Raw genomic sequence first — 114,664 nt, 5'->3', positions numbered from 1 at the left:
GATCCATAAGATCCTCAAGTATGACGGAAATCCATTCTTGCCGCAGGAAGTCCACACAAAATGCAAGGAGTTGTTCTAGGATGGCGACTTTTAAAGAATTTCGCAATAATGTAAAACCAAACTGGTGCCCAGGCTGCGGCGACTTCTCTGTACAGGCGGCCATGCAGCGTGCTGCTGCCAATGTGGGTTTAGAGCCTGAAGACCTGGCAGTAATCTCTGGTATCGGCTGTTCAGGCCGTATCTCTGGATATATCAACTCATACGGTTTCCACGGAATCCATGGCCGTGCACTGCCAATCGCTCAGGGCGTGAAGATGGCCAACCGTGATTTAACAGTCATCGCTTCTGGTGGTGACGGAGACGGCTTCGCGATCGGTATGGGACATACAGTCCATGCGATCCGCCGTAACATAAATATCACTTACATTGTCATGGACAACCAGATTTACGGTCTGACAAAGGGACAAACTTCTCCGCGTTCGGCTGCTGGATTCAAGACAAAATCAACTCCTGCAGGTTCTATCGAGCAGGCTATTTCGCCAATGGAACTGGCTTTGACAGCTGGCGCTACTTTCGTGGCACAAAGCTTCTCGACTGACCTGAAGGACTTGACTGCACTGATCGAGGCTGGAATCAAGCATGAAGGTTTTTCATTAATCAACGTATTCAGCCCTTGTGTAACATACAACAAGGTAAATACCTACGATTGGTTCAAGGAAAACCTGACAAAGCTTGGCGATATCGAAGGATACGATCCATCAAATCGTGAAGCAGCCATGCAGACATTGATGCAGCATAACGGTCTTGTTACTGGATTAATCTATCAAAATACAGAGCGTAAGTCTTATCAGGATCTAGTAAGCGGATATTCCGAAACTCCTTTGTCAAAAGCAGACCTTAAGCTTGATCAAGCCCATTTTGACAAGCTGGTTGCTGAATTCATGTAATAAAAGCGGAGCAATTTTCAATAAAACCCCAATCATCGAGGATTGGGGTTTTATTATTCTTGTAAAATCAAGCTTATTGGGATCTTTTGTGATTAGCATCACTCCAATAAGATAATCTATAGGGTAATATAAATGACCAGGGCGGCTTTTTTATAAGAAAGCTGTATTTCCAATGCCTGCTATTGTTTTCATTGATTGAAGAGTTTATACTATTATAATGTGTATATTTAATATTTTCAGGGTGATGTAGCCCTTTTTATCGTAGAAAGCAGAACTGTTAGTGTAAAGCACCGGCTAGGATGAATCAATCTGCCTGCTTGCTTTCTAATGAAAGGAGATCTGAAATGAACGAGAATCAACGCTTGGAAAGCCAGAAAGTACAAACTGATAATCCTTCGGACAAAAAATCCAGCAAAGATTATAGCAAGTACTTTGAAACAGTATATACAGCTCCATCATTGAAGGATGCAAAGAAGCGCGGCAAAGAAGAAGTTAAGTATCATAAAGACTTTGATATCCCTGCAGAATTCATTGGTATGGGACAAGGGCGCAAATTCTACATCCGTACATATGGATGCCAGATGAATGAGCATGACACAGAAGTCATGGCTGGTATATTCCTTGGTCTCGGCTATGAACCTACTGACAGTGTCGAGGATGCGAATGTCATTCTACTGAATACATGTGCAATCAGGGAAAATGCTGAGAATAAGGTGTTTGGTGAACTTGGACATTTAAAGCACCTGAAAAGAGAAAAGCCAGATCTTCTATTGGGAGTATGCGGATGCATGTCTCAGGAAGAATCGGTGGTTAATAAAATTCTCAAAACCTATAACCAGGTCGATATGATTTTTGGTACACATAATATCCATCGCCTGCCACATATTCTGCAGGAAGCATATATGTCCAAAGAAATGGTCGTTGAAGTCTGGTCCAAGGAAGGAGACGTAATCGAAAACCTTCCGAAGGTTCGCAGAGGGAACATCAAAGCATGGGTAAATATCATGTATGGCTGCGATAAATTCTGCACATACTGCATCGTTCCTTATACACGAGGCAAAGAACGGAGCCGCCGCCCAGAAGACATCATTCAGGAGGTCCGTCAACTTGCGGCCCAGGACTATCAGGAAATTACCCTGCTTGGCCAGAATGTAAACGCGTATGGAAAAGATTTTGAAGACATCAAGTATGGTCTTGGGGACTTGATGGATGAAATCCGCAAAATTGATATTCCGCGAATCCGTTTTACAACAAGCCACCCGCGTGACTTTGATGATCACTTGATTGAAGTACTGGCAAAAGGCGGAAACCTGATGGACCACATCCATCTTCCAGTACAGTCAGGTTCTACTGATGTGTTGAAAATTATGGCCCGGAAGTATACTCGGGAACAATATTTCGAACTCGTACGCAAAATCAAAGCGGCCATCCCTAATGTTACATTGACAACGGATATTATCGTAGGATATCCAAATGAAACGGATGAGCAGTTTGAGGATACCTTGTCACTTGTCCGTGAGGTTGGCTATGAATCAGCCTATACATTCATTTACTCTCCAAGGGAAGGAACGCCTGCCGCTAAAATGCAGGATAATGTCCCAATGGAAGTGAAAAAAGAGCGCCTGCAGCGCCTGAATGCACTTGTGAATGAGCAATCAGCACAGTCTATGAAGAAATATCAGAATCAGATTGTTGAGGTCCTGGTCGAAGGCGAAAGCAAAAACAATCCTGATGTTCTTGCGGGTTACACGAGCAAGATGAAGCTTGTCAATTTTGCTGGACCGAAGACGGCAATCGGCAAAATCGTCAAGGTAAGGATCACAAAGGCAAAAACATGGTCATTAAACGGGGAAATGGTAGAAGAAATCGAACCAGTTGAGGTGAACTAAGTTGGCAAAGTACAATAAAGATGACATTATCCAGCGTTCAAGAGAAATCGCAAGAATGATTGCAGAAACAGAAGAAGTTGACTTTTTCAAGCGTGCAGAAGCACAAATCCATGAGAATGAAAAAGTGAAAACACTTATTTCTTCTATTAAAGGCCTTCAAAAACAGGCTGTTAACTTTCAGCATTACGGAAAAACAGAAGCGTTAAAGAAGACGGAAGCAAAAATTGCTTCTTTAGAACAACAACTTGATGAAATTCCAGTAGTCCAGGAGTTCAAGCAATCGCAAATTGATGTTAATGAATTGCTTCAGCTAGTGGCTACAACGATTTCCAATACAGTTACAGATGAAGTAGTCGAATCAACTGGCGGAGATGTACTTCGCGGCGAAACAGGAGCAGCTTTGAAAAACGAAGCAAGCTGCCATACGCACAACCATTAATCATTGAAGAGTAAATGGCACCCTATTATAGGGTGCCATTTTTTTTCATTTGGATCAGATAATGGACCCTGTTGGGAAGGCGAGAGGACTGTTTATTCAGTCTGGAGTATCTCTTTTCAAGGACTGCGGTATGAAACCAAACCAATCTTAATTACCCAGCAACTTTCTTCAATTGGGAACATTCAGCATGTATGGGCATACAATGAACTATGCCTAAGTTTTTACCAGTGGTTCTAAAATTAATCGCACACTAGTCTAATATCACGCATAAGATGAATTGAAAAAGATTGAGGAGGTTTCGCTCGCAATGGGAGATTACAGAGAGATTATTACGAAAGCCGTCGTAGCGAAGGGACGCAAATTCACGCAGTCCAATCATACGATCAACCCAGCGCATAATCCGAGCAGCATTCTGGGCGCTTGGGTCATAAACCATAAGTATAAGGCAAAAAAGGTAGGGAAAGTGGTTGAAGTAAACGGGTCTTACGAAGCCAACATCTGGTACTCCTTTGATGATAATACAAAAACTGAAGTAGTGACGGAGAAAGTAACTTACTGTGATGTCATCAAGCTGAAGTACCGTGACCCTGATTGCATGGATGACCATGATGTCCTTGTAGAGGTTCTGCAGCAGCCTAACTGTATTGAAGCGGTCATTTCGCCTAATGGCAACAAAATCATCGTTCACGTCGAGAGGGAATTCCTTGTGGAAGTCATTGGTGAAACGAAGGTATGCGTTGTCACTCATCCAGGCGGATGCGATTGCGATGATGATGAGTGGGGCCATGGCATCGATGATGACGAATTCGAAGACTTAAACCCAGACTTCCTCCTGGGAGAGGAAGAATAACATCGAACTAGGAAGCTTTCACTTCCTAGTTTTTTTTTACGCTCTTTCGTAAACTTTGTTGCTTTTACACCCAAAGTAAAAACCGGCTTCTGAGTTTTTACGATTAATTACGTTCCGATCCGGAAGCATTTTTCGAAAAGAGCCCGCAACCTTTAATAATGCGGATGACTGTGTGTGTCCATAAAGCAACAGTCAATGCGGAAACAGCCTTTTTTTATTGGGATACTGAAACGTAAGAGGCGGAAACACATAGCCATTTAAAAAGGTACTGGGTATGGAAGAAGTTTAAAAAATGAGCTTCTAATGACCAGTGCCTTTATTATAGCCCATTCACTCAAAGGAAAAAGTTAGGCTTTTGAATTGTGCTGCATATATGGCATGAATCAGATTCCTCCCAGGCATGAAAGCCGGTGTTGCATTGTTTGCAAATGTTCTTACTCAGATTATAAGAGACTGACGGAGCCTGGTGTACCTTTTGCTCAACTTTTATTGCGCTCGTTCTACAAATGTCCAAGCATAAATTGCAGCCGGTGCATTGGTTTTCATTCATTATCAGCTCGTTTTCCCCGAGGCTGAATACGCCTGAGGGACAAATATTAAAACAGGCTTCACATAGTGTGCACTCATCCTTGTTGATTTCCACTTTATAAAAGGACCAATCCTTGAACAGAACGGAAGGTTTAAAATTGCTTTCATTGAAGCGCCATTTTACAGGTGTCACGGAAGAGAGGACAGTTTTCCTGCTGTCGGAAGAGAGCTTTGCAAAAAAGTCCCGTCTTGATAATCTGAGCTGCTCTTCTGGTTCCAAGACAAACTGGTTTGTAACCTGCAGGAGTTCAAGTGACATAGCGCTAAGAACTTCATTGGCCTGGCTGATCCGATTTACTAAAATCGCATTTATAGAAGGCTGATGAATAAAGCGGATTCCTTTTTTATGGTAGTAAAGCATTTCCGTTAAGCTTGGCAGCGGCGATTCGTGCTCGAGGAGAAGATGATCCTGGCTGACCTTTCTTGAAGGAGATTGTCCTTTGACCGCCTGTACAGGACAGACTGTGATACAGACACCGCAGGAAGTGCATCTTTTGCCATCAATCATAATTTTTTCATTCTCAAATAGGATGGCTTCATCTGGGCATTCGTCAATACATGCTGAACAGGAACTTAGCGGGCTGATCTTCCTGGTGCAGGATTCTGAGATCTCCAGCTCGTAGCTCAGACTTTCAAGCCAATTGGTTAACAGAGACATAATCGTCACCTCAGGGGGCATTATTTCTATACTTTCATTTTACGATTAAACCCTTTAAAAAGAGGCAAGTTTGCCAGATATTCATACATATGTAAAAGAAAATTCACAAATGAAGATCCACTGAAGCCATTATATCCTCGTAAAACCAGGAGAAATCAGTTATGTAGACGGACCTATGAAAAATTCATTGCTGATAATTAGGTGAAATCCTTCACATACTCTCCCGGGTTTCGCCACATAATGTATATTGTTTCACAAACTTTTATGCCATATAGTGAAGGTGTATTCGAAAGGTGGTGAATCCCGGTGATTGGATTAGAGAACAGAACGGATTGTGCGAATGTTTTTTTAGTCCTAGCAGATTTATATAAACATCCAACTATAGATATCTGGGATGAGATTAAGGAACAAGAACTTCTGAAGAAGCTGGAAGATTCGATCCAGAATCATTACAATCTTACTTTTTCCTTAGAGGAAGTCTTGCCTGAAAGCTATGAAAAATTTCGAGAATTATTCATGATCTCTATTGGAAGCATGCAAAAGCAGGCTGCCATTCCGGTTGAATCGTTGTATAAACCGTGGACACAGGATGAAACTTGTACACTTCCCTTTGCTCGGGACAAAGGGTACATGCTGGGGGATTCGGCGTTACATATCAATTTTCTGTTAGAAAAGCTAAAGATCGATATTCCTGTTGAATTACAGGGCATGCCGGACCACTTGGCTATCCTGCTGGAATTGCTGGCATATTTCATAGAGCATGCTCCTGAACAATTTACAGCTGAATTTATGGATGATCATTTTGATTGGCTTGAAGACTTTGAATCGAAGCTTTCGCAAGTAACAGAGCACACATTTTATCAGAGCTTGACGAGAGTATTGATTGAGACCGTGCAGGCGCATCGAAATAATTACCAGTAGCTCTTAAATCTTGGCTGATTTCGCATTGATTGCTGCTATTCGCAGATGAACCTGGGCTCTTTTCGAGGAGACTTCCTTGCTTCAAATGCGTAAAAGGTTGTAAAAACAACAAAGTTTAAAAAAAGGTCATAAATCTTAAAGGTGGTGATGCTTTTAGTGAAGGACAATCTTTTGAAAAAAGCTGTATTAATAGATTCAATTCCATCAGTCAGATACTTTGCTAAAGAGACAAAAAGTTTAAACTTTAGCAATGTTGGAAGAAGCATCAAGTTACCGACTGTGCCTGTGATAATGAATTATAGGCATTAAATCCAAAATGTTTTACGGGTTGGGAGTAAAAGGAGGGCTAGTTAAAATGGTGGAAACAAAACTATCACGTCGTGGATTTATCAAAGCCTCTGCTGCTACTGCTGCTTTGGCATCTGCGGGAACAGTAGGCTTTAATGAATGGTCCAAAAATTATGTGAAAGCAGGAGCGAGCGCTGTAGTTAAGGAGATTCCTAGTACATGCAATGCATGTTCAAGTAAATGCGGAATGATCGGCCATGTCAAAAATGGCCGCTTATGGAAGCTGACTGGACACCCTGACCATCCTTATTCGAAAGGAAAGCTGTGTGCGAGAGGGCATGGTTATGCTACTGTTGTTTATTCTAAAGACAGGCTGACACAGCCTTTAAAAAGGGTTGGCGAAAAGAAATTTGAGCCGATCACATGGGAACAAGCGTATAAAGAAATCGCTCAAAAATTAAACAAAATCATTAAAGAACATGGTCCCCAGTCAGTCGCATTAACGGAGGACCCGCGTGCTTCAGGGAAATTTTATTCCCCTCGATTCATCAATGCTCTGGGTTCTGCCAACTATTATACGCACCATGTAGTTTGCTCGAACTCCAGGGATGCTGGTTTCCTTCATACAGTAGGTGTAACGGCTACTAGCGCAGATATCAGCAATGCAAAATATATTATGTTCATTGGCAGGAGCTATGGTGATGGCATCCGTCCTAGTTCCGTACAATCTCTGGCAGCTGCGAAGGATAACGGAGCCAAGATTGTCATTGTCGATCCGCGGTTGAACAATACCGGCAACCTGGCAACTGAATGGCTTGCGATCCGTCCAGGAACAGACCTTGCATTAGTGCTGGCGATGTCATATGTGTTGATAAAGGAAAACCTCCATGACATGGAATTCATTAAAAACCACACTATTGGTATTGAGAAATACGCTAAGGAACTGAAAAAATATACACCACAATGGGCAGAAAAAATCACCGGCATACCTGCAGATGCAATCACACAGATTGCCATTGATATGGGCAAAGCCAAACCGAAAGCGTTGATTGAGCAATCATGGAGAGGAGCATTCGGCTGCAACTATGAAAATAGTACAGAAACCGGCCGTGCCGTTGCAATGTTCAATGCTCTGCTTGGAAACTACCAGCAAAAAGGCGGAAGTATCTTTGGCGGAAAACCTTCGCTGGGTAAGCTTGACAAAGCTAAACACCCGAGTCCGAAAGAACCTGAAGTTCCAAAGGCAGGATCTAAGGAATTCCCGATTGCCTACCCAAATAATGGTGTAGCAACAATCGTTGCAAAAGAAGCACTGGAAGGCAAAATGAAGGCGGCAATTTATTATCATTCCAATGCGGCACTCGGATACGGAAACCCTAAAGTCATGACGGAAGCATTATCTAAAATGGATCTTGTGGTGGCAATAGATGTTCAAATGTCTGAAACCGCACAATTGGCTCACTACGTTCTTCCAGAAGTGACATATATTGAACGCGATGAAGTAATAGAAGGTCTATCAGGTAAGATCCCTGGAATCGCCCTTCGCCAGCAAATGGTGGAGAAAGTCCATCCAGAAACAAAGCCGATCAATGAAATTTATACAGAGCTCGCAAAAGCTTGCGGAGTTGGCCAGTACTTCAATTTCACCCTGGATGAATTGAATGAAGCGATGCTCGCACCGACCGGTATTACGTATAAACAGCTTAGGGAAAAAGGAACCATCATGTTCCCGAACGAGGAAATTACAATCGGTGTAATGCCGAAATTAAAGACTCCTTCCGGTAAAGTTGAATTTTACAGTGAAACATATAAAGCAGCAGGTTTCAAGCCGATCGTCGAATGGATTGAGCCAAAGGTAAGTCCAGCAGACGATTCCTTCCGTCTGATTACGGGCAAGCAGGCGATTCACAGCCATACTCAGACTGCGAATATACCAATCTTGATGCAGATTACAAAAGATTATGATTTAGAGAGAATCTGGATCAACCCTGTCCGTGCCAAAGCACTGGGAATCAAGGATGGCGATATGGTGGAATTGAAATCCAGTGAAGCGACCAGCAAAATCCGGGTCAAAGTTACGGAAAGAATCCATCCAGAGGCAATATTTGTCCCAAGTCATTACGGCATTACGTCTAAAGATTTGAAGACAGGACACGGTGTTGGCTTTGGGTATATGGAGCATGTTCCATTTGATTTTGAAAAATGGAGTGGAGCAGGAAATATCCACGAAGTAATCGTGAAGGTTAGGAAGGTGAATGGCTGATGGCACGGTATGGAATGGTAATAGACACAAGGAAATGCGTCGGCTGTTATGCTTGCCGGGTAAGCTGCCAGATGCAGAATGAGCTTCCGGTAGAAGAATCATATATAAAATTTTATGAAAAGGAAACAGGAGTTTTCCCAAACGTAAAGAATGAAATCATCCCTGTACAATGCCAGCACTGTGAGGATGCCCCATGTGTAAGTGTTTGCCCGACAAAGGCAACCTACACGACGGATGAAGGCGTCGTGCTAGTAGACGCGGAAAAGTGTATTGGCTGCAAATATTGTATGGTTGCCTGCCATTATGGAGCAAGAACGCAGGATCATAATACTGGAGTAGTGGAGAAATGCCGCTTCTGTGCCGAGCTGGTAGCAGAAGGCAAGCAGCCAGCCTGTGTCAGTACGTGCATTAGCAGCGCAAGGATATTTGGTGATCTTGATGATCCAAACAGTGAAGTTTCGAAAGCGATCGTTAAAATGAATGCCCAGCCTTTAAGGCAGGACTTAGGCAAGACAAAAATCTACTACGTGAGGTGATTATAATGGTTTGGGGAACAATTATCGCTGCCTATTTATTCCTTGCTGGACTTAGTGCCGGGGCATTTTTAACCTCTTCCTATGCAGCAAGGAAATATCCTGATGCCAAGACAGTCAGGTTTGTCGGAAGGTTAATCAGCCCAATTCTGATGGGAATAGGACTGTTGCTTCTAATTGTTGATGCTGAAGCTGGTCTAAAGGATCCTTTGCGCTTCATCTATTTGTTTACGAATTTCAGTTCAGTCATGACAATCGGTACTTATTTCATCAGCTTTTTCATGATGGCGGCAGCTTACATCGCCTTGATGGAGCTGTTGAAAAAAGATACGAACAAAATTGTGGAGTATATCGGCATCGTATTCGCTGTTGCCACAGCCATTTACACCGGCTTTCTGATTGGGGTCATCGGTGCTGTACCACTATGGAATACAGCCATTCTGCCGATCCTGTTCTTGGTGTCGGCATTCTCAACAGGAATTGCCGGTACTATGCTCGTGTCAGCAATCTTGGATAAAAAAGTCGTTCACCATGTCATGTCGATAAAAAAGATTCACTTAACATTGCTGATGGCTGAAGTATTCCTGATCTTCACAATGTTCCTAATTACTTCATCGACAAATGAATCAGCATCACAATCTGTTTCAATGCTTCTTACAGGTGAGTACAGTGCTTTATTCTGGTTCGGACTGATTATAGCAGGATTAATCGTTCCCATTACAATTGAAGCCCTTGAATTATGGAATTCAAAAAAACTTCATCAAACTCCGGCGGGACTGGAAGCAGCTGCTTCAGGCTCACACGGAATTGCAGCTACTTTGATCACAGAAAGTGCCGTACTGGCAGGAGGTTTCATTCTCCGCTACCTGTTGCTGGCAGCAGCTGTTCCAGTAATATTTTTATAATAAACGTGCAAACCAGGTATTTTAGGTATCGAGATAACTCTCCCGCTTTTTCTTTTTTCGTAGGCCGAGAACAGATAGCAAGCTTCCGAATATAATGCCTATGATGAACGAGGAGGGATTATTAAGATGAATTTGCCTGCTGCGGATTTAGGAATCATGGCTGAACACCTGCCGACCCATGAAGGAGTTATCAGTAAGTTAAAGATTTTCTATGAAATTGTGGACAATCAAGAATTAAAAAAACTGCTTCAGTTGAATACCCAAATGCTCATGGAGCATGTGAGTGTAATGCTTAAACTAATAGATCCGGATAACAAAGAAGAAGTAAAGCTTGCTGAAATGCCTGATTTACAGATTAATATGAAATCAATAAAGCTCTCTGAACAAGAAAAAGACATTGTTCTGGAAACAAGGGCGGTTTCTAAGCTAATGGGAAGTGATAATTTCAATTCCGCTCTAATGATGAAAGATATGAATGTGAAAAACATCCATATCCAGATGGCCTACCAGGATGTAAGGATGCAAATGCTTTACAATATGATTGTCGAACATGTAGATGCTGATTTTACGCCGCGTGTTACTGAAGCAATGCAATCTAAGACTTATGATAAATATAAACATATTTTAAAAGAGCAGGGATTTAAACGGAAGAATCCAGCAGAAGCGGCCGCGCCGGATAACTCGATTTTTTGATCATAAAAGAACAAAAAAGCTGAACCTGAGGTTCAGCTTTTGATTTGTTAAAATGGGTATTTGCGTGGATTAGTCTGGGCTGATATCCATTGTACAGTTGTAAATTCTTCAAGGGACCATTCGCCGCCGAATCTTCCAAGACCTGAATCCTTTTCACCGCCAAAAGCAACCAGTGGTTCATCGTTGACGCTTTGGTCATTAACATGGACCATGCCCGATTCAATTTGTTTGGCCACTTCGACACCTTTTTCAACAGACCCTGCGTGGACAGCGCCGCTTAATCCAAATGGTGTGCCGTTAGCAATTCGAATTGCTTCTTCTTCACTTTCAACAGGAATGATTGTTACGACTGGGCCGAACATCTCGTTCTTAGCCGTTGCGACCTCGTTGCTGCCGGTAAGCACGTATGGAGTCATCAGCGTGCCATTTGCGGAGCCTTCCAGCACCACTTCAGCTCCTTCGGATTTCGCCTTCTCTATATCTTTAAGGATCCGGTCGACAGCTCCGCGGTTGATCAGCGGTCCGATCAGAGTATCAGGCTCACGCGGATCACCAGCTTTAAGGCTTTGAGTTTTTTCCACAAACCTATCAACGAATTCATCATAGCGGTCCTTGTGGACGATCACCCGGTTAACAGCCATGCAGATTTGTCCATTGTGCATGAATTTACCGAAGATGGCAGAGTTTATGGCATGCTCTATATTTGCATCCTCAAGGACAACAAGTGCATTATTGCCGCCGAGCTCAAGGGCCACTTTTTTAATGTTTTTTCCGCAAAGCGCACCGATATGGCGGCCGACACCAGTTGAACCAGTAAACGAAATCATTCTTGGAACAGGATTCTCCACGAATGAATCGCCAATTTCGCCAATATCAGATACAGTCACATTAAGCAATCCTTTTGGCAGACCTGCTTCTTCAAATATTTTCGCAATCACAGTACCGCCACTCATTGCAGTCTGCTCATCAGGCTTCAACACGACTCCATTACCAACTGCTAGTGCAGGTGCAACGGAACGCATTGTTAAGTACATTGGAAAGTTAAATGGACTGATGACACCTACCACACCTAGTGGTTTGCGGTATACACGGTTTTCCTTTCCGGGAACAAGTGAAGGCACCATTTTGCCGTCCATTCTTAATGGGAATGACGCTGACTCTCTAGTGATGGCGATACAGAAATCAACCTCGACATTTGCCTTGATATGGGTAGAGCCAGACTCTGTTATAAGTAACTCTACCAATTCCTTTCTTCTTTCCGACATGATGCGGACTGCATTTTCCATGATAGTAGAACGTTCGAATGGATTGATATTCTCCCATTCTTTTTGTGCTATCCTGGCAGACTCATACGCTTCTTTAACATCTTCCATGCCAGCCATCTTGAATTCAGCCAAGACTTCTTCGTTATACGGGTTTTTATCCTGATAGCGGCTCTGGCCCGTACCATCTCGCCATTCTCCGCTGATATATTGTTTATTCAAATTCTTATACTGTTCCATCATCTCACTCCTAGTAACATAGTCTCTATTTTTTTTACCCGCGGAAAGATAGTTAAAAAGTAATTTAATGAAAAGGAAGGAGATTCTTATGAAAACACGAAAAGTAAAATGAAGAAAATTGTTCCAATTAATAAATTTTGAAGATTTAGTATAGTAGTTGTTTATCATGATAATAAAAACTTTTTTGGATTGTAGGGATGCAAGAATGATAACTTTTGGGAAAATGAAACCGGGAATAAACTATACATGGCGGCCTGGGGTGTATGGAATCATATTGAATGAAAATGAAAATCTGGTTGCATTAATCGAGACGGATGATCGGAGATATTTCCTTCCTGGCGGTGGCATGGAAGAAAGTGAAAGTCATGATGAGTGTCTTGTAAGAGAAGGCATTGAAGAAATGGGAAAGCTTCTTGAAATCGGCGAATGGATCGGAAAAGCACAGCGATATTTTTACTCAGAGAAGGATCGTACATATTATCTCGTTGAAGGTCACTTCTATTTTGCCAAAATAGCCGGAAGCACGGGAGAACCTTTAGAGGCGGACCATCATCTTAAGTGGATCGAAGTGGGGGAAGCTGTAAAGAGGTTGTTTCATGACCATCAAAGCTGGGCTGTTCAAAAGGCCTTGATGATGATGGGAAATAGCAGTTAAGATGTTCCTTCTAATACAGGCATTATGAATTGAAAAATGGGATTGATAAAATGACTAGATAGACTGGAATAGGGTAGCCTTGTTGGGAAATTCAAATGAACCAAAATCCCCCTTTCCTTTCTGACCTGCTTAATGGTAATGTTAGCATAATCACATTCCTCATGATAAATTTGTTTGACCATAGGTTTAAATGGGAAAATATTTCTTAGAACAGTAAAATAATGAGGGAGATTATGATTAACAACTTTGAATACCGAATCTTTAACGAAGAACTAAGAAGACTTCATAAAGAGTACCAGCGATGTGATGATGCCACTATAAAAAAATCTATATTTATGGATATCAAACTTATAGAGAATGCGCTGGAAGCGAACTGAAAAAGTAAATTAAGCAGGAGATTTTTATATGAACAAACAATTAACTGATCCAGAATTCCTTACTTTTTGTGAAACCGCTATGCCAATTGAAGTGGTAGAAAAATTTACTGATAATAATATCCGCGGACTTGAGAATATTGCACTAAGGTCGATTTCAACCCGCAATAAACTGCCGGCAAATGTTACCAATCTTCTGGTTGCCTATTTCTACAGCCACTACGGTAATCAGGTATATAATCGTAATGACCTGGCACGTTTATATGATTACTGGGCATCAAAGGATATCAGGACAATGGCTCAGGCAGCCGAAATGACCAATGAAGATATTGAGGCAGTTCTCAATACGTTGAAATGATGTCGTAACTTTAAAACAGGCTGAGCTCAGCCTGTTTTTTTTTGCTCTTTTTGCGTTTATTCTTACTTTGGAACATAATTTTGGAAAACAGGTTCTTTTCAAGAATGGTGGCAAAGCAACAAAATAGCAAAAAGGAATATCTCTTGAAATATCGAATAATTTACTAAAATAATAGAAGGTGGGTGTCATTTTTGCTGGAAAATAGTCTGGTCAGACTTGCTGTAAAAGAAGATGGAGAAAAGATTATCGATATGCTGAAAAATAATGCAAAGTGGATGCAAGATCATGGCATCAATCAATGGCAATACCTATTAAAAGGAGGGGATGATGAGGAAATCCTGGAAGCCATAAAGCAAAAAGAAACATATATCGTCCTGAATGATGAAGAATTAATCGGTACTTTCACCCTCTCGACAACCCAAAGTGAATGGGACAACCATATATTTGGTGCGGACCCTGAAGGAGATTCAATGTATCTGCACAGGCTGGCTGTATTGCCCGCATATATCGGCAAAGGTATTGGAAAAGAGATATTAAAATGGATTGAGGATAATATTTCAACTGACAAAACCTATTTAAAATTAGACTGTGTTGCCGACAACAGCAAACTAAATCAATTCTATTGTGCAAATGGATTTCACTACCTCGGTGAAACAGATCAACACAGTAAATATCAAAAAAAATTTGACCCTTGTTGGGTCTTTTTTTGTATATAAAAACACTTGAGATTTCACTTAATGTTAATAAACGGGGCGGAGTACCAGCTAGAATAGGGGTTAAAATGGAGTTGCAAAGAAGAGATGTTTAGCGAGGGATTAGTTTATGGTTATCCAGACAGAATTTTTGGAGGAAATTATTGACCATCTGCCTGAGGGCATGATTGTAATGGATAAGGATCGGAGTATCCATTATCTAAATGAAAAGGCAGTTCACATGACTGGCTGGAAGCTTGGCGAGAAAGTACCCTACTGCACTTATTGCCAGGAAAGAGAGCTGGACGAGAATGAAAATCGCTGTATTCTAACTTCTGATGAACCGATTCCATTTTTCAACTCCCATCTGGCGGTGTATGAAGGACTTGAAGAATTTGAAATGTCTTTGAAGAAAATGATTATGTCGGAAGAAGTATACTATGTACTCAGAATACGGCCGCCTGTACGTAATGAGAATAGCGAGCGGGCACGATTCCATGAGCTGCTTGTACAAGAAACGCTGCTCGCCCAGGAGGCAGAGCGCAAAAGGATTGCCATGGAACTGCATGATCATATTGGACAAAGTGTCTATAGCATTTTCCTTGGCCTCGAGGTCATTAAACAGAACATTAGCGAAGAAAAGTATCAAAATCATGTCACCAACATGGTCCATGTCATGGAAAAAACCCTTGAAGATATTAAGCGTCTGACAAAAAGCCTCAGACCGGAAATCGTTTATGACATTGGTTTGGAGAAATCGCTTCGTCAAGCAGTAAAGGACTGGAGAAAGCTATACCAGATAGAAATCTTTTTGGAGATGGAGCTTGATAAGGAACAAAAACTGGATCCAGAAAAAGAACTCCATCTATTCAGGATCATCCAGGAAAGTATCACAAATTCGGTTCGCCATGGAAAAGCAACCTATTTCTCCATCCATTTAAAAACATTCTATCAATATATATTTTTTCAGTTATACGATAATGGCAATGGCTTCATTTCCACTGGATGCAAAACGAAAGGGCTCGGCCTGAAGCATATGTACGAACGATGTAAAATGCTTGATGGCGACATTAAGTGGCTCAGTAAGGAAGGCGGTCCTACGAGGGTAGAAGGCTTTGTATCTTTAAAAAAAGAGGAGGGGGAGAGGGAAGATGAACCTAATGATCATTGATGATCATGAAATTGTCCGGGACGGATTAAGCATGCTCTTGCAGCAATCTTTTTGCATTGACGGAAGGATTTGTGCCTGCGATGGCTATGAAGCTGTTAAAGCTGCAGCGGACTTCCCCGCCGACCTGGTACTGCTGGACCTTTCGATGCCGGGCGGCCTGGATGGAATGACCACATTGGAAAGGCTGCGGAAACTTCTTCCGGATGCCAAAATAGTCATTTTCTCGATGCACGATGATATCGGGTATCAGAAGAAAGCTTACGAGGCCGGAGCTGACGGCTATTTAATCAAGCAGCTGAAGCGGGACGATCTCATCCAGTCCCTGGACAAAATTTTGGCAAACCAAAAGGTGTTCGACACCCATGTGTGGGAAGATGATTCGGAAGGTGACCAAATCAATCTCGTTGATCTTCCGATAACAAAGCGAGAAAAAGAGGTTTTCATTCTTACTGTAAAAGGATACTCTCAAAAGGATATCGCGGAAAGACTTGATATATCAGTAAAAACAGTTGAAAACCACCGCCAGAAAATCGGTGAGAAGCTAGGAACGCACAAGCGATATGAATGGGTCGAGACAGCACTGAAATATAATGTATTGCAACCTTAGAAGCAGGACATATATGTCTTGCTTTTTTATTTCTCTTAATGTGATTAAATATGTCCTGGCTTAGGGGGATATTGCAAGATGACAGGCCAATAATCCATGAGGGAATCTTTTAAAACAATTTAAATATATTAATTGGAATTTATTTCATGAAGGCAATTTTTCTGAGATAATGAAATCGATATAGGTCGAAAGTAGGTGTCTAAATGGAAGTCTTGGAAGTGAGTCAATTGACTAAGAGGTTCAGAGATTTCGAGGCAGTCAAGAATGTTTCTTTTTCCGTGCAAAAGGGTGAGTCATTTGGTCTTTTGGGGCCAAATGGCGCAGGAAAGACCACCACCATCCAGAAGATATCAGGGTTATTTCCGCCAAGTTCAGGAACCATTGATATTGCAGGCATTGATATGGTCAGACAGCCAAAGCAGGGGCAAGCGTTTTTAGGCATTGTTCCTCAGGAAATTGCGCTATACCAAACGATGAGTGCGAGGGAAAACCTTTCATTCTGGGGAAGAATGTACGGTTTAAGAGGAAACCACTTGCAAAAAAGGATAAATGAAGTACTTGAAATCATCGGATTGACCGATCGGGCCAGGGAAAAAGTAGAGACTTTTTCTGGCGGTATGAAGAGGAGAGTCAATATCGGTGCTGCGATTTTACATAATCCGGAGTTATTGATCATGGATGAACCGACTGTAGGTATCGATCCGCAATCCCGCAGCCATATCCTTGAAACAGTGAAAAAACTGAATGCAGAAGGCATGACTGTTATCTATACAAGTCACTATATGGAGGAAGTTGAGTATCTTTGTGAAAAGATCGGCATTATGGATAAGGGAGAATTCATTACATCGGGAACCATTTCGGAGTTAAGGGAGACAATCGGTGATCGTTCACGTATTGTCATGAACTTTTCCAGGGCACTAAACCTTGAAAACATAAAGACGATATTGTCTCCATCGATACCTGAAAAAGACCTGTCATTGAATCACGATGAGCTGGCAATTTTTCATAAAGAGCCACAAAACGTGCTAAGTGAATTAATTCAGTCAGTTACCGGAGCGGGTTTTGACATCACTTCCGTTGAAGTCGTGGAACCGAACCTAGAGAGTGTGTTCCTCCACCTTACTGGCCGAAGTTTAAGGGATTAAGGAGGTAGTTGATATGGGTTTTTGGTGGCTGGCACTAAAAGATGCGCTTCTCATTGGAAGAGACCGTAAGGCACTGTTGACGCTTGTTTTTATGCCGATCTTATTGATCGGAATCCTTGGTGCAGCATTCGGCAATATGATGGATGAAGAAGAAGCAACTTCGATTAAAAAATTCGAGGTCGGTATTGTGAATCATGATGAAGGTCAGCTTGGCAGTGTCTTGTCTCAAGAGGTATTCAAAAAAGGCCTTCCAGAGTTCATTTCTGCAGAGGCAATGACCGAGGAGAAACTGGAAGACAGTTTAAAGCAGCAGGAGATTTCCGTTGGAATCATTATTCCGCATGATTTTTCCGCCCATGTCATTTCGGGTGGAAATTCTGAGGTGCAGGTCATCTCCATTCCGTCAGCTTCTATTCAATCATCGATCGTCGAGAATGTCATGCTGCAGTTCACTCAGAGTGCCGCTGTAAATGTAATAGCAATGGAGGTCGCTGATCCATCCGGTTTTGGCAAAGCCCTTCCTGCTATGTCTCAATTGGCGGAAGCTGATTATGACTTTGTTGAAGAAGTAGCGATCGAACAGGATCAAAAACCAGTGGGCTCATTCCAGTATTATGCAGCCGGTATGGGTGTCATGTTCTTGCTGATGACGGTTATTACCGGAGTAAGCGCAATGATTGATGAAAAGGAACAAGATGTATACAATCGTCTGCTTGTTACAAAACTGTCTAATCAACATTACTTAATTGGCAAGTTTATTGGCTTGCTGTTTATGTCTTCAGTTCAATTTTTCATTATTATTCTTGGGACACATTATCTTTATGATGTTCGGTGGGGAGAGTCAATGATTGGGGTCATTATTGTAGGCTTTGCTTTTGTTTTTAGTGTCAGCGGGCTGGGGGTACTCCTTGGAGCTCTTGTCAAAAAAGAGAAAACATTCAATGCAGCAGGAATGCTGGCTACTCAAATAATGGCGGCAGTTGGGGGCAGCATGGTCCCATTGTATATTTTTCCTGACTGGGTCAATACGGTCGTCAAAGTCCTTCCAAATGCTCTTGCCCTCCAAACATTCCTGGAGTTAATGTCAGGTGCAGGAGTATGGCAAATACTGATAGAAGCAGGCATTTTAATTGTGATTGGTCTAGTATCACTTCTATTTGCGTTTGTATCCCTTTCTGCAGGGAGGAGGGCTTTGCATGCGTAATATTTTGTCCATCGCGTTTTTACACCTGAAATCATTGTTCAAATCACCTTCAGCGATTGTGATGATGTTCATTATGCCAATTATGTTCAGTCTTATTTTTGGAGGAATTGGCTCAGAAGGATCTTCGCGGAATAAACCAGTTGTGCTGATGGTAGCACAAAGTGATGAATCAAACAGCAGGATTATCGAGTTACTGTCATCAAATGGCCAGTATACCTGGCGAAATGCGGATGAAAAGCAAGCCAGAGAATCGGTCGAAAGCCAAGAGGCAATTGCAGCGGTGATAATCGCTGAATCGGCAGTAGAGAGCTATGATTCCGGTAAGCCTCTTTTTCAACTAGTTGCCCAAAGGAAAACTCAGGAGTATCTTGCGTTAAAAAGTTATGTAGAAGGTGTTGGGAGGACTGTTATTCAAACCCTTGAAATGTCCCCTGAACAAGATGCATTGGCCTTCAAGGCTATACTAGAAAAAGCGGCAGCGCGAGAACCACTGGAGATCAGCAGTAGAGTCATTCAAAAGGAAGAATCAAAAACTGGTTCCGTCGGCATGCTGGCAATTGGCTTTACGATTATGTTCATGATGTTTGGAATTTCAGGAGCAGCTTCCACCATTCTTGATGAAAAAATCGGTGGCACATGGCAGCGTCTGCTCACGTCACCAACCACGAAAGTCCAGGTGATGACAGGATACCTATTCTCCTATTTCTTGATGGGAGCCATCCAATTAATCGTCCTCATGATTGTCATGTACTTAATTTATGGTTCAAAGTGGGGCAATTTGTTTTACTTCGTTCCATTTGCTGCACTCGTCATCATAACGATTGTCGGCTTTGGCCTGATGATGGCCAGCATCGTAAAGACGAGACAGCAGGCTAGTGCGCTGAGTGCTGTGTTGATTGTCAGTACATGTATGCTCGGAGGTGTTTACTGGCCAATAGAGATTGTGCCGGAATTCATGCAGCAAATAGCTAAGGCAGTGCCCCAGAGCTGGATGATCACAGGATTTCGTGAAATAGTCAGCGGAAGCCTTTATCTCCCTGCACTCCGAAATTCAACACTAGTATTGCTAGTATTCAGCTTACTATTTTTTACCATCGGGTTGAAAAAAATGAAATATGATTGAAAAATGCCAGTCCTTATTGGGACTGGTAATTCTTTTTAAGTGGATTCTATCGAAAATTATATTTTGTCGAGTTATAATAGATATTTAGAATAATAGTCGAAAAGAGAGCTTTTTCCAGTGTGCATTCCCCAAAAAAGAGTGTGTGCGCGGAAGACGGTAAAAGCAGAAGAAGTGCATTGCCCGAAAAAGAATAAGAGAATGGAAAACGGTCAAAGCGGATTCCCTGCATTGACCTTACAATAAGGCTCTGTTATAGACAGATGTTATTTTAAAGCCCTGTTGATTGTAGTGGAAGGCGCGCAGACTCCTCCGAAAATGCTAACGCATTTCCATCGTGCGTGGGCAGGTTCGAGGACCTGCGGGATGAGCAAGTCATGGGGAGACCCCGCAGGCGCATAAAGCGCCGAGGAGGCTCCCCGACTGCAAGGAAGAATTTGATCTTTGAAAAAGCAGCAGTAGGGCTTTTTCTTAATTCTTCCCCGCGGAAAGCGAAGCGCCTGGAACGAAAATCAACAGCGGAGTTTAACAGAGCCTTCAATAAAAGCAAAGTGAATTTTGGAGGAGAATATGGCTGCATATACCCCTATGATCAAGCAATACCTGCAAGTGAAGGCGGATTACCAGGATGCCTTTTTATTTTTCCGTTTGGGAGATTTTTATGAAATGTTCTTCGAGGATGCGTTAAAGGCATCCCAGGAACTTGAAATAACACTGACGAGCAGAGAAGGCGGCGGCGAGGAACGGATTCCGATGTGCGGTGTTCCTTACCATTCAGCTCCTAACTATATTGAACAGTTGATTAATAAAGGCTATAAAGTTGCGATATGTGAACAAACAGAAGATCCCAAGACTGCCAAAGGTGTCGTTAAGCGGGAGGTTGTCCAGCTAATCACTCCGGGAACCGTCATGGAAGGCCGAGGGCTACTTGAAAAAGAAAATAACTTTATCGCTACTGTTTCGGCTTTTCCGGGAAACATATATGGTTTTGCCTGCAGCGACCTGTCGACAGGGGAAAGCAGGGCTACTTTAATTAACGGCAGTATCGAAGACCTTATTAACGAATTATCGATTTCTGGAGCAAAGGAAGTTGTCATCCAAAGCACGCTTTCACCGGAAATCCAGAAGAAACTGAAGGAGCGTTCCATTCTGGCGCTGTCAATAGAGGATAACACTGAAATGAATGAAACTTTTTCAGTTCTATTTTCGAACCTTGAGAATGAACAGTTAAAGAGCACGGCTTCAAGATTATTCAATTATTTATACCGGACGCAGAAGCGAAGCCTTGATCATTTGCAAAAGGTATCTGTCTATCAGGTACAGCAATATATGAAAATTGATTACTTTTCCAAGCGTAACCTTGAACTGACAGAGACCATACGCTCTACAGTAAAAAAGGGAACACTTTTATGGCTGCTTGATGAAACGATGACCGCAATGGGCGGCAGGATGCTGAAGCAATGGATCAACAGGCCGCTGATTGACAAAGCTGAGATCGGCCGTCGTCAGGAACTGGTCCAGCTTTTTGTCGAACAGTTTTTTGAACGCCAGGAATTGCGGGAAAAGTTGAAAGAGGTATACGACCTTGAACGTTTGGCTGGAAGGGTTGCTTTTGGCAATCTTAATCCAAGAGATTTGATGCAGCTAAAAAGATCTTTATTACAGGTGCCATCGCTAAAACATATTTTGGAGAGTCTTCCGCACGAGGAAGCTTCCCATATGGCAGATAGACTTGATCCTTGCGAGGAGGCAGCGGTTCTGCTTGAACAGGCAATCGTCGATAATCCTCCGATTTCTGTCAAGGAAGGGAATATCATTCGCGATGGTTACGATCAACAGCTTGACCAATACCGAGATGCAAGCCGAAATGGAAAAACGTGGATTGCTATGCTGGAGCGGGATGAGCGCAAGAAAACAGGGATAAAATCCTTAAAGGTTGGCTATAACCGAGTGTTTGGCTACTATATTGAAGTAACGAAGGCGAACCTGCATCTTCTTCAGGAAGGCCAGTATGAGCGGAAGCAGACGCTGTCTAATGCGGAGCGCTTTATCACGCCTGAGCTGAAGGAAAAGGAAGACTTGATCCTCGCGGCCGAGGAAAAAAGTGTCGAGCTTGAATATCAGTTATTCACCGGAATCCGCGAGACGATAAAAGAATATATTCCTAGATTGCAGGGGCTTGCAAGGGCTCTTAGTGAGCTTGATGTCATTCTGGGGTTTGCAGAGCTGAGTGAACAGCGCCATTATGTAAGACCTGTTTTCTCAGCTGATCGAAAAATTGTCCTGAAGGATGGACGCCATCCAGTTGTCGAAAAGGTGATGGATGCCCAGGAATACGTGCCAAACGATTGCTATATGGACAACGACCGCGAAGTCCTTCTGATTACCGGACCGAATATGTCTGGTAAAAGCACATATATGCGCCAGGTTGCCCTGACAGCAATCATGGCTCAAATCGGCTGTTTTGTTCCGGCGACTGAGGCGGTCATGCCGATATTCGATCAGGTTTTCACCAGGATTGGTGCGGCAGATGATCTTGTTTCCGGACAAAGTACTTTCATGGTCGAGATGCTGGAGGCAAAGAACGCCATTACCAATGCGACGAAGGATAGCTTGATCCTATTTGATGAAATCGGCCGTGGAACCTCAACTTATGACGGCATGGCACTGGCCCAGGCTATGATTGAATATATCCATGATAAAATCAGCGCAAAGACGCTTTTTTCGACACACTATCATGAAATGACTTCACTGGAAAATGAATTAAATAAATTGAAGAATGTACATGTGAGTGCAGTTGAACAAAATGGAAAAGTAGTCTTTCTTCATAAAATCAGGGAGGGTGCAGCGGATAAGAGTTACGGAATTCACGTTGCCCAGCTTGCTGAACTGCCGGCAGATCTGATTGAACGTGCTGCTGAAATCCTGCAAATACTCGAGCATTCGGATACTCAGGTGTCTTCAGGACTTAAAAAGAGCGCCGACTCTGTGCGCGAACCAATGCAAAATGTGCAAGACAAACAAAGCGTCCTTCAGGCTGCGGAAACGGCAGCCGCAGCTCAATTATCATTTTTTGATGAAGAGCCAGAACAGAAGAAAGCTGGCGGTTCGAGCAAAAAGGAGAAGCAGGTTATTGAACAATTGAACGGTTTGGAAATCCTTGATATGACTCCTTTACAGGCCATGAACATGCTTTACGAGCTGCAAAAAAAGCTGCGTAAGTAAATATGTTCCTCATAAAACGCTTAAGAAAATACTAATAGCTGGAGGTGGGACGGAATGGCGAAAATTATTCAACTTGACGATGCATTATCAAACAAGATTGCTGCCGGTGAGGTAGTAGAGCGGCCGGCATCGGTTGTGAAGGAACTGGTGGAGAACGCGATTGATGCCAACAGTACCGTGATTGAGATTGACCTCGAGGAAGCAGGACTGGCCAGGATCAGGATCACAGATAATGGAGACGGCATAGAGGAGGATGATGTTCTTGTCGCCTTCCAGCGGCATGCCACGAGCAAGATCAAGAATGAAAACGACTTGTTCCGGATCAGGACTCTCGGGTTCAGGGGAGAAGCGCTGCCGAGTATTGCCTCTGTCTCAAGGCTTGAAATGAAAACATCTACCGGTATTGAAGGCAATAAAGTGGTCATCGAAGGCGGCAAGGTCGAATCAGTGGTGAAGGCCGACAGCCGCAAAGGTACAGATATCAGTATTTCAGACCTGTTTTTTAATACTCCGGCACGCCTTAAATACATGAAGACGATCCATACCGAACTTGGCAATATTACCGATGTCGTCAACCGCCTGGCGCTGGCAAATCCAGATATCTCCTTTAGGCTTGTCCATAATGGACGCCAGCTTCTGAAAACGACAGGAAATGGGGATGTTCGCCAGGTGCTGGCTGCCATTTACGGTATTAATATGGTCAAAGCTATGATTCCAATCACAGGAGAGTCTCTGGATTATAAAATTAGCGGCTATATTTCAATGCCGGAAATCACCAGGGCATCACGAAACTATATTTCGACTATGATTAATGGCCGTTTTATCAAAAATTATGCCCTGGTTAAAGCAATCCAGGAAGGCTACCATACGTTGCTCCCGATTGGCAGGTATCCAGTTGTCCTGTTGAATATTGAAATGGATCCGCTCTTGATTGATGTGAACGTCCATCCATCCAAGATGGAAGTGCGATTGAGTAAGGAGCAGGAGTTGAATGAGCTTGTCTCGAGCGTAATAAAGAACGCTTTTAAGACGAAGGAATTAATCCCGGCTGGGATGGTTACCCAGAAGCAGGAGAAACCCAAGTCAGAACAAACATTCATGGACCTGGACCATTTGCCTAAAGCTGAAGAGATGGCTTCATTGATTCAGTCAACCATTGAGCGCAGGCCATTGGTAGAGGGTAAAGCTGATGAACTGACCAAAAGCTATAAAGCTGCTGAACGACAAAGTGCTTCACAGCAGGAAGCTCCTGACTGGAGAAACGCCTTGGTAGCTCAAGAGAATCCGGCACTTTCCTTTGCTGCACCTGATGAAAACGAATTTGTTCAAGAAGATGGAATGACAGATCCGGCTGCTTCAACAGCAGCTTCCGAACAGCCTGCTGAAGTACAGGCTTCCCGTGTCCCTCCTCTTTATCCAATCGGGCAAATGCACGGTACTTATATTCTCGCCCAGAACGACCGCGGATTATATATAATTGACCAGCATGCTGCCCAGGAGAGAATCAAGTATGAGTATTTCAGGGACAAGGTAGGCGAGGTAGCGACTGAGCTTCAGGAAATGCTCATGCCAATAACACTTGAATACTCAGCCGATGAGTGCATAAAAATCAATGAGCACCAACATGAGCTGGAAAAAGTGGGGGTCTTCCTTGAGCCATTCGGCTATAACAGCTTCATCGTCCGCTCACACCCGCAGTGGTTCCCTGGCGGAGAGGAAAAAGAGCTGATTGAAGACATGATTGAACAACTCCTGATGATGAAAAAAGTGGATATTAAAAAGCTTAGAGAAGAAGCAGCCATCATGATGAGCTGCAAGGCATCCATCAAAGCAAATCATCACCTGCGCACCGATGAGATCCAAGCATTGCTGGATGAATTGCGGCGTTCGTCCGACCCGTTCACATGTCCGCATGGCCGGCCGATCATTGTCCACTATTCCACATATGAAATGGAGAAAATGTTTAAGCGGGTCATGTAAGTCAGAAGAAACAGTGTTCCAATTAGGAGCACTGTTTTTTTTGTTGTTTAGAAAATTTTACTCCTGTTGGATAAAAATTCTTTGATTTTATTTTAAAATAGTGTAAAATTACACTAATAGGAAAAATATAAATAATTCTGATGAACTCATGAAATGGTTTATAGGCTCTTATAATATACAAAGGGGGCGATATATTGTTCGTATTCTCATTGGTATTTTCCATAGTACCTGTAGTTGTACTGATATTTATTGTAGCTTTTGCAATGAAAAATAAAGAGCAAGGGGGAGAGAAAGTGGTGAGACATTTATATACGTATCTAGTATTGTTTGCTACATTGATGATGGTCATCGGCGGAGGGGTTTCGATCTTCATGGCGACGGCGGATCTTGTCAGCCCAACTGGCTATTATCAAAGTTTTACAGAATATAAGCAAAATATGACCTTAGGGAAGATTGAAAATCCCAAAACAGAAATGACGGAGGAAGAACTTCGCACCAATTATGACCTGTATGTCACAGAAGAAAAGGCACGGCAAAAAGACAGGGCAGTCAATCAAATTATCAAAAGCCTGGGCTTTATCGTCATTCCTTTGCCGGTTTTCCTGTATTTTAATAGACTGAGGAAACAATATAAAGAGTGAATAAGCAGGCACTGTTCATCTGAGCAGTGCCTGTTAAATTATATTAGAGGAAAAATCCCATAATACACGAATAACTATATGAATGAGGAAAGGAAGTGGATTTAGAATGTTTAAACGACCAAATTCAGAAGAATTTCCAGCCTATACAAGGAATTATATTAAACTGATTCCAGAAGGGGACATTGTAGAGATTCTTACTGAGCAACTGGATACTACATATAATCTATTATCCCAAGTAACCGAAGATCAGGCCGGCTACCGGTATGAGGAAGGGAAATGGACTTTGTCCGAGGTGCTTGGACACCTAACAGATACTGAAAGAATAATGGCCTACAGAATCCTTCGCATTGGGAGAGGGGACCAGAACCCTCTCATGGGATTCGATGAGAATGAATTTGTAAGGAAAGCTTCCTTTTACGTTCGCCCAATGGCTGAACTGCTTGAAGATTACCAGAATGTTAGACGAGCAACGATTAGTTTGTTAAAAGGCCTGCCGCAGAACTCGTTAAAGTACCGGAGCAATGCGAATGGATTCGTAGTTTCGGTGGAAACAGTCGCATATATGATCGCTGGGCATGAACGTCATCATCTGAAAATGATTAAAGAGAAGTATCTGTAGAAAAGCAGGATTCATTTGCCAGAAGGAGTTGGGAACTTATGAGCCCAAAAGCTGGTGATTAAAAGAATGCTTGAAAAATTAAACGAAAAGATCGCGAAATCAATTCGCGATCTTTTCGTCACTTGTATTTATTTCACAGCAGGCTGTAGTTTATGGATGTACTGCAACGCTTTACCTGTACCGATTGCAACGGATTCCAACGGGTTTGGAGCGATGTGTACGGGAACGACCATCTCGCTTCCAAGCCAATCCTGCATTCCGTTCAACAAAGCGCCGCCACCAGAAAGAATCACACCGCGGTCTACAATATCACCGCTAAGTTCTGCAGGGCAGTCTTCAAGTGTAGCCCGAATCGCTTCCATGATATGAAGCAGGGATTCTTTTAGTGTGTCCCTGATTTCATAAGAGTTCAGGGTAACGGTCTTTGGCAGTCCAGTTACTAAGTCACGTCCGCGTATTTCCATTTCCATCATTTCATGGTCAACAAGCGCATAACCAATTTCCATTTTGATTTTTTCAGCTGTTCTTTCACCAATGAGGACATTGTATTCTTTTCGTACGTATTGAACGATGTCTTCGTCCAATCTGTCGCCAGCGATGCGAATGGAGTGGCAGGCAACAACCCCGCCGTATGAAATGATTGCGACTTCAGTTGTGCCGCCGCCGATGTCAACGACTACGTTCGCTACCGGTTCATCAACAGGCAATCCCGCGCCAATAGCAGCAGCAACTGGTTCTTCGATGAGATGAACCTTCTTAGCGCCAGCATTTCTGACTGCATCCTGGATCGCACGTCGTTCAACACTTGTTGAACCAGAAGGTGTGCAGACGACAACATCCGGTTTACGGAAAGCAAATCCTCCCGTTTTTGAAGCTTTCTTCATGATTTGTTTCAGCATTTCAGTTGTCACGTCAAAATCAGCAATGACACCATCTTTTAACGGGCGGATTGCTACGATCTTTCCAGGAGTCTTTCCGATCATTTCCTTTGCTTCCTTGCCGACAGCAAGGACATTCTTTGTCTCAGTATCAATCGCCACTACTGAAGGTTCATTCAAAGCGATTCCTTTATTTTTACTATATACAAGTGTGTTGGCTGTACCTAAATCAATTCCTATTTCTGTCGTTGATAACATAGTGTGTTCACCCAGTTCTCTATAAATTATTAACCATCATAGACTTCTATTAAACTATCATGAATGTGGGGGTTAAAGGTGGTTTGTTACTGAATCGTTATCTAACTGTAAAAGTTGAGGAAAATTTTTTCAAAAGATGATATAAGAGAATAACATTTGTAAAATACGGGTATAATGCATAGATGTTCAACTGCTTTCTATTTAATGGTAAGATAAATTTATGATGTCAGATATGAAATGACTGACACCCTATATGAAAAGGCAGTGTGAAACTTTTTGGAACAAAAACAGAAATTGATTGTGTTAATTGGGCCGACTGCAGTTGGCAAAACGAAGCTGAGCATTGAGCTTGCGAAAAGGTTCAACGGTGAAATCATCAGCGGTGACTCCATGCAAATTTACAAAGGGATGGATATTGGAACCGCGAAAATCACCATGGAAGAGATGGAGGGAATTCCCCACCATTTAATTGATATCAAGGAACCTGATGAAAGCTTCTCAACCGCTGAATTTCAGGAGCAGGTCCGCAAGAAAATTGATGAAATCAGCTCTCGCGGGAAGATGCCGATGATTGTTGGCGGTACAGGATTATACATCCAGTCAGTGATCTTTGATTATCATTTTACGGATGCACCTTCTGACCCTAATTTCAGGCGAAGTCTGGAGCAAGCTGCGGAGGAAAAGGGTCAGGAATTTTTACATGGTAAATTGAAGGATGCGGACCCCGAAAGCGCCTCACGTATACATCCTAATAATGTCCGGCGTGTCATCAGGGCGCTGGAGATCATCCACTGCACGGGCAAAACTGCTGGGGAACTGCAGGAGAACCAATCACCGGAACTTTTGTATAGTACAGCACTAATAGGCCTGACAATGGATAGGGAGATGCTATACAATAGAATCAATTACCGTGTCGACCTAATGATGAAGCAGGGGCTCCTTGATGAGGTCCAATACTTTTATGAAAAGGGCTTAAGGGAATGCCAGTCCATCCAGGCGATTGGATACAAAGAGCTTTACGACTACTTTGATGGCAAGGTTTCCCTGGAGCTCGCAATCGAGAATTTAAAACAAAATTCCCGCCGGTATGCAAAAAGGCAGCTAACATGGTTTCGAAACAAGATGAATGTGGAATGGTTTGATATGTCAGAGTCTAAAGACGCTGAAAAAAAATTCGCTGAAATTTCCAAGTTCATTGAAGGAAAGCTCGAGATAAAAGCGAATACATAATAATAGAGATAAAAGAGGAGGATCCGCCCATGAAACAAGTGAACATTCAGGACCAGTATTTAAACCAGCTCCGCAAGGACAATATCAATGTGACCGTCTTCTTATTGAACGGATTTCAATTGAGAGGCCAGATTAAAGGTTTTGATAACTTTACCGTGCTTTTCGAATCAGAAGGAAAACAGCAGCTTGTCTATAAGCACGCCATCTCAACATTCGCGCCGCAAAAGAATGTCCAGATTGATTTCGATGCTCAGGCTTAATTAAATAACGAGTAAGAAAACCCGCCTAGTGCGGGTTTTTTCTTTTTTCCGGGTTTTTATGAGCCAGCTGCTTGAGTCAAATGGTACCCTTATGCAGATAAATACATCCGCATAAGGGCATCTATCAAGAGGAACGGTGCCCTTATGCAGGCGAATCCATCGTATAAGGGCATCGATCAAGTCAAAAGGTATCCTTATCTGAGGGATTGCAGCCTCTTAAGGGCACAGATCAAGGCGAAATAAACTTTTATTAAACCACCTCCATCCTCCTAGAGGGGCTCATGTCACACTTCTGCTCCTTTAAACGATAATTGTTTATTTGAAAATGAATTTCCACCTTCCTGAATACATATAAATATAGAAGTTTATTTCTTGGGAAACCGCACATTGTGACAAAAGCAAAAAATACTGCTAGAACTTGTCGAATAAATCGAGGCCATCCTAAAACGGGAATTTCCTATAGTGATATACATGTTTTCGTATTCTATTTAGGCGGATATCACAAATACAGCTATGATGCGTATACTGTTTCCAGAATGAGAGGTGAAATCTTTGGACCAACCGCTTCGTAAGAAAAACAACGGTCAAATCAGTATTGTATTGAACGCGCAGCAAAGGAAGACGTTGACAAAGGAATTGCCTGAGTCGCAGCTGGTTCCAAAGTCAATCCCGCAGGAGCATGCAGCTTTAAAGGAAATTGAGGAAGAGCTCGGGGCACTTGTTGGCATGGAAGAAATGAAAAGGATGATCAAAGAGATTTATGCCTGGATCTATGTGAACAAGAAACGGGAAGAGATGGGCCTGAAAGCTGGAAAACAGGCTCTCCACATGATGTTCAAGGGCAATCCGGGAACGGGAAAGACAACGGTTGCCAGAATTATCGGAAAGCTGTTCCTTAAGATGAATGTTCTTTCGAAAGGGCATTTGATCGAAGCAGAGAGAGCTGACCTTGTTGGTGAGTATATTGGGCATACCGCGCAAAAAACACGCGATTTGATAAAAAAAGCTATGGGAGGCATCCTGTTCATTGATGAAGCCTACTCCCTCGGCAGAGGTGGAGAAAAGGACTTCGGCAAGGAAGCGATTGATACCCTTGTTAAACATATGGAGGATAAACAGCATGAATTCATCTTAATCCTTGCCGGATATTCGAGAGAAATGGAATTTTTCCTTACTCTTAACCCTGGACTTCATTCAAGGTTCCCGCTCGTTATTGATTTTCCTGACTATTCAATAGATCAGTTGATGGAAATCGGCCAGCGTATGCTGAAGGAAAGGGAATATAGTCTGAGCCACGAGGCAGAACGGAAATTGCGGGAGCATCTCGTAAATGTAAAATCAACACTTGGGGCGGCGGCATTTTCGAATGGGCGCTATGTCCGCAACGTGATTGAAAAGTCCATTCGGGCACAGGCAATGCGTTTATTAATGCAGAATCAGTATGATCGGCACGAACTAATGACACTTCGGAGCAATGACCTCGTCTTTACAGATGATACCAGGGGGAAATAATGTCAGCAGCTTTGTTGACATTATTTTTTTAGTTTGGTAATATACCCCTATAGGTATATAAATATATGTATTGGGGGATATTAAAATGAACGAAATTACAGTCTACACAACAAATACTTGTCCTTACTGCACGATGCTGAAAAATTTCCTTGATGATAAAGGTTTAGCTTACCAAGAAGTGAACGTACAGAAAGACCCGATTGCGGCACAAAGATTGGTCAACGCAACAGGCCAAATGGGTGTACCACAGTCTTATGTAAACGGGAATTGGGTATTAGGCTTCGATCCTAATTCAATCATGTCATTCATAAAATAGTAACAGAGGATTCCAGTTTTACTGGGATCCTTATTTTTTTTAAGGTTTCTACGATTGCCATTTCTATTTGAGTTTAAAGGAAGTAACTATAGGGTAAAGATAGGGGTTTCCCTGAATTTTTTTGGGAAAACTAAACATTATCGAAAATGAGTGCTTAACTATTATATAGAGAAAAAAGGAGCTATCAATTATGGGGTATGAGTATAACTATGATATTGCAGGATATGATTTTGGCTGGGATGTAAAATCGGGGAAGTTTACGTTCGAGGGACAGGACGCAGTGCTTTTCTGGATTTCTTCAGCAATGAAAACCTTTTTTGATACGATTGAAGAGATTTCTGGAGAAGAGGCATCCAACCTGGTTTTTGAAACAACTGGGTTTCGCCAGGGACTTGTGGTTGGCCAATATTTTGAAAAAATGAAAGAAGTCAGCGTATCTGAAGCTGCTGACATGATCACAAATACATATGCAACCGCCGGATGGGGGTTGACGATTATAAAGGATTTGGACTTTGAAACGAAAACATTCACAGCTTTCATGAAGGACAGCTGGGAGCATAAAGTGAATGTTGCCCAGGGAAAAAAAGTGGGAGGGAGGTTCCTGCCAGCGCATTATGCTGGAGTTTTTTCCGGACTGTTCGATACAAATATCTGGTATAAAATCAAACAGCATCAGTTAGAAGGGAATGATTACAGTGTGATCGAATACTTCCCTTCAAATGTCACAATCGCTGATAATATCCACCAGCTGGCACGAAAGAAAGAATCAGAACATATCAGGAAACTCGAAGGCCTTGTTGAAGAAAAAACAGCTGAACTAAAGGAGCTGGTCAATAAGCTTTCCTCTCCGATCATTCCGGTACTAGAGGGTATCGTCGTCGTTCCCCTGATCGGAAAATATGAAGAAGACAGGGCAGATCAGCTGATAGTAAACACCCTGAATCGACTCCCATCCTATAAAGCAAGCTATCTCGTCCTGGATTTGACGGGTATGGACCAGGAAATCGGACCGCACGCAGTCAGTCTGATTGAAAAAATTGGTTCAGCAGCCAGGCTTATTGGTACGAAAACAATTCTTGTCGGGATTTCATCAACCCTTGGGATTGAAATCACCCAGTCCAACATCAATCTATCGAAATTTGATTGCTTCCAGACACTGCAGCATGGCATCCATTACGCTATCGGGCAGATGGGAAGAAAGATTATATAAACAGAAAAGGCTCTTTTCTCAACTTTGTTGCTATTGACCGCAAATTAGGAGTGAATGAACTATGTTTCTTTGCAAAGTTGACTCTAAAAATGAGAAAAGAGCATGCAAACTTATACCGACCTACTAAAAAGCTTTATATTACGTACAAAAATCTTTACGAAAACAGCCTAAAAAAAGCAGAGCTGATTCAACATGAATCAGCTCTGCTTTCTAGTGTACTCCCAGTTTACGGACTGGCAAATGCCATTTGTAGGTGTATGACAGTACGCGGAGTGCTGTGATGACTGCAAAAAGTCCATAGAGTTCGACAGCTTTATCAGCCATTCCGAGGCCGATGACAAGTCCGGCAAGAACAGCCCAGACTGCATATATTTCCGCCTTCAATACTAATGGTTTTCTGCCGGCGAGCAGATCACGGATGATGCCGCCGCCGCTTCCTGTCAACACAGCAGCTACAATGATGGCGCTTAAAGGATGGCCCATATTTGATGCGTAAATCGCGCCCTGGATGGCAAAGGCTGCAAGCCCGATGGCATCGAAAAAGTTGCCCCATCGCTGCCAGTGTTTTAAAAGATTACCAGGAAATAAAAAAACGATGGTGATCGACATCAGGGCCAAATTGAAAAATAGCCCCTGTTCCCATATTGCTGATACTGGTACTCCGATTAACAGGTTACGGATTGCACCGCCGCCAAATGCTGTAACGATTCCTAATATATAAACTCCGAAGATATCATATTCTTCTTCCATTGCAATGATTGCACCGCTGACCGCGAATGCTACTGTTCCAATCATGCTGAGTACTTCCCATGTCATCATGTTTTTCTCCTCTTGTTAAAATACTGCCCGAATACTAAAATAGTAAAATGAAAACATATTGATTTTATCATGTTTATTCCAATTTACAACTACTTTTACCCCTGCTTTCTAAATTTTTGTTTGCGGCTTTAATTTGGTATGATGTCATTAGCTATATTTATGGAAAGAAGGGTGTTATTTGGAACAGGAAAACGTATTTGAAAAAGTGATTCTTGTTGGCTGTCAGACGACTGAAGAAGAAGATCTTCGTTTTCAATATTCAATGGAGGAACTTGAATCACTTACAGAAACGGCAAAGGGAAATGTCCTGATGCAGGTTGTCCAAAAGCGGCCAAAGGTCCATCCTGCTACATACATTGGCAAAGGGAAAGTGGAAGAGCTTCAGGCACTTGAGGAGGAGCTCGAGCCGGATTTAATTATTTTTAATGATGAACTGTCGCCAAGCCAAAACCGCAATCTTTCAGCCGGCTTAAAAGCGAGAGTCATCGACCGTACTCAGCTGATCCTTGATATTTTCGCTCAAAGGGCCCGTTCGAAAGAAGGGAAACTCCAAGTAGAACTTGCTCAGCTTCAATACCTGCTTCCCCGTCTTGGCGGAAAAGGAATCGAAATGTCTCGTCTTGGTGCCGGAATCGGGACAAGAGGGCCTGGTGAAACAAAGCTGGAGTCAGACCGCCGGCACATCCGCAAACGTATCGACGATATTAAAACGCAATTGTCAGTCATTGTTCAGCACCGTGACCGCTACCGGGAGCGCCGAAAGAAGAACAAAACGTTCCAGATTGCTTTAGTCGGATACACGAACGCAGGAAAATCGACGCTTTTTAACCGGTTGACAGAAGCAGAGTCTTTTGAGGAAAATCAATTATTCGCTACCCTGGATCCAATGACAAGGAAAGCGATTTTACCAAGCGGCTTTACGGCTCTCCTGACAGATACAGTTGGTTTCATCCAGGACTTGCCGACCACCTTGATCGCAGCTTTCCGTTCCACACTGGAGGAAGTTCGGGAGGCGGATTTACTTCTGCATGTAGTGGACATGTCCAATGAAGATTATTTTTCACATGAACAAACTGTCAATAAATTGCTGGAGGATCTTGAAGTCCACCAAATCCCTCAGATTACCGTCTATAACAAGCGGGACATCGCCCACCAGGATTTCGTGCCAAATGCCCAAAATGAAACGGCGTTCATCAGCGCGTTCAGCGAGGAAGACCGCAGGAATTTGCTTCTGAAAATTGAACAGTCCATCATTGGAATGATGGAGCCTTTTCATGTCCTCGTGCCGTCCGATGAGGGGAAACTGCTGGCGCAGCTGAAAAATGAGACCATTCTTCGTGAGCTTGCTTTTGATGAAGATAAGCTGGGCTATGTCTGCAAGGGCTACTCTTTGGCAGACCACCAAATTACCGGCCAGCTGAAACGCTTCTCGGTATAAATTGATTTTTTATAAAGCTCTTTTCTCAAACTTTGTTGCTACTGAATACAAAACAGGATTGAATGACCATGTTTCTTTCAAAGTTGACTCTAATAATGAGAAAAGAGCTTGCACACTTAATACCGAACTACAAAATGGCTTTTTATCACGTTAAAATCGGCTTTAGGATTTTAACAATAATCTTTACGAGAACAGCCTTTTATAAAGCTCTTTTCTCAAACTTTGTTGCTACTGAATACAAAACAGGTTTGAATGACCATGTTTCTTTCAAAGTTGACTCTAATAATGAGAAAAGAGCTTGCACACTTAATACCGAACTACAAAATGGCTTTTTATCACGTTAAAACAGGCTTTAGGATTTTAACAATAAGAACAGGCATTTATAAAGATAGGAGAGCAACATGTTTAAACAACTTAAAAACGGGCAGATGCTGCAGCCGCTTGTCAGCGAAATTGAGCAGCAAATTGCACATGTGCACAAGAAAATCGATGAGCGGATTGACTCAAACCAATTCAGGGTATTGCAGAGTTTCCAGAAACATCGGGTGAGTGATTCCCATTTCATCCCGACTACAGGTTACGGCTATGATGATGCCGGCAGGGAAACCCTCGAAAAGATTTACGCAGAGGTGTTTGGTGCTGAAGCCGGGCTGGTCCGCCCGCAAATCATCTCCGGAACTCATGCGATTTCGATTTCGCTATTTGGGATTCTCCGGCCTGGCGATGAGTTGTTATACATCACTGGAAAACCTTATGACACTCTTGAAGAGATTGTCGGGATACGCGGTACCGGAAACGGATCATTGAAGGAATTTGGAATTTCCTATAATACTGTGGATCTTACAAATAAAGGAGAGATTGATTGGGCTGCCGTCGAAAAAGCGATCAAGCCTGAAACAAAAATGATCGGTATCCAGCGTTCAAAAGGCTATGCGACGAGGCCGTCTTTTACCGTTGAGCAAATCAGTGAAATGGTGAGGTTTGTAAAAGAAATCAAATCCGATGTCGTTGTATTTGTTGATAACTGTTACGGGGAATTTGTTGAAGAGCTTGAACCATGCCATGCTGGTGCAGATCTGATGGCTGGCTCCTTGATTAAAAATCCCGGCGGCGGGATTGCCAAGACAGGCGGTTACATCGTAGGCAAGGAGGAGCTTGTCGAGGCATGTTCCTACCGGATGACATCTCCAGGTATCGGTGCAGAGGCTGGCGCTTCATTATATTCATTGCAGGAAATGTACCAGGGATTCTTCATGGCACCGCATATTGTCGCACAGGCCTTGAAGGGTGCTGTTTTCACAGCCGCAATGCTGGAACGTTTAGGGATGAATTCATCGCCTAAATGGAATGCCGATCGGACTGATTTAATTCAGGCGGTCCAATTTGACGACCGGGATAAGATGGTTGCTTTTTGCCAGGCTATTCAGTATGCTTCGCCAATCAATTCTCATGTAACTGCACATCCTGCTTATATGCCGGGATATGAGGATGATGTGATTATGGCTGCTGGTACATTCATCCAGGGAGCGAGCATAGAGTTAACCGCTGATGGACCGATCAGACCGCCGTATGTCGCGTACGTACAGGGGGGCTTAACCTATTCCCATGTGAAAATGGCCGTATGTATTGCAATCGATTCTTTAATCGAAAAAGGTTTAATTCATATAAAATAGGTAAATATACAACAGGACGCTTTCTAAATAAGTCCTGTTCTTTTTTTTATGATTTTTCATGTTAGATTATCTAACATATATTTGACATCATACCTTACATTGAATATAATGAGAGTATCTTAAAAGGAAGGAGGAGAAATCATCATGGGCGGAAGTGAAATTCGCCGGAATATGCCGCTCTTTAGCATTGGGATTGTCATGCAGCTGACAGATTTGACCGCTAGGCAAATCCGATACTATGAAGAGCATGAATTGATTTCTCCGGCAAGAACAGAGGGCAATAAACGACTCTTTTCCTTAAACGATATTGACAAGCTCCTCGAGATCAAAGATTTGATCGACCAGGGAGTCAACATGGCAGGCATCAAGCAAATTTTTAATGTTAAACAACAGACGGCCATTAGTGCTGCTGAGAAAAAACAAGCTGAAAAAACGAGACGGGAGCTATCTGATGCAGATCTGCGGAAATTGCTTCGCAAAGAACTTCAGCAGGCAGGACGCTTTAACCGATCTGGCAATCACGGAGACATGTCGAGATTTTTTCATTAGTAATCCAAAAATTATCTATCATTTAAATTCTAGGAGGAACTTTAACAATGGCTAAGACGTTTACAAGAGAAGACATTATTCGCTTATCAAAAGAAGAAAATGTAAAATTCATTCGTTTGCAGTTCACTGATATTTTAGGAACAATCAAGAACGTTGAAATTCCAATCAGCCAGCTTGAAAAAGCGCTAGATAACAAAATGATGTTCGACGGATCTTCCATTGAAGGCTTCGTTCGTATTGAAGAATCTGACATGTACCTGATTCCTGATTTAGATACATGGGTAATCTTCCCTTGGACAGCTGAAAAAGGCAAGGTTGCACGTTTGATCTGTGATATCAAAAATGCTGATGGCACACCATTTGCAGGCGACCCGCGCGGTAACCTTAAGCGTATTCTAAAGGAAATGGAAGAGCTTGGCTTTACAAACTTCAATCTTGGACCAGAACCGGAATTCTTCCTGTTTAAGCTCGATGTCAACGGCGAGCCTACACTTGAATTGAATGACAATGGCGGTTACTTCGACCTTGCACCAACCGATCTTGGCGAAAACTGCCGCCGCGATATCGTTCTTGAGCTTGAAGAAATGGGCTTCGAGATTGAAGCATCTCACCATGAGGTTGCTCCTGGGCAGCACGAAATCGACTTCAAATATGCAGATGCTTTGACAGCTTGTGACCAGATTCAGACTTTCAAGCTTGTTGTTAAAACAATTGCACGTAAACACGGTCTGCACGCAACCTTCATGCCAAAGCCATTGTTCGGCGTAAACGGATCCGGAATGCACTGCAATATGTCCCTGTTCCGCAACGGCGAGAACTCATTCTATGATCCATCCGATAAAAAGCTTGAGCTAAGCGAAACTGCGTACCAGTTCATCGCTGGAACATTGAAGCATGCTTCTGGATTCACAGCTGTAACAAACCCGACTGTGAATTCTTATAAGCGTCTTGTGCCTGGTTATGAAGCTCCTTGCTACGTTGCATGGTCTGCTAAAAACCGTTCACCATTGATCCGTATTCCTGCATCACGCGGCTTGAGTACACGCGTTGAAGTCCGCAGCGTCGATCCTGCAGCTAACCCGTACCTTGCAATGGCAGTATTGCTTGCAGCAGGCCTTGACGGAATTAAGAACAAAATGGCTCCTCCTGCATCAGTAGACCGCAACATCTACGTGATGAACAAAGAAGAGCGTGTAGAAGAAGGAATCGATGATCTGCCGCCAACATTGGCAGCTGCTCTCGACCAGCTGAAGAAGAACGAAGTAATCAGTTCAGCACTTGGCGACCATATCCTCGAACACTTCATCGAAGCAAAAGAGATTGAGTGGGATATGTTCCGTACTCAGGTTCACCCATGGGAGCGCGAACAGTACATGAGCATGTATTAATCATAATAACCCTTGATACCACTGGTATTGAGGGTTTTTCTTTTTGGGGCGATTTCCTATCGGTGTACAAACTGCCCAGAATTGCCCCAGAATTTAAAAAAGGTTTTTCGTTTGCTCTTCGAACTTTTCGATTGCTACCTGCTCCATCTTCTTCGAAACGTGAGCATACACATCGGAGGTTATCCTTTCACTTCCGTGACCTAGTCGTTCCTGCAACTCCTTCATGCTCATGCCGGCCTCGAGGCAAAGAACTGCATGTGTGTGTTTTGTAGAATGGATTGGCAAAGAAGGAATGCCAGCACGCTTCAATATTTAAAAAGAGAGCTAAAGCACTACTTGGAAGGAAAAGATGACGAGGAATACCTATTCAAGAGCAGGGAAGGCAGGGATAAGCCCATTGGACGTAGTATGGCATATAAAATATTGAGGCAGGTAGCTGAGCAGTATGGTCTTGAGGAAATTGGTACTCATACACTTAGGAAAACCTTTGGTTATCATTTCTATAACCAGACAAAGGATGTAGCAATGCTGCAGGGAATTTTTAATCATAGTTCCCCACACATCACTTTACGCTATATTGGTGTCAACCAAGACAGTATGGATAAGGCGATGAGTAAGTTCAAGATTTAATACCTTAAAATAATTCGAATTCTATAGAACTGAATATTGATCAATACTCAATAAAATTGTTCGGTATAATGAGATTATTTCGGGATTTACTCTTTCAATGGATGAATAATCCTTGTTTGGTATTTTATAAGTCCTTCTTATTTCTGCAGAAAGTGCCTTTAATTTAATGGTTTTTACTCGACTCGGCAAATTTGAATTAATTATTTTTTCATAAACAGCAGCAATTTGTTTAATTGATCTCATTAGCTGGTTCACCTCAAATTTTATTCAACCCTTATATTTGTTTTACTACCCTTACATAGAAATTTAATTCAACAATAGGTCTTTTTATCTAAAAAAGCGCGAGATTAAATAGGATGTTATGACTAAAAAATTCTAACAAAATCTTCTAAAAACTGACATATTGTGATAACATTCGAGAAGGGCAAATTTTACGAAAGTAAAAGACGCAAAGCTTCGGACCTAAAACAGTCTATTTTTTCTGTCATGGTGGCCGGGTTGCCAGAAACATGAATATCAATCTTTCCTTTCCAATTTGCCTGAATTAATGTGAAAGGTGTTTTTAACATGTATTCTGTATTATTAGCCGATGACTCTACATTTTTAAGAGCTTGGCTAAGACGATTAATCAACAATGAAATCTTTCAAGTCACTGGTGAAGCAAAGAATGGTAAAGAGGCGTTTATGAGTTATAAGGAAAACAAACCAGATATTGTTTTTATGGATATTACAATGCCAATTATGGATGGCATAGAAGCACTAAAGAAGATAAAGGAATACGATCTAGATGCTCGTATTGTAATGGTTTCATCTCTCGGACAACAAAGTATAATATTAGATTGTTTGAGATTAGGTGCAATGGATTTCGTTGTTAAGCCACATTTTCAACATATCCAGTCGATATTGAATAATGTTGCTATAGTCCCTTCATCTAATGACAAGAAAGAAGTAGCAAGATAATGAAAAATATATACCATGATCATTCGTTATCTCCCCGTTGGTTACAGTCTTTAGTGAAATATAGAATTGTTATCTATTTACTTATTTTAATTGCTTTATATTTAACTTCCATATGTTTCAATAATTACCTAGGTTTGTTAACTGTCATTATGATTTTTTTAGGGGTTGTCTTTAGAAGTATAATAGTGCTGATTATCCAAAGTGGGTTACTCGCTATATACAGATTCCATTTTATTCTTTCAAGTTGGCCAGAAGTTGAGGGTTCTCTATTTCAATGGTTTACATACTTCACTGTTGGTTTAGCCGTTTCAACACTGGTAAAAGGAAATTTAAAACAAAAAACTAATCTCCTTGAGGTAACAACAGCTTTAGTAAAATCAATTGACTCTCGGGACCCCTATACAGCAACTCATTCGGAAAGTGTAGCCTTTTATGCGAAAATTATTGCCAAGAGATTAGGTTTACGCGAGAAGATTTGCGATGATATTTATCTTGGAGGTCTTATTCACGACTTAGGAAAAATAGGTATTGATGAGAAAATTTTAAACAAGCCATCAAAATTAACACTTGAGGAATATGACGTTATAAAACAACATCCATTTATCGGATATAAATCTATAAAGCATGTTACATCCTTTCAGAAAAACGGGATTTTAGATATGGTTTTATACCATCATGAAAGGTATGACGGAAAGGGATATCCCGAGGGATTAAAGGGTGCCGAAATTCCCTTCGTAGCTAGAATAATGGCTCTTGCTGATGCTTTCGATGCCATGACATCAAGGCGAATTTATAAAAATAAAAAGGATTTCGATTGTGTAATCAAAGAAATCGAGGAGAATAAAGGCAAGCAATTTGATCCATACATTGCTGATACATTCCTAACAATTTTAAAAACCGAGGGAGAAGCAATATTAACTAAAAAATATACGCTTAATAGTAAATATCAAAACTTCACTCCTAAAAACTGAAAATTTTTATTTACACTGATTTAACAGGAAGGACTTTTGTAAAGTCCTTTCTTTTTTTATAAACAACATAAAGGAATTTTTGTGAATTCATCATTTTAAATAGTAGTGTAATTCATTTCCAATCAGTTGTAAAATAATAGATATGGTAAGGCTTCAAGCCTTTAGGTGAATTCAACAAAATATAAGATATGGTTAATTTAAAGGGGAGAGTAAAAGTGAGTAAATGTTTTTTTTGCGAACAAAATGCTTCAGTACAAGCTTATAATGTTTGGGACTATTCGGTAAATTGTCCTGAGTGCGGAGGTTACTTAATCACAAGTAGTGCCAAAGACAGGTTAGACGAAGAATGTATAAAAATAAGATTAGCTATATTAATGAAAGAGAGAGTTATAAAAAAACAAATTCCTATATATATAGCAATAAACCCGGACAAGGTTAACGATCAAACAACAGGATACCCTGTATTAACAATTGAACAGCTTCTTAAGGATTTTCCTCATAAAGTATCAGACAGGCTAGACAGAACAATTAGTAACCTTGCTAATGTCTCTCAACATCCTGGAGCATTAATTAGAATACATGAGGGAAATAAATCGATGTTTTTTACACAGACAAATGATACAGGGGAAGTCTTTTTTTTATTAAATCAATTAAAAGAAGATGGTTTTGTATCGGGGAATACAAGTTTTCCTAGTGATATTGTATTAACGGTAAAAGGCTGGAACAGAGTTGCAGAACTTGAACAAAATATGGACAATAACCAAAATGCTTTTGTAGCAATGTGGTTTGATCCTTCTATGGAAACAGCGTTTGAAACTGCTATGAAAAAAGCTATTGAGGATGCGGGGTATAACACTATACGCATTGACAAAAAGGAACACAACAATAAAATTGACGATGAAATCATTGCTGAAATTAGAAAAAGTAAGTTTGTAGTTGCAGATTTCACCGGACAAAGAGGTGGAGTTTACTTCGAAGCGGGGTATGCAATGGGGCTAGGGAAACCAGTTATTTGGACATGTAAAGCAGAAGATTTAAAAAATGTACATTTTGATACTAGGCAATATGCACATATCGTCTGGGAAAATGAAGAAGATTTATATAAAAAGTTATTTAACAGAATAAGAGCTACTATATAATATTGGCAGAAAAACGGCAGAAAAAAGAACGAAGATTTTAATACACATCTGCTATTATAAAATTGTGGTAAGAATTTAAAGCTTCCTTAATCAAAGACAGTGTTGCAAAAATCGATGCTCATCACTGACACATTTAAAAAATTTCTCCAGGAAAACCATGATTCCAGCTGCTAAAGAAACGGCCCACTGTGAGTAGAATAAAGTAGCAGTATTGATGTCAGTTTTTGACGAACGATTGAGGTTGTCCGAGTAAATCCTTTCGATGATAATTAGGTCGAAAGGTGGTGTGGATATGGATCAAGAATTACTTGAAAGACTTGATTTTATTGAGTTTAGACAGCAGTTGTTGTTCGATAATGATGATTTTAGTCGTCTATTGTTTGAGCATGAGGTGACTAGACAACAGTATGGTAGAATCTTAGACTTTTTTGATAATTTACGTGAACAGCTTGATAACGGTGAAGAGATAAGTAGTGTTAATTATGAATCTACTATATACAGGATCGTTATTCATAGGGAACATAATTATCATTTTGCTGAAGATATAGCGCAAACCCTTCATGAGGCAGGAAGGTACGAAGAAGTATTCGAAGCATTATATGGTCATGCACCTAAATTTCAAACTTATTTACAAAAAAGAAGAGGCGTATAATAAGTGCTAAAGCATCCTTTCAAGGGTGCTTTTTTTGTAACCTAAATGAAGGGAAAAATCTCCTTTTGTTGAATTTAATAACGGGAGGTAATGAAATGAAATTAAAAGAGATAATAACAAAAGTGAAGGAAAACTCAGATTCAATTGTTGGAGAAGGAATAAATATAGGCTCTGAACTTTTACTTGAAGGTGTCGCAGGCCAAATAGCACCTGGCTTAGTTTCAGCGAGAGCAAGTTACAAACAAAGGAAATCTGAGGAAAGAATCCAATTAGCTCTTCAAATAATGGGTGGTAGGCTGGATGAGATTAATGCCATAGTAAGTCGATTAACACCCACTGAAAATAAATTTGTGGATGATGTAGTTTTTCCTTTTGTCCTAGAGAACGTTAGCGATGAACCGGAGGCGTCGAAAATCCAATACTTAGTTAATCTATTTGAATCTATAATAGAACACCGTATTACTGACCAAGAATTAATAATTAGTTATTATGATGTTTTAAAAAGCTTACGCTTTATGGATATTAGAAGATTAATTGAACAAACGCCAGAATATAGAGAACGCATTGTCAGTAACGAAGTCCAATTAAATGTTGACTTAAGTGCGGAAGGAGAGAAAAAAAGAGCATTTTTAAAGTTTATAGATAACAAATTAGAACAATTAGGTTTGATCCAAACAATAACTTTTGAGGATGTACCACCAGATGGGCCAATAACAAAATTCGGAGAAGATTTTATAAAATTTATTAAAGCTCAAGTTTAAAACAGTAAATAATATCGGAAATGAGGATATCCATATGAACGAGATAAGAAGTTTTCTTTTGCCTTTAAAAATAATGCAGCAACGACCAGTAATGCAGAAAGAGGTTCTTTGGGAAGTCAGGCTGTCATTTGTAAATGATAGCTACTATGGGTATGCATATAATGAAAAATATGATATTAAACTTTCCTGGAGTAACTTAGAAACTAGAATTGAAAGTGAAGCAATTGAAAAAATGAAAAACCAGTGTGTAAATAACTCGGTTTAAGCACTCGAACAGGGTGCTTTTTTTATGTTTAAATGATTCTCCTGACTTTTATATTATTTTCTTTTCTTATGTGTACTGGTTAATATGCAATTTGAACATTAATCCGATTCATGCAAACAAAAAAATTGTTACTGCTTGCTTAGACCTATTAGAAGAAAAGGGTGGTAAAAATGAAGGATATGTACTGTCTATCTAAAGAGCAAAAGCAATTGCTAGACAGACTGCGCTCGAAGAAAAAGGAGCCTCCTAAATATAAGCAGGAGTGGAACCGGGATGCCCAATAAACCCTATAAACCCTATAAACCTTGCGGTAAACCGTGATGTCCGAAATTAACAAGGGCACAATAATGTCCGGATCATAAACAATTATTAAATCATGCTGTCTCAAATCGTCTTTCATATCAAGTTTTCCTGGATGAACAGATACATTCCCAATAAACCTAACAATGTCTAGTGTCTGTTGAAGAATTACCGGAAGTCCATTTTTAACAAGATTTCCAATGTCATTGTTAATATCTTTACCAAGTTGTCCTAAATCAACCATTAGTTTTTGTAACGCCAACTTAAGCAAGGCAGTGACCTAAAAGAAATTAAAGAGGATACCAAATGGCTGAAGAGGACCATAACGACAGCTTTAATTTCAGCTACAGTAATAGGCATTGTTGGTGGAGTCATTGCTATTGTATTTGAAGTATTCAAAGGAGGAACAGTTTAATGAAAAAAGATATCGCAACACTTTTGGGGGGCTTCCTAACAGCTCTCCTTTTATTTTTTTTCGACAATAGGCATTTCTTTTGAATGGGTCACCCAGGAAAGTATTAATGGATTTGTGGTGTTAGTTGGAGCTTTAACAGCACTGGTAATCAACGTATATGCTGTGTGGAAGAACACATACACATCGAGAAAAGCTCAACTGCAAAAGAAGACATTACAGGCACAGGGCTTGATGAAAAAATAGGAGTGATCATATGCTTCTTAAGTTTGTTAGAAGTTAGGGATTATCGGAATAAGCTGACCAAGCACGAGACTAAAAGATACCTTAGTCGGTCATTGCTCGATATCAAAAAGATTGCAGTACATCACGGGGCTACTCGGGAAGGCTCACCAGAAGCCTAGGCCAATTACCATGTTGGCACATTGGATTGGTCCGAAGTTGCCTACCCTTTAATCATTGGTAAAAACGGAGTTATTTACTGGACAATGGACCTGAACAAAGTATCTTATCACGTTGGCCTCCACAATCGTTATACATTTGGTATCTGCATGATTGGAGACTTTTAGATATGATCAACCGACTGCAGCTCAGTCTCAAATCGCTCTATCGTTTGCTGGAAGCTTTGAAAATTGATTTCTCCCTTAAGGATCAAGATATTCTTGGGCATCAGGAATTTGCAGGGTATGAATGGAAGCAATGTCCGGCACTCGAAGGAGGATGATGGAGGAATGGCGAACACACTATTTCAACCGTCAAATGCAGCTTTAAAAAATCAGCTGAAAACATCTTAGCAAGGTTATCAAGTTCAACAGCACTGGAGATAAAGCAATCGGCCGGAACTGGGTTGATCAGCTTAACCAGGATAAACTTTCGGAAATAAAATAGAGGCAAAGAATAGCGAGTTAAAATACAGACACGGGTATGATGTAGCCACTTCCTCGGGTCTAATTTGTATGGAATTACAAGGTGCAATGGCCATATTCACGGTCAATTTAAAGAGAATTCTAAAGCTGATAGGGCAAAAATAGAGGCAAAAGAGGACCAAAAAAAGCCAGTTCAATTCCAACAATATGGAATCGAACTGGTTTTTTTGGTCTGGATTCTCAAGGAAATCTAAAAAATCGGCAGATTTTCAGTGGCCTCCTCATTGAGTGGGGCTTTTTGGAATTCTAATACCTTATCTGTTATATCTTCTTTTCCATCAACAATCACCGAGATTAATTCCTGGTAGGTCACTTTCCTTTTAATCTCTTGTAACCAATCAGATGCCAACTCCTCAGGTTTTCTTCGCTTTAATGAGAAGTTTCCCCTTTGTTGAGTTTTCCCTCCTTCAGTCAGGTAAGTTATCTGTATTCTTGCGTTCATAAAGATCCTCCACTTTACAATTCAATAATTCACTCAGTATGTATGCCTTATCCATAGGTATATAACTCAATGCGTGCTAAGTAATGGAAAACAGATTGCTAAGATGATGAAAGACATAAAGAAGGATTTAAACGCACGAAGCGATCTGACAGAAATTTTTGAAGTATCTCATGTTGATGACCTGCCTGCTGAACATAAGCGACCATATATTATTGTTTGTATAGATGAATTTGTCATGTTGCGTCAAGATGAAACAATTATGGATATACTCACTAAAATAGTAGCCATCGGCAGAACGCTTGGAGTATTCGCCATCCTGTCGATGCAGAGACCGAGTGCTCATGTGTTAGACACAACTATAAGAGCAAATTTAACCGTATCAATGGGGTTTAAATTAAGGGATATGATTGAAGCCAGGATAGTCAACACACCGGATTCTGAAAAAATCGAAAAAAGTGGTCACTTCATAATGAACGCTGATAAGTCTATAACCTACAAGCACCTAATCTGGAATTGGAAGATGCTAAGAAGCTGCTAAATGATTTCTGTATATCAAAACCTGTAAAAGAAATTAACCCACAGATTCCAAAGAAAGAACCTAAACACTTAACTGAAGAGGTTGTGTTCTTATGCTAACCGACAGAGATAAAGCGATAATTAAAGACTTGAATCGATTCAGGGTAATGGATCGGGACAGTATAGCCGAATTGCACTTTGCAGGGCTGAAGAATCCCAAGTATGCTGCCAACAATATCCTATTACGATTATTGCGTGACGGACAGATTCAGCGTTCTACCTCATTTACTCCATTTGTATACTTTGGACCCGAGGTATCCATGAAGCAGAACAGCGCGAAAATAGGGCATTTTCTAGCGATTTTGAAAGTGTACAAGGAAATGAGGAAGTTAGGTAAATTAGAAAGCTTCTGGGTGGAGCCTAAATACGGAAAGAAGGATATAGGGGCTGAACCTGATATCTATTGCATGTATAGAGGCACAGGCTTCTTCATAGAGGTACAGAGGACAATATATTCAGATAAATTGATGGGAAAAAAAATAGAGCGTTATTTAGATTTATACCATGGCAGCATAGTTGCTAAACCATTCCCTCATATTCTGATTCTTTCTGAACAGCGATATGCTATTGATGATGAATATCCGTTTAAGATATTCCAGGCACAAAACTTTACCGACTTTGTAAACACAGTGAAAGGAGTAGAGGAAAAGAGGAAACAGGATAGAGAAGTAAAGATTAAAATTGGATAAAAATCGGGCCAAGTTGATTTACTAACTTGACCCTAATATTTTTGTACTGCCCCAAAACTGCCCCAGGATTCGAAAAAACATATGCTTGTAAGTGAAACAATTCATTTATATTTTCCTATTATATAAACTTTTGAGATACCCTAAGAATAATAAACACAGGATAGAGCATAATCCGTACACAAGTTCACCCATGGGAACGCGAACAGTATATGAGCATGTATTAATAGAACAAATTGGCCTCCTGACTCTGTCAGGAGGTCGTTTTTATACCTGAAAAGGGACATAAGCTGGAGAGAAAGCGTCTTTTATGGTCACACGCTTAAAATAGTACTCACTACGATCTTAACCTCCTTAGTAAAGGTAGTTTTCTAAAAGATTGTTGTTAAAATCCTAAAGCTGATTTTAACGTGATAAAAGCCATTTTGTAGTTCGGTATTAAGTGTGCAAGCTCTTTTCTCAGTAATAAGATTTAATTTTGTGAAGAAACATAGGTCATTCAATTTCTGCATTGTAGTCAATAACAACAAAGTTTGAGAAAAGAGCCTTAGTAAAATCACCAGGAATTCTCTCACACCCGCTAAAGATTTTCCCAATAATCATATAAAAATCACCACAATCACTTCTTTTACCTTCTGCAACTAGATTTTCTTCAGTAAAAATTAAAATTTTCAGAAAAATAATTGACTTTTTCCTATATACACGTTATCTTTGTTTTAAAATATATAACACATTTATAGTGTTACGGTTATATAACGTTATATAAATAAAATTTTATGTATTGCAGGGGGCGTAATCTTGATTCTACATGAAATTGAAACGAGCAGTCGTGAGTCCATAGAAGAACTCCAACTTCAAAGACTCAAGGCAGTAGTGGAGAAAGTTGCTCAAAGGGTGCCATTTTACAAAAAGAAATTTGAGGATGCGAATTTTTCGCCTGATAGCCTAAATAGTCTGGAAGATTTGGAAGCGCTTCCTTTCACAGAGAAGCAAGATCTGCGCAATCACTATCCATTCGGGCTTTTCGCTGTTCCACAAAGTGAATTGGTCAGGGTACACGCTTCATCGGGAACAAGCGGCAAGCCGACTGTGGTTGGCTATACACAGAATGATATAGAAATGTGGGGAGAGATTGTCGCCAGGGCGATTGCTCTTGGCGGCGGTGAAGCGGGCAATTTTCTGCATAATGCTTATGGTTATGGCCTTTTCACCGGCGGGTTGGGCCTGCATTACGGAAGTGAACAGTTGGGGATGGTTACTGTACCAGTTTCCGGCGGCAACACCCAGAGACAAATCATGTTGATTGAAGATTTTAAACCGCAGGTCATTTGCGGGACACCTTCTTACATTCTGAATATCGCTGAAACGATGGAGGAAATGGGCATGGACCCACGCGAAACTTCATTGAAATACGGTATTTTCGGGGCTGAGCCTTGGTCAGAAGAAATGAGGAAGACGCTCGAAGAAAAACTGGGAATCAGGGCATGTGACATCTACGGGCTCAGCGAAGTGATCGGGCCTGGTGTCGCAAGTGAATGCCATGAAGCCCAGGAGGGACTCCATGTTGCCGAAGATCATTTTTTAGTTGAGGTAATTGACCCTGAAACGTTAAAACCTGTTCCTGAGGGGGAAGAAGGGGAGCTGGTATTCACAAGCCTGACGAAGGAAGCCTTTCCGGTCATCCGCTATCGTACGGGGGATATTGCTTCCCTGACGAAGGAAAAATGCAGCTGCGGACGGACGACAGTGAGAATGTCCCGAGTCAAAGGAAGAATCGATGACATGCTGATCATCAATGGCGTTAATGTGTTCCCATCACAGATTGAACATTGCCTGCTGACAGTACCTGAACTTGCCCCTCATTACCAGATTCAGATTTTACAGAAGCGTACGTTAAAAGTTCTTGAGCTGCATGTTGAGATGAATGAGGAATATTTCACAGTGATCGGGGCGGATCCGATTTCGGATTCGGTTTACCAACTTGAGCAAAGGATTCAATCATTGCTCAGGAGCCAGTGTCTGATATCGATGGAGGTACGGGTGCATCGTCCAAAAACAATACCGCGCTCTGAAGGGAAGGCAGTGCGGATTGTTGATAAAACAAAGGAAGCGATTGGAACTTAAATCTAAGGAGGTAAGGCAGCATGGAAAACACAATTTCCTTCGAGCTACTGAGCGAAGAGGCTAAATATGAGCACTTTATGAGCCGGATTGAAGCTGGCGATAAAATTGAGGCTGAAGATTGGATGCCGGATGACTATCGAATGACACTGATCAAGCTTATTTCAATGCACGGCATCAGTGAAATAATGGGTGCGCTCCCCGAAAAGGAATGGGTGCCAAAAGCTCCTTCTTTGAAAAGAAAACTGGGGATCATGGCGAAGGTGCAGGATGAAATGGGACACGGACAACTGCTGTTAAGAGTGGCGGAAGATTTGATGAAGCCGCTTGGAAAATCACGCGAGAACATCATTCAGGATTTGCTATCAGGCGACTTGAAATTCCACAATGTCTTCCATATGGAAGCAAAAACCTGGGGAGATGCCGGATTGATTGGCTGGCTTGTCGATGGTGCAGCCATTATATCGCAGACGAATATGCTTGATGCATCATATGGGCCATACGCTAGAGCGTTGAAGCGAATCTGCGCCGAGGAGGTTTTCCACGCCCAGCACGGTGAGGCGATCATCATGGCGCTTGCAGAAGGAACAGACGAGCAGAAAGCGATGATCCAGGATTCGTTGGACCGATGGTGGGAAGCGCTTCTTATGTTCTTCGGTCCTGCAGATGCGTCTACTACTGGAACTTCCAAACAGGACACAACCATCAAATACAGGATCAGAACGAAAACAAACGAGGAGCTCCGCCAGGACTTTTTCATAAAATATATTCCAAGGGTCCTGTCGCTTGGTTTGAAGCTGCCAGATGAAACGATGCATTTTGACCAGGAGTCAGGCATTTGGCAATACAAGCAGCCCGATTGGAGCAAGTTCAAGCAAATCATTAAGAATAATGGACCAAAATCGAAGGATCGTTTAAGGCTTAGGGAAATTTCCTATACCAACAACAAGTGGGTCATCGACGCATTGAGCGCTAAAGCATAATCCTCCAGCAAATGAAGAATTAGCCCCGGGAATACCACAGGAAAGGAGAGAGATCATGTCTGGAAATGGATTTTATCAGGAGTTTGAAGTCTTCAGCAAAAGGACGGCCACTTCGCCTATGCAGTACCAGTTCTCATTGCTGGCCCCGAACCACGAGCTGGCCCTTGTGATGGCTCAGGAGAATTTCATGAGGCGGGAGCCGGTTGCCGATATTTGGGTCGTCAAGCGGGATGATATCAGAAAGATGTCACTTGAAGAGCGACAAACATTGCAAAGGCTTGATAACAAGGATTACAGGAATACGAAAGGCTACGGTTATTTAAAAAAGAAATGGCGCCACTACGAGCAGGAAATGCTTGATGAAAAGGAGATCTTGTCATGGGGAGGGAAGCAGGAGAAATGAAATATGAACTTGAAGATGCGTTAAAAAATGAAGAACTTCGCGACGCTGCAGTTGAACTCCTGTTCCAGCTTGCTGATGATGATTTCATTATTGCCTACCGGGGTTCCGAGTGGCTGGGACTTGCTCCCCATATTGAAGAGGACGTCGCTTTCTCTTCAATCAGCCAGGATACAATGGGCCATGCTGCAATGTTTTATCAGCTTCTTAGCGACCTTGGTGCGGGTGAACCTGACCAGCTTGCCCACTCAAGGCCGGCAGCAGAACGAAAGAATGCGATTTTACTAGAAAAAGTGAACGGACCAGGTACTTATTTGACAGAGCCGCATTATGACTGGGCACTTGCGGTTGTGAGGAACTATTTTTACGCCCAGGCTAAGAAAGTAAAAATTGAATCGCTGAAGAATTCATCCTACCAGCCATTAGCGGAAGCAGCAGTAAAGATCAATATGGAACTTTACTACCATTTACTGCATTGGAAAACGTGGTTCTCTCAGCTTGTGAGTGCTGGAGGAGAAGCGAGGAAAAGGATGGAAGCCGCGATGGAGAAGGTTTTTGCTGAACTCGAAGGATTGTTCTCCATGGGAAGCCAGGCCGAAGAATTCTCAAAGCACAAATTGTTAGATTCAGAGGAAGCTTTGAAAACGAAATGGATGCAAATGATGTCACCGGTTTTCGAATCCCTTAACCTGGAGATGCCAGATCAATTCGGGATGAAGAGCGGAAATGGGCGAAATGGCGAGCATACCGCTGACTTGCAGACTGCTCTTGATACATTGGGTGAGGTCTATAAATCCGATCCGGCAGCAAGCTGGTGATGATGAATGATAAGAGATAAAATTATCGAAGCTTTGCAAACTGTGAAGGATCCCGAAATCGACAGTGTATCGATAATCGAACTTGGTATGCTCGAGGAAGTCGAAATCACTTCAAATGAAGTTTTGATAAAGCTATTGCCTACCTTCATGGGCTGTCCGGCACTAGATATCATCAAAAACAATGTGATTAAAGCAGTATCAGTTCTTGATGAAGTTGAAAAGGTAGAGGTTAAATTCATTTTCAGCCCGCCATGGACATCCGAACGGGTCACAGAGCTGGGCAGGGAAAAGCTGAAGGAATTCGGCATCGCTCCTCCGCCAAGGCACATTGCAGAAACGGGTGAGTGGCAGGCCGATTGCCCTTACTGCGGATCCACCTATACGACAATGGAGAACCTCTTTGGTCCAACAGCATGCCGCAGCATTTTATACTGCAAATCATGCAAAAACCCATTCGAGGCAATGAAACCAGTATCAACTATGATGTGACGCCAAAGTCGAAAAAAGATTCTTAGGTGTCATATCAATTGATTAATAGCTTCAAGAAGCAATGCATATATTCTATTTGGTCTATAAAAATTTTAAAAAGAAAAGGGAGAGATTTTTAATGGTTAAACTAATTGCGATTTACAAGCATCCACAGGACAAAGATGCATTTGACAAGCACTATTTCGAAACGCATGCCCCGCTTACTTCGAAAATCCCAGGTCTCCGTAAAATGGAAGTGACACGCATCGTCGGAAGCCCAATGGGCGGGGAAGGCAAATATTATCTAATGTGTGAAATGTATTATGACGATCATGAAGCATTGAAAGCCGGTATGAAATCTGCTGAAGGCAAAGCTTCCGGAAAGGATGTTATGAGCTTTGCGGGTGATCTGGTCACGATGATGATCGGTGAAGAAGTGAATGAATAAAAGCTATGAAATGATTGAAATATCTGTAAAGGGACAAATTGGATTAATCGAGCTTAACCGCCCGAAGGTCCTGAATGCCTTGAACAGGCAAATGGTTTCTGAGGTGCTTTCGGCAATGGAAGCATATGACGAGGATGCTGACATTAAGGTGATTGTCCTCGCAGGGAAGGGCAGGGCATTTGCTGCAGGTGCCGATATCGATGAAATGATGGACGCGGACGCGATCTCGATGGAAACGTTGAACCAGTTCAATGACTGGGACCGGCTCGCCTGGATCAAGAAGCCGGTCATCGGGGCTGTACATGGATTTGCCCTGGGCGGTGCATTTGAACTGGCGCTATGCTGCGACATGCTGTTCGCCGCCGAGAATGCGGAATTCGGATTCCCTGAAGTTAATCTTGGCGTCATGCCTGGAGCAGGCGGAACGCAGAGGCTCACAAAGCTTGTCGGCAAAACGAAGGCAATGGAATGGATCCTCAGCGGCAGGCGTATCTCTGCCAAAGAAGCCTTATACCATGGAATCATTAATTCTGCTTTTGCCGAAGAAGTACTGATGGAGGAAACTCTGAAATTTGCGGATACAATCGCGGATCAGGCTCCGATTGCCGTTAGACTTATTAAAGAATCGGTATTGAAAGCAGTCGATTATCCTCTATATGAAGGAATGCAATATGAACGTAAAAACTTCTATATGCTTTTTGCGACAGAAGACCAGAAGGAAGGCATGAGGGCTTTTAAAGAAAAACGAAAGCCGGATTTTAAAGGGAAATAAGGGGGTACATAGCTGTGTTTGAAACCGTTTTGTATGAAGTGCGGAATCAGGTGGCCTACATCACCCTGAACCGTCCTGATAAATTGAATGCATTCACCGAGCAATTGAACAAGGAAATCCAGACCGCAATCAAGTCTGCTTCGCGCGATAAAGAGGTAAGGACGCTGGTTATAACGGGTGCAGGCCGGGCATTTTGTTCAGGTGAGGATTTGGCAGGAGTTTCAGATGAAATGGACCATGGCGAAGTACTTCGTAAACGCTATAATCCGATGCTTATGGAACTTGACCGTTGTGAAAAACCTGTGATTGCAGCTGTCAATGGTGTTGCGGCAGGAGCCGGTATGAGTCTTGCTCTTGCCTGCGATTTCCGGATCGCTTCTGAAAAAGCAAGCTTTGTAGAAGCGTTTATCCATGTAGGCCTTGTTCCGGATGCCGGCAATCTATATTATCTTCCACGGCTTATCGGCCATGCGAAAGCAATGGAGCTAGCTGTATTTGGGGAAAAAATTTCGGCAGACAAGGCAAAGGATTTGGGGCTGGTTACGGAAATCTACTCATTGGACAACTGGAACGACAATGTCTCTGCGTTTGCAGAAAGACTTGCCAATATGCCTACTAAGGCAATCGGCCTGATCAAAAGGAACTTGAAGGCAAGCTGGCATTCAAGCTTTGAGGAGTATCTTGAAAGAGATGCCCAGAGCCAGCGGATTGCCGGGAAGACCGCCGACCATAAAGAAGGCGTCCAGGCGTTCATGGAAAAAAGAAAACCCGTTTTCAAGGGTGAATAAATTTATCAATCAATTTACTAAAAGGAGATGTTACGCGTGACAACAGTAAAAGAGCAAAAATTCGAAGCAATGGCAGTAAAACGCGAGACATATCAGCTGATCATCAATGGAGTACGCCAGGACAGCGTCAATGGCGAAACCTACAAAGTCTACAATCCGGCGACAGGCGAGGAAGTTGCAACCGTGGCTAAGGCTTCAAAAGAAGACGCAGAGCTTGCGGTACAGGCGGCCAGAAATGCGTTCGATTTTGGGAAGTGGCGCCATTTTCCTGTCAACAAGCGCTCCCGAACACTGAATAAGATCGCTTCAATCATGCGCTCCCGTTTCAATGAACTGGTAGAATTGGAGATTCTCGATACAGGTAAATCTCTGGCTGCAGCACAGGGACAGGTGATGCAGGCAATCGAGGATTTCGAATTTTACGCAGGTGCGATTGTCAGCCACCGCGGTGCAGTGAACAGCATGCCTGGTGCATTCCAGAATATTACCGAAAAAGAGCCTGTCGGCGTTTGTGCCCAGATCATTCCTTGGAACTATCCGATGATGATGGCGGCGTGGAAAATCGCTCCGGCAATCGCCGTCGGCTGCTCGGTTGTCGTGAAGCCAGCCTCACTGACACCATTATCGGCAGTCGTCCTTGGTGAAATCTGTATCGAAGCGGGTGTACCTGAAGGCGTTGTGAACGTCATTCCTGGATCTGGTTCAGTAGTGGGGAACTATCTGGTCGAGCACGATAAAGTTGACAAAGTAGCCTTTACAGGTTCAACGCCAATCGGCAAGGATATCATGGCAAGAGCTTCCCAAACGCTAAAGCGCGTGACTCTTGAACTTGGCGGAAAGTCACCGAGCATCGTTTTTGAAGATGCGGATATTGATGCTGCAGTAGTGGGCTCTCTATTCGGGATTTTCTACAATACTGGCCAATCATGTGAAGCACGTTCTCGTTTGTATGTCCATGAGGATGTATATGAAGAGTTCATGGGAAAATTCGTGGCAAAAACAAAGCAGCTTAAGCTTGGGAATCCATTTGAAAAGGAAACTCATGTCGGCGCGGTTATCAGCCAGGACCAAATGGATGTCATTGATGGATATGTAAAATCTGCAGTTGCTGACGGAGCTGAAGTTTTAACAGGTGGAAAAGCTGCGAATCTAGAAGGCTATGAAAATGGCTACTGGTATGAGCCTACCATCATTGCTGAAACGAATCACGGCATGAAAGCTGTAAAAGAAGAAATTTTCGGGCCAGTTGTTGTCGTCATGAAGTTCAAGGATGAAAAAGAAGCTGTCAAACTGGCGAATGACAGTGAATATGGACTTGGTTCTGCCATCTGGACGAAGGATTACGGCCGTGCAACAAGGGTATCAAAACAGATCCAGGCGGGGATCGTCATGATTAACTGCCCGTTCTCTGCATTCCCGGGCACACCATTCGGCGGCTATAAGCAATCCGGATTCGGCCGTGAACTCAGCATCGAAACACTTGATTTATATACAGAAACAAAGAGTATCGTCTCTTATTACGGCAGCCGCCCGCTTAATCCGTTTAACGTATAATCATGAGGCGAGCACTCTACGATCCGGGTGCTCGCCTTTCAGTTTCTGTGAACAGGAGGAATATATAATGAAGAAACTCGTCGTAATCGGTTCGGGTGTCATGGGGAGAGGAATTGCCTATGTCAGCAGCCTGGGCGGTTTTGATACTGTCCTTATTGATGTGGATGAAAAACAGCTTCTTAACGCCGAACAGGAAATCAACAGCATTTTTGATAAGGGGATTGCCAGAGGGAAAATCGCGCTAGAAGACGCAGAGTCGGCGAAAGCAAGACTTAAATATTCGAATTTCCTCGCTGATAATGTGAGGGACGCTGACCTGGTCATCGAAGCCGTGCCTGAAAAAATAGATATCAAGAAAACGATTTTCGAAGTGATTGACCAGCATGCACCTGAACATTGCCTGTTTGCGTCCAATACATCGACAATGAGCCCTACGGAAATTGCCTCTTTTACCAAGCGTCCTGAGAAGGTCATCGCGATGCATTTCTTCAACCCGGTCCACAAAATGCCGCTTGTAGAAATTATCCGGGGTCTGGAAACGAGCAATGAAACAGCTGAAGCAATCCAGAAGGCGGCAATCCAGATGGGCAAAGAAACTGTCATCGTCAACGAATTCCCTGGTTTCGTGACCAGCCGGATCAGCGCACTAGTTGGCAATGAAGCTTTTTACATGCTGCAGGAAGGATTGGGCAGCCCGGAGGATATCGATAAGGCGATTAAGCTGGGGCTGAATTATCCGATGGGACCATTCGAGTTGGGTGATCTTGTTGGGCTGGATACACGCCTGAACAATTTGAAATACCTTCATGAGAAGCTCGGTGAAAAATACCGCCCGGCTCCATTGCTTGAGCAATACGTAAAAGCCGGCCGTCTTGGCAGGAAAACGGGACGCGGTGTGTATGACTATCAAGAATCTTTGACGACGAAGTAAGGAGGATGGCGATGAGAGAAGTTGTGATAGTTGATGCAGTAAGGACGCCGATCGGAAGATACAACGGAAGTCTCCGGCATATCCGTCCGGATGATTTAGGGGCAATGGTCATTAAGGCGTTGATCGATCGTAATCCAGACGTACCTGCAGTTGAAATTGAAGAAGTAGTTTTGGGGAATGCGAACCAGGCAGGCGAAGATAATCGAAACGTTGCAAGGATGTCAGGGTTGTTGGCTGGACTGCCTGTCGAGGTTGCCGGGACAACCATTAACCGATTATGCGGTTCAGGCCTGGATGCGGTCAACTATGCGGCCAGAGCGATTTTGGCCGGTGAAGGAGACATTTTCATCGCTGGCGGAACGGAAAGCATGACAAGGGCGCCATTCGTGATGGCAAAGCCGGAAAAAGAATTCCCGCGCGGCAATATGGAGATGTTCGATACGACAATCGGATGGCGTTTCGTGAACAACAAGCTGAAGGAAATGTACGGAACGGACAGCATGCCGGAGACAGCAGAAAACGTGGCGAAAAAATATGGCATTTCAAGGGAGGCACAGGACGAATTCGCTGCAGAAAGCCAGCTTCGCGCACAAAAAGCGGTGGAGGCAGGGCGTTTTGAAAATGAAATTATTCCTGTTGTTTACGAAGATAAAAAGGGGAACAAAACTGTCATTGACCGTGACGAACATCCACGGCCTGGAACGACGGTTGAAAAACTGGCAAAGCTGAGGCCTTTATTCAAGGACGGGACTGTGACAGCAGGAAATGCGTCTGGAGTGAATGACGGTGCATCGGCATTGCTGCTGATGAGCCGAGAAAAAGCAGAGGAACTTGGTTTGAAGCCGCTGGCAAAATATATTGTGTCAGCAACAGCGGGATTGGAGCCTTCCATCATGGGCATGGGTCCTGTTTATGCAGTTCAAAAGGCTCTTAAGCGTGCAAATCTGTCCGTTGGAGATATGGACTTGATTGAGTTAAACGAGGCGTTCGCGGCCCAGTCAATCGGATGCATCCAGGAGCTGGGACTTGATCAGTCTAAGGTGAATGTAAATGGCGGGGCAATTGCGTTCGGCCATCCGCTTGGTGCAAGCGGCGCACGTATTTTGACAACCCTTTTATATGAAATGAAAAAGCGGGATTCCAGGTATGGACTTGCGACCATGTGTGTAGGTGTCGGCCAGGGAATCGCCATGATTATCGAGAATATAGGAGAGAGATAAATGAACAACATCAAATACCAGAAAGAGCAGCATATTGCATATGTGACGATAGACCGGCCAGATTCGTTGAACTGCTTTAATTATGAAACATTGACCGAACTCGGGGACCTGACAGATAAACTTCATACGGATACGGATGTACGGGTTGTGATCTTCACCGGTGCTGGAGAAAAAGCATTCAGTGCAGGTGCAGATTTGAAGGAAAGGAAGCACCTTACAGAGGCAGAAGTTCGCCGGAATGTGAAAAAGATTCGTGATGTCTTCAGCGCGATCGCAGAGCTTCCGCAGCCAACGATTGCAGCTGTGAACGGCTTTGCTTTTGGCGGAGGTTTCGAACTGATGCTTGCCTGTGACTTTAAAATTGCCTCGGAAAATGCGTTAATGGGGATGACCGAGGTTAGCTGGGGCATTATTCCGGGTGCAGGCGGCACACAGCGTCTTTCAAGGCTGATCGGAGAGATGAAGGCGAAGGAATTGATTTTAACAGCGAGAAAAATATCAGCGGAGACGGCTTATGAACTAGGCATTCTGACAGCCGTAGAATCGAAGGAAAATGTCATGGCTGCCTCGAAAGACTTGGCCGAGGAAATCCTGCAAAATGCTCCAATTGCAGTGAGACAGGCGAAATATGCCATCCAGCATGGAAGCAGCACCGACCTGCAGACAGGACTGGCAATCGAATCCAAAGCTTATGAAGTAACCATTCCAACAAAGGATCGTGTGGAAGCATTGAATGCCTTCAGTGAAAAACGCAAGCCTGTTTTTACAGCACAATAAATCCATAGGGAGAAATCCCTATGGTTTTTTCGCAATATAAAGGGAAAATTCCCGGTTTGGTGGTGAACCGTAGAAACGGGGCACATAAAGAGAGGGTATGTTCCCGGTTTGGGGATGGACTAAAGAAACGGGGCACATAAAGAGAGTAAAAGTTCTCGGTTTGGTGGTGAACCGTAAAAAAACGGGGCATTCCATTCAAGTCAAAGAGCGACTTCACAGGTCTGCACTCCGCCGCCTGTTTTTTTGGGGGGCAAGGCGCTTACCAATTATCTATGAGAAAAAAGTTTTTGCAAAATAATGATAATACTGTAAAATATTCTATAACGGTTTTATTACGTATATCAAAAACGGATGAGGATGACATAAGCTTGAATACAAGATCAATGATTTTTACCTTATACGGTGACTATATCTCCCATTATGGGAGCAAGATTTGGATTGGCAGCCTGATTCGGCTGCTGAATGAATTTGGCCATAATGACCAGTCGGTGAGAGCGGCTATTTCACGCATGAACAAGCAGGGCTGGGTTCAGGCGGAGAAAATTGGCAATAAGAGCTATTACTCCCTGACACCGCGAGGCCAAAAGAGAATAGATGAGGCAGGTAAGCGTATCTTTAAATTAAAGCCTGAGGAATGGGACGGAAAATGGAGAATCCTCATGTACACGATTCCTGAGGAAATCCGCAATGTTCGCGACGAATTGCGCAAGGAACTGATATGGAGCGGCTTTGGATCAATGTCGAACAGCTTCTGGATTTCCGCCAATAATCTCGAGAGACAAGTCAGGGACCTGATCGAGAAATACGAAATCGAACAATATGTCGATTTCTTTGTGGCTGAGTATAAAGGTCCGCATGAAAATCAACGCCTCGTTCAAAAGAGCTGGGACCTGCAGGAAATCAACGCCAAATACCAGGATTTCATAAGTGAGTATAGCCAGAAATACATCATCGATAAAAATAAGATTCAAAAAGGCAGCATGTCTGATGCTGAATGCTTTGTGGAGCGCACAAAGCTGGTACATGAATACAGGAAGTTCCTCTTCTTTGATCCGGGTCTTCCTGAGGAGCTTTTGCCGGAAAAATGGCTGGGAAGCCACGCCGCCGCATTGTTCAGTGAATACTACAAAGAACTTGCAGAACCCGCATCCCGCTTCTTTGAGTCTGTCTTCAAAGAAGGAAACGAGATCAAGCATAAAGATGTAGACTATAATGTTATGGACCACCCGTATATTCTTGAATGATAATGTCTATGAATATGTAAAAGCTGGCCAGGGGCAGAACCTGTGCCAGCTATTTTTTAATTGGATTTGTCTTCTCTAAGCCCTTTAATAACTGAGATGCACATGAGTACAATTAGAAGGGCGAAAGGGAGGGCAGTAGTAATGGAAGCTGCCTGCAGGGATTTTAATCCTCCGCTGATTAATAGCACGGATGCTGTGCCGGAAATGATAAAACCCCAAATTAATTTGACATATTTCTTGGGGTTAAGAGTTCCTCGTGATGACAATATACTTAGCACATAGGTGGCAGAGTCTGCAGATGTAATAAAAAAGATAGTGATGAGCAACAGCCCGGTAATGCTTAGAACCTTCCCGAACGGTAGATTTTCAAGCATGATAAAAAGGGCCGTTTCTACGTTTTCTTTTGCCGGCTTGACAAGTTCCAGTCCCTCGTATATTTGCATGTGAAGAGCTGTACCCCCAAACACAATAAACCACAGGCCGCCCATCAATGCAGGAACAAACAAGACTCCGAGCACGAATTCACGGATTGTTCGCCCTCTGGACACTCTGGCAATGAACGTGCCTACAAATGGTGCCCAAGAAATTCCCCAAGCCCAATAAAAAATGGTCCAATCCCCTCTCCAGGATGAGTCTTTAAAAGGACTGAGTCCGAGGCTGAGCTGAAAATAGTTCCCTATATAGCTGCCAAATGAGGTAATGGCACTCTCAAGCAAAAAGATAGTAGGTCCAGCGAACAACACAAACAGGAATAATAGGCTGGCGATTCCGAGGTTGATATTGCTTAATATTCGAATCCCTTTATTAACTCCGGAAAGGGCCGAAATCATGAAGAGAACGGTAACGACTGCGATGACAATCAATTGGGTCATGGAACTGTTCGGAAATCCAAAAACCTTGCCCAATCCCCCGGATACCTGCATGGCACTGAGACCAAAAGTAGTCGCTACTCCAATGGCAGTAGCGATGATGGATACGATATTAATGGATTTTCCTAAAAAGCCATTTACTTTTTCGCCCAACAACGGGTAAAACGCATGACTGATCAGGCTTGCTTTATTTCTGCGGAATTTGAAATAAGCAATTGTCAATCCAACGAGCCCATAACCAGCCCAGGGCTGGAGTCCCCAGTGGAATACACTGTATTTCAGTGCTGATTCAGCTGCTTCGGTGGTCTCTGCTTCAACCCCAGGTGCCGGGTCGGCGTAATGCTGAAGGGGCTCTGCCACACCCCAAAATACTAGTCCTACTCCCATTCCCCCGGCAAATAATAGGCCGAGCCATGTAAAGTAAGAATACTTAGGCTCATCCTCATCTTTGCCCAGTTTAATATTCCGATAAGGACTGAACGCAAGATACAGCATGAAAAAGACAAAAAAAGTAGTTGCAGCCATGTAAAACCAGCTGAAATAGCTGATTGTCCAATTCAGCGCTTTATTGGCACTGGCGTTAAGATTTTCTGGAGCTATTACTCCCCATAAAACAAAGCCCAGTACAAAAGCTGCAGATATATATAATGTGATCCCTGGTTGTTTTTTTTGTGAAATAATATCCCTCCTTATCCTAATTTCAAGAAAAAGCCCTATAAAATATCTACCCTATCAAACGACGGGAAATCATAGTCTGTTTTATTTACTGAATTAGGAAAATTACCTTTTAAGGAATTAGCGAAGAAAAGAAGTTGCTATGAGAATTTGGTATAATCGTGGGGAATACCGTAGTAAGCAGGAGGTAACTATGAAAGTACGCGAAAGAGGGATTATAGTTGGCAGGATGTTCCCCGGGACCAATAACTGTATAACTGATGTACCTGGTGTAATGGTCGGCCATGTAACGTTGGATTATCCACTGGATGACAAAGGTAAGGAGTATGCCTGTACAGGTGTCACGGCAATCCTGCCGCATGACGGTAATTTGTTCAAAGAGAAAGTTACTGCGGCAAGCTATGTCCTTAACGGTTTTGGCAAGACGACAGGTCTCGTCCAGGTGAATGAACTTGGAACGATCGAGTCTCCAATCATGCTGACAAATACATTTGCAGTACCTGCAGTCACCCAGGGTACCCTGGAGTACATGCTTGGTGAAAATGAAGAGATTGGCGAGACGACGGGTACCATTAATATTGTCGTCGGAGAATGCAATGACAGCTATTTAAACTCAATTCGCCTTTTTCCGGTAAAACCTGAACATGCCATACAAGCGATTAAGAATGGTTCCGGACGTCCAGCTGAAGAAGGTGCCATCGGGGCAGGAAAAGGAATGGTTTGCTTTGGCCATAAAGGCGGCATAGGGACAGCATCCAGAATTGTCGAAGCAGATGGTCCTCTTACCATTGGCTGTCTGGTGCTCAGCAATTTCGGCAAAAAAGAAGAGTTCTTGGCAGGAATATATGGGATTGAGTCAATTAAATCAGGGATATCCGAGAAGGCTGACGGTTCTATCATCATCGTCCTTGCCACAAATGCGCCGTTAAGTGACCGTCAGTTATTGCGCCTGGCCAAGAGATGCGGAATCGGCCTGGGCCGGACCGGCAGTCATTACAGTCATGGAAGCGGAGATATTGTGATTGCTTTTTCATCTGCCAATAAAACGATGCACAATTCAGATGAAGTCATTCAATCAAGCAGCCAGGTCAGGGATGACCATCCATTGATGAACGAGCTATTCACGGCTGCAGCAGAAGCAACAGAAGAAGCAATCCTGAATTCCTTATCACTGGCTGACACAACTAAAGGGAGAAGAGGCCGAGTTGTTCAAGCTTACCCTTTTTTGTAGGCATTAACTGAAGAAATGTGATAAGTTAAAAAAAACATAACCTGGAAGGAGAGATACATATGCGAGACAAAGAAACTTTAAAGCAGGAGATTCTTGACGCTTTCCAATTTAGGCATGCCACAAAGGAATTTGATCCAAGCAAAAAAATTCCAGAGGAAGACTTCCGTTTTATCTTGGAGACAGGCCAGTTATCTCCAAGTTCATTTGGTTTTGAACCATGGCGCTTTCTTGTCGTCCAGAGTGAGGAACTTCGTCAGAAAGTTAAGAATACCGCCTGGGGAGCGTTTGGCAAGCTTCCGGAAGCAAGCCATTTTGTGATTATCCTTGCGAGGACAAAAGTTGATACAAAATATGACTCTGACTATCTGCAGGATCATTTTAGAAATAAGAAGAAAATGCCAGAGGAATTTATGGCAAATTACCTCAAGCGAATTGAGGAATTCCAAAAAACTGATTTTAAATTGCTTGACGGAGACCGCCCGCTGTTTGATTGGGCGTGCAGGCAAACATATATCGTTCTGGCCAATATGATGACAGCGGCTGCGCAAATTGGTATTGATTCCTGTCCGATTGAAGGATTCAATTTTGAAAATATGAACAAACTTCTTGCAGATGAGGGATTGCTTGATGATGGCCACTTTGGAATATCCGTCATGTGTGCGTTTGGTTATCGTGTAAAAGAACCGAATCCAAAGACCAGAAGACCATTGGATGATATCGTTAAATGGGTGTAAGAAACAAAATGTTTTGTCCCTGATAAAACAAAGAGCCAGGCATCTGCCTGGCTCTTGTCTTTAGGTAATATTTTTTAAACTTTCTTGATATTCCTTTCCCTTTTGCACATATGTATCAATTGATAGTTGAATCAGCTCCAAATCCTTATCTCCGATTTCCCTCACCACTTTTCCCGGTGCGCCTACAACGAGAGACCGCGGCGGTATTTTTTTACCCGCAGGTATCAAAGTATTGGCTCCGATGATGCATTCTTCTCCAATTTCTGCTCCATCAAGGATGGTTGAGCCCATTCCGATAATGCATCGTTTCTTGATGGTGCACCCGTGCAGGATGGCATTGTGGCCGACCGTGACCTCATCTTCAATAACGAGAGGAGAGCCCTCATAAAGATGACACGTGACGTTATCCTGGATGCTGCAGCTGTCGCCTATAGTGATTGTGTCTTCATCCCCGCGTAAAACTGCATTGAACCACACGCTGGAATTCTTGCCGATTTTCACATCACCGATGATAAAACTGCCGGGCGCCTGGAATACTGTTTCATCTACAACCGGTTTTTTATCGGAATAACTAAGAATCAATGAAAATCCCCCTTTTTCAATTGTCATAATTTTAGAACTAGTATAACATTAATTTAACGAAGGGGGAATTTTTGTGAATGGAATTACTTCTGTTCTTGGCATAAAATATCCAATCATCCAGGGTGGAATGGGGAACATCAGCAATGCTGTTTTAACGTCAGCTGTTTCTGAAGCCGGCGGCCTGGGGACAATAGGTGCCGGGACGATGCCAGCTGAAGAAGTGGAGCAAATTATTCTTGAAACAAAATCGCGGACATCGAAGCCTTTTTCGGTGAATGTTGCCTTGAGTGTTTCACCGAATGTGTTGGAAATCCTTCGCCTCGCTGTCAAACATAATGTGCAGGCAGTAACATTATCAGCAGGGAATCCCGCGCCATTCATTCCAAAGCTGAAGCAGGCTAGGATCAAAATTATTACCGTTGTTGCATCAGTAAAGCAAGCAAAGAAGGCGGAAGCTGCTGGTGCTGATATTTTAGTAGCCGAGGGGTATGAAGCTGCAGGAATTAATTCGAACCTTGAAACCACGACTTTGGCATTGATTCCTCAGATTGTTGCCCAGGTGAACATACCAGTTGTTGCGGCCGGTGGAATTGGCGACGGAAAGGGTCTTGCTGCCATGCTTGCACTTGGAGCGAGCGGCGTACAGATGGGAACAAGGTTCATCGCCACAAAGGAAGCTCCCTTCCATCAAAACTACAAGCAGAAGCTTTTGCAGGCTAGTGACCATGAAACAGTCATAGTCGGAAGGTCTGTGGGAAGAATTCGCAGGCTGCTGAATACTTCTTATGCAGGAAAACTGCTGGAAGCAGAAAAACAGGGTCTTACTCAAGAAGAATTCGCTGAACTGACAACTGAGGAAATACATAAAAAAGGTGCACTTGAAGGAAGCGAAGAAAACGGGTTCATGAATGGAGGCCAGGTGTCTGGACTGGTTTCTGATATCCCGACAGTACATGAATTATTGGATCGAATGGTTAAGGAAGCAAAAGATCGATTAAAGGCTGCGGAACGTTTACTATAATTTTAAAAAGTGTGCTCAAACAAAGAGCACGCTTTTTTTATGGTTTTTGGAAATATTGTTTTTTAATTTGAAGTCCTAACTAGGTACTTTTAAAAAAATAAAACACCAAAAGCCTGTAAAACGTGCGTTTCTTAATCGCTTTCGTGCATAAAAGCGAAAAAGTTAAATTATTTTTAAAAAACATCTTGATAGTTTGCTAAAGTGATGGTTTAATAATTAGAAATCATAACATACTAAATTTTCGGAATTTTATTGACTTTAAATTAAAGCTGGTGTTAATATAACGATATATTTACGGTGCTCATAGTGAATATCATACTTTTTGGAATCGCTTTCAAAAATTAACATCCAGAGAAACTTTACCTATTGTTTTAAATTTTGGTGTGTTCCGGCTGCTTGCATGTTTCAGACTACATAGTTTACTGCCGGTTTATAAATAATCAAGGGGGATTTTTATGAAAAAATCAGTAAAAGCTATTTCTCTTGTTCTTGCCAGTGCCCTGTTCATGGCTGGCTGCGGAGGAAATGAAGCATCAAATGGATCTTCAGACAAAGATCAGTACAAGATTGGCCTGACCCAATTCGCAGAGCATCCATCGCTTGATGCCGCAACCGAGGGCTTTAAAAAGGCTCTTGAGGACAAAGGGTTCAAAGAGGGAGACAATGTAACATATGACTTCCAGAACGCACAGGCAGACATGAATAACACGGCAAGTATCGCGAACAATTTTGTCGGTGATAAAGTCGACCTCATCTTCGCTAATGCTACACCAAGCGCAGTTGCAGCCCTTAATGCGACGAAGGACATTCCAATTATCTTCACCTCGGTTACAGATCCGGTAGGCGCAGGACTTGTCGAAGCATTCGATAAGCCTGGCGACAATATCACTGGTACTACCGATAACCATCCTGATGCTACAAAAAAGACGATTGATTTTATGACGAATGAAGTTGGTGCCAAGAAGATTGGCGTCATCTACAACGCTGGTGAACAGAACTCGGAAGTACAGCTGAAGGAAGTCAAAAAGCTTGCCGAAGCGAATGGAGCGAAGGTTGTGGAAGCCTCAATCTCAACATCAGCTGAAGTTAAACAGGCTGCAGAATCCCTTGTCGGACGCGTGGATGCTATCTATGTCCCTACGGATAATACGGTCGTATCTGCACTTGAATCTGTTATTTCTGTTGCTAATGGCAAAAAGATCCCGTTATTCGTTGGTGAGCTTGATTCCATGAAGCGCGGCGCAGTTGCAGCCAGCGGTTTTAATTACTATGACATTGGTTACCAGTCAGGCTTGATGGCTGCTGAAATTTTATCTGGCAATAAGAAAGCTTCTGAGATTCCTGTTGAACTTCCAAAATCATTAACACTGACAATCAACAAAAAGGCTGCTGAAGAGCAGGGTGTTGAAGTTAAGGAAGAATGGGGAGACGACGCAGAGTTTTACGAAGAATAAGAGAAAGGATGATTCAACTTGTTTACTTCAATATTTGGAGCTTTTGAGTCCGGCATTATCTATGCCATCATGGCTCTGGGTGTATACTTATCCTTTCGGGTACTTGATTTTCCGGATTTGACGGTTGACGGCAGCTTCGTAACTGGAGCTGCGGTCGCCGCCATCATGATTGTGAATGGTGCCAACCCATTTGCTGCTACGATGGTAGCCCTGGTTGCCGGATTCATCGCTGGTTGCTTGACAGGCATCATCCATACTGTCGGTAAGGTCAATGCGCTTCTGTCGGGTATCCTGATGATGATTGCTTTGTATTCTATCAATCTAAGAATCATGGGCAAATCGAATGTCCCGTTGCTGAATACAGATACTGCCATGACAGCGGTGAGGGACTTTTTCGATAAAACGGGAATTGACGGAATCTTCAATGGCATCCTGACGGCAATCGGCCTTGGGGACAGTCTTCCAAGGACATGGGGAATCCTCCTGTTCATGATTGTCGTTACGCTGGCTATTAAATTCCTCACGGATGCTTTCCTTAAAACAGAACTTGGACTTGCAATCCGGGCAACCGGTGATAACAAGAGAATGATCCGCAGTTTCTCATCAAATACAAACCTGATGATTATCCTTGGCCTTGGCCTTTCTAATGCGATGGTGGCTTTTTCCGGCGCTTTGATTGCACAGCAGGGTGGTTTTGCAGATGTCGGCATGGGTATCGGCATGATCATTATCGGTCTTGCTTCTGTCATCATTGGTGAAGCCCTGTTTGGTACAAAGTCGATTGCAAGAACAACGCTTGCGGTCATTGGCGGGGCGATCATCTACCGAATTGTTGTCACACTGGCATTAAGGGTAGAGTTCCTCGAGCCAGGCGACATGAAGCTGATCACAGCGATTATCGTAATATTGGCATTGACTGCTCCGAAAATGATAGAAAGCTACAAAGAGAAAAAACGGAAGGTGAAAAGACAGCTTGAGCACATGCAGATGGCAGCTGTTCCTTCTGATAGAAAGGGTGAGGCTGGTGCTGCACTTAAATCAGATTCATAGAGTCTTCAATGAGGGGACTCCAGATGAGAAGATAGCTCTGGACAATATTAACCTCACCCTGGATAAGGGAGACTTTGTCACAGTCATCGGGAGCAACGGGGCCGGAAAGTCAACGTTAATGAACGTCATTTCCGGTGTCATGCTGCCAGACCATGGTCAGGTGGAATTGGACGGCAAGGACGTAACCTACATGACCGAGTACAATCGCTCAAAATTGATTGGCCGTGTATTCCAGGATCCGATGGCAGGCACTGCGCCAAGCATGACGATTGAAGAAAACCTTGCTATTGCCTATTCAAGGAACAAGCGGCGCTCCCTGCGCCGAGGGGTGACGAAAAAACGTCGTGAGCTTTTCCAGGAGGTGCTTGAATCACTGCACCTGGGCCTGGAAAACCGCCTTAATGCGAAGGTTGGCCTATTATCAGGAGGAGAACGCCAGGCCTTATCCCTGCTGATGGCAACATTCACGGAGCCGTCCATCCTTTTACTGGATGAGCATACCGCTGCACTCGATCCTTCTCGTGCCGAGTTAATTACCAACCTAACAAAAGAAATCGTCGATAAATACCATCTCACTACACTGATGGTCACGCACAACATGCAGCAGGCACTCGATCTCGGCAACAGGCTGATCATGATGGACAAAGGCCAGATCATCCTGGAGGTAAATGAAGAACAAAAAGCAAAGCTGACAATCGAAGACTTGCTTAATGAGTTCCAGCGGATCCGCGGAACAAAAATGGCAAGTGACCGGGCATTATTAGGCTAGACAAACATGCGGTATTATAAAAATTGCGGTTTATAAAAAAAGCCGGAATTATTCCATTTTTTGGAATTATTCCGGCTTTTTTTTCGATTATTTATTTAATAGGTTTAATAGCACTAGGTTGAGTGGAGCGGAAGGTGCGTAGACTCCTCGAAAATGCTGCCGCATTTTCTTCGTGCGTGGGCAGGTTCACGGATGCCCAATCAATGTCCTGCGGGATCAGCGGGACAGGTGAGACTCCGCAGGCGCTTTAGCGCTGAGGAGGCTCACCGCACGCCCCAAGGAAGAATTTGATTTTTGAAAAAGCCGGCAGGTGGGCTTTTTCATAATTCTTCCCAGCGGAAAGCGAAGCAACCTGGAGTGGAAATCAACCGGACAATTTAACAAAGCTATCTTTTAACGACTTTTTCAGTGGCCTCGCTCAAATTAGCTGGTTGTTTTTTGTCTAGCTAAATATTATATCAAAATCATTTTTAAGAAAATACCAAAATTTCTTACAATTTATTGACCATTTATTTAACGAAATGTTATGATAACGTTAAATAAACGTTATACATATTTCCAACTTGGAAAGGTGGGATATGATGCGAGATGGCTTAATCGCTGGGCATACGGCCTCCATCAATGTCATTGTTACACCAGATATGTTTGCCCGCTTCGAGGGTGAAGTTGTCCATCCAGTATACTCCACGGTTTCAATGGTGTACCACATGGAATGGGTTTCACGGCAAATTATCATTCCCTTTTTAGAGGATCATGAAGAAGGAATGGGAGGTGCGGTCACTGTTAAACACATCGCCCCTTGTACCGAAGGAGCTGAGGTAATTATTACTGCAGCCGTCACTGGTATCCAAGACAATAACATACTTACTAATGTAAAGGCAGAAAGCAAGGGTCGCCTTATAGGAGTAGGGGAAGTAAAGCAAGTGGTCCTTCCTAAAAAGAAGATAAATGAATTGCTTACTGGAAGCTAAAATTTTTGTGCAAAAATGTAAGCGCTAACATGGTTTAACGGAATAAAGGGGGAAAGAAAAATGGATATGTTTGAACAAATTCGTGAGCACGAGCAAGTTGTTTTTTGTAATGATGAAGCAACTGGATTAAAGGCGATTATCGCGATTCATAGTACGCGGTTGGGACCAGCATTGGGCGGCTGCCGCATGTACCCTTATAAATCAGTTGATGATGCACTTGAAGATGTACTGCGGCTTTCAAAGGGCATGACGTATAAATGTGCTGCGGCAGACGTCGACTTCGGCGGAGGAAAGGCTGTCATCATTGGCGACCCTACAAAGGATAAGAGTCCAGAATTATTCAGGGCATTTGGCCAGTTTGTAGAATCGATCCAGGGCCGTTTTTACACAGGAACAGACATGGGGACGGATCCGGAAGACTTTGTCCATGCACTAAAAGAAACGAATTGCATCGTTGGCGTTGATGAAGTATATGGCGGAAGCGGAGACTCTTCAGTCCCAACGGCACAGGGCGTTATCTTTGGCTTGCAGGCAACAAGCAAGGCTCTCTGGGATACCGATGATTTGTCCGGTAAATCCTATGCGATCCAGGGATTGGGCAAGGTTGGTTACAAGGTAGCAGAATACCTCCTGGAAAACGGCGCAGACCTGTATGTAACAGACATTAATCAAAAAGCAATCGACCAGATCGTTAAGAAAGCGGAAGAAATGGGAGCAGGAATCAAAGTCGTTAACAGTAACGAAATCTATTCCCAGCCTGCGGACATTTTCATTCCGTGCGCAATGGGAGGAATCATTAACGATGATACAATTCCACAACTCCAGGTAAAAGCAGTCGTTGGTTCGGCGAACAATCAGCTCAAGGAAGAACGGCACGGCCACATCCTTCAGGAGAAAGGCATTCTTTATGCGCCTGACTACATCGTCAATGCTGGCGGCTTGATCCAGGTGGCAGATGAGCTATATTCACCAAACAAGGAACGCGTCTTAAAGAAAACGAAGGCAATCTATAATTCTCTTTTAAATATCTACAGGCAGGCAGAGAGTGAAGGAATCACGACTGTTGAAGCAGCGAATAAATTCTGCGAAAACCGGATCGAAGCCAGAACAAGACGCAACAGCTTCTTCTCCCATATGAAGCGTCCAAAATGGGCAGTGAGGATGTAATAGAATCATAGACTTTTAAAAAAGGGTGAGCCGATGGAAAAGGATTTTTCGATTTTTCAAGTGATGGACCAGAACGGAAACATTGTGTCAGAGGAACATAAAAATTTGGTGACTGAAGAGCGAGTGAAGAAATTTTATTCAGAAATGGTAAGGATCCGGACGCTGGACAGGAAATCCATCAGTCTCCAGCGGCAGGGACGAATCGGAACATACGCGCCTTTTGAAGGGCAGGAAGCTTCCCAGGTAGGAACGGCTCTGGCGCTTGACAGTGAAGACTGGATGTTCCCAACCTACCGTGATCATGGAGCGGCAACGGTGTTCGGCCACTCCCTGAGGAATATTTTGCTGTTCTGGAACGGACGGAATGAAGGCTGTGTGCCGCCGGATGGTAAAAAGATCTTTCCGCCGGCCATCCCGATTGCAACCCAAATTCCACACGCTGCAGGGGCAGCATTTGCCGAAAAGCAAAAAGGTACAAAGAATGCGGCCATTTGTTATTTCGGTGATGGTGCAACCTCGGAAGGAGATTTTCATGAAGGCTTGAACTTTGCCAGCGTCTTCAAATCTCCAGTGGTGTATTTTTGCCAGAATAATCAATACGCAATATCTGTCCCTATCAGCAAACAGATGAACTCCGCAACTATTGCACAAAAAGCTCTTGCCTATGATATTCCAGGTGTAAGGATTGATGGCAACGATGTTTTTGCCGTGTTTGCTGAAACGGAAAAGGCACTTAAACGAGCCCGAAATGGCGAGGGACCGACACTGATTGAAGCGATGACCTGGCGGTATGGGTCCCATACCACTGCTGACGATGCATCCAAATATCGTGATCAAGGTGAAAGTGCGCTTAAGCGAATGGAGACAGATCCTTTGCTAAGGCTGGAACGCTGGCTGAAAAATGAAGGGCTTTACGATGAAACATGGGTGAAGGAAGTTGAAGAGCAAGCAGCGGCAGAAATTGATGGTGCTGTACAAGAAATGGAGAAATTCCCTAAAGCTGACCCGGCTGTGATCTTTGACTATGTCTTTGAGAAACCTACATGGACAATCGAGAAGCAGAAGCGGGAGTACCTTGAACTGATCGGAGGTGAGTCATGATGGAAACAGCACTGCAGACAAAAACTTTGACGCTTGTCCAGGCGATAACCGATGGACTTGATACGATGCTTGGTGAAAGCAAGGAAGTCATCCTTCTAGGTGAAGATATCGGGAAAAACGGCGGAGTCTTTCGCGTGACTGATGGCCTTCAGGAGAAATATGGGGAGGACCGCGTCATCGATACGCCTTTAAGTGAAGCAGGTTTTGTAGGGGCAGCGATTGGCATGGCAGTGAACGGATTTCGTCCTGTTGTGGAAATTCAGTTCCTGGGCTTTATTTATCCTGCCTATGAACAAATCATGACCCATGCTTCGAGACTGCGAATGAGGACTCTTGGCCATTTTACGGTTCCAATGGTGATTCGCGCTCCTTATGGCGCTGGTGTGCGCGCACCTGAAATCCATTGTGACAGCACAGAATCACTTTTTACCCATATGCCAGGACTGAAGGTAGTCTGTCCATCCAATGCCTACGATGCAAAAGGACTGATGATCGCAGCTATTGAAGATCCAGATCCAGTTCTGTATTTAGAGCCAATGAGAAGTTATCGTTCCTCACGCGGTGAGGTTCCGGAAGGGAAGTATACAGTTGAAATAGGTAAAGGAAAGAAGCTGACAGAAGGCGAAGATGTGACGGTCATTGCCTGGGGCGCTATGGTACCGATAGCGATGAAGGCCGCTGAAGATATGAGGCAAAAGGGGATCAATTGCGAGGTCCTTGATTTGAGGACACTCTACCCAATCGACAAAGACCTTGTCATCGAGTCTGTGCAGAAAACCGGACGCACGGTGATTGTCCATGAAGCGCATGCGACAGGCGGTACTGGCAGTGATTTGATTTCTTTGATCAATGATGAGGCATTTCTTTACCAAAAGGCTCCGGCCGAAAGAGTGACAGGCTATGACACGCCTGTGCCGTATTTTGGGTTTGAGGATCATTATCTGCCGACGCCGAAAAGAGTCGCAGCTGCAATACAGAAAGTAATGAAGTTTTAGGAGGCGTGCCGATGGTTGAAGTAAAGCTCCACGACATTGGGGAAGGCATGACCGAAGCGGACATCAATTGTTACCTGGTGAAGCCAGGGGATTACGTCAAGGCAGATGATCCATTGGTTGAAGTCCAGACAGACAAAATGACCGCAGAGATTCCCGCTCCCCGTTCAGGTGTAATTAAAGAAGTGCTGTTAACCCCAGGGCAAACAGTGAAGGTAGGGACAACTTTACTGATCATGGAGGACAGCAGCAGTACAGGTAAGCCTTATGAGTCACAGAAGGTGGTTGATGCTGGAAAAGCAGAAGTTGACTCTGCAGAGGCTGCGGTAGCTGTTTTGGAGAGACCCGCTGCAAGTAAGGTGCCTGTAGGTGTTAGTGCACGACTGGGACAGATCCTTGCTTCTCCTTATACAAGGAAAGTTGCCCGGGAAAACGGCGTCAATATTATGGAAGTCAAAGGGACTGGACCAGCAGGCCGAATTACCGAAGAAGATATACTTGCCTTTGTTAATTTAAGGGATCAAGGGGTTGCGAGCAATTCGGAAGGTGGTTCCGAACAGCAGGTTCCGAACGATTCGCAACTAGCTTCCGAACAAGAGGTTCCGATGATTCCAAAACATGCTTCCGAATCGAAGGCTCCGAACGTTTCGGATGTGGGTTCCGAAGTAAAGGCTGCTGCTGGAAATGAGACAGGGGGCAAAGCTCAGGATATATTGCCATTCCGCGGGCGCCGCAAGCAGATTGCAAAAAAGATGGTCCAATCCATGTATACCATCCCTCACTGTACTCACTTTGAGGAAATTGATGTCAGTGAGTTGATCGCTTCAAGGGAAGAGATCAAGACTTCCGGAAATTCTATTTCTGCAACGGCATTTTTCATTAAAGTCCTTTCGATTGCGTTGAAGGAATTCCCGGTCTTTAATGCAAAGCTCGATGAGGAAAACGAAAGCATCCAGCTGTTCCGTGAACATCATATCGGAATTGCCGTGGACACGCCAGAAGGCCTGATCGTGCCGGTAATCAGAAATGTTGAGCGGAAGAATTTAAAGGAAATCCATAGTGAAATGAAGCGTCTGACAAAGCTCGCCCTTGATGACAAGCTTACGGTCAAGGATATATCAGGCGGAACATTCACGATCAGCAATGTCGGACCGCTGGGCGGCAGCATTGGCGCGACACCGATCATACAGCATCCACAGACAGCGCTTGTTTCCTTCCATAAAACTAAGAAGAGGCCGGTTGTGACGGATCAAGATGAAATTGCCATCCGATCTATCATGAATCTGTCAATGGCATTTGACCATAGAGTCGCAGATGGGGCAACAGCTGTTGCTTTTACAAACCGTTTCGCACAGTTGATTGAAAACCCGAAAATGATGCTATTGGAATTGATGTAACTTTCGATAAGTGCAGACTCTTTATCACACAAAAGCATTATAGCTTTACATCGTGCTCTTGAGAGGGCAGGGATAGTTACTATAGAATTATTTTAAATATTATAAATATTATTTCGGGAGGTTTTACAATGCAAGAGAAAGTAATGGTATCCGGCCAAACGACAGAGGATTTTTTTCCGGTACAGGATGTTGATTATTTAGAGCTATATGTAGGGAATGCCAAGCAGGCATCTCATTTTTTCCAGACGGCTTTTGGCTTTAAGGTAGTTGCCTATTCAGGCCTTGAAACCGGTAATCGCGAAACAACCTCTTATGTCCTGCAGCAGCGTAAAATCCGTCTTGTTCTTACTGGAACCTACAATGATTCATCTCGTGTAGCCCAGTTTGTCAAGACTCACGGCGATGGCGTCAAGGACATTGCGCTTGCGGTTGATGATGTCGAGAAGGCGTATGAGGGAGCGGTTAAGCGTGGAGCAATTGAAATCCAGCCGCCGCATGAAGTTTCTGATGAAAACGGTACGCTAAAAAAGGCAGTCATCGGCACATATGGTGACACCATCCATACACTTGTTGAAAGAAAAAATTACAAAGGTCTGTTTATGCCAGGGTTTGTTGAGCACGAAACAACAGTCCCTGTAAATGACTCAGGTTTCATCGGGATTGACCATGTTGTCGGCAATGTTGAAAGAATGGAAGAATGGGTCAACTATTATGCCAATGTCATGGGCTTCAAGGAAATGAAGCACTTCACGGATAAGGATATCGTGACAGAGTATTCAGCATTGATGTCCAAGGTAATGCATAATGGCGGCCGCATCAAATTCCCGATCAACGAGCCGGCAGAAGGAAAGCGCAAGTCGCAGATCCAGGAATACCTGGAATTCTACAACGGTCCTGGTGTTCAGCATCTTGCGATTTTGACAGAAGATATTGTCAGCACAGTAGCACAGCTACGTGCAAATGGCGTTGAATTCCTGAGCACACCGGATTCTTATTATGAAATGCTGTCAGAGCGTGTTGGCGAAATTGATGAAGAAATCGATAAGCTAAAAGAGCTTAGCATTCTAGTAGACCGTGACGATGAAGGCTATCTGCTGCAAATCTTCACGAAGCCAATCGTGGATCGTCCGACTCTCTTTATTGAAATCATCCAGCGAAAAGGTGCAAGAGGTTTTGGTGAAGGAAACTTCAAGGCTCTATTCGAATCAATCGAGCGTGAACAGGAACGACGCGGCAACCTTTAATAGCCGGGAGTGAAGGGGGCGAATCGCTCCCTTTTCGTACTTATAATTAGGTGCTTTCAAAACTGATATTATTGTCTAGCTCCAGCGCTTGTCGGGCTGACCAAGGCGCTTGCGCTTTTCTGATAGAAGTGGGGGATGAACATGAATGTAAAAGCAAGAGCGGAACTCGAAGGAATCACACCATACGCCCTCGGACAGACAATTGAGGAGATCAAAGAACAGTATGGACTTACTAAAGTAAGGAAGCTTTCTGATAATGAAAATGTGTATGGCACTTCGCCAAAGGTTAGAGAAGCAATCATGCAGGCATCTTCTGCGCTGGCATTCTATCCGGACGGATTGACCTCAGGAATTGTGGAGAAACTTTCAACCTTTTATAAATTGGACCAAAAGCATTTTCTTGTTTCGAACGGTTCAGAGGAAATCATTCGCCTTCTGGCAAGAGCATACATTGATAAAAATGATGAAGCGGTCATGGCGGAGGTAACTTTCCCTCGCTATAAAACGAATGTGCTGATCGAAGGCGGCAGGGCTGTCACCGTTCCGATGATCGACGGCAGGCATGATCTTAAAAAAATGCAGGAAGCCATAAACGAAAAAACAAAAATGGTATTCGTCTGCAACCCGAACAATCCAACCGGGACGATTGTCGCCAAACAAGAATTGCTTTCTTTTATCGATAATGTGCCTTCAAATGTGCTGATCATCATGGATGAGGCGTATTTTGAATACACAGATTCAAATGAATTCCTGGATACGATGCCATTACTTGATCAATATCAAAACATCGTCATCCTCAGAACTTTTTCGAAAATCTATGGCCTTGCCAGTCTGCGAGTTGGCTATGGCATCATGCATGAAAACATCGCGAAGGAGCTTCATAAAGTCAGGGATGTATTCAATGTGAACCAGCTTGCACAGGAAGCAGCGCTGGCTGCAATGGAGGATCAGGATTTCGTGAAAGACTGCGCAGCTAAAAATAGTGCAGAAAGAGCCTTCCTCAGTTCGAAGTTAAAAGAGTTGGAGATTGATAGTTTTCCATCGCAATCCAATTTCTTGTTTGCTTTTACGAATAGACCGGTTATTCAGAAGCTGACGGAAAATGGTGTGCTTGTCAGGCAGATGCAGCTGCCAGGGTACAAGGAAGCATTCCGGATCACTCTCGGCACTCATGAGGACCATGAGTTCATTTTACAAATCGTCAGCAAGCTTTTCCATGAAAGGGCGGTGTAAGCAATGGAAATCAATACAGAAAATCTCGAATGGAAAGACGCATACAAGCTCTTGCAAGGGTCTGTCCTGCCGAGGCCCATTGCCTTTGTTTCCAGCCGGGATGAAAACGGGAGCGCCAATCTGGCTCCATTCAGTTTCTTTACTGTTATCAGCGCGAACCCGATGATGGTCTGCTTTTCACCAATGAGAAGAGGGACTGACGGCGCGAAGAAAGATACGCTGAAAAATATTGAAAGCACAAAAGAGTTCGTCATCAATATTGTCAGTGAGGAGTTCGTCCAGCAGATGAATGATTGTGCGACGGAATTCGCATCAGATGTCGATGAATTCGTGGCTTCCGGACTGACCAAGGTTGACAGCGTGGCGGTTAGTCCATCACGGGTCAAGGAGTCTAAGGTCCATCTTGAGTGTATTCTCGATCAGGTCCTGCACTTTGGCGGGGAAGAAGCTGGAGCTGGCAGCCTTGTCATCGGCAAAGTTGTTCATGTCCATGTTGAAGATGGCCTTTATGAAAATGGCCGCATTAATTCTGAGAAGCTAAATCCGGTTGGCAGGTTGGCAGGCGCAACGTATACTCTGCCGCTGGCCAAAACCTTTGAACTGCAAAGAAAATAGGTGATGACATGAAATTCATTACGTTTATGAAAAAAGACGGAACAATAAGAGCTGGCTGGATCAACTCCAGGAATATGGCGGTTGATATGCATGAAGCATCGAATGGGACATTGCCTGACAATATGCTGGCATTCATTGAAAACCATGAGGCATTCATGGAGTATATCCGAGAAAACAAAGGTCTGATCGAGACGGGGAATGGTTCATATCCGCTGGAAGAGATAACCTTGAACGCGCCGCTCCCAAACCCTAAGAGCGTACGGGATTTTTACGCATTCGAGCAGCACGTAAAAACAGCGAGGGAGAACCGGGGGCTTGAAATGATTCCTGAATGGTATGAGATTCCAGTCTTCTATTTTACCAATCATCTTGCCATCAAAGGACCAGAAGATGAAATCAGGCGTCCTCAAGAATGCGAGTGGTTCGATTATGAACTGGAAATTGCCTGTGTGATCGGCAAGGAAGGTCGGAATATCAAAGCAGAGGATGCTGAACAGCATATATTCGGCTTTTTTATCATGAATGACTGGAGTGCCCGCGATCTGCAGCGTCATGAAATGAAAGTAGGCCTTGGACCGGCCAAGGGTAAGGATTTTGCGACTTCATTTGGCCCATATTTGGTCACGAAGGATGAGCTTGATTCTATCAAGGCGGAGAAAGGGTATGACCTTCAAATGACAGCTAGGGTGAACGGAAGGGAACTTTCGAATGGCAATGTGAAGGATCTCTATTACTCCTTTGGTGAGATGATTGAGCGTGCTTCCGCGGGGACGACCCTGTACCCGGGAGAGGTAATCGGCTCAGGTACAGTGGGAACAGGATGTATCCTGGAACTGGGTACAGATGTCCACCGCTGGCTTGAGCCCGGCGATGAAGTAGAACTTGAGATTGAAGGACTTGGTGTTTTGAAAAATAAAATAATCGAAGACTAGAAAGAAGGTGTATTTATGTATTACCGTCAGCTGGGGGAAATCCCAAAGAAACGCCATACCATTTTTAAAAAGGAAGACGGTTCGCTTTTTCGCGAGCAGGTAATGGGAACCAAAGGTTTTTCCGGCACACAGTCAATCCTTTATCATCACCATATGCCGACAGAGGTAGTGAAAAGTGAATTGATCGGCAGCTACATGCCTGAATATGAAGATCAAGAATCATTGAACCATCGGCACTTCCTGACCGACCAGATTACGAAAACGGGGGATGCTTTAAGTGGAAGGGAATATATTCTCGGTAATGACGACCTCCTGATTGGATACGCGAATATCACTGAAACGATGAAGCAATTTTACCGCAATGGTGATGGAGATGAAATGTTCTTTTTCCATCATGGATCCGGCAAGGTGGAAACGATGTTTGGAACTATAAACTACCGTCCTGGTGATTATGTCGTCATTCCAATTGGAACGATGCATCGTGTAGTGCCTGGAAATGCAGAAATGACCAAAGCGTTAATTGTTGAATCGTTTAGCCAGATCACGACTCCTCGACGGTACCGCAATGAGTATGGACAGCTGCTCGAGCACAGCCCATTCTGTGAACGTGATATCCGCGGGCCGGAAACGTTGGAAACCTTCTCTGAAAAAGGGGAGCATGAGGTGATCACCAAGACGCGCGGCCATCTGCATCGTCACGTGTTGAACCACCACCCGCTTGATGTTGTCGGCTGGGATGGCTATCTGTATCCGTGGGCGTTCAATATCGAGGACTTCGAGCCAATCACCGGCCGAATCCATCAGCCGCCGCCTGTCCACCAGACATTCGAAGGCCATAATTATGTGGTATGTTCCTTCGTGCCAAGGCTTTACGATTATCATCCTGAAGCGATTCCGGCACCATATTACCACAGCAACGTCAACAGTGACGAACTGCTGTACTATGTGGAAGGAAACTTTATGAGCCGAAAGGGAATCAAAGAAGGCTCGATTACATTACACCCTAGCGGAATTCCGCACGGACCGCATCCGGGCAAAACGGAAGCAAGCATCGGCAAAAAAGAAACTTTAGAGCTTGCCGTCATGATCGATACATTCCGGCCGCTGAAAACGGTGAAGAAAGCCAAGGGCATCGAAGACGACCAGTATATGTATACCTGGATCGAAAAATAAGTGAAGAAGGCCAATTCGCTGAAGAGCGGGTTGGTTTTTTTGTTGAGAAACTGGAAAAAATCGATGATTTTTTCCAGTTCGCCAATAAAATTTTATTTTCGCTAAAAAACTTGTGAAAATCGCCAATAAAATTAATTTTTCGCTAAAAAACTTGTGAAAATCGCCAATAAAATTAATTTTTCGCCAATAAACATGTGAAAACCGCTAATAAAATAAGGCTCTTTTCTCAAACTTTGTTGCTATTGACTACAAAATAGGATTGAATGGCCTATTTTTATTCGAAAAGTTTCCTCTTTTGTGAGAAAAGAGCATGCAAACTAAATACCGACCTGCAAAATGGCTTTCATTACGTTAAAATCGGCTTTAGCATTTTAACAACAATCTTTACGAAATAAAATAAAAAAATCGCCAATAAAATTGTCAGGATGCTGTTTTGAGGGTATATAAATGATGTATTTTTCCCAACTCAGTCAAATAATCGGAAAATCAATTGGCAATACTAACAAAATCGACTACGGATTAGGAGGATATGACGTGACTTTATCTATATTTGCCTTAGGCGGCATCAATGAAATCGGGAAAAACATGTATGTTGTCCAGTATGAAGATGATATTTTTGTGATTGACTGTGGAGGGAAGTTTCCAGATGAGAGTTTATTGGGGATTGATTTGATTATCCCGGAAATGACATATCTTGAAGAAAATAGAGAAAAAATCCGCGGCTTGATTGTCACTCATGGACATGAGGACCATATCGGCGGTGTCCCTTATTTTTTCAAGAAGCTGAAAGCACCGGTTTATGCAACAAATTTCACTCTCGGTTTAATCGAGCTGAAACTGAGTGAACATAAGCTTTTAAGAGGAACTGAACTCAACACAATCAATTCAGATTCAGTATTGGATTTCGGAAAGGTGAAGGTTTCTTTCTTCAAAGTGAGCCACAGCATCCCGGATTGCATGGGGATAGTTTTCCATACGCCTGAAGGGAATGTTGTCCATACCGGAGACTTCAAATTCGACCTGACGCCGGCTAATGATGAACAATCTGAAATTCATAAGATGGCGAAAATCGGAACAGATGGTGTTCTTGCTCTGTTATCAGAAAGCACGAATGCTGAACGTACTGGTTTGACGCCATCAGAAAGAATGGTGGCCAGCCATCTTGAAGAAGCCTTCATGAAAGCGGAAGGTAAAATCTTTGTTTCGACTTTTGCCTCTAACGTGAACCGGGTTCAGCAGGTTGTTGAGGCAGCAATCAAGACGGACAGGAAGCTTGCTTTGCTTGGCAGGAGTATGGTCAATGTAGTCGATGTGGCGATCGAAAGAGGGTACTTGAATGTTCCTGAAGGAATGCTGATACAACCAAATGTAGTCGACCAACTGGATCCACATAAAGTTGCCATCCTGTGCACTGGCAGCCAGGGAGAGCCAATGGCCGCGCTTTCCCGCCTCTCAACAGGAAACTATCGCGATGTTTCGGTATATCCAGGAGATACCGTCATCATGGCGGCATCCCCGATTCCCGGGAATGAAAAGGATGTATCCAAGATCATCGATAATTTGTTCAAGCTCGGCGCGAAAGTCATTTACGGCTCCGGCAGCACTACCGGCATGCATGTTTCCGGACATGGATACCAGGAAGATCTCAAGCTGATGCTGACTTTGATGCAGCCTAAGTATTTCATCCCGATTCATGGGGAATACAGGATGCTGCATCACCACCGCTTGCTGGCGGAATCTGTTGGTGTAGAAAAAGGAAATACATTTATCGTTAAAAATGGTGATATCGTTGACATTGAAAATGGTGAAGCGCGCCAGACACGAAATATTCCAGCAGGTGATACCTATGTCGATGGAGTAAGTGTCGGGGATGTCGGAGAAATCGTACTAAGGGACAGAAAGCAGCTATCGGAGGACGGAATGCTGGTTATTGTCCTTACATTAAGCAAAGCTGAACGGAAAATCATTTCCGGGCCCGATACAATCTCAAGAGGTTTTGTTTTTGTGAAAAACTCCGAGGACCTGATGAGAGACGTAAACAATCTTGTGACGAAAACAGTGACGGAACTTCAAGAAGATAATGTCCATCGCTGGAATGTCATTAAGCAAGGGATTAAAAAAGCAGTCGGCCAGCATATCTTCCAAAAAACAAGAAGAAGGCCGATGATCTTGCCGATTATTATTGAGATTTAATTCCATAGTGGACCAGGTACTCACTTTGTGCCTGGTCCATTCTGTTGACATGACACTAAAAGGTGTTATATATTAAGAAAGTGACACCAAATAGTGTTATTTAACCTATGGAGGGCAAAACATGGATGCACAAAGAGAAATCCGTAAAACAATCATTCTAAATGCACCAATCGAAAAAGTATGGAAAGCAGTCGCGACATCTGAAGGGATTACTGCCTGGTGGATGCCGAACACATTTGAACCGGAGCTTGGCAAAGAGTTCATCCTCCACGCAGGTCCTTTTGGAGATTCACCATGCAAGGTAACGGAATTGGATCCGCCGAATCGTCTGGGCTTTGATTGGGGGCAGGATTGGCACCTTCTATTTGAACTGAAGGAGCTGGAAGGAAAGACTGAGTTCACATTAATCCACTCCGGTTGGGACCCTGATAAGGTCACTGAGTTTGGCCAGCCTCATAATGTTATCCAGGGAATCATGGATAATGGCTGGGACAAAATCGTTAACGAAGCACTTCCAGCCTACATCGAGGGCTAACATGTCAGCTTCACATGCAAAACATGATGTTTTCCAGGCTGTTGCAGACCCTACTCGCCGGAAAATACTGAAGCTTCTCGCAGACAAGGAGATGCCGGTTGCGTCCATAACCGAAAAATTTCCGATTACGAGGACGGCTGTAAACAAGCACTTATTTGTACTTTCTGAAGCAGGTTTGGTAACCAGTAAAAAAATTGGACGTGAAACGCGCTATTCATTACAGCCAGAACCGCTTCAGGAATTGCAGGAATGGCTTTCGTTTTTCGAGATATATTGGGATAACAAACTATCAGCATTGAGAAATTTCGTGGAATCGGATGATGACTAAGTTCCGGGTGTCCTGGATGGAAGCTTACTCTTCTATTTTAGAACTTCGAGCATGGAGAATTCTCCATGCTTTTTGTATTCCTGCTTAACAAATGTGGAGATAAGGTCTACACTATTAATTATTGATTACCGCATCTTCGAGGAAGGAGCAGGCCATGGATCTCAAACTAAATCTAAAAGTCATCAAGGAATTATGCGGTACTGTTTCCTTCAAGCGTGGGGATGCGTTTTACCGTGCGGATAAAGTAGAATTCAAAGACTACAATGATAAAAGGCTGAATGCAACAGTTACAGGGGCGGATGTATTCCATGTCATTGTCACGAAAACCGGTGATGGCCGTTTCACAACGGAGTGCACTTGTCCGAAGCTTGCTTCTGTCAAACATGAATGCCAACATGTAGCCGCGGTCCTGCTGGCGATTTTGGATGAGCAAAAGCATGGGTCATCACAAGCACTTAAGAATATTGATCATCCAGGAAGTGAGCTGGCTGAAGGGCTGCTGACCATTTTCAGTGAAGGGCCACGAAGAACAAGCGGGCACCAGCTCCATTTTGAAACAAGAAAATCCTTGAATACAATATTCAAAATCGAGCCAGTTGAAACAAGCGATCAGCAAATGATGCTTGGGGTTTCGATAAGTATTGGGCCAATCGAAATCGTGGATATTCCCGGATTCCTGATGAGTGTTGCGAATCGGGAGTCAGCATCGCTATCTGATTTATTCACCTATGATCCTAAGCTTCATTGTTTTCATAATGATATTGATTCAATCATTAATATACTTATCCAAATTGTCCAGGACTCAGAATTATTGATCGATAGCAATAATAACTCCTCTGTCATAATCATTCCGCCATCCTTTTGGCACCAGCTACTGCAGCTGCTGGAACAGGCTCCGGATGTTAAGTTGAAAGAGCATGGCCAGGTCACCGGGCTGTTTTCGGTTTCCAACGATAGTCTTCCGCTTTTGTTCAATTTTGAGAAAGTTACGGAGAAAGACTATTCCTTAAAAATTGCCGGAATCTCTGATCTGATCGTCCTTCATAAATATGACCTCGTTTGGTCGAAAGCCCGGTTAATCCAGCTCAGTACCGAGGATTGCAGCAGATTATTTGAACTGAAAAATATGCTTGCCCAATCAAGAACGGATAGCATACCGATTTTACAGGATCAAATGGGTTTCTTTGTCGAAAAAGTCATACCAGGCCTGCGCCGGATTGGGGAGGTTCAAATTGACGGCGATATAACGAAACAATTTTTAACAGAACCGTTGGCCGCAAAGCTGTACCTTGATCGCGTGAATAACCGGTTACTTGCAGGGATTGAATTCCAGTATGGAAAAATCGTTTTCAATCCGCTTGAGGAAAGGGAACCCAAAGTGAATTCTCTGCTAATCAGGGACATGGCAAAGGAGGATCTGATTCTGGACTTGTTGGATGAAGGTTCATTCGCAAAAACGGATGGCGGTTATTTTTTGCATAACGAAGAGCTGGAATATGAATTTTTGTATCACCTCTTGCCGAAGCTGCAAAAGCTTGTACAGGTATATGCTACGACAGCTGTCAGAAGTCGTATTTTCAGGGAGCCTGCCCGACCGCAAATACGTGTCAAGGTGAAAAAAGAGCGGACAAACTGGCTTGAATTCAAGTTTGAAATGGAGGGGATTCCTGAAAAACAGATCAGGGATATCCTCGAAGCGCTTGAGGAAAAGCGGAAGTATTATCGTTTACGCAATGGTGCACTTATGTCTCTGGAAACGAGGGAATGGGAGGAAATCCAGCGTTTCTTAAAAGCTGGGCCAATCCAGGATGAAGATTTTGAGAAAGGGTTGAATGTTCCGATTGTCCGGGGGATGCAAATGCTGGAATCATTCGAGGATGGATCTGTTCTTAAATTAGAGGATTCATTCCGCAGTTTTCTGGAGGAAATAAGCACCCCTGGAAAAGTAAAATTTGAGGTCCCGGATAACCTGGATCCGATATTGCGTGAATACCAGAAACAAGGTTACCAATGGATGAAAACTCTCGCTAGTTATGGATTTGGCGGTATCCTGGCAGATGATATGGGACTTGGTAAAACACTGCAAAGTATCACGTATATTGCATCAGAACTAGCCAATGTAAGGGACAGGCAACAGCCGGTGCTGATTGTCTGTCCATCTTCGCTCGTTTATAACTGGCTCAGTGAATTCCTGAAATTCACTTCTGAGATTCAGGCAGTCATCATCGACGGCAATAAGGAGGAGCGTGCCAAACTGCTAAATGATGCTGCGGGTATTGATGTGGTCATTACCTCTTATATGCTGCTGCGAAGGGATATTCACCTGTACGAAAAAATCAAATTCCACACTGTGTTTTTCGATGAAGCACAGGCATTCAAAAATCCGTTGACTCAAACAGCAAAAGCTGTGATGAACATACAGGCAAACCATCGCTTTGCGCTGACCGGTACGCCGATTGAAAACTCAACAGAGGAATTATGGTCTATTTTCAGAGTCGTGTTCCCTGAGTTGTTCCAGGGGTTGAAGGAATTCAGTAATCTGACAAGCAAAGCCATCGCCCGCAGGATTCGCCCATTTTTACTGAGAAGGGTAAAGGAAGAAGTGCTTGGTGAGCTTCCAGAAAAAATTGAATCAATCGATAGAGTGGAGTTGCTGCCTGAACAGAAAAAGCTTTATGCTGCGTATCTGGCAAAACTTCGCCATCAAACGCTGAAGCAGCTGGATAAGAATACAATCAGAAAGAACCGGATCAAAATTCTGGCTGGCCTCACACGATTAAGGCAAATATGCTGCCATCCAGCTTTGTTCGTAGACGGATACAAGGGCGACTCGGCAAAGCTGGAACAGCTGAAACAAATCATCGAGGAATCCAGGTTTGCCGGAAGAAGAGTTCTCATATTCTCACAGTTCACGAAAATGCTCGACTTGATTGGCAGGGAATTGGCATATGAGGGCATTCCGTTTTTTTACCTGGACGGACAGACACCTCCTGAAGAGCGAGTGGAAACGTGCGAAAAGTTTAATGCCGGAGAACGGGACTTTTTCCTGATTTCCTTAAAAGCCGGAGGCACAGGCTTGAATCTGACTGGAGCTGATACAGTAATTCTTTATGATCTATGGTGGAATCCGGCTGTCGAGGAACAGGCCGCGGACCGTGCCCATCGAATGGGACAGAAAAATAAAGTCCAGGTCATCAAATTGATTGCCAGAGGTACAATCGAAGAAAAGATGAACGAGCTCCAGGATAAAAAGCGGAACATGATTGAAGAAATTATCGAAGAGAAAAGCTCAGCTTCACTGACAGAAGAAGATATCCGTGAAATTTTACAGATTTAGCTTTAGTTGAACTAAATAGGATATCGAAGAGTCCCAGCTCGTATAATAGCCAACAGGAAAGCCCCTATGTGACGAATAGGGGCTTTTCTTCATTATTTTGTTACTTCGTTATCCAGATAGGATCTCAATGTTTGCTGTAACGTACCTTTGGTTTCTGCTTTTTGATCAAAAGTGATTCCTGCATGTATCATTTTTCTAACAAGCTCGGGACTCATTCCGGTAATGACAGCGTTTGAACCCATCATCGACACGCCGCTCAAGACTTTTTGGAAATGGGAGATCACGTTCATTTCCATCTCAGCAATTCCTGAAAGATCGATAATCAATGTTTGGACTTTCAGCTTTGAAATATCCATAAGTACCTTCTCTTCGATAATTTGCATTCTGTAGTCATCCATCATACCGATTAGAGGAAGTACAGCAACAGAACTGCTGACTGGAATAATCGGGACTGATAAGTGTTCAACCAATTTCCTCTGCGAGTTAAGCAGTTCATCTTTGTACTTTGTATAAGTCAGGAAGAATGTATTTAGGAATTGGTCAACTCGGTCATTGATCCTTTTCTCAAGCTGGAAGAATTCCTCACGATCAGAAAATCGGTTATATGTTTGATCATATTTGTTTAGGAAGTGCCACAAAGTTCGGCGAATGGCCTGAATCCATTCCAACTTGAAAGCAACAGTCAACGAATGTTCAGCCCAGGCAATCCCTTCTTGTTCAGCAAAAGCAACCAGATTCTCTTCCTGCTGCTCCACTATGTAGACAATTAACTTTTCAGCGTTCTTTAAAAGGTTGATATTTCCTTTTTGAAGAATCTCATTAATCTTCGAAGCTACATTCACCGCTTCTGATAATAAGTGTTGTTCGAAAAGTTCCCTATTGGATTGAATGAAATCGGTCACTTCATCTCTTTGGTTAAAAGTTGATTCCATTTTTTTTGCACTCCCCAGCAAATTTATTTAACACTATCTAGATAGGTTTAAGTCTCCTTAATTTAACTGTAGCAAAGTGAACTCTAATAATCCAATATTAGACAGCCTGATATTCATTTTTTTGCAGGATATATGCTCAGGAAAACGAATAAATTATTTAGAATATATTTTAGGATTCATCATTTAGCAAGATGAAGGAGGGAAAAATGGGGTGGTTCATCATTGTCATTACGGCTTACTTACCGAAATTTATCGGATTCATCGCCGTCTGGATTTTCTGAAAAAAGAGGTCGAGCGCTTAAGCAAGGAAAAGGAAGTTGTATAACATGAAACAAGAACAAGAGATGATTGGCCAGCTTCTTTATTGGGCCGGCCAAAATGCAAATATCCGGACTGTGCTGATGACAAGTTCCCGAGCAAATCCACATGCGTTCACCGATCTGTTCACCGATTTTGATTTCGAGATTTTCGTGAAGGATTTAGATGGTTTTACCGAGGACGATGGATGGCTTGATCAATTTGGTTCTCTCATAAAAAAAGTGGTTTTGGAGGATGGCAATTGGCGAACGAGACTAGTCCTATACGAAGATGGAACAAAGATAGATTTTCAGATTACGACGAATGATTTTGTTAAACACCTTGCTGCCATGACTGTACTGCCAAAAAAATATGACAATGGCTATAAAGTCTTGTTAGATAAGGATGGAATTACAAAAGGAATCCCGGCCCCTTCTTATCAATCATATATAACAAAGAAGCCGTCAGCGGAAAAATTCGCCGATATTATCAATAGTTTTTGGGGAGATACCGCATACGTCGCGAACAGCCTCTGGCGAGATGAACTTTATTTTACAAAATACATGCTTGATAATGTCATACGATTCCATTATCTCCAGCCGGTTATTGAATGGCATCTTGGAGTAAAGCATGAATGGAGCGTAAATCCTAATAAGTTCGGGCGATGGTTCAAACGTTATCTGGATTCAGAAACATGGGCAGAACTGGAAGGGACTTACGCAGGACCAGGGAATGAGGAGAACTGGGAGGCTCTTTTCCGGACAGCAGACCTTTTCAGCCGCCTGTCACAGGAAGTCGGGAAGAGTTTGGGTTATGAGTACCCAATGGAATATGAGCAGAAAATGAGGATGTACTTGATAAAGGTGAAAGATTTGCCGCAGGATGCTAAAAGTTTTACATAGTATAAAGACTGCCTGTGTATAATCGCAAGGCAGTCTTTTACATATTAAAAATGATCTAAATATATTTTCTCTTCGAGACCTGTTTTTGCGGATATAAATTTTCCCTCGTCAAAGTACTGCAAATCCGGTTCCATGTAAACCAATTCAAAATTTCCAGTTAAAGCTGAGTAAATGACAACAGCTTTTTTGTCACCAGTTTTGTCAGATGAAGCTTGGAGGTTGACTGCATCCAGTTGTTCGAAGGAAGGAACATCGGGATTGTGGTGAAAGCTCTCGAGTTCGCCGTTCCTGGCATTAAGGTTAAGAATAGTTTCGGTTTCAAAAGGTGTATACAATGTATAACCTTGAACTTTTGGCACAGCTTTGAAGCTATAAACCTTGTATCTAGAATCATTAGCTGAGGAGTTAAAATTAAAGCCTAAGGAAACGAGTTCAAGATTTATATCTTTTCCGTAAATTTTTTCTAGATATAACCTAGCTTTTTTTTCGGCTTCTTCCTGATTCATGATTGGTCCATCGGTTAGCGGGCCAGTATCTCCAAAATATTCAGTGATTTGGCCGGTGACTGCATCGATCTCTCCGCCATAGCCATTTTTATTCTCAAAACGATAGACATATATATCATTTACCGGGCTTACTTTTTCCAATTCAAATTCATCTTGCTCAATTTCCAGAGAGTCGGAAATTCGGCTTTTTAATTCCGGTTCCTTCAGGGGCTCGACCTGATCAGCCATCTTATGAAAACGAGTATAACTGTAGGTTAATAAGTTTACGTTTTCATAAAACTTATCCATCTCCTTAACATCTAAAATGTGAAGATATGAGCTGTAGCCATGGTGGGTTTTTTCATAGTCTTCCCTAAAATCTTGCCTGTGACTTTGTAAATATTCTTTTAGCGCCTGGTATGCTGTTTCATCCGTTTCAGACCACCTGCCCTGGTTAAAGCGGGTTTTCATCACTTCAAGCATCGCATTCAGTCTTTGAGTATTCAGGATGAGAAAGAATTCTGTTGAATTTTTATTGTACTCTTCGATAAAATTCATATGATCTGTAAGTTTATTATTATATTCAAAGAAACGATTCATTTCATAAGAGTCAAAATTGATTTGGTCTTTGTTTTTCACTACATCAATTACTCTGTCCATTTGCCCGAGAACATCATAATAGCCATCGGTAGCCATGAACAATTGTTCTCGCTCATTGATGTAATCGGTAAATACCATGGAAAAAAGGATGCCGGCAAGAACGACAGAAATGAGCCTTAAACGATTCAGTTTCATTTTTAAAATGATTTTATCATCAAGGGCTTTTGATACAGCCGGCTCTACCATGTCATTTATTTGGATTGTCTTTTCGCCAGTTTCGTAAAACTTCTTGCACGCCTCACATTCCTCCAGATGTCCTTCAACTGCTGTTTTCACAGAAGGGGTTAAGTCATTTTCTATATATAACGGATATAGATCCTGGACCACTTCATGTTCCAATTTCATTCTCCATCCTCCAATTGCTTGTAGAGTTCTTTGAATTTTTTTCTGGCCCGGTACAAGCCAACCTTTACCTGGCCAATTGTTTCGTTTGTGATCTCGGCAACTTCTTCATAAGTAAGATCGTTCACATCCCGTAAAATGATATACGTTCTGTAATTTTCAGGCAGCTGCAATAACGTCAGCTCAATTGCATTCTGGTCATCTAAACGTTTGAATTGATCGGGCTGCTGAACTAAGTGCTGGTCAATCTTATCTGATTGAAGCTCCATGCTGGTTTGTTTCTTCTTGCTGAAATTGATATATGTGTTTCTTGCAATTTTAAAAAGCCATGTTTTTAATGAGGACTCACCGCGGAAGCTGGAAAGTGACTGAAAGGCCTTCAAAAATGTATCCTGGGTAAGATCTTCAGCAATATGCTGATTTAACGTCGAACGGTATAGGTACAAGAAAATCATATTCTTATATTTTTCGTATAATTCAATCCTCGGGTCTGACATTCCATCCCCCTCTCTAGAAAACATAGACAGTTAGCATTACCAAAAGTTACACATTATTTTATTTTTTTTAGAAAAGTGAGTTGAGAATTTAAAACCAGATGGTAAAATTAGCTAAAAGTGTATCTGCACTTAATAATAACATCGGTACAGAATGAATGTTTTGCAGAAGGACAGGGGGATTTTTTATGAAATTGACCTTAAGGCCTATAGCTAAGGATAGTTGGGAAGAGGCAATACAGGTAAAGGTTAAGGAAACTTCAGACAGGTTTGCGGTCAAAAGAGAAAAAGCTGTCAGAAGAATGGCCAACTTCAGACAGGCTTGACTCATCAAACGATGAAAAGCTGTCAAAAGAAAGTCCAACTTCAGACAGTTTGCGGACAACCGATGAAAAGCTGTCAAAAGAGAATCGAACTTCAAACACTTTCGGGGTCAACCTTAGTAATGTCAGCAATCATTCCAAATCAACGTTCCAATTGAACTTTTGTTTAAAAAAAGGAAACACTTTTCCCATAATGCCAAACGCAGTAATTACCTGATTCCTGGTTTGTCTCCAAATATCCGGTATGAAATGATTCTTGTGACAAAACTTGCCAGCGATCCGATAAGTGCACTTCCAATAATATCAGAAGGGTAATGGTGACCGACCCAAATCCGGGAAAAACCAGTTAGAGCAGACAACCACGTCATCAATATTCCTAACTTGCGATGGAACATCAGTAATGTAGTGGAAGCGGCAAAGGCCAGAATAGTGTGCTTACTCGGGAAGGATGAATCATTTTTTGAAGGAATCAGAATACCAACCCGTCTTTTCTTGAAGGGCCGAGGTCTATAGTAAAAGATTTTAATGAAAAATTGAATGACTAAACTGATAAAAACAGAACTCCCTGTTTCAATGGCAATCCGCTTGTTGCGTCGGTTCTTAAAAAGAAGTAAGGCTGTTATAAGAATATAGACATAACGGATCCGATTAGAGACGAATATCATTAATAAATCCACTGGCCTATTATGGCCGGAAAATCTGGTAATCAACTGGAAAAGATTAAGGTCCATAAAGTTTCTCCTTATATTTTTAACCTTACTTTTCCCTGGCTGGTTCTAAAAATGTACAAATAAAGGAGGAGATTAATAAATGGAAGCAAAGGTTGTAAAAAAAGAAGCATTCAAGGCTATAGGAGTGAAATGGGTCGGCACTTTTGAACAGGCAGCCAAAGGAGAAATTAAAGTATTTCACAAGAAGTTTCTAAATAGCAAGAACCAAATAAAGTATGCTGTAAATGCTGAAAATATTATTGGTCTGTCTTATGACAACACAGAAAATGGCTTTACCTATTATCTGGCACTGGAAGTTGAAGAGGCGACAGCTATCCCTGAAGGAATGGAAATCATCTCGGTTCCTGCCTGTACATATGCCATAACTGAGTATAAGGGGGCAGCGGTTTCTGAAGCTTATACAGGCTTGTATACATGGATAAAACAAAATGAATATACTTTAAGACAGAGTGATTTAGAGCATTTGGAAGAGTATCCAGGGAGTTTTGATCCGGTTACTGATGTACCGGAGCTTAAAATCAATATTCCGATTAAGGGGATTTAAACGAGGGCTTTATTAGGGGATGAAGAGGGGCAAATTAAAATTTTCCCAAGTTCATTTTCATCAAAAAAAAAACAAGCACTTTGGAAGCTGCTTGACCAATGGCGTTAGCAAACTTCTTTCTCTCAGGCTGAGGTGTTGGTATTTTCATTTGCCAATATCCTCCCCACCCTGGTTGCCGCTTCCTATTCGAAATAATTCAAGTCCTCTTAGTAAGGCATCACCCCCGAAACCAGCCATGATGGACATCAAAAAGACTCTAAGCAGTGAATCAGCTTCGGATGATACCACCAAAAGTGCGGCGGCTAGTGATCCTGTGAGGATTTCTTCCATGAAACCCAGGTAAATGAATTTTTTAGTCCTTCTCGGCATGATGATCTTGCCTCTTTTTCTAACATGAGCTGTCAGTCCAACAAATCCACCGATGAGCATTGCGAAAATAACGTTTTCTAACATGTTCATCACTCTCCTAAAGTCCAGATTTTTGTTGGTTCTACCTTAGCTAACTCTAGGTGTATTACTATTATACAAGTAGTAACAGTGGAAAAGTATGCGTAAATTTATCGAATTTTCAGTAAATTTAAATGGTAAAAACTATGTGTAACTTTTTGGTAAAATTTATTAAAAGGGACCTTTTAAAAAAGTTACAGGCCTTTTGTCATAAAGATTGTATTTAATTGAGTGTATCGGAAATGGAGAAGAGTAATTGGAGGGAGATCACAAATGTTTGTTCTTAATGTCGAAGGTGCGGTGTACAGAGAGGGAAAGTGGCTTATCATTGAACGGAGTACCAAAGAGGAACACGCAGGAGGACTCCTTTCGCTTGTTGGAGGAACGGTAGAAAACGAAGGATTCTCAACAGGTTTGCTTGAGCGAACTTTGAGACGGGAGCTCTTTGAGGAAGTGGGCATCACCATAAAGGATGATGTTAAATATGTACGCAATTCTTCATTTGTTCTCCCGGATGGAAGGGTAGTACTCGATGTTGTATTTTATTGTGAAATTGCCGGTGGCGAACCATACCCAAAAAGCAAGGATGAAGTTGAAGCAGTTTTTTGGATGACAGCAGCAGAAGTTTTTGCTCACGCAAAGGCTCCTATTTGGCTAAAGGAAAGCATTGAAGAGGCTGATATTCAAAATAATAAAATTGAACTCAAATGACGATTCCGCCTTTTCCAGGTGGTTTTTTTTTTTACCTGAAAAAGGGGATATGTGTAAGTTTAGCGAATAAGTAAGTGTATTTTTTTACTTTGAAAAGTGGGGTTGCAGAATGAACGCTGAAGAGGAGTTATTGAGGCAGGTTTTTTCGGTACTATACACAAATAAACGATGTATTTTAGGTATAGATGGTCTTAGCAGGGCAGGAAAAACAACTTTTGTGAAGAGAATCGCTTCAATGCTTACGGAAAAGGAAATTGAAAGTACAGTCATTCACTTGGACGACCATATTGTAGGGCGGTCGAAAAGGTATAATACCGGCCAGGAGGAGTGGCAGGAGTATTATAACTTACAGTGGGATGTAGAGTCTCTGGTGAAATCCTTATTTGAAAACTTGATTCATTCAGATGAAATTGAACTCCCATATTATGATAATGAGACGGACCAACATGTTAATAGAACGCTGAATCTGGCTTTAAAAAAAGTAATAATCGTAGAAGGGATTTTCCTCCAGAGAGAGGAATGGAGAGCATTTATTGATTACACCGTTTTTATAGACTGTCCACGAGATGTAAGGTTTGCGAGGGAAAGCAGTCAAACTCAACTGAACATTGAAAAATTCAGAAACAGATACTGGAAAGCAGAGGACTACTACATGGAAAAGCTTCGTCCCGCAGAAAAAGCTGACCTAGTTATCCCTTATTCTCAATTGATGAACGATTAACAAAGAATTGCAGGTGAAGAGAAGTGAATTGGAAAAAGCTTTTAAGTTTTGGCAAAAGTAAGGAAAATAAAATCAATATTGAGAAATGCGGAATCTCAGAAGAGGCAATGACAATTGTCAAAAGAAATTCGGATGGTAAATTGCATCCTTTTTACAAAGGAGATTTGTATACTGAGAAGCGTGTTGAAATTGCAGGGATTTACGTGGATGCCAAACAGGCAGAAGCGGAACTGCTGGTTTTAAAACTAAGGGAGGAACTTATGGCAATAAACTATTTGGCTTTTATTTGCGATTCCGAACGTGAAAAAATCGGCATTATCCCTGGTTCAGACCAGTTTGAGATCCTGCAGCTCCAGCAGACGAATGGGGATAATTATAATATAAGCAACGAAAGGGTTATATCTAAACTAAGGGAATGGCATAGTAGCCATCCGATCACCGTAATTGGTGCGGACTACGATTGGGTGGAAGCGAATTTTGATGTTTTACCTGAAGGCAAAGAGCTAAAAACACTGGCAAGAGAAATTGCTGAATTCTGTCCTGATATCGTGGAACAGGGAACAGGAAGCGTTAATGGATTAATTGAAGCGATCACAGAAACAAAAAAAATGGATTTATGGTGGGACTGAAAATGCTAGAAAAAGTGCTGCGGGACAGATTGGTATGGATATCCATTTTTATTGGCTGGATAGGCGTTACAGTTACTCCTTTTTTTGATTCTGTCATTGTAACCCCTGATTATGATTTGACAAAGCATAGACTTGGGCTCCCTCTGCCGATTATTGAACAGAACACCTGGTTGTCACCCTTGGAGGATGCTTTCCCGTTTGAATTGGGATTAGTGAGTCCGCTGGAGAATCCTACGAAGGTATTAATAGGGAACTATTTATTCCTTGTTGTGGCAGCTGTGTGTGCTGTTTATGTGATTCTTTTAGGTATTGTGTCTTTATGTAGAAGGGTTCGGTGATGTTTGATGTCTAATGATCTCTCTATGAAATTCAGGAGATTTGCGGTTCATGAATGCAGGGAATCAAGTCCGTTATATGAGTTTCTTTCTTTAAAAATTGCTGAAGACGGAGAGATGCTGGAACTTGCATCTTCGGCAAAGAATGGGCAGCCTGTGCCCAATTTGTTTTTTGGAGCGGTGCACTATTTAATATTGAAAGGGTTTAAGCATAGACTGTCTGCTTTTTATCCTAGCATAACAAATCATCCAGGAAAGGCAGAAAATGCTTACCCTGCTTTTGTGGACTTTTGCCAGAAATATTCTTATGAGATTATTGGTTTGTTAAAAAATAAAATCGTCCAGACCAACGAAGTAGGACGGTGTTCATATCTTTATCCAGTATTCAGCCATATATATCAAATAACTAAAAAGCCATTGGCATTACTCGAAATCGGAACCAGTGCAGGTTTGCAACTATTCATGAATCAATACAGTTATTCTTATGGAACTGGAGAGATATATGGGAATCCATATTCTGAAGTTCATCTTTCCTCAGTAATTAAAGGGGGAAAGACGCTGTTGCAACAAATGAATCACCCTGAAGTGGCAACAAGGATTGGAATCGACTTGCATATAAATGATGTTAGAAATACAGAGGATTACTTATGGCTAAAGGCATTGATCTGGCCAGAACACGGTGAAAGACGGGAGATATTTGAAAAAGCGGCAAGCTATGTGAGCAATCAATCTTTAAGGTTAATAGAGGGGGATGGCGTCGAACTAATCAGATCCCTGGCAACCGAAATCCCGGAAGAACAAGTGATTTGTTTATTTCATACCCATGTGGCCAATCAAATGCCCGTCGAGACCAAGGAAAAGCTTCTGGAGCACATAAAAGAAATTGGAGAACGAAGGGCAATTTTTCATATATACAATAATATTTACGATGCAAAGCTTCATCTGGATTATTATCTCGATGGAATAGAAAGCTTGAACACAATCGGGGAAACAGAAGGCCATGGCCGCTGGTTCAGCCTGGAGTTTTAACTAAATTGGATGGCGGTGATTTAATGAAAACATCGGTGGCCTTTGGCTGCTAAACTAATAACTATGATCAGGAGTGGGGATATGATTAGCGATGATAAGAGATTGCTAGCTGAAAGATGGTTCGGAGAATATTTTACACAGGGGAATCTTGGTGTGATTGAGGAACTGACCACTGAGGATTTTGTTTACCATTCGCGAAACGGTGAAAACTCACGGGAATCAATGGTTGATTTCATGAAATGGTATCAATCCGTTTTTCATGAAGATGAATGGGTGCTGGAGGATTTGATTGAACAGGGCAATAAGCTGGTAGTGCGTTACACCGGCTGGATGACCTATAAAGGTGGCTGGTTTGATATTCCGTCAGAAAACCAACGGGTAAAAGAGACTGGTATCATGATCTTCATATTTGATGGCAGCAAGGTAAAAGAAATGTGGTGTGAGAATAGCGATGCGGGTATTTTATATGATTTAGGGGCATTGAAGAAAAACACTCATGAAGTATTTTAGGAGGGTGAGGAATGGCTGGAACAGTATTTTGGTTTCTGGTTGCAGGATTTGTCGTTCTGTTTATTTGGGGCTTGATGAGTAAATCCAGGAAGCTTCTTATTATAAGTGGATTGGCAATTACCCTGCCGTCCCTATATTTTCTGGGCGCGGAGAATGGATTCAGGCTGTTAGCACTAGTTCCGTTGCTTCCCTTCGGATTTAGTTATTTTTTTGCGAAACAAAAGAAGAACAGCAGATAGATGGAGAGCAGGATTTCACCTGCAGATAACATTTTCTATGCGGAGGAAAATATGAAAATTCGATTAGCCAATAAAAGGGACATTGAGCAGTTAATAAAGATGAGATGGGACTTTACGCTCGAAGACTACCCAGAAATGGGGGAAGGTGTGGAGTTTAGCTCGTTTGAAAATGAATGCAGAAGGTTTCTTGGAACCGCGATAGATAGCAGCAAGTGGTTTGTTTGGGTAGCTGAGAAAAACGGGCAAATCATTTCCCATATTTATGTTGAGTTGATCCAAAAGGTTCCTCGTCCAGGCAGGGTCACACATCCGTTTGCCTATATGACAAATGTATATACTGTTCCTGAATATAGGGGAAAAGGAACTGGCAGCAAGCTGCTATCACGTGTTAATGAATGGGCCGAGGAAAAGAAGCTTGAATTCATCATTGTTTGGCCCAGCGATACTAGCAATGCGTTTTATGGGAGAAACGGCTACACACATAGTACAGAACCAATGGAACGGCATTTTTAAAGACGATTGTTCATAAGAATAACATTTATTTACATTAATGTTCAGATAATTTGAAACCTTCTATCCTGATAAACGTATTACCGTATATATTGGGAAAAGGAGGAAATGGTTATGCCTCGCTTAAGTTTCAATACAGAGAATACAACTAATATAATCCTCGTTACAGCAATTATTTTAATTATCAGCAGTTTGTTCATGCCACTAGTTTTTGTTTATTTTATACAGGATTATCTTTACCTGTCAGCCGATAAATGGTTTTATGATACTCCGCCATCGGCTTATATACTTTTCATGATTGGTATGCTATGGATCTCGGTAACCTTATTCCTGTATTTATTTCTTGATTGGAAGTTTGATTGGAAAGGCGTAAAGTGGATTTCATTTCTCTTAATGTTAGGCTGCATTCCATTTTTTATGTTCGGCGTGTCGAACTATTATTACCTTGATGACAAGGGAATGCACTTTAATGAACATACAACGTTCAATACAATCAATTCTTATTATTGGGAGGATATGATGGAAGCGAAAGAGATCTTCGTGAAGAACAATGGAGTAACAGTAGTAGACCATTTAAATTTGGTGACAAAATCTGGAGAAGTGATTGAACTGCCTTATAACAGCAAGGTTCGGAACAACAGATACAAAATCATGGAGAAACTGCAAGAAAACAATATCACCCTAACCAATAATATGGGAGATTTATATGAATGATTTCAACTTAAAAAGAAAATACGGTGACCGAGCAGACTGGCTTCGTGTGGTTCAGAGAGAATTCATTCAGGACTATTTTAATGAAGAACGCTTTAAGGGCTACGTTACCTTATTAAAGGTCATCAAAGTGACCGATCCATTAGAACTCGAATATGGGGATCAAAAGATTTGCATTGTAGATGAAGGTTATACCTGGCTGCAGCATTTCCCTGAGGGGTCACGCCATTCCGTGACAACCATGTATAATGCTGCAGGAGAGATTGTCCAATGGTATATCGATATATGTTATCGCATTGGCATTGAAAATAGCCGTCCATGGATGGATGATCTTTTTTTGGATATCATTATCCTTCCTTCCGGAGAAGTGTTTTACAAAGATGCTGATGAACTAGAGTTGGCCTTATCCTCTGGTACTATAGATGAAGAGCTATATAAAATTGCAACCTCTGAGGCTATCTCAATAGAAAAACAAATCGAAGCAAATGAATTTGAATTGCTTCATTTATCTAAGGTGCATAAAGAATTTTTGGAACGGAAAATGAGCAGTTAGTGAAATGGTGAGGAGCGAATTTGTGTTGGACCATATTGAAGTTCAGGATTTTAGACAAAGGTTTTTAAGCTTTTATAAAAAAGCAATAGAAACGGAAGTGGATTCAGAAGAAAGATGGAAACTATGGAAGGAGCATTATGGCTTTGCGGCTGTTCCTCCTGGTACGGAAGGAGAGAAGTTAGCAAGACAGCTCCTGGATAATTGTTGGGAACAGTATGAACAGCATATTGATGACATCATTTCGTGGAATCCGGATCAGGCTGCAATAAAGGATAAGTTAGGGGAAGTAAAACAAGTTTTAGGATTTAAAGATGATATTACCTTATTGCTGCTGTTCTTTGTTGGCAATTTTGAAGGGAATGCCTTCATTGCTCCTACTGAGGACGGGAACATGGCTTTATGCTTCCCAATTGAGACTCAGTCAAATAGAGATTCCGAGATTCTTATTTACCATGAATTAGCGCATGTCGTACACTTTCATAAAGCTGACATCAGTACAAATTGGGAGCGGACAATTGCATCAACGATCCTCCAGGAAGGGATAGCGATACATACAAGCAGGGTTCTTGTACCGGGAAGGAATCTTGTTGAGTATACCGGAAATGACGATCAATGGTTAACATTATGCAATGAGAAAGAATTAGAGATTCTGTCAGGGGCCATTCCTTTTCTGGAGAAGAGCGATTCCGAATCTGTTTTTCGATTTACAGCAGGCGAGGGGACATGCGGATTCCAAAACGAGGCTTATTATATAGGCTGGAAGCTGGTAGAGCATCTTTTGGAAAAAGGAATGTCATTGATTGATTTAGCAGGCTTCCATGAGCCGGCTTTACCAGGATTTGTTGCAACTCACCTAAATCAATATGTAGAGAGTAAATGGTCGGATTATGTATATCAAGATATATAGATATCGTTTAAAGCCGGGCAGGGAGCAAGAATACCTCGAGATACAAAAAGAAGCAGAGCGGATTTATTCGCATTTCATACAGAAGCAGACTTTGTTTTTGCAAAGCAGCGAAGATAGGGAAGTTTGGCAGAAAATACATATCTATCAGGATAAGAAGTGCTATACTGACACTGTTTTTTTAATAGACCAACAGCCTGAAATCCAGGTTTTGTACAAACGGTTCCTTGAAGTGATCACCTCAATTGAGGAAATGTCTGAAGAAAACTATCAGCTGATTGACTTGCAGGAAAAAACTTTGAATGCGAGAAGGTCTGGAGATTAAGATGAAACATACTATTGGATTATTTATTTTAATTTTGCTCATTACAGGCTGCAGTACTAATTTTGAACCAGAGCTCACAAGGATAGACGTGCAAAAAATTAATGAAGATGGTCTGAAAGACGGTGAAGAAAGAATCATAGCCTCAAGGGAGAAACTGCAAACTTTAGAACAGGCATTTGAACGTATCAAGTGGTCACCAAAGACGGAAGCAGAAATGGCAAGGAAAGAGGATGTAATTGCCATCTTTTTCATCCAGGAAGAGAAGAATATGCCAGAAAGATTATATCATTATCGAATCTGGTTTGAAGGTGAAACGGCCACTATTATCAGCGACAAAGAAAATGAGGGTTATGGACGGTTAACAGATAAAGAACAGGTCGAGGTTCTTGAATCTGAATTTTTGCCTGAGGGGTAGGGTTTTAGAATTCTACCAGATAGATGGGGGTTCATTCAAATATTCAAACAGGCAACAATCAATTCGAAAACAGAAATAAAAAGTGAGGGAGCAGTTCTACCCTCACTTTCTTATGCTTTCAACTAACTTACAGCATGAAAGGCAGGCGGATACTCTATTTTCCCCTGTAATCCCGTTAATGAGTCTTTCTTTAGCTCAAGAGCCATAAATACTTCCTCAGGCACAGGGAAAGGGGGAAGTATTCCAAATTGGCTTGTCGGCGAAAAGCCAAAACGAGGGTAAAAATTCGGGTGCCCAAGGACAAGTACATGTTCATATCCTAAATCCTTGCATGCTTTAATCCCTTCCTTGACCAAGTCAGAACCGATTCCGCTATTTTGGTAATTTGGTTTCACTGCCATAGGTGCAAGACCTAAAGTAGCGACAGTTCCTTCGTCGGTAACAAGGTGGATGACACTGAAAAGGATATGTCCGATAATTTCACCGTCATCCTTAACCGCTACAAGGCTCAAGTTAGAGATAAAATGTTCCGACTCTCTTATAAGTTCAACCAAAGAAGCTTCATTTTCTCCATTGTTAAAAGCCAAAACATTTAATTCCCTTATACCTGTAACATCACCGGTGTTTTCTGGGCGGATGATATAATTAGCGTTTTTCATATTCCTTATACTCCTTCCATACGAGGTTGGATGTCATGGATTCTGAATTCGTAAATTCCCTATAATAACGGCTTTCATTTTCACCAGAAATAGAGTCAATTTCTTTTAATAATGGAATGAGAAATTTCAGGTCTTTGTTTATTTGCTCTTCATTCTGTTTATAGTCGCTGCCGTTCTTTATATTAATGGCCAATTCGCGGTACTGATTTCCAAGGGAATCTAGCACGTCTCCAATCATTGATATTTTACCGTTCATCATATAATATTGTCTGCTTAATATCGTTATTTCTCCAATGTGGGCCGCTATAGTGAATTCACCTTCTTTTTCTTGCACATTTTTGATCCAGATGTTTGGGTCGCCATCACTTTCCAAGAGAGAAATAGAGCCCCGTACTGTGCGTTGAAAGTCATGCCCCAATTGACTCTCAAATTCTGCGATTCTGTTGTACTGGTAAATTGTAATGAAAATAAGTAAAGCAATGACGGCAAAATTCAGGTAGATAATTCGTCTCGCTTTCATGGGAAACGCCCCTTAACACAATTTAGGATTATTTTAACAGTGAATTCCTAATAATGGAATTAGCATTTTTACCTAAATTTAATATTTCAATTTCTTTCACTAAATGACTGGTTATCTGTTATGATAAAAGCTGGCTTTTTGCCGGAATCAATATTTTTGAGGAGAACCTGAATGAAAACTAACCTTCCATTTACCATTACCAAGAATGATACGTTCTTTGATTTATTAGGAGATTATATTGGTGATGTCTTTTATGATATATTGCCTGAAAAGGGCTATGAACTACGTGATGAACAGATTTATATGGCCTTCCAGGTGGAGCAGGCCTTTAAGAATAAAGGAATTGTTTTTGCAGAAGCGGGCGTCGGTACCGGCAAGACATTCGTCTATCTTATTTATGCCATTCTATACGCAAGATATATGGGAAAGCCGGCGATTGTCTCTTGCTCGGATGAGACACTGATTGAGCAGCTCGTGAAAGAGGGCGGCGATATCGAAAAACTTGAAAAGGCGTTAGGGTTGAAGGTCGATGTCCGATTGGCAAAAGCGAGAGAACAGTATGTGTGCGTGAAGAAGCTTGACGACCTTTCAAACACGTCGAATGAAAAAGAAATTCTGGACGTCCATGACCAGCTGCCAGATTTCATCTTTGATGAAGGGGTCTCAATGAATTCATTCACTCGTTATGGAGACCGAAAGGAATATCCATGGGTCACGAATGAAAAATGGGCTTCAATGTCCTGGGATCCACTTCAGCAATGCTCAACATGCAGCTGGCGCCATCGCTGCGGCCAAACCTTGAACCGAGATTATTATCGTCATGCGGGCGATTTGATCATTTGTTCTCATGATTTTTATATGGAGCATGTGTGGACAAAAGAATCTCGTAAACGGGAAGGGCAGATGCCATTGCTTCCAGACGCAAGTACGGTGATATTTGACGAAGGCCACTTGCTTGAGTTCGCGGCGCAAAAGGGATTAACATACCGGTTCAACTCTCAAACTTTGACCACTGTCCTGACAGGATATATGCACCAGGACGTCCGGGAAGAATCTCTTTATTTAATCGAGGATATTCTGGAGCTCCATGATACATGGTTTGACCTTTTGGTTGAAAATTCCTCGGCAATAGAAGGGTCTAATCGAAAAGAAGTACCGATGCTATCAAGTATCAGGAAAACTGCCGAAACTCTGGAGAAAAAGGTTACCGATTTAATGGACCAGCTGGTTTTTGATGCCGAAATGTTCCTGATTGACGAATACCATTTAAAAATCATGGAAGAATATCTTGAGTTTTTCGCCTATGGTCTATCGATTTTCCTTAAGAACGACGAAGGGATATTCTGGCTGGAAGAGAATGAAGTACAAACATCGCTGGTCATCATGCCTCGACTCGTTGAGGATATTTTGAAAAAAGAAGTATTTTCACAAAACATCCCATTTGTATTTTCTTCTGCTACATTGTCCCAGGGAGGAGACTTCAGCTATATAGCGAAAAGCCTGGGCATCGAAAAATATTCCTCCTTTACTGTCGCATCCCCATTTGACTATGAAGAGCAAATGGAACTGGTAGCACACACTGAGGATGATGAAATAAAGAAATGGGACAATATAGGAGAAGACCTTAGATCCAGTAATGGCAGCTCGCTTGTTCTGTTCTCGTCCCCTCAAGAGATGGAACGATTCCGGGCATGGACTGAAAATCAAGAATGGAGTTTCCCTATCTTGTTTGAGGGAGACCGTGAAATCAGTGAAACCGTGAAGGGTTTCCAGAATGACATCGCAACCGTTCTATGTTCATACAGCCTGTGGGAAGGATTGGATGTACCGGGTGAGTCATTGATTCAAGTCATCATTTCGTCATTGCCATTCCCGCCTCATGACCCAGTCTTCCAGGCGAAAAGAAAGCATGCGGATAATCCAGCTGCAGAGGTCGATATACCATATATGCTGCTCCGCTTAAGACAGGGAATGGGCCGCTTGATCAGAAGCAACCAGGATAGCGGAACAGTACATGTATGGCTTACCACTAATCAAAAAGCAGCTTACCTTGTAGAATTAAAAGGTGTGCTGCCTGTTCAAAATATTCATTGGAAATAGAAAAATCCCGAAAGGACCAACCTTTCGGGATTTTCTTTTTCAAATTAGTATCTGCAGCACTTTTTGTGGCGGCGGTCACGATCGTCATCCCGATCATCCCTGGCGCCTGCTACTAAGTCCTCGATTATACAACGGCGCACAGCACGGCAGAGATCATCAAAATCAACAGTTGCCCTGACTTTGTCTCTGTCCCGGTGAGGGAAAAACAAGCCAGCTACATCATTTTCATTACGATTGTATCCCATTAGAAACTCAACTCCTTTCCATCATGAAAGATACTTACACAATATCTTATGTGGAGAGGGACAAGTTGTCAGGGTCTCTACCTATTTTTCTTATAAATGTGCTAGTTTCATACAGATCCAGTTAAAAAGTTTAGTAGATAGATAGAAAAAAGCAAGCGGGGGCCGCTTGCTTTTTTAATGCATATGGCGATATACACCGATCACTTTACCAAGAATCGACACATTTCGAAGGATAATTGGATCCATTGTAGGATTTTCCGGCTGCAGCCTGAAGTAATCCTTTTCCTTGAAGAAGCGCTTCACTGTTGCTTCATCGTCTTCAGTCATCGCTACAACAATATCTCCATTATTAGCAGTCTTTTGCTGTTTGACAATAACATAGTCGCCATCAAGGATGCCCGCTTCAATCATACTGTCACCCATGATTTCCAGCATGAAAACCTGCTCATCATGCGGAACGAGGCGATCAGGTAGAGGGAAGTATTCTTCAACATTTTCAATGGCGGTAATTGGCATACCGGCTGTTACTTTACCGACAACAGGGACATTCACCACTTTATATTTAGGGATACGGCTATCCTCTTCTATTTCGAGAATTTCAATTGCACGCGGCTTTGTAGGATCGCGTCGGATCAAGCCTTTGCTTTCAAGTCTTGCAAGGTGTCCATGGACAGTGGAGCTGGAAGCAAGTCCGACAGCCTCACCTATTTCGCGTACGGATGGCGGATACCCTTTTTTCTTGACTTCGCCTTTTATGAACTCAAATATATCTTGTTGCCGCTTCGATAACTTTGTCATATTCACGCACCTCGTATATTTTCTTGTCCTAATTATACCATGTCTTTTTCATAGATACAAACATAAGTTCGAATTTTTGAGTTGACACAAAACAAATGTTCGACTTATAATGAGAATAGTTAACCGAACATACATTCGTCAAGGGGTGCCGATAATGAAAAAACTATGGGAAAACTATTCATATGCAATAATCCTGCTTGCTGTCAGCTTAATCTTTTCATTCGTCGCAAAAGCACAGTTAAATAATGAAGATGCGTACATAACTGTTACTATAGAAGAAGGGCAATCACTATGGGAGATTGCTGAATCATTTGCCAGTGAACATAGTCTTTCTGAAAATGAATTCGTAAGCTGGGTAGTAAAAGAAAACGGGATTATAGGGGAAACAATCCTTCCGGGCGATGAGCTGGTAATCCCTGTTGAGGCTGAAAAGATTGAACCTACACAGATTGCTGATGCGGAAAGATAGAAATGGAAATAAGGTGACAACATGAAAGCAATTATTTATTGCCGCGTAAGTACAACGAAAGAAACACAGGAAACTTCGCTGGCCAGGCAGGAAGAAGAGCTGCTGCGGCTGGCAGGCAACTATGGTTTTGAAGTAGCCAGTATTATTAAGGAGCAAGCTAGTGGTTATGATCTTGAGAGAGAAGGGATCCTGGAACTGCTGGAACTGATCAAGGATAAGAAGATTGGTGCCCTGTTGATTCAGGATGAGACGAGACTTGGAAGAGGAAATGCCAAAGTCGCGATTCTTCATTGCATCCTGAAAGAAAATGTAAAGTTATATAGTGTCTCCCACAGTGGGGAACTCCAGCTATCCGAATCAGATTCGATGGTGCTCCAAATTGTCAGTATGGTGGAAGAGTACCAGAGGAAAATCCATAATATTAAGATCAAGCGTGGGATGAAACGAGCAGTGGAGCATGGATACAAACCGCAGCGCAACCTAAAAAATCAAGGTGAAAACTCCGGCCGGGAACGGAAAGAGATGCCGGTCGAGGAAATTGTCAGACTGCGGAATAACGGTCTTACCTTTGCTGAAATCACAGCAACACTAAGAGGCTTTGGATATGACGTATCCAAAGCAACGGTAAACCGAAGATATCTTGAGTACATAGAAACAGAGGATTAAGGAAGCTCTATTCTTGTAAAATCGGAAAAATTTTAGTAAGATGACATTTGACGTAATTTTTTACAAAGGAGCTTTACAATGCTATCAAGTGATAAAATTGCTAGAATCAATGAACTGGCAAGGAAAGCAAAAACATCCAAGTTGACTGAAGAAGAAGCAAAGGAACAAACAAACCTTCGCGCGGAATATCTACAGTCTTTCCGATCTTCTATGCTTAATACACTTAAAGGTGTTACCATTGTGGATCCTGAAGGCAATGATGTTACCCCTGATAAGCTCAAGGAAGAAAAAGCGAAGAACAAGCTTCATTAAATATATGAAAAAATGGAATACATACAGCATGTATTCCATTTTTATTTGTAAATCCTTTGAATAGTTAATTATCCAACACTGTAGAGCTTAAGAATCAACAATATGAATATGCAGCTTGTATGATCCTCCTTTATTTTAAGAGGGAAAGCAAATAGATTGAAGTATTTCCGGCTGCTCAAACTATTCGAAATTCTTAAATAATGCACTCTGCTGCAATTTCTTTTTCAGCCACGAAGCAGTGTATTTACATAACAACAGCCAGTTTGTGTCAAAATAGATAACAATACGGCCATTTCTGTCTCTTTCAGGCACAATTTGTTGTATAATAATTTCTCTCGCTATAATATTAAGGATGTAGCTAGTACCTATAGAAAGGATGTATTTTATGTTTAAAGAAATTGATATGCTTTCAATTGATTCCATCCGTACCTTATCAATTGATGCAATTGAAAAGGCAAACTCCGGCCACCCAGGCATGCCGATGGGGGCAGCACCGATGGCTTACACATTGTGGACACGTTATATGAACATCAACCCAAAGAACCCAGAATGGTTTAACCGCGACCGTTTTGTATTATCTGCAGGACATGGTTCAATGTTGTTATACAGCTTGCTGCATCTTGCTGGTTATGATTTAACAATGGATGATATTAAACAGTTCCGCCAGTGGGGAAGCAAGACTCCAGGACACCCTGAGTTCGGCCACACTGCCGGTGTAGACGCAACAACCGGACCGCTTGGCCAGGGGATTGCTATGGCAGTCGGTATGGCAATGGCTGAACGTCATCTTGCTGCAGTCTATAATAAAGATAACTTTAATATCGTTGATCACTATACATATAGTATTTGCGGTGACGGCGATCTAATGGAGGGAGTATCTGCTGAAGCAGCATCACTAGCAGCTCACCTGAAGCTAGGAAGAATGATCGTTCTTTATGATTCGAATGATATTTCCCTTGATGGTGATCTTGATAAGTCATTCTCCGAAAGCGTTGAAGGCCGTTTCAAGGCATACGGATGGCAATATATCCGAGTTGAAGATGGCAACAACCTTGAAGAAATTGCAAAAGCCATCGAAGAAGCCAAGACAGATGAAGACCGTCCAACAATGATTGAGGTCAAAACAGTCATTGGATATGGATCACCTAACCTTTCCGGTAAATCAGATGTTCATGGTGCTCCCCTTGGTGCTGATGAACTGAAGCTTACTAAGGAAGCATATAAGTGGACTTTTGAAGAAGACTTCCACGTGCCAAGCGAAGTATATGATCACTTCAAACAGCAAATTGCTGATAAAGGTGAACAGACAGAGCAGGCATGGAACGAACTTTTTGCAAAATATAAGAGTGAATATCCTGAGCTAGGGGCCCAGCTTGAAACAGCAATGAAGGGTGAGTTAGTAGAAGGATGGGATAAAGACATTCCAGTATACGAAGAAGGCAAGAGCCTTGCGAGCCGTGCATCTTCTGGAGAAGCACTTAACGGCATTGCGAAAAACCTTCCTTACTTGGTCGGTGGATCGGCTGACCTAGCTGGATCAAACAAAACAATGATCAAGGGAACTGGTGACTTCTTCCCAGGTTCATTCGAAGGCCGTAACATCTGGTTTGGTGTTCGTGAGTTCGCCATGGGTGCTGCAATGAACGGTATGGCTCTACACGGTGGACTTAGGATATTTGGCGGAACATTCTTTGTGTTCTCCGACTACTTGAAGCCGGCGATCCGACTTGCTGCATTAATGGGCTTGCCTGTAACATACGTCTTCACTCATGATAGTATCGCAGTAGGAGAAGATGGACCGACGCACGAACCAGTTGAGCAGCTTGCGGGACTCCGTGCAATGCCGAACCTGTCAGTGATTCGTCCTGCAGATGGCAACGAGACAGCCGCTGCGTGGAAGCTTTCAATTGAATCTACAAAGACGCCTACGGCACTTGTTTTGACACGCCAAAACCTTCCAACGATTAAAGACACTGACAAGAACGCATATGAAGGCGTATCTAAAGGTGCTTACGTCATCTCTCCAGCTGGAAAAGACACTGCTGATGCATTGCTTCTGGCTGCAGGATCAGAAGTTGGACTTGCAGTGAAGGCACAAGAGACCCTTGCTTCAGAAGGAATTGACGTAGCTGTTGTCAGCATGCCTTCATGGGACCGCTTCGAACAACAGTCCAAGGAATACAAAGAAAGTGTAATTCCTAAATCTGTCAAGAAGCGTCTTGGAATTGAGATGGGATCTTCACTTGGCTGGCACCGTTACGTGGGTGACGAAGGAGAAGTTCTTGCAATCGATACATTCGGTGCATCTGCTCCTGGTGAGAAGATCTTGGAAGAGTACGGATTCTCTGTAAACAATGTAGTCGCACGCGTAAAAGGTTTACTTGAGCAAAACTAAATAACTAGATATAAAAGAGTACGGAACCAATAATGGTTTCGTACTCTTTTTTGTTTGGAAAAAAATAATGGAAATTCATGTTAAAATAATCTGGGTTTTATTTATATTTTTTTCATCACCTTGCAACTAGAAAGCGGTTGAGTTCGCCTAAAGAATAGAAGCAAACAAGGAGGTGCTGCTTTTGGAACAGAATGAATTGATGCTGCGAATCCAAAATGGAGATGAGTCAGCATTCGCTGAATTACTGAATCCATTGGTTGAAAAGGCATATAAAACGAGCTATAGTATTGTCCGATCAAAGGAAGAGGCAGAAGAAGTCGTCCAAAACGCAATGCTAGAAGCATATCGGAATATCATGGCCGGTAAGGAAATAGTCTATTTTAATACATGGTTTTACAAGTTGGTTTCACACCGGTCCATTGATAGCGTAAGGAAGAATGCAAGAAAGAAGGAAACGGTAATTGAAATTGAAACCTTACAAGATCATCGGGGAGTAGTAGACGCGGTGATTCAGGAAGAAGTGCATCTTGAAATCAATCAAGGAATTCAGTCTCTCAAAAACGGAGATTATCGGAATGTGCTGCTCTTATACTATTATCAAGATTTTTCTATCCAGGAGGTTTCAGAAATGCTTGGCATGAAAACCTCAACAGTCAAATCACATCTTCACAGGGCCAGAAAAGCTCTAAAGACTAGGCTAATGGAAAATCAAATGATAGGGGTGAGCACATAATGAATAAGGAAGATAAGATAATCAAAAGAGAGATAGAGGAAGACATGGATACGATTGAGGTGCCCTCTTCACTTTATGTTTTTGCCAAAAATATTAAAAAGGAAGAAGCACAAAGGAAATCAGCTGGCAAAATAAGAAAAAACAAATCGTTCCATTTTGCAGCAGCAGCAGTAATTACATTAGGGGTAATGACTGGTTCTGCATTCCTTAATCCTACTGTTGCAGAAATGGCCTCTAAAATCCCTTACCTCGGACAGGTTTTTAAGACAAAACCTGTTGATACTATGCTTTGGGAAGCACTTGAGAAAGAAGGATATGAAAATTTCTCCCTAGGGATGACTCCGGGTGAAGTGACCAGTTTTGAAATCAGTATCGAGGGCTCAGAAAAAGATGCAGACCGGGAGCGGGACAAAATCACTGCTATCACAGATAAGGTTTTAAAAAGTAAAGGATACGATGAGTATAAAATTAAAGTCAGCTCCTATATTCCTCAAGTTACACCAATTACTAAGGAGGAAGAGGAATTAACTCAGCTGGGTGAAAAACTTACATCAGATTTAAAGTTAGCAGGGTATAACATAATATATGTAAATCCATTCAACAAGCAGATTGAGATCGCCATACCAAAAACAGAAACACGAGGAGAAGAAATTAAACAAGCGACCATCCAATCTGCCAGCCGTTATGGGTATGAAAAAGATGTAACCTTAGAAATTGTCGATGTAGAAAAAAACAAGCGCGAAGACATTTGGCTTGGTTATATGAGAAGTATATATGAAGGACTGGCCCTGAAAAAAGAGTATCATGTGACGGGTTATGGATATTCGTACAAAAAAAACACAATGAAAATGATCATAAAAACCAACTTGAAACCATCTGATCGAGAAGCAGAAGAAACGGTCAAAAAAATCCGTAAGGAAATTGAGAATTTTGTTGAAACTGAAAAGCCGAATACGATTGTAAAAGATGATCAATATGAGGTCATAATCCGCGACAAAAGTGGTAATGACTTGCCGGATTAAGCTAATGTAAAAAAAGCGGATATCTCCGCTTTTTTATTTTTGTTTCAGTATAAAATTGAACAAAAAAACAGATAATGGTAAAATGAAAACGAACTGGTGTTCTTAAATATTAGAAAGAGGTGCTGAAATGATTACAGGAATTGTCCCTTATTTAGTGACGGATGGAAATGGCCAGAAAGCAGTGGGGTTTTACCAGGAGGCACTTGGAGCCGAAGTGATTAGTCTGCAAACATTTGGAGATATGCCTGCAAATCCTGAATATCCGCTTCCTGAAGAAGCAAAAAATCGAGTATTGAACGCCCAGATGAACATTGGAAATGCGAAATTGATGCTATCTGATACATTTCCTGGACAGCCATTTCAGCTTGGATCTCAAGTCACGATAGCACTGATGGTGGATAATCCTTCTGAAGCCCAGACAATTTTCGAGAAGCTTCAAGCAGGTGGGAAGGTTACAATGCCACTTCAGGAGACCTTCTGGAGCCCAGCTTACGGGCAGGTGACAGATCAGTTTGGTGTCGAGTGGCAAATATCGACAGAAGTGAAGAAATAAATCCTGAGCTGGACTGTTATGGCAGTCTGGCTTATTTTCGATATAGAGATTGAAATGATGATCGATGTGGAATCAATGGTAATATGAACTTCGCTTAATTGGAGGTAAGGAAATGACAGGAAAGTTTGTAGGGAAGACGGTTATCATAACCGGTGGATCTAAGGGGATTGGCAAAGGAATTGCCGAAGCATTTGCAATTGAGAAGGCGAATGTTTGTATTGCGGATATAGATGAAACAAAGGCGAAAGAATTAATTTCCAGGCTAAAAGAGTCAGGTGGACAAGCTGTCTTTTATAAAACAGATGTCAGGAAAGAAGAGGATCTTGTCAGCCTGGTGGATCATGTTATACATGATTTCGGGCAGATTGATGTATTGATCAATAATGCCGGGGTGTCAAGGTTCAAGCCCTTATTTGAGCTTACAACCGAGGAATGGGAAGATGTTGTTTTTACCAATCTCAGGAGTGTTTTCATTGGTTCCCGTGAAGCTGCCAGAAGGATGAACGAGGGTGGACGGATCATCAATATAGCATCAACAAGGGCAACCATGTCTGAACCGAATTCCGAAGCTTATGCTTCTTCTAAAGGAGGAATTGTTGCCTTGACGCACGCCCTTGCCGCTTCGCTTCAAGAGAAAGGAATCACAGTCAACTCGATAAGTCCAGGCTGGATCCAGACAGAGGGATATGATGGATTACGTGAAGAAGACCATCTTCAGCATTGGTCCAACCGTGTCGGAAAGCCGGAGGATATAGCCAAAGCGTGCCTCTATTTAGCTGACCCGCAGAATGATTTTATTAATGGCCAGGACCTTGTCATTGATGGCGGTATGACACGTAAAATAATCTATGAAGAGTAAAATAAATGAGAGGGAGCTGCGAAAAAAATAGCGGCTCCCTTTTAACTTTGAATGATATTTTATAAAATAAGAGAAACGAGTACAGTACTTGGGAGAGAAATCATGAATGAAATACAGTAAAAAGAAACCCAAAAAGAAAAAGCAAGTGCAGAGAAATTTCAATCTGGCCATCTTATTGCTTGTGAGCTTCGTTGTTTTTTTTCTGCTTGATAGATTCCTGGAGTTATATAATGATAATTTCAAAAAAGTGAATGTAGGTGTGAATAGTTCAATCGGTGAAGTAGCCAAGTATACACCGATGATTGAGGAAGAATTGAAAAAAGTAGGGTTGGACGGACACACAGTCACAGTCGCAGCTTTAATGATGCAGGAGAGCAGAGGGATAGGCGGCGACCCTATGCAAGCTTCTGAATCATTGGGTTTGGCTCCTAATACCATACAGGATCCGCACAAGAGCATTCAGCAAGGTGTAAAGTACTATCAACGTGTCGTGAATCATGGCAATAAAATGCAAGTTGATTTTCCGACAGTCATCCAGTCATACAACATGGGAATCGGCTATATTGATTTTGTAGCTAGAAACGGCGGGAAGCACAGCGAGGAGCTTGCAAAAAAGTTTTCCATGATCCAGGTCAAGAAAAATCCGCAGACCTATGACTGCGGCGGAGACAAAGACAATTTTCGCTATCCTTATTGCTATGGCGATTTCACTTATAGCACGAAGGTGGCGAAACATATGGACTCCATTACAGTGAGCATTCCAGCAAATTTAAGCGAGGCAAGTACGAAGCGTTCTTTTTAAATTGAGTGATATGACAACCAGAAAAACATCCAAATATTCGGATGTTTTTTTATTAAGGCTGTTTTCGTAAAGATTGTTGTTAAAATCCTAAAGCCGATTTTAACGTAATGTAAGCCATTTTGCAGGTCGGTATTAAGTTTGCATGCTCTTTTCTCACAAAAGAGTAAACTTTTCGAGTAAAAATAGGTCATTCAATCCTATTTTGTAGTTAATAACAACAAAGTTTGAGAAAAGAGCCTTTATTAAAGAAAATTTTTAGAATAAAGCAGGAAAAAAGAATGAACACGGTAAATATATTAGTAACAAATACCTATACTAATAATCAGGAGGTGTGTATATATGTTTGAATATGGAAAGGACATTCCACTGGACGGCGCGGTTGTGAATCAAGCAGCACAACAAGGAGCTGCCGAGGAACAGGAATTCACGGAAGGGACTGTTTTCAGCTTCGACCATCGAAAGGACATTCCATTGGACGGTGTAAAATAGACCAGTAAAAAAAGCCTGAAAACAGGCTTTTTTTGCTGGTTTAAAATTGCTTGGCAAGCTCGTTCGCGCGCTGAATTGCTTGCTGTTTGATCTCCTGAGCTTTATCAGGCGCAGCTGCCATACCTTCAACCGCCAAGGTTTCAACATCAGTCACTCCCATGAAGGCAAGAACTGCACGAAGGTAACGGTCACCAAATTCCAAATCTTTAGCAGGACCCTCTGAGTACACACCGCCACGTGCCTGGATATGAAGGGCTTTTTTACCACCCAGCAAACCAACCGGGCCTTCTGCAGTATACTTAAATGTCTTACCGGCGATTGCAATATTGTCAATGTAAGCTTTCATTTTTGGAGGGAAACTGAAATTCCATAAAGGAGTCGCAAAGATGTATTTATCTCCAGCAATGAATTGGTCTGTCAGTTGATTAATCGAGCTGACTTTTTGTTTTTCATCGTCGCTAAGCTGTTCAAAAGCCGAACCTTGCTGTAATTTACCCCAGCCGCTGAAAACATCTGTATCAATAAAAGGTACGTCCATTTTATAAAGGTCCAATCTGACGACCTCATCTTCAGGATTGTTTTCACGATAGGCTTTAATGAACTCCTCGCCAACCGATAAACTGAACGATTCCTCAACCGGCTTTGGATTTGCTGTAATGTAAAGTACTGTTGCCATGCATAGTCATCCTTTCTCATTCTAATTAACATTGATATATTCCCCTGATTACAAGTGAGTATTCCATTTTTTTAAAAAATTAGTCAAACCACGTATTTCGTGACAACGGAACAGGTGAAAATTATAATAAAAAGTAAGAAAGTTTTGAATTCGACATAATTAGTGGATTTTTTCGGCATCTTTAGACAAACGCAGACTGAACGTTTTCCTATAATAAAGACAAAAGCTTGTCTGCAGAGGAGGGGATCATGTGAGATCCTACCAGCTATATCTAATAGAAGATGAATTTGCCTCCCATTATTTCGGAAGAGAACGGATGTTTTATCAATTGTTTTTGGAATATAGTCAAGCAAACGATGACCTGAAAACTATCATTGCCAAGCAAGTCAAATTCGTTACGAAATCCATTCCTGTGCTCCGCATCCATCAACTCCTTCATCAACAGCTTTCCAAGGCAAAAGGATTTCATGTTGAGAACGGCATATATATATATGAAAATAACTCAAATAACAGTTCAGCCATACTTAGAGTGCATGAGAAATGGCTGGAGTTAGACTCCCATGGGCAAGTCGACGCAGAAACACTCTTTTTTGAAATCCTTCGGAAATGTGAATCATCCTTCCTTGCCATCGACCTTGAATCAAATAAGTACGGCTGGCTAAAGCCGATCAAAGAACGAAAATATGTATAATGAAGACAGATGCACCAATGGGTGATTCCGTTCTGCGCTGATGAATGCAAAAAGTTTTGAAATTGAATTGATTTAATAGAGAAAAAAACCTGCAGATATTGTATAATAGCTGTTGGTTTAGTACACTGTATGTTAGACAACATGAAGGAGGAAGTTTTATGTGGGATCTAATTCTAGTTGGTATACTGGCATTAGTTGTCGGTGTAGCGCTAGGATTTTTCATTGCTCGTAAATACATGGAGAGCTACTTAAAGAAAAATCCGCCAATCAACGAACAAATGCTTAAAATGATGATGATGCAGATGGGTATGAAACCATCCCAGAAGAAAATCAATCAAATGATGTCAGCAATGAACAAGCAGACAGGAAAATAAAAAAGGACAAGCACTCATTCATATTAATGGGTGCTTTTCCTATTTTTTTCGAACATTTTGAGTTGTGGATAGATTCAATAGTCTGAGAAGAACGTTTTAACGGACATATTGAAGTGTGAGTCACAATAAAATGTCTAAGAACCAGGACTTATTAGACATTTGGGAGCTTGAATGGGAACAAAATGTCTAAGAAGAAGGCTTTATTAGACATTTCGAAGCTTGAATAGCCACGAAATGTCTGAAAAGAGTTTTTTAATATACTGTTGAAGCGTAGATGACATCAAAATAATAAACGCAGGTTAACTTTTCTAAACGAACCATTAAATTTGCAATAGAAGAGTGACAGCTCCGCAAAAATAACTCCTGGAAGGGCGTTATTTTTGTTTGTTTGATTTGTCCTCGGCCTTATTTTTAGCACCTTGCTGAAATATTGAATCGAAAAATTCGTCTGCAGTTTCCATTACACCACCGTGAAGCTGACCGTCCGCCCCAGCTTTGTTTTTATCACCTTTAACTGGATTATGGATTCTTACCATTGTAAGCTCACCTCCTATTATTATGTTTTGTCATCATAGTTCAAAATAACCGGCTCGAAGCATTTGTTAAACTATGGCAGGACATCTATTGGCCAATACAGAATATGAAACCTAAGAAATTAAAAAAGGGGATCATTTTATGTACCAATATTTCAACGGACTCGTTATACGTGAAGGTACGGAAGGAATTTCAGCGGAAAAGGTCGAGAAGCTTTTTGAAGACGCGGGCTGGGCCCGTAACACCCCAGAATGGCAAAAAGAAAAGTTTTCGCTGATATTCAAAAATTCTACCTGGGCCTTTACAGTGTGGGACCAAAATGAAATGGTCGGAATGGTCAGGGTCATCTCTGATCAGATTATAGCAGCGAATATTATGGACCTGGCAGTTTTATCAGCATATCGCGGAAAAGGCATAGGTCAGAAGCTACTGCAGCTTTGCATCCAAAAGCTCCCACATGGAGACTGGTTTGCACATACTTCTGCCAACAATTTTAGCTTCTATAAAAAATGCGGTTTCGAGGTCAAGGATCTTTCGCAAAATGGGACATGTGCGTATTATGGGTATATTCAGGCCCGTAAAGATGGACATAGATAGGAGTGCTGTAATTGAATCAACATGAATTTGAGACAGTCATCAAGCAGACAGCTGCGATAAGGTATGAATACTTCATAAAAAAAGCTGCAGATTATGAAGAGGTATGGGGGTTGTATAACAAAGGCTGGGCAACTGCTCAAGATGACATGAGAAATATATTGATCCCGTTTTTTCCTAATGAAAAGTTCGCAGAAACATTTGCTAAAAATGAATGGGAAGGCTTTAGAGCAAAAAAAATCGAATTGGATAACTTCCTCGAAAAATGGCTTCCAGGGATGAAGTCAGACGGGGTAAAGCCTTCCATTTTCCCAACCGACACAGATTCCGCAGTAATGGATGTGGACACGCTGGTCAAAGACTTGGAAGCAGAGTTGGAGAATTATTGATTTAATAAGCCAAACATAAATCATATCCAAAATATACCCAATATGGTATAATTGAATCATCTTGATTTTAGGAAGAGAGAGCTGAAAAAAATGTCACGTCAATCTGAAGGTGCAGCAGCTGAGGAAAATCAACCCGAGTGGCTGCAAGATTATGTAGAATCACCTGAAAAACAAAAAGCTTTATATAAAAGAACATTATTAATAGTGGTTCTGTCCCAGATTTTCGGTGGAGCCGGTCTTGCAGCCGGGATAACGGTAGGGGCATTATTAGCGAAAGATATGCTTGGCACCGAGAGTGTGGCTGGACTGCCTACAGCGCTCTTTACTCTTGGTTCTGCAGGGGCAGCGCTTATTGTCGGGCGCCTTTCACAACGTTATGGCAGGCGTGCC

Annotated in this window: 128 protein-coding genes, 2 pseudogenes and 1 riboswitch (2 of these 131 only partly in view); of the genes and pseudogenes, 109 read left to right on the top strand and 21 right to left on the bottom strand. The window is 42.3% G+C overall.

The genetic code is table 11. The features are described from left to right. From J7E37_RS03830 to J7E37_RS03810, 5 genes are all read left to right on the top strand, one after another. Positions 1-79 carry the 3' portion of a 2-oxoacid:acceptor oxidoreductase subunit alpha gene (locus J7E37_RS03830; protein ID WP_215022605.1) on the top strand. It extends 1,655 nt beyond the left edge of the window, so only the last 79 of its 1,734 coding nucleotides appear in the window; the start codon falls outside the window, past its left edge; it ends in the stop codon at positions 77-79. A gap of 1 nt (position 80) precedes the next feature. Beyond that, positions 81-947 carry a 2-oxoacid:ferredoxin oxidoreductase subunit beta gene (locus tag J7E37_RS03825; RefSeq protein ID WP_214777037.1) on the top strand — a complete coding sequence of 289 codons (867 nt, stop codon included), beginning with the start codon at positions 81-83 and terminating at the stop codon, positions 945-947. 344 nt (positions 948-1,291) lie between these two features. Further along, complete coding sequence (gene miaB / locus J7E37_RS03820) at positions 1,292-2,836, top strand: tRNA (N6-isopentenyl adenosine(37)-C2)-methylthiotransferase MiaB (protein ID WP_215022603.1); 1,545 nt, start codon at positions 1,292-1,294, stop codon at positions 2,834-2,836. 1 nt (position 2,837) lies between these two features. Beyond that, entirely contained in the window at positions 2,838-3,275 is a 438-nt protein-coding gene (locus tag J7E37_RS03815) for a YlbF/YmcA family competence regulator (RefSeq protein WP_214777034.1), read from the top strand. Between the two features lie 307 nt (positions 3,276-3,582). Continuing rightward, entirely contained in the window at positions 3,583-4,125 is a 543-nt protein-coding gene (locus J7E37_RS03810) for an outer spore coat protein CotE (RefSeq protein ID WP_041966656.1), read from the top strand. A 334-nt stretch (positions 4,126-4,459) separates the two neighbouring features. Here J7E37_RS03810 and J7E37_RS03805 read toward each other — a convergent pair whose 3' ends face one another. Continuing rightward, a complete protein-coding gene (locus J7E37_RS03805) occupies positions 4,460-5,371 on the bottom strand; it encodes a 4Fe-4S dicluster domain-containing protein (RefSeq protein ID WP_215022601.1) in 912 nt (303 codons plus the stop codon). Positions 5,372-5,677: 306 nt separating this feature from the next. Between J7E37_RS03805 and J7E37_RS03800 the strand changes: the two genes are divergently transcribed. The 5 genes from J7E37_RS03800 to J7E37_RS03780 all read left to right on the top strand — a co-directional run bounded on the left by J7E37_RS03800 (position 5,678) and on the right by J7E37_RS03780 (position 10,974). Then, complete coding sequence (locus J7E37_RS03800) at positions 5,678-6,292, top strand: molecular chaperone TorD family protein (protein ID WP_215022599.1); 615 nt, start codon at positions 5,678-5,680, stop codon at positions 6,290-6,292. A gap of 355 nt (positions 6,293-6,647) precedes the next feature. After that, positions 6,648-8,843 (top strand): molybdopterin-containing oxidoreductase family protein, encoded by a 2,196-nt coding sequence (locus J7E37_RS03795; protein ID WP_215022597.1) that lies wholly within the window; start codon positions 6,648-6,650, stop codon positions 8,841-8,843. Beyond that, a complete protein-coding gene (locus J7E37_RS03790) occupies positions 8,843-9,379 on the top strand; it encodes a 4Fe-4S dicluster domain-containing protein (RefSeq protein ID WP_215022595.1) in 537 nt (178 codons plus the stop codon). The genes J7E37_RS03795 and J7E37_RS03790 overlap by 1 nt, the downstream gene beginning before the upstream one ends. Before the next feature lie 5 nt (positions 9,380-9,384). After that, on the top strand, positions 9,385-10,281 hold the full coding sequence (gene nrfD / locus J7E37_RS03785; RefSeq protein ID WP_215022594.1) for an NrfD/PsrC family molybdoenzyme membrane anchor subunit: 897 nt from the start codon (positions 9,385-9,387) through the stop codon (positions 10,279-10,281). Between the two features lie 126 nt (positions 10,282-10,407). Beyond that, on the top strand, positions 10,408-10,974 hold the full coding sequence (locus tag J7E37_RS03780; protein ID WP_215022592.1) for a hypothetical protein: 567 nt from the start codon (positions 10,408-10,410) through the stop codon (positions 10,972-10,974). Between the two features lie 47 nt (positions 10,975-11,021). Here the strand turns inward: J7E37_RS03780 and J7E37_RS03775 are convergent, their stop codons facing one another. Beyond that, entirely contained in the window at positions 11,022-12,476 is a 1,455-nt protein-coding gene (locus J7E37_RS03775; protein WP_215022590.1) for an aldehyde dehydrogenase family protein, read from the bottom strand. Positions 12,477-12,681: 205 nt separating this feature from the next. Between J7E37_RS03775 and J7E37_RS03770 the strand changes: the two genes are divergently transcribed. The 12 genes from J7E37_RS03770 to J7E37_RS03715 all read left to right on the top strand — a co-directional run bounded on the left by J7E37_RS03770 (position 12,682) and on the right by J7E37_RS03715 (position 26,267). Beyond that, the gene (locus J7E37_RS03770; RefSeq protein WP_215022589.1) at positions 12,682-13,131 is read left to right on the top strand and encodes an NUDIX hydrolase; all 450 of its coding nucleotides are present in this window, start codon (positions 12,682-12,684) and stop codon (positions 13,129-13,131) included. 405 nt (positions 13,132-13,536) lie between these two features. Continuing rightward, positions 13,537-13,863, top strand: a complete 327-nt coding sequence (locus J7E37_RS03765) for a hypothetical protein (protein WP_214777015.1) — start codon at positions 13,537-13,539, stop codon at positions 13,861-13,863. A gap of 251 nt (positions 13,864-14,114) precedes the next feature. Further along, complete coding sequence (locus J7E37_RS03760; protein ID WP_215022911.1) at positions 14,115-14,579, top strand: GNAT family N-acetyltransferase; 465 nt, start codon at positions 14,115-14,117, stop codon at positions 14,577-14,579. 106 nt (positions 14,580-14,685) lie between these two features. Continuing rightward, positions 14,686-15,726 (top strand): sensor histidine kinase, encoded by a 1,041-nt coding sequence (locus J7E37_RS03755; RefSeq protein ID WP_215022587.1) that lies wholly within the window; start codon positions 14,686-14,688, stop codon positions 15,724-15,726. Continuing rightward, positions 15,707-16,333: a response regulator transcription factor gene (locus J7E37_RS03750; RefSeq protein ID WP_192473336.1), complete on the top strand. Its 627-nt coding sequence runs from the start codon at positions 15,707-15,709 to the stop codon at positions 16,331-16,333. The genes J7E37_RS03755 and J7E37_RS03750 overlap by 20 nt, the downstream gene beginning before the upstream one ends. Before the next feature lie 203 nt (positions 16,334-16,536). Further along, positions 16,537-17,478 (top strand): ABC transporter ATP-binding protein, encoded by a 942-nt coding sequence (locus J7E37_RS03745; protein WP_215022585.1) that lies wholly within the window; start codon positions 16,537-16,539, stop codon positions 17,476-17,478. Between the two features lie 13 nt (positions 17,479-17,491). Beyond that, a complete protein-coding gene (locus J7E37_RS03740; protein WP_215022582.1) occupies positions 17,492-18,682 on the top strand; it encodes an ABC transporter permease in 1,191 nt (396 codons plus the stop codon). Next, positions 18,675-19,805: an ABC transporter permease gene (locus J7E37_RS03735; protein ID WP_215022580.1), complete on the top strand. Its 1,131-nt coding sequence runs from the start codon at positions 18,675-18,677 to the stop codon at positions 19,803-19,805. The genes J7E37_RS03740 and J7E37_RS03735 overlap by 8 nt, the downstream gene beginning before the upstream one ends. Positions 19,806-20,372: 567 nt before the next feature. Next, a complete protein-coding gene (gene mutS / locus J7E37_RS03730; RefSeq protein WP_215022578.1) occupies positions 20,373-23,027 on the top strand; it encodes a DNA mismatch repair protein MutS in 2,655 nt (884 codons plus the stop codon). Positions 23,028-23,081: 54 nt separating this feature from the next. Next, the gene (gene mutL, locus J7E37_RS03725) at positions 23,082-25,007 is read left to right on the top strand and encodes a DNA mismatch repair endonuclease MutL (protein WP_215022576.1); all 1,926 of its coding nucleotides are present in this window, start codon (positions 23,082-23,084) and stop codon (positions 25,005-25,007) included. A gap of 293 nt (positions 25,008-25,300) precedes the next feature. Then, positions 25,301-25,648 (top strand): hypothetical protein, encoded by a 348-nt coding sequence (locus tag J7E37_RS03720; protein WP_251009427.1) that lies wholly within the window; start codon positions 25,301-25,303, stop codon positions 25,646-25,648. A 106-nt stretch (positions 25,649-25,754) separates the two neighbouring features. Continuing rightward, the gene (locus J7E37_RS03715) at positions 25,755-26,267 is read left to right on the top strand and encodes a DinB family protein (protein WP_215022572.1); all 513 of its coding nucleotides are present in this window, start codon (positions 25,755-25,757) and stop codon (positions 26,265-26,267) included. Positions 26,268-26,395: 128 nt separating this feature from the next. Here the strand turns inward: J7E37_RS03715 and mreBH are convergent, their stop codons facing one another. Then, the gene (gene mreBH / locus J7E37_RS03710) at positions 26,396-27,403 is read right to left on the bottom strand and encodes a rod-share determining protein MreBH (RefSeq protein ID WP_215022570.1); all 1,008 of its coding nucleotides are present in this window, start codon (positions 27,401-27,403) and stop codon (positions 26,396-26,398) included. A gap of 276 nt (positions 27,404-27,679) precedes the next feature. Here mreBH and miaA point away from each other — a divergent pair, with 276 nt between their 5' ends. The 5 genes from miaA to J7E37_RS03685 all read left to right on the top strand — a co-directional run bounded on the left by miaA (position 27,680) and on the right by J7E37_RS03685 (position 31,931). Beyond that, on the top strand, positions 27,680-28,633 hold the full coding sequence (miaA, locus tag J7E37_RS03705) for a tRNA (adenosine(37)-N6)-dimethylallyltransferase MiaA (protein ID WP_215022568.1): 954 nt from the start codon (positions 27,680-27,682) through the stop codon (positions 28,631-28,633). Positions 28,634-28,662: 29 nt separating this feature from the next. After that, positions 28,663-28,893 (top strand): RNA chaperone Hfq, encoded by a 231-nt coding sequence (gene hfq, locus J7E37_RS03700; protein WP_192473326.1) that lies wholly within the window; start codon positions 28,663-28,665, stop codon positions 28,891-28,893. 552 nt (positions 28,894-29,445) lie between these two features. Then, on the top strand, positions 29,446-30,405 hold the full coding sequence (gene spoVK, locus J7E37_RS03695) for a stage V sporulation protein K (RefSeq protein ID WP_215022566.1): 960 nt from the start codon (positions 29,446-29,448) through the stop codon (positions 30,403-30,405). Positions 30,406-30,490: 85 nt separating this feature from the next. Then, positions 30,491-30,721 (top strand): glutaredoxin family protein, encoded by a 231-nt coding sequence (locus J7E37_RS03690; RefSeq protein WP_215022562.1) that lies wholly within the window; start codon positions 30,491-30,493, stop codon positions 30,719-30,721. 190 nt (positions 30,722-30,911) lie between these two features. Continuing rightward, positions 30,912-31,931: an STAS domain-containing protein gene (locus tag J7E37_RS03685; protein WP_215022561.1), complete on the top strand. Its 1,020-nt coding sequence runs from the start codon at positions 30,912-30,914 to the stop codon at positions 31,929-31,931. A 210-nt stretch (positions 31,932-32,141) separates the two neighbouring features. Here J7E37_RS03685 and J7E37_RS03680 read toward each other — a convergent pair whose 3' ends face one another. Further along, complete coding sequence (locus J7E37_RS03680) at positions 32,142-32,747, bottom strand: trimeric intracellular cation channel family protein (RefSeq protein ID WP_214776983.1); 606 nt, start codon at positions 32,745-32,747, stop codon at positions 32,142-32,144. Positions 32,748-32,928: 181 nt separating this feature from the next. Between J7E37_RS03680 and hflX the strand changes: the two genes are divergently transcribed. From hflX to glnA, 4 genes are all read left to right on the top strand, one after another. Next, entirely contained in the window at positions 32,929-34,188 is a 1,260-nt protein-coding gene (gene hflX, locus J7E37_RS03675; RefSeq protein WP_214776981.1) for a GTPase HflX, read from the top strand. A 401-nt stretch (positions 34,189-34,589) separates the two neighbouring features. Then, a complete protein-coding gene (locus tag J7E37_RS03670) occupies positions 34,590-35,861 on the top strand; it encodes a methionine gamma-lyase family protein (protein WP_215022560.1) in 1,272 nt (423 codons plus the stop codon). Positions 35,862-36,005: 144 nt separating this feature from the next. Next, positions 36,006-36,410, top strand: coding sequence for a MerR family transcriptional regulator (locus tag J7E37_RS03665; RefSeq protein WP_102262287.1), 405 nt, complete (start codon positions 36,006-36,008; stop codon positions 36,408-36,410). A 47-nt stretch (positions 36,411-36,457) separates the two neighbouring features. Beyond that, a complete protein-coding gene (gene glnA, locus J7E37_RS03660) occupies positions 36,458-37,798 on the top strand; it encodes a type I glutamate--ammonia ligase (RefSeq protein ID WP_214776975.1) in 1,341 nt (446 codons plus the stop codon). A gap of 93 nt (positions 37,799-37,891) precedes the next feature. Here the strand turns inward: glnA and J7E37_RS03655 are convergent, their stop codons facing one another. Further along, the gene (locus tag J7E37_RS03655; RefSeq protein ID WP_251009426.1) at positions 37,892-38,083 is read right to left on the bottom strand and encodes a tyrosine-type recombinase/integrase; all 192 of its coding nucleotides are present in this window, start codon (positions 38,081-38,083) and stop codon (positions 37,892-37,894) included. A 27-nt stretch (positions 38,084-38,110) separates the two neighbouring features. Here J7E37_RS03655 and J7E37_RS03650 point away from each other — a divergent pair. Continuing rightward, positions 38,111-38,428 (top strand): annotated as a pseudogene (locus J7E37_RS03650) (tyrosine-type recombinase/integrase); the annotation flags it as partial. Between the two features lie 21 nt (positions 38,429-38,449). On the opposite strand, the gene J7E37_RS03645 reads toward J7E37_RS03650, so the two are convergent. Then, the gene (locus J7E37_RS03645; RefSeq protein ID WP_214776972.1) at positions 38,450-38,671 is read right to left on the bottom strand and encodes a hypothetical protein; all 222 of its coding nucleotides are present in this window, start codon (positions 38,669-38,671) and stop codon (positions 38,450-38,452) included. 170 nt (positions 38,672-38,841) lie between these two features. Then, positions 38,842-38,934, top strand: a riboswitch (cyclic di-GMP riboswitch). Positions 38,935-38,995: 61 nt separating this feature from the next. Between J7E37_RS03645 and J7E37_RS03640 the strand changes: the two genes are divergently transcribed. The 6 genes from J7E37_RS03640 to J7E37_RS03615 all read left to right on the top strand — a co-directional run bounded on the left by J7E37_RS03640 (position 38,996) and on the right by J7E37_RS03615 (position 43,176). After that, a complete protein-coding gene (locus J7E37_RS03640; protein ID WP_214776970.1) occupies positions 38,996-39,388 on the top strand; it encodes a response regulator in 393 nt (130 codons plus the stop codon). 185 nt (positions 39,389-39,573) lie between these two features. Next, positions 39,574-40,359, top strand: a complete 786-nt coding sequence (locus tag J7E37_RS03635) for an HD-GYP domain-containing protein (protein ID WP_215022559.1) — start codon at positions 39,574-39,576, stop codon at positions 40,357-40,359. A 215-nt stretch (positions 40,360-40,574) separates the two neighbouring features. Then, positions 40,575-41,498 (top strand): nucleoside 2-deoxyribosyltransferase, encoded by a 924-nt coding sequence (locus J7E37_RS03630; protein WP_215022558.1) that lies wholly within the window; start codon positions 40,575-40,577, stop codon positions 41,496-41,498. A gap of 292 nt (positions 41,499-41,790) precedes the next feature. After that, positions 41,791-42,150 (top strand): DUF1878 domain-containing protein, encoded by a 360-nt coding sequence (locus J7E37_RS03625; protein WP_215022557.1) that lies wholly within the window; start codon positions 41,791-41,793, stop codon positions 42,148-42,150. A 95-nt stretch (positions 42,151-42,245) separates the two neighbouring features. Continuing rightward, the gene (locus tag J7E37_RS03620; RefSeq protein WP_215022556.1) at positions 42,246-42,911 is read left to right on the top strand and encodes a hypothetical protein; all 666 of its coding nucleotides are present in this window, start codon (positions 42,246-42,248) and stop codon (positions 42,909-42,911) included. A gap of 34 nt (positions 42,912-42,945) precedes the next feature. After that, positions 42,946-43,176 (top strand): hypothetical protein, encoded by a 231-nt coding sequence (locus J7E37_RS03615; protein WP_215022555.1) that lies wholly within the window; start codon positions 42,946-42,948, stop codon positions 43,174-43,176. Positions 43,177-43,324: 148 nt separating this feature from the next. Here the strand turns inward: J7E37_RS03615 and J7E37_RS22440 are convergent, their stop codons facing one another. Further along, positions 43,325-43,738, bottom strand: a complete 414-nt coding sequence (locus tag J7E37_RS22440; protein WP_353049986.1) for a DUF4145 domain-containing protein — start codon at positions 43,736-43,738, stop codon at positions 43,325-43,327. Positions 43,739-43,957: 219 nt separating this feature from the next. On the opposite strand from J7E37_RS22440, the gene J7E37_RS22435 reads away from it, so the two are divergent. The 4 genes and pseudogenes from J7E37_RS22435 to J7E37_RS03590 all read left to right on the top strand — a co-directional run. Then, the gene (locus J7E37_RS22435) at positions 43,958-44,134 is read left to right on the top strand and encodes a phage holin (RefSeq protein ID WP_215022910.1); all 177 of its coding nucleotides are present in this window, start codon (positions 43,958-43,960) and stop codon (positions 44,132-44,134) included. Positions 44,135-44,313: 179 nt separating this feature from the next. After that, positions 44,314-44,457, top strand: coding sequence for an N-acetylmuramoyl-L-alanine amidase (locus J7E37_RS22430; RefSeq protein ID WP_215022552.1), 144 nt, complete (start codon positions 44,314-44,316; stop codon positions 44,455-44,457). A 2-nt stretch (positions 44,458-44,459) separates the two neighbouring features. Further along, positions 44,460-44,612: a hypothetical protein gene (locus J7E37_RS03595; protein ID WP_215022551.1), complete on the top strand. Its 153-nt coding sequence runs from the start codon at positions 44,460-44,462 to the stop codon at positions 44,610-44,612. 157 nt (positions 44,613-44,769) lie between these two features. After that, positions 44,770-44,919 (top strand): annotated as a pseudogene (locus J7E37_RS03590) (IS5/IS1182 family transposase); the annotation flags it as partial. A gap of 85 nt (positions 44,920-45,004) precedes the next feature. On the opposite strand, the gene J7E37_RS03585 reads toward J7E37_RS03590, so the two are convergent. After that, positions 45,005-45,256, bottom strand: a complete 252-nt coding sequence (locus J7E37_RS03585) for a hypothetical protein (protein WP_215022550.1) — start codon at positions 45,254-45,256, stop codon at positions 45,005-45,007. A 103-nt stretch (positions 45,257-45,359) separates the two neighbouring features. On the opposite strand from J7E37_RS03585, the gene J7E37_RS03580 reads away from it, so the two are divergent. From J7E37_RS03580 to paaX, 15 genes are all read left to right on the top strand, one after another. After that, complete coding sequence (locus J7E37_RS03580) at positions 45,360-45,794, top strand: hypothetical protein (protein ID WP_215022549.1); 435 nt, start codon at positions 45,360-45,362, stop codon at positions 45,792-45,794. A 91-nt stretch (positions 45,795-45,885) separates the two neighbouring features. After that, positions 45,886-46,521 (top strand): hypothetical protein, encoded by a 636-nt coding sequence (locus J7E37_RS03575; RefSeq protein WP_215022548.1) that lies wholly within the window; start codon positions 45,886-45,888, stop codon positions 46,519-46,521. Between the two features lie 795 nt (positions 46,522-47,316). Then, the gene (locus J7E37_RS03570; RefSeq protein WP_215022547.1) at positions 47,317-48,642 is read left to right on the top strand and encodes a phenylacetate--CoA ligase family protein; all 1,326 of its coding nucleotides are present in this window, start codon (positions 47,317-47,319) and stop codon (positions 48,640-48,642) included. 20 nt (positions 48,643-48,662) lie between these two features. Beyond that, entirely contained in the window at positions 48,663-49,622 is a 960-nt protein-coding gene (paaA, locus tag J7E37_RS03565; RefSeq protein ID WP_215022544.1) for a 1,2-phenylacetyl-CoA epoxidase subunit PaaA, read from the top strand. Between the two features lie 55 nt (positions 49,623-49,677). Next, positions 49,678-50,025, top strand: coding sequence for a 1,2-phenylacetyl-CoA epoxidase subunit PaaB (gene paaB / locus J7E37_RS03560; protein ID WP_102262291.1), 348 nt, complete (start codon positions 49,678-49,680; stop codon positions 50,023-50,025). Then, entirely contained in the window at positions 50,022-50,840 is an 819-nt protein-coding gene (gene paaC, locus J7E37_RS03555; RefSeq protein ID WP_214777690.1) for a 1,2-phenylacetyl-CoA epoxidase subunit PaaC, read from the top strand. Before paaB ends, paaC begins: the two co-directional genes overlap by 4 nt. A gap of 6 nt (positions 50,841-50,846) precedes the next feature. Continuing rightward, positions 50,847-51,329, top strand: coding sequence for a 1,2-phenylacetyl-CoA epoxidase subunit PaaD (paaD, locus tag J7E37_RS03550; RefSeq protein ID WP_215022542.1), 483 nt, complete (start codon positions 50,847-50,849; stop codon positions 51,327-51,329). A 118-nt stretch (positions 51,330-51,447) separates the two neighbouring features. Further along, positions 51,448-51,756, top strand: a complete 309-nt coding sequence (locus J7E37_RS03545) for an EthD family reductase (RefSeq protein WP_214776961.1) — start codon at positions 51,448-51,450, stop codon at positions 51,754-51,756. After that, positions 51,749-52,528, top strand: coding sequence for an enoyl-CoA hydratase-related protein (locus J7E37_RS03540; RefSeq protein WP_215022540.1), 780 nt, complete (start codon positions 51,749-51,751; stop codon positions 52,526-52,528). The genes J7E37_RS03545 and J7E37_RS03540 overlap by 8 nt, the downstream gene beginning before the upstream one ends. Positions 52,529-52,542: 14 nt before the next feature. Continuing rightward, positions 52,543-53,316, top strand: a complete 774-nt coding sequence (locus tag J7E37_RS03535; RefSeq protein WP_214776957.1) for an enoyl-CoA hydratase-related protein — start codon at positions 52,543-52,545, stop codon at positions 53,314-53,316. 36 nt (positions 53,317-53,352) lie between these two features. Continuing rightward, entirely contained in the window at positions 53,353-54,870 is a 1,518-nt protein-coding gene (locus tag J7E37_RS03530; protein WP_215022538.1) for an aldehyde dehydrogenase family protein, read from the top strand. A gap of 67 nt (positions 54,871-54,937) precedes the next feature. After that, positions 54,938-55,801 carry a 3-hydroxyacyl-CoA dehydrogenase gene (locus tag J7E37_RS03525; protein WP_251009425.1) on the top strand — a complete coding sequence of 288 codons (864 nt, stop codon included), beginning with the start codon at positions 54,938-54,940 and terminating at the stop codon, positions 55,799-55,801. Between the two features lie 11 nt (positions 55,802-55,812). Next, positions 55,813-57,021 (top strand): 3-oxoadipyl-CoA thiolase, encoded by a 1,209-nt coding sequence (pcaF, locus tag J7E37_RS03520; protein ID WP_214776953.1) that lies wholly within the window; start codon positions 55,813-55,815, stop codon positions 57,019-57,021. After that, positions 57,022-57,798, top strand: coding sequence for an enoyl-CoA hydratase-related protein (locus J7E37_RS03515; RefSeq protein WP_214776951.1), 777 nt, complete (start codon positions 57,022-57,024; stop codon positions 57,796-57,798). 368 nt (positions 57,799-58,166) lie between these two features. After that, positions 58,167-59,042: a phenylacetic acid degradation operon negative regulatory protein PaaX gene (gene paaX, locus J7E37_RS03510; RefSeq protein ID WP_214776949.1), complete on the top strand. Its 876-nt coding sequence runs from the start codon at positions 58,167-58,169 to the stop codon at positions 59,040-59,042. 56 nt (positions 59,043-59,098) lie between these two features. Here paaX and J7E37_RS03505 read toward each other — a convergent pair whose 3' ends face one another. After that, positions 59,099-60,553, bottom strand: coding sequence for a BCCT family transporter (locus tag J7E37_RS03505; protein WP_353049985.1), 1,455 nt, complete (start codon positions 60,551-60,553; stop codon positions 59,099-59,101). Between the two features lie 226 nt (positions 60,554-60,779). Between J7E37_RS03505 and J7E37_RS03500 the strand changes: the two genes are divergently transcribed. Both J7E37_RS03500 and J7E37_RS03495 read left to right on the top strand, forming a co-directional pair. Further along, the gene (locus tag J7E37_RS03500) at positions 60,780-61,817 is read left to right on the top strand and encodes a DmpA family aminopeptidase (RefSeq protein ID WP_215022536.1); all 1,038 of its coding nucleotides are present in this window, start codon (positions 60,780-60,782) and stop codon (positions 61,815-61,817) included. Between the two features lie 59 nt (positions 61,818-61,876). Next, the gene (locus J7E37_RS03495; protein ID WP_215022534.1) at positions 61,877-62,551 is read left to right on the top strand and encodes an NAD(P)H-dependent oxidoreductase; all 675 of its coding nucleotides are present in this window, start codon (positions 61,877-61,879) and stop codon (positions 62,549-62,551) included. Positions 62,552-62,611: 60 nt separating this feature from the next. Here J7E37_RS03495 and J7E37_RS03490 read toward each other — a convergent pair whose 3' ends face one another. After that, the gene (locus tag J7E37_RS03490; RefSeq protein WP_215022532.1) at positions 62,612-63,133 is read right to left on the bottom strand and encodes a gamma carbonic anhydrase family protein; all 522 of its coding nucleotides are present in this window, start codon (positions 63,131-63,133) and stop codon (positions 62,612-62,614) included. Positions 63,134-63,206: 73 nt separating this feature from the next. On the opposite strand from J7E37_RS03490, the gene J7E37_RS03485 reads away from it, so the two are divergent. The 18 genes from J7E37_RS03485 to J7E37_RS03400 all read left to right on the top strand — a co-directional run bounded on the left by J7E37_RS03485 (position 63,207) and on the right by J7E37_RS03400 (position 84,645). Next, a complete protein-coding gene (locus tag J7E37_RS03485) occupies positions 63,207-64,154 on the top strand; it encodes an NAD(P)H-dependent flavin oxidoreductase (protein ID WP_215022529.1) in 948 nt (315 codons plus the stop codon). A 455-nt stretch (positions 64,155-64,609) separates the two neighbouring features. After that, positions 64,610-65,608: an ABC transporter substrate-binding protein gene (locus J7E37_RS03480; RefSeq protein WP_214776939.1), complete on the top strand. Its 999-nt coding sequence runs from the start codon at positions 64,610-64,612 to the stop codon at positions 65,606-65,608. A gap of 18 nt (positions 65,609-65,626) precedes the next feature. Further along, a complete protein-coding gene (locus tag J7E37_RS03475; protein ID WP_214776937.1) occupies positions 65,627-66,658 on the top strand; it encodes an ABC transporter permease in 1,032 nt (343 codons plus the stop codon). Next, the gene (locus J7E37_RS03470) at positions 66,633-67,427 is read left to right on the top strand and encodes an ABC transporter ATP-binding protein (RefSeq protein WP_214776935.1); all 795 of its coding nucleotides are present in this window, start codon (positions 66,633-66,635) and stop codon (positions 67,425-67,427) included. The genes J7E37_RS03475 and J7E37_RS03470 overlap by 26 nt, the downstream gene beginning before the upstream one ends. A 581-nt stretch (positions 67,428-68,008) precedes the next feature. Further along, entirely contained in the window at positions 68,009-68,398 is a 390-nt protein-coding gene (locus J7E37_RS03465; RefSeq protein WP_215022527.1) for a thioesterase family protein, read from the top strand. Between the two features lie 60 nt (positions 68,399-68,458). After that, a complete protein-coding gene (locus tag J7E37_RS03460; RefSeq protein WP_215022526.1) occupies positions 68,459-69,565 on the top strand; it encodes a Leu/Phe/Val dehydrogenase in 1,107 nt (368 codons plus the stop codon). Between the two features lie 33 nt (positions 69,566-69,598). Next, complete coding sequence (pdhA, locus tag J7E37_RS03455) at positions 69,599-70,666, top strand: pyruvate dehydrogenase (acetyl-transferring) E1 component subunit alpha (RefSeq protein ID WP_215022524.1); 1,068 nt, start codon at positions 69,599-69,601, stop codon at positions 70,664-70,666. Beyond that, positions 70,666-71,661, top strand: coding sequence for an alpha-ketoacid dehydrogenase subunit beta (locus J7E37_RS03450; protein ID WP_215022905.1), 996 nt, complete (start codon positions 70,666-70,668; stop codon positions 71,659-71,661). Before pdhA ends, J7E37_RS03450 begins: the two co-directional genes overlap by 1 nt. An 11-nt stretch (positions 71,662-71,672) precedes the next feature. Continuing rightward, entirely contained in the window at positions 71,673-73,055 is a 1,383-nt protein-coding gene (locus J7E37_RS03445) for a dihydrolipoamide acetyltransferase family protein (protein WP_215022522.1), read from the top strand. Between the two features lie 128 nt (positions 73,056-73,183). Then, the gene (gene hppD, locus J7E37_RS03440) at positions 73,184-74,299 is read left to right on the top strand and encodes a 4-hydroxyphenylpyruvate dioxygenase (RefSeq protein WP_215022520.1); all 1,116 of its coding nucleotides are present in this window, start codon (positions 73,184-73,186) and stop codon (positions 74,297-74,299) included. Positions 74,300-74,440: 141 nt separating this feature from the next. Further along, positions 74,441-75,532 carry a histidinol-phosphate transaminase gene (gene hisC, locus J7E37_RS03435; protein WP_215022518.1) on the top strand — a complete coding sequence of 364 codons (1,092 nt, stop codon included), beginning with the start codon at positions 74,441-74,443 and terminating at the stop codon, positions 75,530-75,532. A gap of 3 nt (positions 75,533-75,535) precedes the next feature. Then, entirely contained in the window at positions 75,536-76,147 is a 612-nt protein-coding gene (locus tag J7E37_RS03430) for a flavin reductase family protein (RefSeq protein ID WP_215022516.1), read from the top strand. A gap of 8 nt (positions 76,148-76,155) precedes the next feature. Further along, positions 76,156-77,079, top strand: coding sequence for a fumarylacetoacetate hydrolase family protein (locus tag J7E37_RS03425; protein ID WP_215022515.1), 924 nt, complete (start codon positions 76,156-76,158; stop codon positions 77,077-77,079). Between the two features lie 15 nt (positions 77,080-77,094). After that, positions 77,095-78,252, top strand: a complete 1,158-nt coding sequence (locus J7E37_RS03420; protein ID WP_215022513.1) for a homogentisate 1,2-dioxygenase — start codon at positions 77,095-77,097, stop codon at positions 78,250-78,252. 585 nt (positions 78,253-78,837) lie between these two features. Beyond that, entirely contained in the window at positions 78,838-80,445 is a 1,608-nt protein-coding gene (locus tag J7E37_RS03415) for a ribonuclease J (RefSeq protein WP_251009472.1), read from the top strand. Between the two features lie 121 nt (positions 80,446-80,566). Next, a complete protein-coding gene (locus J7E37_RS03410) occupies positions 80,567-80,980 on the top strand; it encodes an SRPBCC family protein (RefSeq protein WP_215022511.1) in 414 nt (137 codons plus the stop codon). A 1-nt stretch (position 80,981) separates the two neighbouring features. After that, positions 80,982-81,308, top strand: coding sequence for an ArsR/SmtB family transcription factor (locus J7E37_RS03405; RefSeq protein WP_215022509.1), 327 nt, complete (start codon positions 80,982-80,984; stop codon positions 81,306-81,308). 154 nt (positions 81,309-81,462) lie between these two features. Next, a complete protein-coding gene (locus tag J7E37_RS03400; protein WP_215022507.1) occupies positions 81,463-84,645 on the top strand; it encodes a DEAD/DEAH box helicase in 3,183 nt (1,060 codons plus the stop codon). 92 nt (positions 84,646-84,737) lie between these two features. On the opposite strand, the gene J7E37_RS03395 is transcribed toward J7E37_RS03400, so the two are convergent. Continuing rightward, positions 84,738-85,577, bottom strand: coding sequence for an STAS domain-containing protein (locus tag J7E37_RS03395; protein WP_215022505.1), 840 nt, complete (start codon positions 85,575-85,577; stop codon positions 84,738-84,740). Positions 85,578-85,903: 326 nt separating this feature from the next. On the opposite strand from J7E37_RS03395, the gene J7E37_RS03390 reads away from it, so the two are divergent. Then, a complete protein-coding gene (locus tag J7E37_RS03390; RefSeq protein ID WP_215022503.1) occupies positions 85,904-86,776 on the top strand; it encodes an aminoglycoside 6-adenylyltransferase in 873 nt (290 codons plus the stop codon). Positions 86,777-86,820: 44 nt separating this feature from the next. Here the strand turns inward: J7E37_RS03390 and J7E37_RS03385 are convergent, their stop codons facing one another. Both J7E37_RS03385 and J7E37_RS03380 read right to left on the bottom strand, forming a co-directional pair. Further along, complete coding sequence (locus J7E37_RS03385) at positions 86,821-88,266, bottom strand: zf-HC2 domain-containing protein (RefSeq protein ID WP_215022501.1); 1,446 nt, start codon at positions 88,264-88,266, stop codon at positions 86,821-86,823. Continuing rightward, positions 88,263-88,760, bottom strand: a complete 498-nt coding sequence (locus J7E37_RS03380) for an RNA polymerase sigma factor (RefSeq protein WP_215022499.1) — start codon at positions 88,758-88,760, stop codon at positions 88,263-88,265. Before J7E37_RS03380 ends, J7E37_RS03385 begins: the two co-directional genes overlap by 4 nt. 185 nt (positions 88,761-88,945) lie before the next feature. On the opposite strand from J7E37_RS03380, the gene J7E37_RS03375 reads away from it, so the two are divergent. Beyond that, positions 88,946-89,083, top strand: coding sequence for a hypothetical protein (locus J7E37_RS03375; protein ID WP_215022497.1), 138 nt, complete (start codon positions 88,946-88,948; stop codon positions 89,081-89,083). A gap of 206 nt (positions 89,084-89,289) precedes the next feature. Here the strand turns inward: J7E37_RS03375 and J7E37_RS03370 are convergent, their stop codons facing one another. Beyond that, the gene (locus tag J7E37_RS03370) at positions 89,290-89,811 is read right to left on the bottom strand and encodes an undecaprenyl-diphosphatase (protein WP_215022495.1); all 522 of its coding nucleotides are present in this window, start codon (positions 89,809-89,811) and stop codon (positions 89,290-89,292) included. Positions 89,812-89,890: 79 nt separating this feature from the next. Here J7E37_RS03370 and J7E37_RS03365 point away from each other — a divergent pair, with 79 nt between their 5' ends. After that, a complete protein-coding gene (locus tag J7E37_RS03365; protein ID WP_215022493.1) occupies positions 89,891-90,355 on the top strand; it encodes a GyrI-like domain-containing protein in 465 nt (154 codons plus the stop codon). Positions 90,356-90,499: 144 nt separating this feature from the next. Here J7E37_RS03365 and J7E37_RS03360 read toward each other — a convergent pair whose 3' ends face one another. Beyond that, a complete protein-coding gene (locus J7E37_RS03360) occupies positions 90,500-90,808 on the bottom strand; it encodes a DUF4257 domain-containing protein (RefSeq protein ID WP_215022491.1) in 309 nt (102 codons plus the stop codon). Between the two features lie 267 nt (positions 90,809-91,075). Here J7E37_RS03360 and J7E37_RS03355 point away from each other — a divergent pair, with 267 nt between their 5' ends. The 13 genes from J7E37_RS03355 (at position 91,076) to J7E37_RS03295 (ending at position 98,394) form a co-directional block, all read left to right on the top strand. Then, positions 91,076-91,513 carry an NUDIX hydrolase gene (locus tag J7E37_RS03355; protein WP_214776897.1) on the top strand — a complete coding sequence of 146 codons (438 nt, stop codon included), beginning with the start codon at positions 91,076-91,078 and terminating at the stop codon, positions 91,511-91,513. A 109-nt stretch (positions 91,514-91,622) separates the two neighbouring features. Beyond that, positions 91,623-92,234: a kinase gene (locus J7E37_RS03350; RefSeq protein WP_215022489.1), complete on the top strand. Its 612-nt coding sequence runs from the start codon at positions 91,623-91,625 to the stop codon at positions 92,232-92,234. Positions 92,235-92,257: 23 nt separating this feature from the next. Continuing rightward, a complete protein-coding gene (locus J7E37_RS22425) occupies positions 92,258-92,863 on the top strand; it encodes a DUF4253 domain-containing protein (RefSeq protein WP_215022488.1) in 606 nt (201 codons plus the stop codon). Positions 92,864-92,865: 2 nt separating this feature from the next. Continuing rightward, positions 92,866-93,201: a hypothetical protein gene (locus tag J7E37_RS03340; protein ID WP_215022487.1), complete on the top strand. Its 336-nt coding sequence runs from the start codon at positions 92,866-92,868 to the stop codon at positions 93,199-93,201. A gap of 6 nt (positions 93,202-93,207) precedes the next feature. Further along, a complete protein-coding gene (locus tag J7E37_RS03335) occupies positions 93,208-94,227 on the top strand; it encodes a DUF2332 domain-containing protein (protein ID WP_215022486.1) in 1,020 nt (339 codons plus the stop codon). 81 nt (positions 94,228-94,308) lie between these two features. Next, entirely contained in the window at positions 94,309-94,737 is a 429-nt protein-coding gene (locus J7E37_RS03330; RefSeq protein ID WP_215022485.1) for an ester cyclase, read from the top strand. A gap of 11 nt (positions 94,738-94,748) precedes the next feature. Continuing rightward, positions 94,749-94,976, top strand: a complete 228-nt coding sequence (locus J7E37_RS03325) for a hypothetical protein (RefSeq protein WP_214776887.1) — start codon at positions 94,749-94,751, stop codon at positions 94,974-94,976. A 51-nt stretch (positions 94,977-95,027) separates the two neighbouring features. After that, on the top strand, positions 95,028-95,489 hold the full coding sequence (locus J7E37_RS03320; protein WP_214776885.1) for a GNAT family N-acetyltransferase: 462 nt from the start codon (positions 95,028-95,030) through the stop codon (positions 95,487-95,489). Between the two features lie 111 nt (positions 95,490-95,600). Further along, positions 95,601-96,200 (top strand): hypothetical protein, encoded by a 600-nt coding sequence (locus tag J7E37_RS03315; RefSeq protein ID WP_215022484.1) that lies wholly within the window; start codon positions 95,601-95,603, stop codon positions 96,198-96,200. Beyond that, positions 96,193-96,750 (top strand): ribonuclease FAU-1 family protein, encoded by a 558-nt coding sequence (locus J7E37_RS03310; protein ID WP_215022483.1) that lies wholly within the window; start codon positions 96,193-96,195, stop codon positions 96,748-96,750. The genes J7E37_RS03315 and J7E37_RS03310 overlap by 8 nt, the downstream gene beginning before the upstream one ends. 22 nt (positions 96,751-96,772) lie before the next feature. Further along, positions 96,773-97,657 carry a DUF2268 domain-containing putative Zn-dependent protease gene (locus tag J7E37_RS03305; protein ID WP_215022481.1) on the top strand — a complete coding sequence of 295 codons (885 nt, stop codon included), beginning with the start codon at positions 96,773-96,775 and terminating at the stop codon, positions 97,655-97,657. Further along, the gene (locus J7E37_RS03300) at positions 97,638-97,979 is read left to right on the top strand and encodes a hypothetical protein (protein ID WP_215022479.1); all 342 of its coding nucleotides are present in this window, start codon (positions 97,638-97,640) and stop codon (positions 97,977-97,979) included. The genes J7E37_RS03305 and J7E37_RS03300 overlap by 20 nt, the downstream gene beginning before the upstream one ends. Before the next feature lies 1 nt (position 97,980). After that, entirely contained in the window at positions 97,981-98,394 is a 414-nt protein-coding gene (locus tag J7E37_RS03295) for a hypothetical protein (RefSeq protein WP_215022477.1), read from the top strand. 122 nt (positions 98,395-98,516) lie between these two features. On the opposite strand, the gene J7E37_RS03290 is transcribed toward J7E37_RS03295, so the two are convergent. Further along, complete coding sequence (locus tag J7E37_RS03290; RefSeq protein WP_215022475.1) at positions 98,517-99,053, bottom strand: GNAT family N-acetyltransferase; 537 nt, start codon at positions 99,051-99,053, stop codon at positions 98,517-98,519. Next, positions 99,040-99,573: a hypothetical protein gene (locus J7E37_RS03285; protein WP_215022473.1), complete on the bottom strand. Its 534-nt coding sequence runs from the start codon at positions 99,571-99,573 to the stop codon at positions 99,040-99,042. The genes J7E37_RS03290 and J7E37_RS03285 overlap by 14 nt, the downstream gene beginning before the upstream one ends. A gap of 171 nt (positions 99,574-99,744) precedes the next feature. Between J7E37_RS03285 and J7E37_RS03280 the strand changes: the two genes are divergently transcribed. Next, positions 99,745-101,673, top strand: a complete 1,929-nt coding sequence (locus J7E37_RS03280) for an ATP-dependent DNA helicase (RefSeq protein WP_215022470.1) — start codon at positions 99,745-99,747, stop codon at positions 101,671-101,673. Between the two features lie 44 nt (positions 101,674-101,717). On the opposite strand, the gene J7E37_RS03275 is transcribed toward J7E37_RS03280, so the two are convergent. Together J7E37_RS03275 and lexA are read right to left on the bottom strand one after the other, a co-directional pair. After that, positions 101,718-101,918 carry a hypothetical protein gene (locus tag J7E37_RS03275; protein ID WP_214776865.1) on the bottom strand — a complete coding sequence of 67 codons (201 nt, stop codon included), beginning with the start codon at positions 101,916-101,918 and terminating at the stop codon, positions 101,718-101,720. 174 nt (positions 101,919-102,092) lie between these two features. Further along, positions 102,093-102,716: a transcriptional repressor LexA gene (lexA, locus tag J7E37_RS03270; RefSeq protein WP_023614724.1), complete on the bottom strand. Its 624-nt coding sequence runs from the start codon at positions 102,714-102,716 to the stop codon at positions 102,093-102,095. Between the two features lie 154 nt (positions 102,717-102,870). On the opposite strand from lexA, the gene yneA reads away from it, so the two are divergent. The 10 genes from yneA (at position 102,871) to J7E37_RS03220 (ending at position 111,016) form a co-directional block, all read left to right on the top strand. Further along, positions 102,871-103,185 carry a cell division suppressor protein YneA gene (yneA, locus tag J7E37_RS03265; RefSeq protein ID WP_214776863.1) on the top strand — a complete coding sequence of 105 codons (315 nt, stop codon included), beginning with the start codon at positions 102,871-102,873 and terminating at the stop codon, positions 103,183-103,185. Positions 103,186-103,206: 21 nt separating this feature from the next. Next, complete coding sequence (locus tag J7E37_RS03260) at positions 103,207-103,851, top strand: YneB family resolvase-like protein (protein ID WP_215022469.1); 645 nt, start codon at positions 103,207-103,209, stop codon at positions 103,849-103,851. A gap of 78 nt (positions 103,852-103,929) precedes the next feature. Next, positions 103,930-104,163: a DUF896 domain-containing protein gene (locus J7E37_RS03255; protein ID WP_214776859.1), complete on the top strand. Its 234-nt coding sequence runs from the start codon at positions 103,930-103,932 to the stop codon at positions 104,161-104,163. A gap of 385 nt (positions 104,164-104,548) precedes the next feature. Beyond that, positions 104,549-106,558 carry a transketolase gene (gene tkt, locus J7E37_RS03250; RefSeq protein ID WP_214776857.1) on the top strand — a complete coding sequence of 670 codons (2,010 nt, stop codon included), beginning with the start codon at positions 104,549-104,551 and terminating at the stop codon, positions 106,556-106,558. A 181-nt stretch (positions 106,559-106,739) separates the two neighbouring features. After that, positions 106,740-107,291: an RNA polymerase sigma factor gene (locus J7E37_RS03245; RefSeq protein ID WP_215022467.1), complete on the top strand. Its 552-nt coding sequence runs from the start codon at positions 106,740-106,742 to the stop codon at positions 107,289-107,291. After that, the gene (locus tag J7E37_RS03240; protein ID WP_215022465.1) at positions 107,291-108,313 is read left to right on the top strand and encodes a DUF4179 domain-containing protein; all 1,023 of its coding nucleotides are present in this window, start codon (positions 107,291-107,293) and stop codon (positions 108,311-108,313) included. Before J7E37_RS03245 ends, J7E37_RS03240 begins: the two co-directional genes overlap by 1 nt. 127 nt (positions 108,314-108,440) lie before the next feature. Further along, on the top strand, positions 108,441-108,866 hold the full coding sequence (locus J7E37_RS03235; protein WP_215022463.1) for a VOC family protein: 426 nt from the start codon (positions 108,441-108,443) through the stop codon (positions 108,864-108,866). 112 nt (positions 108,867-108,978) lie between these two features. Beyond that, complete coding sequence (locus J7E37_RS03230; protein ID WP_215022461.1) at positions 108,979-109,725, top strand: SDR family NAD(P)-dependent oxidoreductase; 747 nt, start codon at positions 108,979-108,981, stop codon at positions 109,723-109,725. A 106-nt stretch (positions 109,726-109,831) separates the two neighbouring features. Beyond that, positions 109,832-110,527 carry a lysozyme family protein gene (locus tag J7E37_RS03225; RefSeq protein ID WP_214776847.1) on the top strand — a complete coding sequence of 232 codons (696 nt, stop codon included), beginning with the start codon at positions 109,832-109,834 and terminating at the stop codon, positions 110,525-110,527. A 339-nt stretch (positions 110,528-110,866) separates the two neighbouring features. Further along, complete coding sequence (locus J7E37_RS03220) at positions 110,867-111,016, top strand: hypothetical protein (protein WP_215022458.1); 150 nt, start codon at positions 110,867-110,869, stop codon at positions 111,014-111,016. A 40-nt stretch (positions 111,017-111,056) separates the two neighbouring features. Here the strand turns inward: J7E37_RS03220 and J7E37_RS03215 are convergent, their stop codons facing one another. Continuing rightward, positions 111,057-111,692, bottom strand: a complete 636-nt coding sequence (locus J7E37_RS03215; protein WP_214776843.1) for an FMN-dependent NADH-azoreductase — start codon at positions 111,690-111,692, stop codon at positions 111,057-111,059. Positions 111,693-111,942: 250 nt separating this feature from the next. On the opposite strand from J7E37_RS03215, the gene sirA reads away from it, so the two are divergent. Next, the gene (gene sirA / locus J7E37_RS03210) at positions 111,943-112,383 is read left to right on the top strand and encodes a sporulation inhibitor of replication protein SirA (protein WP_215022457.1); all 441 of its coding nucleotides are present in this window, start codon (positions 111,943-111,945) and stop codon (positions 112,381-112,383) included. Positions 112,384-112,541: 158 nt separating this feature from the next. Continuing rightward, positions 112,542-112,757 (top strand): YneF family protein, encoded by a 216-nt coding sequence (locus tag J7E37_RS03205; protein ID WP_041966564.1) that lies wholly within the window; start codon positions 112,542-112,544, stop codon positions 112,755-112,757. A 374-nt stretch (positions 112,758-113,131) separates the two neighbouring features. Here J7E37_RS03205 and J7E37_RS03200 read toward each other — a convergent pair whose 3' ends face one another. Further along, positions 113,132-113,293, bottom strand: coding sequence for a hypothetical protein (locus tag J7E37_RS03200; RefSeq protein ID WP_214776839.1), 162 nt, complete (start codon positions 113,291-113,293; stop codon positions 113,132-113,134). A 139-nt stretch (positions 113,294-113,432) separates the two neighbouring features. Between J7E37_RS03200 and J7E37_RS03195 the strand changes: the two genes are divergently transcribed. The 3 genes from J7E37_RS03195 to J7E37_RS03185 form a co-directional block, all read left to right on the top strand. Further along, a complete protein-coding gene (locus J7E37_RS03195) occupies positions 113,433-113,888 on the top strand; it encodes a GNAT family N-acetyltransferase (protein WP_215022454.1) in 456 nt (151 codons plus the stop codon). Positions 113,889-113,899: 11 nt separating this feature from the next. Then, a complete protein-coding gene (locus tag J7E37_RS03190) occupies positions 113,900-114,274 on the top strand; it encodes a DUF2750 domain-containing protein (RefSeq protein WP_215022452.1) in 375 nt (124 codons plus the stop codon). A 90-nt stretch (positions 114,275-114,364) separates the two neighbouring features. Beyond that, positions 114,365-114,664: the 5' portion of an MFS transporter gene (locus J7E37_RS03185; RefSeq protein ID WP_214776832.1), read on the top strand. It continues 996 nt past the right edge of the window; only the first 300 of its 1,296 coding nucleotides appear in the window; it begins with the start codon at positions 114,365-114,367; its stop codon lies off the right edge, out of view.

The sequence above is a fragment of the Bacillus sp. ISL-39 genome, from assembly GCF_018613295.1.
GTDB lineage: Bacteria > Bacillota > Bacilli > Bacillales > Cytobacillaceae > Mesobacillus.
The sequence above is the reverse complement of the archived record's forward strand: the minus strand, read 5'-3'. Positions and strand labels throughout refer to the sequence as shown.

What these genes read in the sequence shown, in the direction of transcription:
- mreBH (WP_215022570.1), bottom strand. Translation starts at nt 27,403, where the DNA reads ATGTTATCAACGACAGAAATAGGAATTGATTTAGGTACAGCCAACACA.
- tkt (WP_214776857.1), top strand. Translation starts at nt 104,549, where the DNA reads ATGTTTAAAGAAATTGATATGCTTTCAATTGATTCCATCCGTACCTTA.
- J7E37_RS03620 (WP_215022556.1), top strand. Translation starts at nt 42,246, where the DNA reads ATGAAATTAAAAGAGATAATAACAAAAGTGAAGGAAAACTCAGATTCA.
- glnA (WP_214776975.1), top strand. Translation starts at nt 36,458, where the DNA reads ATGGCTAAGACGTTTACAAGAGAAGACATTATTCGCTTATCAAAAGAA.
- J7E37_RS03390 (WP_215022503.1), top strand. Translation starts at nt 85,904, where the DNA reads ATGAAACAAGAACAAGAGATGATTGGCCAGCTTCTTTATTGGGCCGGC.
- J7E37_RS03340 (WP_215022487.1), top strand. Translation starts at nt 92,866, where the DNA reads ATGCTAGAAAAAGTGCTGCGGGACAGATTGGTATGGATATCCATTTTT.
- J7E37_RS03740 (WP_215022582.1), top strand. Translation starts at nt 17,492, where the DNA reads ATGGGTTTTTGGTGGCTGGCACTAAAAGATGCGCTTCTCATTGGAAGA.
- J7E37_RS03545 (WP_214776961.1), top strand. Translation starts at nt 51,448, where the DNA reads ATGGTTAAACTAATTGCGATTTACAAGCATCCACAGGACAAAGATGCA.
- J7E37_RS03575 (WP_215022548.1), top strand. Translation starts at nt 45,886, where the DNA reads ATGCTAACCGACAGAGATAAAGCGATAATTAAAGACTTGAATCGATTC.
- J7E37_RS03215 (WP_214776843.1), bottom strand. Translation starts at nt 111,692, where the DNA reads ATGGCAACAGTACTTTACATTACAGCAAATCCAAAGCCGGTTGAGGAA.
- J7E37_RS03805 (WP_215022601.1), bottom strand. Translation starts at nt 5,371, where the DNA reads ATGTCTCTGTTAACCAATTGGCTTGAAAGTCTGAGCTACGAGCTGGAG.
- J7E37_RS03400 (WP_215022507.1), top strand. Translation starts at nt 81,463, where the DNA reads ATGGATCTCAAACTAAATCTAAAAGTCATCAAGGAATTATGCGGTACT.
- J7E37_RS03580 (WP_215022549.1), top strand. Translation starts at nt 45,360, where the DNA reads ATGATGAAAGACATAAAGAAGGATTTAAACGCACGAAGCGATCTGACA.
- J7E37_RS03240 (WP_215022465.1), top strand. Translation starts at nt 107,291, where the DNA reads ATGAATAAGGAAGATAAGATAATCAAAAGAGAGATAGAGGAAGACATG.
- J7E37_RS03595 (WP_215022551.1), top strand. Translation starts at nt 44,460, where the DNA reads ATGATCAACCGACTGCAGCTCAGTCTCAAATCGCTCTATCGTTTGCTG.
- mutL (WP_215022576.1), top strand. Translation starts at nt 23,082, where the DNA reads ATGGCGAAAATTATTCAACTTGACGATGCATTATCAAACAAGATTGCT.
- J7E37_RS03275 (WP_214776865.1), bottom strand. Translation starts at nt 101,918, where the DNA reads ATGGGATACAATCGTAATGAAAATGATGTAGCTGGCTTGTTTTTCCCT.
- J7E37_RS03205 (WP_041966564.1), top strand. Translation starts at nt 112,542, where the DNA reads ATGTGGGATCTAATTCTAGTTGGTATACTGGCATTAGTTGTCGGTGTA.
- J7E37_RS03420 (WP_215022513.1), top strand. Translation starts at nt 77,095, where the DNA reads ATGTATTACCGTCAGCTGGGGGAAATCCCAAAGAAACGCCATACCATT.
- J7E37_RS03690 (WP_215022562.1), top strand. Translation starts at nt 30,491, where the DNA reads ATGAACGAAATTACAGTCTACACAACAAATACTTGTCCTTACTGCACG.
- J7E37_RS03585 (WP_215022550.1), bottom strand. Translation starts at nt 45,256, where the DNA reads ATGAACGCAAGAATACAGATAACTTACCTGACTGAAGGAGGGAAAACT.
- J7E37_RS03780 (WP_215022592.1), top strand. Translation starts at nt 10,408, where the DNA reads ATGAATTTGCCTGCTGCGGATTTAGGAATCATGGCTGAACACCTGCCG.
- J7E37_RS03295 (WP_215022477.1), top strand. Translation starts at nt 97,981, where the DNA reads ATGAAACATACTATTGGATTATTTATTTTAATTTTGCTCATTACAGGC.
- J7E37_RS03775 (WP_215022590.1), bottom strand. Translation starts at nt 12,476, where the DNA reads ATGGAACAGTATAAGAATTTGAATAAACAATATATCAGCGGAGAATGG.
- J7E37_RS03310 (WP_215022483.1), top strand. Translation starts at nt 96,193, where the DNA reads ATGAATGATTTCAACTTAAAAAGAAAATACGGTGACCGAGCAGACTGG.
- J7E37_RS03260 (WP_215022469.1), top strand. Translation starts at nt 103,207, where the DNA reads ATGAAAGCAATTATTTATTGCCGCGTAAGTACAACGAAAGAAACACAG.
- J7E37_RS03495 (WP_215022534.1), top strand. Translation starts at nt 61,877, where the DNA reads ATGCGAGACAAAGAAACTTTAAAGCAGGAGATTCTTGACGCTTTCCAA.
- J7E37_RS03415 (WP_251009472.1), top strand. Translation starts at nt 78,838, where the DNA reads ATGTATGTTGTCCAGTATGAAGATGATATTTTTGTGATTGACTGTGGA.
- J7E37_RS03395 (WP_215022505.1), bottom strand. Translation starts at nt 85,577, where the DNA reads ATGGAATCAACTTTTAACCAAAGAGATGAAGTGACCGATTTCATTCAA.
- hisC (WP_215022518.1), top strand. Translation starts at nt 74,441, where the DNA reads ATGAATGTAAAAGCAAGAGCGGAACTCGAAGGAATCACACCATACGCC.
- J7E37_RS03750 (WP_192473336.1), top strand. Translation starts at nt 15,707, where the DNA reads ATGAACCTAATGATCATTGATGATCATGAAATTGTCCGGGACGGATTA.
- paaD (WP_215022542.1), top strand. Translation starts at nt 50,847, where the DNA reads ATGATAAGAGATAAAATTATCGAAGCTTTGCAAACTGTGAAGGATCCC.
- J7E37_RS03425 (WP_215022515.1), top strand. Translation starts at nt 76,156, where the DNA reads ATGAAATTCATTACGTTTATGAAAAAAGACGGAACAATAAGAGCTGGC.
- J7E37_RS03330 (WP_215022485.1), top strand. Translation starts at nt 94,309, where the DNA reads ATGATTAGCGATGATAAGAGATTGCTAGCTGAAAGATGGTTCGGAGAA.
- J7E37_RS03285 (WP_215022473.1), bottom strand. Translation starts at nt 99,573, where the DNA reads ATGAAAGCGAGACGAATTATCTACCTGAATTTTGCCGTCATTGCTTTA.
- J7E37_RS03360 (WP_215022491.1), bottom strand. Translation starts at nt 90,808, where the DNA reads ATGTTAGAAAACGTTATTTTCGCAATGCTCATCGGTGGATTTGTTGGA.
- J7E37_RS03640 (WP_214776970.1), top strand. Translation starts at nt 38,996, where the DNA reads ATGTATTCTGTATTATTAGCCGATGACTCTACATTTTTAAGAGCTTGG.
- J7E37_RS03290 (WP_215022475.1), bottom strand. Translation starts at nt 99,053, where the DNA reads ATGAAAAACGCTAATTATATCATCCGCCCAGAAAACACCGGTGATGTT.
- pdhA (WP_215022524.1), top strand. Translation starts at nt 69,599, where the DNA reads ATGGAAAAGGATTTTTCGATTTTTCAAGTGATGGACCAGAACGGAAAC.
- J7E37_RS03320 (WP_214776885.1), top strand. Translation starts at nt 95,028, where the DNA reads ATGAAAATTCGATTAGCCAATAAAAGGGACATTGAGCAGTTAATAAAG.
- J7E37_RS03465 (WP_215022527.1), top strand. Translation starts at nt 68,009, where the DNA reads ATGCGAGATGGCTTAATCGCTGGGCATACGGCCTCCATCAATGTCATT.
- J7E37_RS03445 (WP_215022522.1), top strand. Translation starts at nt 71,673, where the DNA reads ATGGTTGAAGTAAAGCTCCACGACATTGGGGAAGGCATGACCGAAGCG.
- J7E37_RS03760 (WP_215022911.1), top strand. Translation starts at nt 14,115, where the DNA reads ATGCTGAAAAATAATGCAAAGTGGATGCAAGATCATGGCATCAATCAA.
- J7E37_RS03365 (WP_215022493.1), top strand. Translation starts at nt 89,891, where the DNA reads ATGGAAGCAAAGGTTGTAAAAAAAGAAGCATTCAAGGCTATAGGAGTG.
- paaC (WP_214777690.1), top strand. Translation starts at nt 50,022, where the DNA reads ATGAAATATGAACTTGAAGATGCGTTAAAAAATGAAGAACTTCGCGAC.
- J7E37_RS03715 (WP_215022572.1), top strand. Translation starts at nt 25,755, where the DNA reads ATGTTTAAACGACCAAATTCAGAAGAATTTCCAGCCTATACAAGGAAT.
- J7E37_RS03670 (WP_215022560.1), top strand. Translation starts at nt 34,590, where the DNA reads ATGTTTAAACAACTTAAAAACGGGCAGATGCTGCAGCCGCTTGTCAGC.
- lexA (WP_023614724.1), bottom strand. Translation starts at nt 102,716, where the DNA reads ATGACAAAGTTATCGAAGCGGCAACAAGATATATTTGAGTTCATAAAA.
- J7E37_RS03615 (WP_215022555.1), top strand. Translation starts at nt 42,946, where the DNA reads ATGAACGAGATAAGAAGTTTTCTTTTGCCTTTAAAAATAATGCAGCAA.
- J7E37_RS03225 (WP_214776847.1), top strand. Translation starts at nt 109,832, where the DNA reads ATGAAATACAGTAAAAAGAAACCCAAAAAGAAAAAGCAAGTGCAGAGA.
- J7E37_RS03430 (WP_215022516.1), top strand. Translation starts at nt 75,536, where the DNA reads ATGGAAATCAATACAGAAAATCTCGAATGGAAAGACGCATACAAGCTC.
- J7E37_RS03525 (WP_251009425.1), top strand. Translation starts at nt 54,938, where the DNA reads ATGAAGAAACTCGTCGTAATCGGTTCGGGTGTCATGGGGAGAGGAATT.
- J7E37_RS03825 (WP_214777037.1), top strand. Translation starts at nt 81, where the DNA reads ATGGCGACTTTTAAAGAATTTCGCAATAATGTAAAACCAAACTGGTGC.
- hppD (WP_215022520.1), top strand. Translation starts at nt 73,184, where the DNA reads ATGCAAGAGAAAGTAATGGTATCCGGCCAAACGACAGAGGATTTTTTT.
- yneA (WP_214776863.1), top strand. Translation starts at nt 102,871, where the DNA reads ATGAAAAAACTATGGGAAAACTATTCATATGCAATAATCCTGCTTGCT.
- hfq (WP_192473326.1), top strand. Translation starts at nt 28,663, where the DNA reads ATGAAACAAGTGAACATTCAGGACCAGTATTTAAACCAGCTCCGCAAG.
- J7E37_RS03335 (WP_215022486.1), top strand. Translation starts at nt 93,208, where the DNA reads ATGTCTAATGATCTCTCTATGAAATTCAGGAGATTTGCGGTTCATGAA.
- J7E37_RS03450 (WP_215022905.1), top strand. Translation starts at nt 70,666, where the DNA reads ATGGAAACAGCACTGCAGACAAAAACTTTGACGCTTGTCCAGGCGATA.
- J7E37_RS03770 (WP_215022589.1), top strand. Translation starts at nt 12,682, where the DNA reads ATGATAACTTTTGGGAAAATGAAACCGGGAATAAACTATACATGGCGG.
- J7E37_RS03790 (WP_215022595.1), top strand. Translation starts at nt 8,843, where the DNA reads ATGGCACGGTATGGAATGGTAATAGACACAAGGAAATGCGTCGGCTGT.
- J7E37_RS03460 (WP_215022526.1), top strand. Translation starts at nt 68,459, where the DNA reads ATGGATATGTTTGAACAAATTCGTGAGCACGAGCAAGTTGTTTTTTGT.
- J7E37_RS03385 (WP_215022501.1), bottom strand. Translation starts at nt 88,266, where the DNA reads ATGAAATTGGAACATGAAGTGGTCCAGGATCTATATCCGTTATATATA.
- J7E37_RS03235 (WP_215022463.1), top strand. Translation starts at nt 108,441, where the DNA reads ATGATTACAGGAATTGTCCCTTATTTAGTGACGGATGGAAATGGCCAG.
- pcaF (WP_214776953.1), top strand. Translation starts at nt 55,813, where the DNA reads ATGAGAGAAGTTGTGATAGTTGATGCAGTAAGGACGCCGATCGGAAGA.
- J7E37_RS03280 (WP_215022470.1), top strand. Translation starts at nt 99,745, where the DNA reads ATGAAAACTAACCTTCCATTTACCATTACCAAGAATGATACGTTCTTT.
- J7E37_RS03765 (WP_214777015.1), top strand. Translation starts at nt 13,537, where the DNA reads ATGAACAAACAATTAACTGATCCAGAATTCCTTACTTTTTGTGAAACC.
- J7E37_RS03230 (WP_215022461.1), top strand. Translation starts at nt 108,979, where the DNA reads ATGACAGGAAAGTTTGTAGGGAAGACGGTTATCATAACCGGTGGATCT.
- J7E37_RS03810 (WP_041966656.1), top strand. Translation starts at nt 3,583, where the DNA reads ATGGGAGATTACAGAGAGATTATTACGAAAGCCGTCGTAGCGAAGGGA.
- J7E37_RS03255 (WP_214776859.1), top strand. Translation starts at nt 103,930, where the DNA reads ATGCTATCAAGTGATAAAATTGCTAGAATCAATGAACTGGCAAGGAAA.
- J7E37_RS03375 (WP_215022497.1), top strand. Translation starts at nt 88,946, where the DNA reads ATGAAATTGACCTTAAGGCCTATAGCTAAGGATAGTTGGGAAGAGGCA.
- J7E37_RS03755 (WP_215022587.1), top strand. Translation starts at nt 14,686, where the DNA reads ATGGTTATCCAGACAGAATTTTTGGAGGAAATTATTGACCATCTGCCT.
- J7E37_RS03350 (WP_215022489.1), top strand. Translation starts at nt 91,623, where the DNA reads ATGAACGCTGAAGAGGAGTTATTGAGGCAGGTTTTTTCGGTACTATAC.
- J7E37_RS03380 (WP_215022499.1), bottom strand. Translation starts at nt 88,760, where the DNA reads ATGTCAGACCCGAGGATTGAATTATACGAAAAATATAAGAATATGATT.
- J7E37_RS03795 (WP_215022597.1), top strand. Translation starts at nt 6,648, where the DNA reads ATGGTGGAAACAAAACTATCACGTCGTGGATTTATCAAAGCCTCTGCT.
- mutS (WP_215022578.1), top strand. Translation starts at nt 20,373, where the DNA reads ATGGCTGCATATACCCCTATGATCAAGCAATACCTGCAAGTGAAGGCG.
- J7E37_RS03410 (WP_215022511.1), top strand. Translation starts at nt 80,567, where the DNA reads ATGGATGCACAAAGAGAAATCCGTAAAACAATCATTCTAAATGCACCA.
- J7E37_RS03735 (WP_215022580.1), top strand. Translation starts at nt 18,675, where the DNA reads ATGCGTAATATTTTGTCCATCGCGTTTTTACACCTGAAATCATTGTTC.
- J7E37_RS03200 (WP_214776839.1), bottom strand. Translation starts at nt 113,293, where the DNA reads ATGGTAAGAATCCATAATCCAGTTAAAGGTGATAAAAACAAAGCTGGG.
- J7E37_RS03745 (WP_215022585.1), top strand. Translation starts at nt 16,537, where the DNA reads ATGGAAGTCTTGGAAGTGAGTCAATTGACTAAGAGGTTCAGAGATTTC.
- J7E37_RS03195 (WP_215022454.1), top strand. Translation starts at nt 113,433, where the DNA reads ATGTACCAATATTTCAACGGACTCGTTATACGTGAAGGTACGGAAGGA.
- J7E37_RS03405 (WP_215022509.1), top strand. Translation starts at nt 80,982, where the DNA reads ATGTCAGCTTCACATGCAAAACATGATGTTTTCCAGGCTGTTGCAGAC.
- J7E37_RS03645 (WP_214776972.1), bottom strand. Translation starts at nt 38,671, where the DNA reads ATGAGATCAATTAAACAAATTGCTGCTGTTTATGAAAAAATAATTAAT.
- J7E37_RS03315 (WP_215022484.1), top strand. Translation starts at nt 95,601, where the DNA reads ATGCCTCGCTTAAGTTTCAATACAGAGAATACAACTAATATAATCCTC.
- J7E37_RS03500 (WP_215022536.1), top strand. Translation starts at nt 60,780, where the DNA reads ATGAAAGTACGCGAAAGAGGGATTATAGTTGGCAGGATGTTCCCCGGG.
- J7E37_RS03370 (WP_215022495.1), bottom strand. Translation starts at nt 89,811, where the DNA reads ATGGACCTTAATCTTTTCCAGTTGATTACCAGATTTTCCGGCCATAAT.
- J7E37_RS03325 (WP_214776887.1), top strand. Translation starts at nt 94,749, where the DNA reads ATGGCTGGAACAGTATTTTGGTTTCTGGTTGCAGGATTTGTCGTTCTG.
- miaB (WP_215022603.1), top strand. Translation starts at nt 1,292, where the DNA reads ATGAACGAGAATCAACGCTTGGAAAGCCAGAAAGTACAAACTGATAAT.
- nrfD (WP_215022594.1), top strand. Translation starts at nt 9,385, where the DNA reads ATGGTTTGGGGAACAATTATCGCTGCCTATTTATTCCTTGCTGGACTT.
- J7E37_RS03515 (WP_214776951.1), top strand. Translation starts at nt 57,022, where the DNA reads ATGAACAACATCAAATACCAGAAAGAGCAGCATATTGCATATGTGACG.
- J7E37_RS03540 (WP_215022540.1), top strand. Translation starts at nt 51,749, where the DNA reads ATGAATAAAAGCTATGAAATGATTGAAATATCTGTAAAGGGACAAATT.
- J7E37_RS03355 (WP_214776897.1), top strand. Translation starts at nt 91,076, where the DNA reads ATGTTTGTTCTTAATGTCGAAGGTGCGGTGTACAGAGAGGGAAAGTGG.
- J7E37_RS03680 (WP_214776983.1), bottom strand. Translation starts at nt 32,747, where the DNA reads ATGACATGGGAAGTACTCAGCATGATTGGAACAGTAGCATTCGCGGTC.
- J7E37_RS03220 (WP_215022458.1), top strand. Translation starts at nt 110,867, where the DNA reads ATGTTTGAATATGGAAAGGACATTCCACTGGACGGCGCGGTTGTGAAT.
- J7E37_RS03685 (WP_215022561.1), top strand. Translation starts at nt 30,912, where the DNA reads ATGGGGTATGAGTATAACTATGATATTGCAGGATATGATTTTGGCTGG.
- J7E37_RS03480 (WP_214776939.1), top strand. Translation starts at nt 64,610, where the DNA reads ATGAAAAAATCAGTAAAAGCTATTTCTCTTGTTCTTGCCAGTGCCCTG.
- paaA (WP_215022544.1), top strand. Translation starts at nt 48,663, where the DNA reads ATGGAAAACACAATTTCCTTCGAGCTACTGAGCGAAGAGGCTAAATAT.
- J7E37_RS03300 (WP_215022479.1), top strand. Translation starts at nt 97,638, where the DNA reads ATGTATATCAAGATATATAGATATCGTTTAAAGCCGGGCAGGGAGCAA.
- J7E37_RS03625 (WP_215022557.1), top strand. Translation starts at nt 41,791, where the DNA reads ATGGATCAAGAATTACTTGAAAGACTTGATTTTATTGAGTTTAGACAG.
- paaB (WP_102262291.1), top strand. Translation starts at nt 49,678, where the DNA reads ATGTCTGGAAATGGATTTTATCAGGAGTTTGAAGTCTTCAGCAAAAGG.
- J7E37_RS03665 (WP_102262287.1), top strand. Translation starts at nt 36,006, where the DNA reads ATGGGCGGAAGTGAAATTCGCCGGAATATGCCGCTCTTTAGCATTGGG.